At 42.2% G+C, this 115343-nt stretch carries 91 protein-coding genes, 6 tRNA genes, 3 rRNA genes and 2 pseudogenes (2 of these 102 cut by a window edge); 18 read left to right on the top strand and 84 right to left on the bottom strand.

What is annotated here, in order from left to right:
* The 5 genes and pseudogenes from KFE17_12645 to KFE17_12625 form a co-directional block, all read right to left on the bottom strand.
* A protein-coding gene (locus tag KFE17_12645; protein ID QUO31675.1) for a response regulator transcription factor crosses the window boundary here: on the bottom strand, positions 1 to 659 show its 5' portion. The gene continues 61 nt to the left of window position 1, outside the view; only the first 659 of its 720 coding nucleotides appear in the window; the start codon lies at positions 657 to 659; its stop codon lies beyond the left edge, outside the window.
* Between the two features lie 97 nt (positions 660 to 756).
* Positions 757 to 1443: pseudogene (locus KFE17_12640) on the bottom strand (DUF1016 family protein).
* A 561-nt stretch (positions 1444 to 2004) separates the two neighbouring features.
* Entirely contained in the window at positions 2005 to 3405 is a 1401-nt protein-coding gene (gene rlmD, locus KFE17_12635; GenBank protein ID QUO31674.1) for a 23S rRNA (uracil(1939)-C(5))-methyltransferase RlmD, read from the bottom strand.
* Positions 3406 to 3491: 86 nt separating this feature from the next.
* Positions 3492 to 4433 carry an HD domain-containing protein gene (locus KFE17_12630; GenBank protein ID QUO31673.1) on the bottom strand — a complete coding sequence of 314 codons (942 nt, stop codon included), beginning with the start codon at positions 4431 to 4433 and terminating at the stop codon, positions 3492 to 3494.
* 20 nt (positions 4434 to 4453) lie between these two features.
* The gene (locus KFE17_12625) at positions 4454 to 5686 is read right to left on the bottom strand and encodes a serine protease (protein ID QUO31672.1); all 1233 of its coding nucleotides are present in this window, start codon (positions 5684 to 5686) and stop codon (positions 4454 to 4456) included.
* Between the two features lie 126 nt (positions 5687 to 5812).
* Between KFE17_12625 and KFE17_12620 the strand changes: the two genes are divergently transcribed.
* Genes KFE17_12620 through KFE17_12610 form a run of 3 tightly spaced genes read left to right on the top strand, consistent with a single transcriptional unit; the run spans position 5813 to position 10323 of the window.
* The gene (locus KFE17_12620; GenBank protein ID QUO31671.1) at positions 5813 to 8191 is read left to right on the top strand and encodes an endonuclease MutS2; all 2379 of its coding nucleotides are present in this window, start codon (positions 5813 to 5815) and stop codon (positions 8189 to 8191) included.
* Positions 8192 to 8217: 26 nt separating this feature from the next.
* Positions 8218 to 8919: a response regulator transcription factor gene (locus KFE17_12615; protein QUO31670.1), complete on the top strand. Its 702-nt coding sequence runs from the start codon at positions 8218 to 8220 to the stop codon at positions 8917 to 8919.
* Positions 8920 to 10323, top strand: a complete 1404-nt coding sequence (locus KFE17_12610) for a HAMP domain-containing protein (GenBank protein ID QUO31669.1) — start codon at positions 8920 to 8922, stop codon at positions 10321 to 10323.
* 51 nt (positions 10324 to 10374) lie between these two features.
* Here the strand turns inward: KFE17_12610 and KFE17_12605 are convergent, their stop codons facing one another.
* Positions 10375 to 11628, bottom strand: coding sequence for a substrate-binding domain-containing protein (locus KFE17_12605; GenBank protein ID QUO31668.1), 1254 nt, complete (start codon positions 11626 to 11628; stop codon positions 10375 to 10377).
* A gap of 196 nt (positions 11629 to 11824) precedes the next feature.
* Between KFE17_12605 and KFE17_12600 the strand changes: the two genes are divergently transcribed.
* Positions 11825 to 11995: a 4Fe-4S binding protein gene (locus KFE17_12600; GenBank protein QUO31667.1), complete on the top strand. Its 171-nt coding sequence runs from the start codon at positions 11825 to 11827 to the stop codon at positions 11993 to 11995.
* A 119-nt stretch (positions 11996 to 12114) separates the two neighbouring features.
* Here the strand turns inward: KFE17_12600 and KFE17_12595 are convergent, their stop codons facing one another.
* The 7 genes from KFE17_12595 to KFE17_12565 all read right to left on the bottom strand — a co-directional run bounded on the left by KFE17_12595 (position 12115) and on the right by KFE17_12565 (position 20016).
* Positions 12115 to 12723 carry a MerR family transcriptional regulator gene (locus tag KFE17_12595; protein QUO31666.1) on the bottom strand — a complete coding sequence of 203 codons (609 nt, stop codon included), beginning with the start codon at positions 12721 to 12723 and terminating at the stop codon, positions 12115 to 12117.
* Positions 12724 to 12901: 178 nt separating this feature from the next.
* The gene (gene dnaB / locus KFE17_12590; protein ID QUO31665.1) at positions 12902 to 14245 is read right to left on the bottom strand and encodes a replicative DNA helicase; all 1344 of its coding nucleotides are present in this window, start codon (positions 14243 to 14245) and stop codon (positions 12902 to 12904) included.
* Positions 14246 to 14258: 13 nt separating this feature from the next.
* On the bottom strand, positions 14259 to 14705 hold the full coding sequence (rplI, locus tag KFE17_12585; GenBank protein ID QUO31664.1) for a 50S ribosomal protein L9: 447 nt from the start codon (positions 14703 to 14705) through the stop codon (positions 14259 to 14261).
* 1 nt (position 14706) lies between these two features.
* Positions 14707 to 16755, bottom strand: a complete 2049-nt coding sequence (locus KFE17_12580) for a DHH family phosphoesterase (protein ID QUO31663.1) — start codon at positions 16753 to 16755, stop codon at positions 14707 to 14709.
* 172 nt (positions 16756 to 16927) lie between these two features.
* A complete protein-coding gene (gene galE / locus KFE17_12575; GenBank protein ID QUO31662.1) occupies positions 16928 to 17944 on the bottom strand; it encodes a UDP-glucose 4-epimerase GalE in 1017 nt (338 codons plus the stop codon).
* Positions 17945 to 17971: 27 nt separating this feature from the next.
* On the bottom strand, positions 17972 to 19087 hold the full coding sequence (locus KFE17_12570; protein QUO31661.1) for an aminoglycoside phosphotransferase family protein: 1116 nt from the start codon (positions 19085 to 19087) through the stop codon (positions 17972 to 17974).
* Positions 19088 to 19092: 5 nt separating this feature from the next.
* On the bottom strand, positions 19093 to 20016 hold the full coding sequence (locus KFE17_12565) for a nucleotidyltransferase (protein ID QUO31660.1): 924 nt from the start codon (positions 20014 to 20016) through the stop codon (positions 19093 to 19095).
* Positions 20017 to 20226: 210 nt separating this feature from the next.
* On the opposite strand from KFE17_12565, the gene KFE17_12560 reads away from it, so the two are divergent.
* Positions 20227 to 21132, top strand: coding sequence for a helix-turn-helix transcriptional regulator (locus KFE17_12560; GenBank protein ID QUO31659.1), 906 nt, complete (start codon positions 20227 to 20229; stop codon positions 21130 to 21132).
* A 109-nt stretch (positions 21133 to 21241) separates the two neighbouring features.
* On the opposite strand, the gene KFE17_12555 is transcribed toward KFE17_12560, so the two are convergent.
* From KFE17_12555 to KFE17_12540, 4 genes are all read right to left on the bottom strand, one after another.
* Entirely contained in the window at positions 21242 to 23722 is a 2481-nt protein-coding gene (locus KFE17_12555; protein ID QUO31658.1) for a glycoside hydrolase family 2 protein, read from the bottom strand.
* Between the two features lie 10 nt (positions 23723 to 23732).
* On the bottom strand, positions 23733 to 24575 hold the full coding sequence (locus KFE17_12550; GenBank protein QUO31657.1) for a carbohydrate ABC transporter permease: 843 nt from the start codon (positions 24573 to 24575) through the stop codon (positions 23733 to 23735).
* 6 nt (positions 24576 to 24581) lie between these two features.
* Complete coding sequence (locus tag KFE17_12545) at positions 24582 to 25448, bottom strand: sugar ABC transporter permease (GenBank protein QUO33714.1); 867 nt, start codon at positions 25446 to 25448, stop codon at positions 24582 to 24584.
* Positions 25449 to 25536: 88 nt separating this feature from the next.
* Positions 25537 to 26868 (bottom strand): extracellular solute-binding protein, encoded by a 1332-nt coding sequence (locus tag KFE17_12540; protein ID QUO31656.1) that lies wholly within the window; start codon positions 26866 to 26868, stop codon positions 25537 to 25539.
* Between the two features lie 255 nt (positions 26869 to 27123).
* Here KFE17_12540 and KFE17_12535 point away from each other — a divergent pair, with 255 nt between their 5' ends.
* Both KFE17_12535 and KFE17_12530 read left to right on the top strand, forming a co-directional pair.
* Positions 27124 to 28890, top strand: coding sequence for a sensor histidine kinase (locus KFE17_12535; GenBank protein ID QUO31655.1), 1767 nt, complete (start codon positions 27124 to 27126; stop codon positions 28888 to 28890).
* Positions 28865 to 30433 carry a response regulator gene (locus KFE17_12530; protein ID QUO31654.1) on the top strand — a complete coding sequence of 523 codons (1569 nt, stop codon included), beginning with the start codon at positions 28865 to 28867 and terminating at the stop codon, positions 30431 to 30433. The genes KFE17_12535 and KFE17_12530 overlap by 26 nt, the downstream gene beginning before the upstream one ends.
* Here the strand turns inward: KFE17_12530 and KFE17_12525 are convergent.
* The 31 genes from KFE17_12525 to KFE17_12375 all read right to left on the bottom strand — a co-directional run bounded on the left by KFE17_12525 (position 30430) and on the right by KFE17_12375 (position 55966).
* The gene (locus KFE17_12525) at positions 30430 to 31404 is read right to left on the bottom strand and encodes a carbohydrate kinase (GenBank protein ID QUO31653.1); all 975 of its coding nucleotides are present in this window, start codon (positions 31402 to 31404) and stop codon (positions 30430 to 30432) included. The genes KFE17_12530 and KFE17_12525 overlap by 4 nt on opposite strands.
* On the bottom strand, positions 31397 to 32083 hold the full coding sequence (locus tag KFE17_12520) for a D-lyxose/D-mannose family sugar isomerase (GenBank protein QUO31652.1): 687 nt from the start codon (positions 32081 to 32083) through the stop codon (positions 31397 to 31399). Before KFE17_12520 ends, KFE17_12525 begins: the two co-directional genes overlap by 8 nt.
* Before the next feature lie 298 nt (positions 32084 to 32381).
* Positions 32382 to 32645, bottom strand: a complete 264-nt coding sequence (gene rpsR / locus KFE17_12515) for a 30S ribosomal protein S18 (protein ID QUO31651.1) — start codon at positions 32643 to 32645, stop codon at positions 32382 to 32384.
* Between the two features lie 45 nt (positions 32646 to 32690).
* Complete coding sequence (locus tag KFE17_12510; GenBank protein QUO31650.1) at positions 32691 to 33137, bottom strand: single-stranded DNA-binding protein; 447 nt, start codon at positions 33135 to 33137, stop codon at positions 32691 to 32693.
* 17 nt (positions 33138 to 33154) lie between these two features.
* Positions 33155 to 33442, bottom strand: coding sequence for a 30S ribosomal protein S6 (locus tag KFE17_12505; GenBank protein QUO31649.1), 288 nt, complete (start codon positions 33440 to 33442; stop codon positions 33155 to 33157).
* A gap of 103 nt (positions 33443 to 33545) precedes the next feature.
* Positions 33546 to 33734, bottom strand: a complete 189-nt coding sequence (locus tag KFE17_12500; GenBank protein ID QUO31648.1) for a DUF951 domain-containing protein — start codon at positions 33732 to 33734, stop codon at positions 33546 to 33548.
* A gap of 64 nt (positions 33735 to 33798) precedes the next feature.
* Complete coding sequence (gene srtB / locus KFE17_12495; protein ID QUO33713.1) at positions 33799 to 34749, bottom strand: class B sortase; 951 nt, start codon at positions 34747 to 34749, stop codon at positions 33799 to 33801.
* A 168-nt stretch (positions 34750 to 34917) separates the two neighbouring features.
* Entirely contained in the window at positions 34918 to 36627 is a 1710-nt protein-coding gene (locus KFE17_12490) for a S8 family peptidase (protein ID QUO31647.1), read from the bottom strand.
* 103 nt (positions 36628 to 36730) lie between these two features.
* The gene (gene coaD, locus KFE17_12485) at positions 36731 to 37213 is read right to left on the bottom strand and encodes a pantetheine-phosphate adenylyltransferase (protein ID QUO31646.1); all 483 of its coding nucleotides are present in this window, start codon (positions 37211 to 37213) and stop codon (positions 36731 to 36733) included.
* A 54-nt stretch (positions 37214 to 37267) separates the two neighbouring features.
* Entirely contained in the window at positions 37268 to 37963 is a 696-nt protein-coding gene (locus KFE17_12480; GenBank protein QUO31645.1) for an LrgB family protein, read from the bottom strand.
* On the bottom strand, positions 37944 to 38321 hold the full coding sequence (locus KFE17_12475) for a CidA/LrgA family protein (protein QUO31644.1): 378 nt from the start codon (positions 38319 to 38321) through the stop codon (positions 37944 to 37946). The genes KFE17_12480 and KFE17_12475 overlap by 20 nt, the downstream gene beginning before the upstream one ends.
* A 233-nt stretch (positions 38322 to 38554) precedes the next feature.
* Entirely contained in the window at positions 38555 to 39478 is a 924-nt protein-coding gene (locus KFE17_12470; GenBank protein ID QUO31643.1) for a membrane dipeptidase, read from the bottom strand.
* 118 nt (positions 39479 to 39596) lie between these two features.
* Positions 39597 to 39667 (bottom strand) — tRNA-Cys (locus tag KFE17_12465).
* Between the two features lie 62 nt (positions 39668 to 39729).
* Positions 39730 to 39801, bottom strand: a tRNA-Glu gene (locus tag KFE17_12460).
* A 28-nt stretch (positions 39802 to 39829) separates the two neighbouring features.
* A tRNA-Asn gene (locus KFE17_12455) sits at positions 39830 to 39902 on the bottom strand.
* A gap of 177 nt (positions 39903 to 40079) precedes the next feature.
* Positions 40080 to 42964: ribosomal RNA gene (locus KFE17_12450) — 23S ribosomal RNA — on the bottom strand.
* A gap of 202 nt (positions 42965 to 43166) precedes the next feature.
* Positions 43167 to 43239: transfer RNA gene (locus tag KFE17_12445), tRNA-Ala, on the bottom strand.
* A 30-nt stretch (positions 43240 to 43269) separates the two neighbouring features.
* Positions 43270 to 43343 (bottom strand) — tRNA-Ile (locus KFE17_12440).
* A gap of 13 nt (positions 43344 to 43356) precedes the next feature.
* Positions 43357 to 43474, bottom strand: a 5S ribosomal RNA gene (gene rrf / locus KFE17_12435).
* A 148-nt stretch (positions 43475 to 43622) separates the two neighbouring features.
* Positions 43623 to 45153 (bottom strand): 16S ribosomal RNA (locus KFE17_12430).
* Together the 16S, 23S and 5S rRNA genes with 5 tRNA genes alongside form the textbook arrangement of a ribosomal RNA operon.
* A 589-nt stretch (positions 45154 to 45742) precedes the next feature.
* Positions 45743 to 46573 carry a CvpA family protein gene (locus KFE17_12425; GenBank protein ID QUO31642.1) on the bottom strand — a complete coding sequence of 277 codons (831 nt, stop codon included), beginning with the start codon at positions 46571 to 46573 and terminating at the stop codon, positions 45743 to 45745.
* Between the two features lie 8 nt (positions 46574 to 46581).
* Positions 46582 to 47835: a hypothetical protein gene (locus tag KFE17_12420; GenBank protein ID QUO31641.1), complete on the bottom strand. Its 1254-nt coding sequence runs from the start codon at positions 47833 to 47835 to the stop codon at positions 46582 to 46584.
* A gap of 68 nt (positions 47836 to 47903) precedes the next feature.
* On the bottom strand, positions 47904 to 49022 hold the full coding sequence (locus KFE17_12415; protein QUO31640.1) for a LysM peptidoglycan-binding domain-containing protein: 1119 nt from the start codon (positions 49020 to 49022) through the stop codon (positions 47904 to 47906).
* A 159-nt stretch (positions 49023 to 49181) separates the two neighbouring features.
* Positions 49182 to 49706, bottom strand: a complete 525-nt coding sequence (locus tag KFE17_12410; GenBank protein ID QUO33712.1) for a phosphohydrolase — start codon at positions 49704 to 49706, stop codon at positions 49182 to 49184.
* Between the two features lie 39 nt (positions 49707 to 49745).
* Positions 49746 to 50687, bottom strand: coding sequence for a transketolase family protein (locus KFE17_12405; GenBank protein ID QUO31639.1), 942 nt, complete (start codon positions 50685 to 50687; stop codon positions 49746 to 49748).
* Positions 50675 to 51511 carry a transketolase gene (locus KFE17_12400; protein QUO31638.1) on the bottom strand — a complete coding sequence of 279 codons (837 nt, stop codon included), beginning with the start codon at positions 51509 to 51511 and terminating at the stop codon, positions 50675 to 50677. Before KFE17_12400 ends, KFE17_12405 begins: the two co-directional genes overlap by 13 nt.
* 25 nt (positions 51512 to 51536) lie before the next feature.
* A complete protein-coding gene (gene fsa / locus KFE17_12395; protein QUO31637.1) occupies positions 51537 to 52190 on the bottom strand; it encodes a fructose-6-phosphate aldolase in 654 nt (217 codons plus the stop codon).
* Positions 52191 to 52265: 75 nt separating this feature from the next.
* Entirely contained in the window at positions 52266 to 52862 is a 597-nt protein-coding gene (recR, locus tag KFE17_12390) for a recombination mediator RecR (protein QUO31636.1), read from the bottom strand.
* A 21-nt stretch (positions 52863 to 52883) separates the two neighbouring features.
* On the bottom strand, positions 52884 to 53237 hold the full coding sequence (locus KFE17_12385) for a YbaB/EbfC family nucleoid-associated protein (protein ID QUO31635.1): 354 nt from the start codon (positions 53235 to 53237) through the stop codon (positions 52884 to 52886).
* A gap of 46 nt (positions 53238 to 53283) precedes the next feature.
* Positions 53284 to 54852, bottom strand: coding sequence for a DNA polymerase III subunit gamma/tau (gene dnaX, locus KFE17_12380; protein QUO31634.1), 1569 nt, complete (start codon positions 54850 to 54852; stop codon positions 53284 to 53286).
* A gap of 37 nt (positions 54853 to 54889) precedes the next feature.
* Positions 54890 to 55966 carry a 6-phosphofructokinase gene (locus tag KFE17_12375; protein QUO31633.1) on the bottom strand — a complete coding sequence of 359 codons (1077 nt, stop codon included), beginning with the start codon at positions 55964 to 55966 and terminating at the stop codon, positions 54890 to 54892.
* A 187-nt stretch (positions 55967 to 56153) separates the two neighbouring features.
* On the opposite strand from KFE17_12375, the gene KFE17_12370 reads away from it, so the two are divergent.
* Together KFE17_12370 and KFE17_12365 are read left to right on the top strand one after the other, a co-directional pair.
* A complete protein-coding gene (locus tag KFE17_12370; GenBank protein ID QUO31632.1) occupies positions 56154 to 57017 on the top strand; it encodes a methionyl aminopeptidase in 864 nt (287 codons plus the stop codon).
* A 24-nt stretch (positions 57018 to 57041) separates the two neighbouring features.
* On the top strand, positions 57042 to 57782 hold the full coding sequence (locus KFE17_12365) for a tyrosine-protein phosphatase (protein QUO31631.1): 741 nt from the start codon (positions 57042 to 57044) through the stop codon (positions 57780 to 57782).
* 91 nt (positions 57783 to 57873) lie between these two features.
* On the opposite strand, the gene KFE17_12360 is transcribed toward KFE17_12365, so the two are convergent.
* Positions 57874 to 57944, bottom strand: a tRNA-Gly gene (locus KFE17_12360).
* 220 nt (positions 57945 to 58164) lie between these two features.
* Here KFE17_12360 and KFE17_12355 point away from each other — a divergent pair.
* The 5 genes from KFE17_12355 (at position 58165) to KFE17_12335 (ending at position 63358) form a co-directional block, all read left to right on the top strand.
* Positions 58165 to 59340: a site-specific integrase gene (locus tag KFE17_12355; protein QUO31630.1), complete on the top strand. Its 1176-nt coding sequence runs from the start codon at positions 58165 to 58167 to the stop codon at positions 59338 to 59340.
* Positions 59341 to 59364: 24 nt separating this feature from the next.
* On the top strand, positions 59365 to 60546 hold the full coding sequence (locus KFE17_12350; GenBank protein ID QUO31629.1) for a methyltransferase domain-containing protein: 1182 nt from the start codon (positions 59365 to 59367) through the stop codon (positions 60544 to 60546).
* Positions 60547 to 60701: 155 nt separating this feature from the next.
* A complete protein-coding gene (gene rfbA / locus KFE17_12345; GenBank protein ID QUO31628.1) occupies positions 60702 to 61598 on the top strand; it encodes a glucose-1-phosphate thymidylyltransferase RfbA in 897 nt (298 codons plus the stop codon).
* A gap of 45 nt (positions 61599 to 61643) precedes the next feature.
* On the top strand, positions 61644 to 62663 hold the full coding sequence (gene rfbB / locus KFE17_12340; protein QUO31627.1) for a dTDP-glucose 4,6-dehydratase: 1020 nt from the start codon (positions 61644 to 61646) through the stop codon (positions 62661 to 62663).
* 5 nt (positions 62664 to 62668) lie between these two features.
* Positions 62669 to 63358: an RNA pseudouridine synthase gene (locus KFE17_12335; GenBank protein QUO31626.1), complete on the top strand. Its 690-nt coding sequence runs from the start codon at positions 62669 to 62671 to the stop codon at positions 63356 to 63358.
* A 37-nt stretch (positions 63359 to 63395) separates the two neighbouring features.
* Here the strand turns inward: KFE17_12335 and KFE17_12330 are convergent, their stop codons facing one another.
* The 15 genes from KFE17_12330 to KFE17_12260 form a co-directional block, all read right to left on the bottom strand.
* Positions 63396 to 65084, bottom strand: coding sequence for a M3 family oligoendopeptidase (locus KFE17_12330; protein ID QUO31625.1), 1689 nt, complete (start codon positions 65082 to 65084; stop codon positions 63396 to 63398).
* Between the two features lie 15 nt (positions 65085 to 65099).
* Positions 65100 to 65309: a hypothetical protein gene (locus KFE17_12325; GenBank protein ID QUO31624.1), complete on the bottom strand. Its 210-nt coding sequence runs from the start codon at positions 65307 to 65309 to the stop codon at positions 65100 to 65102.
* Positions 65310 to 65330: 21 nt separating this feature from the next.
* Entirely contained in the window at positions 65331 to 66806 is a 1476-nt protein-coding gene (locus tag KFE17_12320; protein QUO31623.1) for an ATP-binding cassette domain-containing protein, read from the bottom strand.
* On the bottom strand, positions 66793 to 67791 hold the full coding sequence (locus KFE17_12315; GenBank protein ID QUO31622.1) for an ABC transporter ATP-binding protein: 999 nt from the start codon (positions 67789 to 67791) through the stop codon (positions 66793 to 66795). Before KFE17_12315 ends, KFE17_12320 begins: the two co-directional genes overlap by 14 nt.
* Positions 67792 to 67799: 8 nt before the next feature.
* Entirely contained in the window at positions 67800 to 69557 is a 1758-nt protein-coding gene (locus KFE17_12310; GenBank protein ID QUO31621.1) for an ABC transporter permease subunit, read from the bottom strand.
* Positions 69558 to 69570: 13 nt separating this feature from the next.
* Positions 69571 to 70554, bottom strand: a complete 984-nt coding sequence (locus KFE17_12305; protein QUO31620.1) for an ABC transporter permease — start codon at positions 70552 to 70554, stop codon at positions 69571 to 69573.
* A gap of 85 nt (positions 70555 to 70639) precedes the next feature.
* The gene (locus KFE17_12300; protein QUO31619.1) at positions 70640 to 72574 is read right to left on the bottom strand and encodes an ABC transporter substrate-binding protein; all 1935 of its coding nucleotides are present in this window, start codon (positions 72572 to 72574) and stop codon (positions 70640 to 70642) included.
* Between the two features lie 424 nt (positions 72575 to 72998).
* Positions 72999 to 73643 (bottom strand): pyroglutamyl-peptidase I, encoded by a 645-nt coding sequence (gene pcp / locus KFE17_12295; GenBank protein ID QUO31618.1) that lies wholly within the window; start codon positions 73641 to 73643, stop codon positions 72999 to 73001.
* 24 nt (positions 73644 to 73667) lie between these two features.
* Positions 73668 to 74654 (bottom strand): aminopeptidase, encoded by a 987-nt coding sequence (locus KFE17_12290; GenBank protein QUO31617.1) that lies wholly within the window; start codon positions 74652 to 74654, stop codon positions 73668 to 73670.
* A 23-nt stretch (positions 74655 to 74677) separates the two neighbouring features.
* Complete coding sequence (locus KFE17_12285) at positions 74678 to 75631, bottom strand: DUF979 domain-containing protein (GenBank protein QUO31616.1); 954 nt, start codon at positions 75629 to 75631, stop codon at positions 74678 to 74680.
* 14 nt (positions 75632 to 75645) lie between these two features.
* Positions 75646 to 76356: a DUF969 domain-containing protein gene (locus KFE17_12280; GenBank protein ID QUO31615.1), complete on the bottom strand. Its 711-nt coding sequence runs from the start codon at positions 76354 to 76356 to the stop codon at positions 75646 to 75648.
* A gap of 24 nt (positions 76357 to 76380) precedes the next feature.
* Positions 76381 to 79452: a hypothetical protein gene (locus KFE17_12275; protein QUO33711.1), complete on the bottom strand. Its 3072-nt coding sequence runs from the start codon at positions 79450 to 79452 to the stop codon at positions 76381 to 76383.
* 524 nt (positions 79453 to 79976) lie between these two features.
* Positions 79977 to 80258 (bottom strand): septation regulator SpoVG, encoded by a 282-nt coding sequence (spoVG, locus tag KFE17_12270; protein QUO31614.1) that lies wholly within the window; start codon positions 80256 to 80258, stop codon positions 79977 to 79979.
* 36 nt (positions 80259 to 80294) lie between these two features.
* Positions 80295 to 81413: a glucose-1-phosphate adenylyltransferase subunit GlgD gene (gene glgD, locus KFE17_12265; protein QUO31613.1), complete on the bottom strand. Its 1119-nt coding sequence runs from the start codon at positions 81411 to 81413 to the stop codon at positions 80295 to 80297.
* Entirely contained in the window at positions 81410 to 82684 is a 1275-nt protein-coding gene (locus KFE17_12260; protein ID QUO31612.1) for a glucose-1-phosphate adenylyltransferase, read from the bottom strand. Before KFE17_12260 ends, glgD begins: the two co-directional genes overlap by 4 nt.
* 224 nt (positions 82685 to 82908) lie before the next feature.
* On the opposite strand from KFE17_12260, the gene murC reads away from it, so the two are divergent.
* From murC to KFE17_12240, 4 genes are all read left to right on the top strand, one after another.
* Entirely contained in the window at positions 82909 to 84285 is a 1377-nt protein-coding gene (gene murC, locus KFE17_12255) for a UDP-N-acetylmuramate--L-alanine ligase (protein ID QUO31611.1), read from the top strand.
* A 180-nt stretch (positions 84286 to 84465) separates the two neighbouring features.
* Positions 84466 to 85548: a DnaD domain protein gene (locus tag KFE17_12250; GenBank protein QUO31610.1), complete on the top strand. Its 1083-nt coding sequence runs from the start codon at positions 84466 to 84468 to the stop codon at positions 85546 to 85548.
* Positions 85549 to 85607: 59 nt separating this feature from the next.
* On the top strand, positions 85608 to 86603 hold the full coding sequence (locus tag KFE17_12245) for an ATP-binding protein (protein QUO31609.1): 996 nt from the start codon (positions 85608 to 85610) through the stop codon (positions 86601 to 86603).
* Positions 86603 to 87790, top strand: coding sequence for a ribose-phosphate pyrophosphokinase (locus KFE17_12240; protein ID QUO31608.1), 1188 nt, complete (start codon positions 86603 to 86605; stop codon positions 87788 to 87790). The genes KFE17_12245 and KFE17_12240 overlap by 1 nt, the downstream gene beginning before the upstream one ends.
* 55 nt (positions 87791 to 87845) lie before the next feature.
* Here KFE17_12240 and KFE17_12235 read toward each other — a convergent pair.
* From KFE17_12235 to KFE17_12140, 20 genes and pseudogenes are all read right to left on the bottom strand, one after another.
* Positions 87846 to 87944, bottom strand: a pseudogene (locus KFE17_12235) (HAD family hydrolase).
* A gap of 24 nt (positions 87945 to 87968) precedes the next feature.
* Positions 87969 to 89555, bottom strand: coding sequence for an AAA family ATPase (locus tag KFE17_12230; protein QUO31607.1), 1587 nt, complete (start codon positions 89553 to 89555; stop codon positions 87969 to 87971).
* A 5-nt stretch (positions 89556 to 89560) separates the two neighbouring features.
* Positions 89561 to 90592, bottom strand: a complete 1032-nt coding sequence (locus KFE17_12225) for a DNA repair exonuclease (protein ID QUO33710.1) — start codon at positions 90590 to 90592, stop codon at positions 89561 to 89563.
* The gene (locus KFE17_12220; protein QUO31606.1) at positions 90492 to 91766 is read right to left on the bottom strand and encodes a HAMP domain-containing histidine kinase; all 1275 of its coding nucleotides are present in this window, start codon (positions 91764 to 91766) and stop codon (positions 90492 to 90494) included. Before KFE17_12220 ends, KFE17_12225 begins: the two co-directional genes overlap by 101 nt.
* Complete coding sequence (vanR, locus tag KFE17_12215; GenBank protein QUO31605.1) at positions 91756 to 92451, bottom strand: VanR-ABDEGLN family response regulator transcription factor; 696 nt, start codon at positions 92449 to 92451, stop codon at positions 91756 to 91758. The genes KFE17_12220 and vanR overlap by 11 nt, the downstream gene beginning before the upstream one ends.
* Before the next feature lie 140 nt (positions 92452 to 92591).
* Positions 92592 to 93983, bottom strand: coding sequence for an asparagine--tRNA ligase (gene asnS / locus KFE17_12210; GenBank protein QUO31604.1), 1392 nt, complete (start codon positions 93981 to 93983; stop codon positions 92592 to 92594).
* Positions 93984 to 94337: 354 nt separating this feature from the next.
* Positions 94338 to 97247 carry a molybdopterin-dependent oxidoreductase gene (locus tag KFE17_12205; protein QUO31603.1) on the bottom strand — a complete coding sequence of 970 codons (2910 nt, stop codon included), beginning with the start codon at positions 97245 to 97247 and terminating at the stop codon, positions 94338 to 94340.
* Positions 97248 to 97252: 5 nt separating this feature from the next.
* Positions 97253 to 99760, bottom strand: a complete 2508-nt coding sequence (locus KFE17_12200) for a hypothetical protein (protein QUO31602.1) — start codon at positions 99758 to 99760, stop codon at positions 97253 to 97255.
* A gap of 50 nt (positions 99761 to 99810) precedes the next feature.
* A complete protein-coding gene (locus KFE17_12195) occupies positions 99811 to 100950 on the bottom strand; it encodes an SAM-dependent methyltransferase (protein QUO31601.1) in 1140 nt (379 codons plus the stop codon).
* A gap of 195 nt (positions 100951 to 101145) precedes the next feature.
* The gene (locus KFE17_12190) at positions 101146 to 103848 is read right to left on the bottom strand and encodes a HAMP domain-containing histidine kinase (protein QUO31600.1); all 2703 of its coding nucleotides are present in this window, start codon (positions 103846 to 103848) and stop codon (positions 101146 to 101148) included.
* Positions 103849 to 103860: 12 nt separating this feature from the next.
* Positions 103861 to 104556, bottom strand: coding sequence for a response regulator transcription factor (locus tag KFE17_12185; GenBank protein QUO31599.1), 696 nt, complete (start codon positions 104554 to 104556; stop codon positions 103861 to 103863).
* Positions 104557 to 104817: 261 nt separating this feature from the next.
* Entirely contained in the window at positions 104818 to 105843 is a 1026-nt protein-coding gene (locus tag KFE17_12180) for an N-acetylmuramoyl-L-alanine amidase (GenBank protein QUO31598.1), read from the bottom strand.
* Between the two features lie 37 nt (positions 105844 to 105880).
* Positions 105881 to 106174, bottom strand: a complete 294-nt coding sequence (locus tag KFE17_12175; protein QUO31597.1) for a phage holin family protein — start codon at positions 106172 to 106174, stop codon at positions 105881 to 105883.
* A 10-nt stretch (positions 106175 to 106184) separates the two neighbouring features.
* Positions 106185 to 106694, bottom strand: a complete 510-nt coding sequence (locus KFE17_12170; GenBank protein ID QUO31596.1) for a hypothetical protein — start codon at positions 106692 to 106694, stop codon at positions 106185 to 106187.
* 97 nt (positions 106695 to 106791) lie between these two features.
* Positions 106792 to 106884 carry a DUF3789 domain-containing protein gene (locus tag KFE17_12165; protein QUO31595.1) on the bottom strand — a complete coding sequence of 31 codons (93 nt, stop codon included), beginning with the start codon at positions 106882 to 106884 and terminating at the stop codon, positions 106792 to 106794.
* A gap of 30 nt (positions 106885 to 106914) precedes the next feature.
* Positions 106915 to 107412, bottom strand: coding sequence for a hypothetical protein (locus KFE17_12160; GenBank protein ID QUO31594.1), 498 nt, complete (start codon positions 107410 to 107412; stop codon positions 106915 to 106917).
* A 20-nt stretch (positions 107413 to 107432) separates the two neighbouring features.
* Positions 107433 to 108539, bottom strand: a complete 1107-nt coding sequence (locus tag KFE17_12155) for a hypothetical protein (GenBank protein ID QUO31593.1) — start codon at positions 108537 to 108539, stop codon at positions 107433 to 107435.
* A 41-nt stretch (positions 108540 to 108580) separates the two neighbouring features.
* Positions 108581 to 110614, bottom strand: coding sequence for a hypothetical protein (locus tag KFE17_12150; protein ID QUO31592.1), 2034 nt, complete (start codon positions 110612 to 110614; stop codon positions 108581 to 108583).
* A complete protein-coding gene (locus KFE17_12145) occupies positions 110615 to 114055 on the bottom strand; it encodes a phage tail protein (GenBank protein QUO31591.1) in 3441 nt (1146 codons plus the stop codon).
* On the bottom strand, positions 114055 to 115343 hold the 3' portion of the coding sequence (locus KFE17_12140; GenBank protein QUO31590.1) for a phage tail family protein. 160 nt of this gene lie beyond the right edge of the window; 1289 of the gene's 1449 nt are visible here — the last part of the coding sequence; its start codon lies off the right edge, out of view; it ends in the stop codon at positions 114055 to 114057. Before KFE17_12140 ends, KFE17_12145 begins: the two co-directional genes overlap by 1 nt.

Below are 115343 nucleotides of genomic sequence, written 5' to 3'. Positions count from 1 at the left end.
CTTGCCAATAAACGAACGCCATCCTTAAGTTCTACATAGTCATCTTTGATTTTCACAATATATTGTATATTTACAATCGTCCCTCGGTCAATAAACATAAAATCCTTAGAAGCCAACTCCTTCATAACATCAGCTAAACTCTTTCTTACTTTTGTTATGCTTCCATCAGTCAACGCTAAAACCGAATTTTTACCTTCTCTTTCTATATAAAGAATTTTCTGATGCAATATTCGTTCTACCCTGCTAGGCATATCGATACAATATACCTGATTTGATCTTCCCATAATTAATTTAAACGCATCCCGTATGGCATGTTCAAACTTTATATCCAAGGAATTTTTAGGTATATATCGGAAAATAGCTAATTCAAAAGCATCGATTGCATATTTGGTATACGAAGTGATAAAAATAATAATCACATCAGACAAGTATTTCTTCACATACTGAGCCAAATGCATCCCATCTATATTCGGCATCTCAATATCACTTAAGATTAAATCAAAATATTTCCCCTCTTGAATATCATACTGCAATGACTGGCTCTGCGTATATAAGGAAATATCAGCAACAATATTAATCTTTTTTAACACTGATAACATTTTTTCCTTCAAAATACTTACAGACTTTTCATCATCATCACATATAGCAATATAAAACATATCATTGTTCCTCCCCCTTACAGTACTTTGCACCTATGGTTCTTTTTGTTAATCTAATCTTACCTGCAAGATCATCTGAAGTGTAGGATGAATCTTCTATGTCAATTCTAAAATGGCGTCCATCAAACGTTATTCTTTTCTGCCTTGCAACAAATGAAAAGCCTCTGCCAAGTTCCAAAAGAAATTTCTGCAAATGTGTAATTAACGCTTGCTCTAAATCACTTTCATAAAAATCATCATTTGGTGTCAGTCCAAGAAATTCCAATACATATGGGTCACGGATAACATCTTCTGGTTTTTTTGCCGTCTCCAATGTCTGAATTTCTGCCGCAACCTGCTCTTTATTTTTACTGGATAATAATCTTTCGTAAAAGAAAGAATTTATCTGTCTTTCAAGCTGTCTGGTACTCCATTGTGATTTTACGGCTTCCTGCATATAAAATTCTCGTGCTTTATCATTTTCCACACGCATCAAAAGCCGATAATGAGTCCAACTTAATTCGCTACGCAGTGCGTAGCCATTTGGAAACGTCAAATAAAACTACCTCATATTTTTCAAATTGGCAACAGTAAATCCTTTTCCAAAATCTCGAGTCATTTGTTTCGATAATTCTTTCAATAAACCTGTCCCATACTCCGCCTTTTCATTACCGCCCTGTTCTTCAATGATTGATTTTCCTATATTCCAATATGCTTCAACCATTGCAAAATTAGCTGTTTGATAGACTTTATTTCTTGCTGTTATCAAGATGTTCTTTATCTCATCATAAAATTTTTGTTCCATAAAAACCTCCGCAAGACACCTAGTTTTATTTGTATAAATCCTTTCTCAATCGATTTACAAGTATATTAAATTGTTCCTCTCTTTTCTGGTGAATAAATTTATCTAATTCCTTGACAAGACCATCATCTTTTGAAATTAACTTCAACTTAGGAATTGCCATCTTCAAATCATTTATTGCATTATTTCTATTTTCATCATCTGATAGCTCTTGTATATTATACCTTGCAACTCCTAAAGAAAATTTCGCTTCGGCTGGAAAAAGTACAATTTGCGCAAATACAATTATAGATTCATATACTCTCTTTTTTCGTCAAAAATATACTTTTTCTTATCTTGCATTGGTTGAAAAATAAATGTGGACAATATCAACGTTATTACAGAAGAACCTAATATACTAATAATTATGGAAATTATATTATCTATACTCATTTGCAAACCTTCCTTGCTACAATTAAATCACCTCAAAATGCTTCAAAGCATCCTTTATCACTTCTGCTCTTTTAGCAATATTAGCAAGCGGTACTTTGCCCTCACCCTCGCCAAACTCGACTTTTACATTGATTACACTGTCAGTTTTTTGCGGGAAAGCATTACTACCGTTTCCACATGCACTGTCATTGGAAACATATCTACCGCCTGCACTCTCTCCAGCTGATATCCTTCCCCGCACAGATACTTCAGATCCCTTGCCAATGTCGCAGAGTCACAGCTCACATACACAATCCGTTCCGGCTTCATATCAACCATCGTTCGAAGCAGCGACTCTTCACAGCCTTTCCGCGGCGGATCTACTACGATCACATCGGCATGTGCTGTCTCGCCTTTATGCTCTCTTTCGTAAGATGCATAGTATTCCGGAAGCACTTCTTCTGCTTTACCTACATAGAATTCCGCATTTCCCATCTCGTTAAGTTTGGCATTTTTTCTGGCATCCTCTACAGCCTGCGGGACAATCTCAACGCCATATACCTGTTTTGCCTTCTGTGCAAGGAAGAGTGAGATTGTTCCGATTCCACAATAGAGATCCCACACGGTCTCGCCTCCGCTCAAGCCCGCATATTCCAGTGCATAACCATATAATTTTTCTGTCTGAACCGGATTGACCTGATAAAAAGAAAGCGGAGAGATCTGGTATTTTACATTGCCGATATAATCTGTGATATACGCCTGTCCTGCCAGCACCCGTATCTCTTTTCCCATAATGACATTTGTATTTTCCCGGTTTACACTGAGACTAATGCTTGTCATTCCGGAAATGGTCATAAGTTCTGCGACAAGTTCTTCTTCATGGGGAATCCTGTTTCCATTAACAACAAAGCAGACCATGATTTCTTTTGTTGTAAATCCATAGCGAATGAGTACATGACGAAATAGACCTCGCTGCGTTTGCTCATCATAGGCAGACAAGTGATATTTCTTCATAAATGCCAGAAGAATCTGAAGGATTTTCTCATTTTCTTCTACCCCAAGCATACAATCCAGATTAGAAATGATCTGATGCGTACGCCCTGCATAGAAACCGGCTACAGGATTTCCCTCTTTATCCTGTCCAATCGGGAACTGTGCTTTATTCCGGTAATGAAACGGATGCTCCATCCCGCAGATAGGCTCCATAAGCGTTTCAATTCGTTCCTCTGCAAATCCTCCCAGACGTATGAGATTGTTTTTTACTTTATTCTGCTTGAAGCGAAGCTGTTCTTCATAAGACATCGCCTGAATCTGGCATCCTCCACACTGTCTTGCCACCGGACAAGGAGGCGTAATGCGATTTGGGGACGGCGTAAGAATTTTCATTAATCTTGCATATCCATAATGTTTCTTTGCCTTCATAATTTTAACTTCAACCACATCTCCAATGACTGTATCTTTTACGAAAAGTGTATACCCGTCAATCTTTCCGATTCCTTCTCCTCCAACACCGATGTCTTCTATTGTAACTGTTACTATTTCATTTTTATTCATTGATTTTCCCCTGCTTCTTTCTAGTTCCTGTTCATATGTAACAGAAAAGGAACAAACCTTTCGCCTTGTTCCTTCTACTTTCCTTTTTAAATGCTCGTCTTTCTTAAATTCGATTCAAATAATCTGTTATAACCAAGCCAGTCATTTGTCTGCTTATCTTTAAATAATTCTTTCAATGTCTGGAATCTCGCATCGGTACAATCGGCATGATATAGCGCCAACGCCTCAGCCAACGCCGGCTTTTTCGGTGATCCATATTCCAGTTCACCGTGATGAGCCACAATGCAATGTTTTAATTCATTTGCCAGCGTCTCCGGAAATCCCGGAATGCTGCGCACAGCATCGCTTACCATTTCTACACCGATCACAATATGCCCGAGAAGCTGTCCTCCGTCTGTATAGTCATTTTCCGGAAATGCTGACAGCTCTTTTGTCTTACCGATATCATGATACAGGGCTGCCGCATACAACAGGTCTTTATTGAAGATGCTGTAGGAATGAACATAAAATTCACACATTTTCACAATACTGAGTGTATGTTCCAACAGTCCTCCCGAAAATCCATGATGAATACTCTTAGCTGCTGAATGTGCTTTAAATTTCTTGATAAATGCTTCATCTTTTACAAAGTAATATTCTACTGCCTGGCGCAGGTATGGATTTTCAATCTGCTTTACATAGCTTAGCAGCTCATTGTACATCACATCGACACTGTTCTCGCTTGTCGGCATATAATCAGCCGGATTATATTCTCCTTCTTCTGCTACTCTGAGCTGACGGATATTCAGCTGAAGGCTGCCATTATAACTGATGACATCACCAAATACTTCTACGAAGTCCATCTCATCATAATCTGCCACTCCCTGAGAATTCGGATCCCAGATTTTTCCGTCCAGCATACCTGTCTTATCCTGCAGATTCAGTGTATCATATGGTTTGCCGTTTCGTGTTTCTGCAGAACGTTTTGATTTACATAAATAAATATTTCTAATGGTTTCTCCTTCATGGAGTGTATTAATATAGCGCATAGTTTTTCCTCTTCCTGTCTTTATTCTTTACTTGCAACTGTCACTTCATATGTAATATCTACATACCCGTCTGCTCCAGCCCGCTTCACACCAATGCGGATTTTTGCATCCGTTCTATAAGTTAAAATCTTTGTTTTGTAACTTGCCAATGTCTGGATCTCATCTCCGTCAACAGATACAATGATATCGCCGCTTTGAATTCCCGACTGCATTGCCGGCGAATCTGCTTCTACTTCCTTAACATAAACTCCCATTGGAATCTGTTTTTTCTCCTGAACAGCTTTCGGAATGTCTTCTCCATGGATTCCTACATAAGGTACGCCGCTGCCATTGAGCAAAAGCTCTATCTGTGATTTAATCTCTGAGATTGGATAGGCAATCAAATTACTTCGGCTCGTTTCATCAGCCGCCCGGCATGTGATTCCCACAAATTCGCCATTCACATTAAAAAGAATTGCCGAACTGTTTTCATTCGCTCCGATATCGCTCTCAAGAATTCGGCACATCCCATCTGCTTTACATATCTGGGACTGTGTGGAACTGACTACTCCATAAGCCAGTCCGTCTTTCGTGCCAAATGGTCTTCCGAGGGCAATCAGCCCATCCCCTCTTCCAAGCAGATTGGAGTTACCATAAACAGCAAAATTCGTATACGTCCAAACAGTATCTGACAGCAATGTCTTGCTGATTCCAACCACTGCCAGTCCGAGATTATCATCTTTTTTCTTTAACACTGCCTCATATTCTTTGTCATCCGGAAGCGTCACTGCAATCGTCTCTTCTGAATTTCCAAACAAGATCCCTTCTGTCAAAACAAGTATTTCTCTTCCATTATCTGCCAGTACAATACCTGCTGCCGCCTGGTAAGACTCATCCAGCCATTCGTCTCCTGCCGGACGTACGGTTACCTGAGCTACAGCTTTTGACGCTGTGCGGGAAACATCATACACAGCCCGGTTCAATTCCCGTACATTGTTAATATCAAGGACTGCTGTCTTATCTTCCTGCTCTTCTTCCTCTTGATTCTGCGGATTCTCTTCTTCATCATCCGGAGGCACAACTACTTTTTGGGGACTATTCTCGAATCTCTTTTCTGCCCATGGTTTTAGTCCGTAAAAAGCTATACAGGCACAAATTCCAAAAAGAATCCCTGCCCCTGCGATCAGACATGCCTTCTGCCATAAATGTTTCCAGTTAAATGGTTTGTCTTTAATTTTCTCTTTCAGAAAGGAATATTCATTTTTGTTCTCCATAGGCTATTACTCCTTTTCGACTCTTTTTATAGTATACATGATTGCAAATAAATGTTCAATACGGACATAATATTTCTGCTTTCCTTTCCGCGTCAAATAAGGTAGAATGTACTCAGGTGAGGAAATATGAATAAAAAAACATTAACAAAACTAGAATATTTTAAAATTATTGATATGCTGACAGAACTTGCCTCCTCCCCGGGCGGCAAGACACTGTGCCGTGAACTTTTACCGATGACAGATCTGGAAGAAATCCGGACTGCCCAGGAACAGACGGCAGCTGCATTTACAAGAATTATACGCAAAGGACGCATCTCTTTTGGCGGATGCACAATGATCGAAGATTCACTGAAACGTCTTGAAATCGGCGCTGCACTTGGATGCGGCGAATTGCTGCGGATCGGCAGACTCCTTGAGACCGCCAAACGTGCCAAATCTCTTGGCCGGCGGGATACTGTTGATGATGCGGCAGACTGCCTTGATATTTATTTCGAGAAGCTGGAACCTTTGACACCGCTTGCCATGTCGATTTCTTCCTGCATCATTGATGAAGATGAAATCAGCGATGATGCAAGCAGCACGCTGAAACAAATCCGAAGAAATATTAACCGGGTCAATGATAAGATTCATTCTACCCTCGTGCACCTTGTGAACGGTTCTATGAAGTCCTATCTTCAGGATAGTCTGATCACAATGCGTGGAGATCGTTACTGTATCCCGGTCAAAGCTGAATACAGAAGCCAGGTAAGCGGTATGATTCACGATCAGTCTTCTACAGGTTCTACTCTTTTTATCGAACCAATGGCTGTTGTCAACTTAAATAATGACTTAAAGGAACTCTATATAAAAGAGCAGGAAGAAATTGCTGTCATCCTGGCACGTCTCTCAGAAGAGGCTGGCGGATATGTGGAGGAACTGCGTCTTAACTATCGGATTTTGACTGACCTGGATTTTATTTTTGCCAGAGGGCAGCTTGCTGTTAATATGAATGCAAGCCTTCCTATTTTCAATGAAGAAGGACGTATTCATATCCGCGAAGGACGTCATCCGCTGCTTGATAAGAAAAAGGTTGTACCGATTACTGTGCGGCTTGGAGAAGATTTCGATCTTCTGATTGTTACCGGACCAAATACCGGCGGAAAAACAGTTTCCCTAAAGACAGTCGGATTATTTACACTAATGGGACAGTCAGGACTTCACATTCCGGCGCTGGCACGTTCTGAGCTTGCACTTTTTCATCAGATTTATGCAGACATTGGAGATGAACAAAGTATTGAGCAAAGTCTCAGTACATTTTCTTCCCATATGACAAATATCGTTTCCTTTTTGGGGGATGTGGATGAGCAGTCACTTGTTCTCTTTGATGAGCTGGGAGCCGGAACAGATCCGACAGAAGGAGCCGCATTGGCAACTGCAATTCTTTCCTATCTGCACAACCGGGGCATCCGCACAATGGCCACAACTCATTACAGCGAACTGAAAGTATACGCGCTTTCTACCCCTGGTGTAGAAAATGCCTGCTGTGAATTTGACGTTGCTACCCTTCGCCCAACCTATCATTTATTGATCGGTGTTCCGGGAAAGAGTAATGCCTTTGCAATTTCCAGCAGACTCGGTCTTCCTGACTATATTATCGAAGACGCCAGAAAACATTTGACAGAACAGGATGAATCTTTTGAAGATCTCCTGACGAATCTGGAAGACAGCCGCCGTACGATTGAGAAAGAACAGCAGGAAATTAACACCTACAAACGCGAAATCGAATCTCTGAAAATGCAGATGCAGACGAAACAAAAGAAACTGGACGAACAGCGCGAACGGATTCTGCGGGAGGCAAACGAAAAAGCCTCTGCTATTCTTCGGGAAGCGAAAGAAGTTGCAGATGAAACGATGAAGAATTTCCGCAAATTCGGCAAAGAGAATATTTCTGCGGCTGAAATGGAACGGGAGCGGGAACGTCTGCGCCAGAAGATTTCCAAAACGCAGTCGCCGCTTGCTATGAAAAAAGCAGCGCCTGCAAAGAAACATAAGCCGGAAGATTTCCGTCTGGGAGAAACTGTGAAAGTACTTAGCATGAATCTGACCGGAACGGTAAGCTCAAAACCTGACGCCAAAGGCAATCTCTTTGTCCAGATGGGAATTCTCCGTTCACAAGTTAATATCAGTGACCTGGAAATTATCGAAGACCAGAATGCATATCAGCCAAAAAAGAAATCCCATACTTCTACCGGTAAAGTAAAGATGGGCAAATCACTTTCTGTAAGACCGGAAATCAACCTTCTTGGGAAAACTGTTGACGAAGCTATTGCTGAACTTGACAAATATCTGGATGATGCCTACCTGGCTCACATTAATCCGGTCCGCATCGTACACGGCAAAGGAACCGGCGCGCTCAGATCCGGCGTACACCAGTATCTGAAACGCCAGAAACATGTAAAATCTTACCGGCTCGGCGCTTTTGGCGAAGGAGATGCCGGTGTTACCATTGTAGAATTTAAGCAGTAATTTTATAACACACTAGGAGGCAATTCATGGTAAACAAACAAAAAATTCTGATTGTGGACGATGATGAGAACATCGCCGAATTGATTTCTCTTTATCTGACAAAAGAATGTTTCGATACAAAAATGGTATATGACGGCGAAGATGCCCTTGTGGCATTCGATACCTACAAGCCGAATCTTGTTCTTTTGGATCTGATGCTGCCGGGCATCGACGGCTATCAAGTCTGTCGTGAGATCCGAAGCCGTTCTTCTGTACCAATCATCATGCTTTCCGCCAAAGGCGAAGTATTTGATAAGGTACTTGGACTCGAACTCGGTGCTGATGATTATATTATTAAACCATTCGATCCAAAGGAAATGGTTGCCCGCGTCCGAGCTGTACTTCGGCGCTATCAGCCGGCAAAGACCGAGATTCCAGAAGCAGATAAGGGCAAATGCGTTACTTATCCCGGGATTGAGATTAATCTCACAAACTACTCCGTTTATGTGGATGATAAAAATGTAGAAATGCCGCCAAAGGAACTGGAACTGCTCTACTTCCTTGCAGCTTCACCGAACCAGGTATTCACAAGGGAACAGCTTCTTGATCAGATCTGGGGCTATGAATATATCGGCGATACCCGAACGGTAGATGTTCACATCAAACGTCTTCGCGAAAAAATCAAAGATCATCCTACCTGGAAACTCAGTACCGTCTGGGGAATTGGCTACAAATTTGAGGTGAAATAAATGCGAAGTACCCTCTATTTAAAATTTGTCATCGTGTATATTATATTGGGATTTCTTACATTTTTTACAGTAGCGACACTGAACTCTGAGCTATTTGAACAATACCTTTTAAAAGAAGAATCCTCAAGACTCCACCGTCAGGCCGTTCTGTTGGCTGACGATTATCTCGTCAACTATTTTACAGATGACCTGACGCTGTATGATGTTCGCGTTCAGTTGGATGCCATGTCAGATTATATGGATGCTTCCGCATGGTTTGTTGATCCACAGGGTACTCTCCTGACATCATCATCTTACGAAAAAGCACCCTTGCCCCCACAGCAGATCAGAGACTTTGATCCGGCTGAATGCGGCAGCAGTTCTTACCTCCTGGGGAACTATCATGATTATTTCAGAGAATCTGTTATCACCGTGATTTCTCCTGTAACGCAGGGGTTTTCCACAAAAGGATATATTATTTTCCACAGTCCGGAATCTCTTGTCCTGAATATGAAGAATCATCTGATGCGCTATGTCTATATTACAGCGCTTGTAATTTATCTTCTGTCCTTTATCGTTCTTCTTGCAATACGGTTTCTTATTTATGAACCGCTTCGTATGATTGCAGAAGCCGCCAGACAATATGCTTCCGGAAATCTGGAGTACGATATCCCAATTACAACTCAGGACGAAATGGGATACTTATCTGCATCCCTTAATTATATGTCCAAGCAGCTCAAGGATGTGGAAGATTACCAAAAGAAATTTATTGCCAACGTTTCTCATGACTTTCGTTCCCCGCTAACATCCATTAAAGGCTATGTAGAAGCTATTGCAGATGGAACAATCCCTCCTGAACTTCAGGATAAATATTTAAAAATAATTTTATTTGAGACAGAACGTCTTACCGATCTGACGAAAGATCTTTTGACACTAAATGAATTTGACCGCAAAGAACTTCTTCTGGACAAAACTTCCTTTGATATTCATGAGGTAATCAAGACAACTGCCGAATCCTTTGAAGGGCGCTGTACAGAAAAAAAGATTGAAATCGAACTGCTCTTTGTCTCCCGCACCCTTTCTGTAACGGCTGACCGGAGCAAAATTCAGCAAGTTCTCTACAATCTTCTCGACAATGCTATCAAATTCAGTTCTCCGGAATCTATGATTACGATTGAAACAACAGAAAAGGGCGACAAAGTATTTGTCTCTGTCAAAGACCGCGGGATTGGAATTCCAAAAGAAAATATCCCAAAAGTGTGGGATCGTTTCTACAAATCAGATCTCTCGCGCGGCAAAGACAAAAAAGGCACAGGGCTCGGTCTCGCCATTGTCAAAGAAATCATTCAGGCCCATGGCGAGAATATCAATATCATCAGTACAGAGGGCGTAGGTACGGAATTTATCTTTTCTCTCACAAAATAAAACGGCATTTCTCAGAGTTTGTCTCTGTTTGAAATGCCGTTTCCTTTTCTTTTAATATAACATATTCTGGATACTTTTCTCCTCCAGATTATCCTTCGTTACCCATACATAGCTGCTGTCCACAGATGCTTCATTGGCTTCTCCGAGGATTGCTCTTGCTGCCGCAACTACAGTAGCATATCCCATCCCAAATGGATTCTGAAGAATCAGTCCATCTATTTTACCATCTTTCAGCGCAGTGATCAGTTTTTTACTTCCGTCAAATCCAATAATCTTCAAATCCTCTAAACCGAGTTCTTCTTTCGCCTGCAGAAGCAGTTCTGTCGTCTCCTCATTGCCGGCAGCACAGCCTGCCAAATCCGGATTCTTTTCTAAAATATATTTTACCATCTCCAGATCTGTCATTGGTTCTTCTGCAGCATCCGGTAAGTTTTCTTTCTCTGTTGTCTGTTCCTCTGTATCATCAGTTCCATTCGTATTTCCATTGACTGTTTCAGACACTGCTTCCTTACTTTCTGTTTCTTTGTTCTCTTCCTTCTTTGCTGCTTCCTGCTCTGCTTTTGCAATTTCCTTACTTCTCTCTTCGAGCTCATCTTCCCGATAAATATCAGCAATTTCTACTTCCGGATAACTTTCTTTTAAAGCTTCTACCATCCCTGTTTCACGCTCTTTCGATGAAGTAGACTTTGAGTCTTTCATAAACAATGCTACTTTTCCACTGCTATTAACCGCATCACCAAGCTTACTTCCTGCTGTTCTTCCTGCTTCCCGGTTATCTGTCCCAATCATAGAGACAACACCCTGATAATCTTTTCCCGAGTCAAACATAACAATCGGAATCTCATTATCTGCCACAAGATCAAACTGTACCTCAGACATATCTGCATCAATAATCGAAATTCCAATTGCAGACGGATTCCGCGATAATTCTTCATCAAGAATATTTACCTGCTGATCCACATCTTCATCCCCTGCAGGGCCGCTGTAAACAACCTTTACCTTATCTTCGCCCTTGTATCCCATCATCTTATTAATGTCTGCTGCCGCCTGTTTTGCGCCCTTTTCTACACTCTTCCAGAATTCGCCGCGGTCTGATTTACCGATTATTGAAATATAAGTTCCCGGTTCCAGTCTTAAATTGCTGATACTTCCGTAAGCGGTCGGCTTAAGCGCATCCAATTTCGGCTGATATTCCTGTTCTTCGTATTTTCCTATCTGCACTTTCTCCGTATCATCTGCTGCGCAGGCTGAGCAAAATATCGCTGCACACAAAATGCCGGATAACAGTTTCCATTTATGTTTCATGATCGTTTCCTCATTTTTCAAAAAATTACTATGTTCTTGACTTTAATACTATACACCAAATGTAACGCAAGTGCATAAAATTTTTCTTAAATTTTTCATAATTTATTATTTTATTAAGTACACGAAAGATTTACCTTGTATATTTTTTCATTTTGTATTAAAATGAAGCCATAAAATGTAAAGGAGGATACATACTATGGCACACGTAATTAGTGATGAATGTGTAAGCTGCGGAGCTTGCGAAGCAGAATGCCCAGTAGGAGCTATCAGCCAGGGCGCTGACCATTATGAAATCGATGCAGACGCTTGTGTAGACTGTGGTGCTTGTGCAGCACAGTGTCCTACAGGAGCTATCTCAGCTCAATAAGCCTACCATATACCATAAGGCGTCTTTCAGGACGTCAGCCGTATGTTGGCATCATAAAAATAGCGATATAGCATTTGAATATGTTATATCGCTATTTTTCTTTGTACAGATAAGCATTGTTAGACAGTTCCAAAGACTCTTCTCAGTCTGCGCACTGCTGCCGGTTTTGATGCTTCTTTTCGCATGGACTGCTGTTGACGTATGAGATGATCCAGCTTTTGAAAACGTTCTTCTTCCTGCCGTTCTTTTGTCTGCATCAGATAATCCATTTCCTTCATTACCTTTTCACTGACTGCCCGGCTTAACACTTCTTCCAGAATTTCATTATTTTCATTCATGGCATCCCGTACTACTTTTCCGAATAACTGCTGTATCTGTTCCGCATGCTCGTCCAATACTCCGACTAAAACTTCTTCTCTGGCATCAACTGAAATTTCCTGTTTCACATTCTTATTTGTATTTTCCGGTCTTTTTTCTCTCTCTTGTAATTCCTGCTTCGCTTTTAAAATTTCCGGGAGTATTTCTTTTAATTCTTTCAGCATTAAGCCCTGTGTTTTCAGCTCCTTAATGCATTGAAATAATCGTATATTTTCTTCTGTGTAATAGCGGTGTCCCATCGCGGTCCTTTCTATCGGAATCTCCAATTCCTCCTCCCAGTAACGCAGCACATGTGCTTCTACATCCACACGCTTTGCTGCCTCTGAAATCATATAATGGACTTCACCCATACTACATTCCCCCTTATAGTGATTCAGGCTTGTGATACAGCTGGTTAATATCTGTCAGATATTCCTCTTTCACATCACAAGAACAAAAAAATGCTTATGTACAGGTATTATCATACCATAACATAAGCATCTTCAACCAAAGTTTCGTCCGTCAAATTATGACAGAAATACTTCTGTTCTATTCTTCTCTCCGCTGAAGATTAGCGAATTTTGTATAATTCGGCAGCCATGCCAGATTTACAGTACCAATCGGACCATTTCTTTGTTTCGCAATAATTACTTCTGCCTCATTCGGGTGTTCGGTATCTTTATTATAATATTCATCCCGGTAGAGAAACATAACAACGTCTGCATCCTGCTCGATTGCTCCAGACTCTCGAAGATCTGACAGCATCGGTCTGTGATCCGGTCTTTGCTCTACTGCACGGCTCAACTGCGATAACGCGATCACCGGCACATTCAGTTCTCTTGCAACACCTTTCAATGATCTTGAAATCTCCGAGATCTCCTGTTGGCGGGATTCACTTCTTCCACCGACTCTTCCCGACATCAACTGCAGATAGTCGATGATAATCACAGAAAGATCATGTTCCAACTTATACTTTCGGCACTTAGATCGAAGTTCTGAAATAGAAATTCCCGGTGTATCATCAATGATCAAGTTCGATCTGCCTATTGTTCCCGCACTCTCGATCAGCTTTTCCCAATCGGAGTCCTTTAAATTTCCAGTTCTGAGCGCCTGAGAATCTACTTGAGATTCCAGTGCAAATAAACGGTTAACTAACTGCTCTTTCGACATTTCAAGACTGAAAATTGCAACGGTCTTATTTACCTTAAATGCCATATACTGTGCCAAATTCAACACAAAAGCTGTTTTCCCCATAGATGGTCGCGCAGCTAAAAGAATCAAATCCGATGGCTGCAGTCCTGATAGCTTATAATCAAGATCAATAAAGCCTGTAGGAATTCCCGTTACAGTCCCTTTATTCTTAGAAGCCTTCTCAATCCTCTCAAGTGTATTTAATACAACTTGCTGGATCGGAACAAAATCACCTGTATTCCGCTTCTGAACAAGTTCAAATACCTTCTTTTCCGTCTGTTCAAGCACAGCCTCCAGCGGCTCTTTCGCCAGATAACATGTATTGGCAATTTCCTCGTTCAACTTAATCAGCTTACGAAATGTTGCTTTCTCAGCAACAATCTCTGCATAATACTTTACATTAGCCGATGTCGGCACTGCCGTAATCAGGTCTCTCACAAATTCCAGACTGCTGACCTCCGGAGGAACATCTTTCTCTTTCAGCCGTTCTTGAAGCGTAACCAGATCTACCGGCTTCCCTTCATTAAACAACTCAATAATCGTGTCAAAAATAACACCATACGTTACCTGATAGAAATCTTCTCCACAGATAATCTCGCTCGCAGCCACGATTGCCTCGCGATCCATCAGCATCGCTCCGACTACAGACTGTTCTGCCTCGATACTGTGTGGAAGTACTCGTTTAATGAGCGCCTCATCCATTCTATCGTTCCTCCTAGGCTTCTGTTACAATCACTTTCAGCTTTGCTGTCACTTTAGCATGAAGTTTTACCGGAACTTCATGTGTTCCAAGCGTTTTGATCGCTTCTTTTAACTGAATCTTCTTTTTGTCGATTTCATATCCCATCTGCTCTTTTACAGCTGCTGCAATTTCTTTGCTTGATACAGAACCAAATGTCTTACCGCCCTCTCCGGTCTTAATCGCAAGCTTCACACTTCCTGCCTCGATATTCTTTCCAAGCTCCTGGGCTGCTTCTAGCTGTTCTTTTGCAATCTTCGCTTCATTTGATTTCTGAAGTTTCAGATCATTCAGATTTTTATTATTTGCTTCCAGTCCGAGTTTCTTCGGTAAGATAAAGTTTCTTGCGTATCCGTCATTTACATTAACAATCTCGCCTTTTTTCCCTAATGATTTTACGTCTTCTAATAAAATTACTTTCATTCTATAAATCTCCTTTTTCTATCATTTCATCAATTGTCATCTTCAGCTGCGTTACCGCTTCGCTGAGTCTTGTATGCGGGAACTGCGCCCCTGCAATATTCAAATGACCGCCTCCTCCGAGCCGTTCCATAATTACCTGGACATTCACCTCATCAATGGAACGGGCACTCAGATAAATCTTTCCATTATACTCAGTAAATACAAATGATGCTTTGATTCCGGCAATATTCAAAAGCTCGTTTGCCGCCTGTGCTCCCACGATCGTAGGACTGTCCAGATTCGTATTTGTTCCGATCGCAATCGCATAAACATCTCTGTACACTTCCGTTGACCGGACGATTTCTGCCTTCGCGCGATAGCTCTCCATGTCATCTCTGAATAATTTCCGAATATAAGTAATGTCTGCGCCTGCTCTTCTTAAAAACGCTGCCGCCTCAAATGTCCTTACCCCTGTCTTATTCATAAAATTATTCGTATCGATCATAATGCCGGCATACATGCTGTTCGCTTCCATTCTTGTAAGATCTACATCATCTACAATGTACTGCAGAATCTCTGCCACCATCTCACAGGCTGAAGAAGCATACGGTTCAATATAAGAGAGCACCGCATTCTCAATAATTCTGTCTCCCCTTCTATGATGATCCAATACAACGATTGTCTGTGCAAGTCTTAATAATTCTTCACACTCTGTCATCTCCGGTTTGTTTGTATCTACTACGACTGCCATTGTGCTTCCGTCCACAAACCTTCTGATCTCATCTGACGTAATAAATAAATCATCCGGATACGCTGAATTATTGGAGAAGAACTCATAAAGCGGACGCACTGACATTGTGATATCATTCAATACAATGTGAGCTTTCTTTCCAAGATTTGTTACCGCCCGATAAATACCGATAGCCGCACCAAAAGAGTCCACATCCGCAATCTTATGTCCCATCACAATTACTTTTTCTTTCGCCATAATAAACTCACGGAGCGCTTCTGCTTTCACGCGGGCTTTTACACGCGTATTTTTACTTGTCTGCTCACGCTTACCGCCATAATATGTGATGCCGTCGGAATCTTTCACAACCGCCTGATCTCCGCCTCTTGCAAGAGCAAGGTCGATAGATACGCGGGCATTATTATAGCTCTGAATATAAGTACTGCTGTTCAATCCCATACCAATACTTAATGTAGCCGGAACCTCATTGCCTACATTAACATTTTTCACATCTTCCATAATAGAAAAATGATCTTCCTTCATCTGTTCAAGCCCACTCTTCTTCAGAACAATAAAATACTTATCTTTCTCAAGCTTCTTTACAATTCCATCCACATTAGCCATATACTGGTTAATCTTACGGTCAATGAGCGCAAGAAGAAGTGACTGCCTTACCTCTTCGACACTCTCCATAACCTCATCAAAATTGTCAATATAAACAAGACCTGCGATCATCTTCTGCTCTTCAATTAAATCCCTGTATTTGTTGATCTCTGTCACATCTTTTAAATGCAGCGCAATAAAATAATCCTTGTGCTCCGGAAGTTCAACAACCTGCTCCGTCTCTGTAAAACCTTCTACAGAAACACGACACAGCTCTGCAATATAATCTCTGTCATTAAATGTCACTGCAAGCTCTTTCTTCTCATTGTCCGACTTAGGAAATACACCTTTATTCAATTCCTTAATATATTCCCTCATATACGAATCCTTACGCTTATATGGGCCTAGAATCTCCTCAAACTCCGAGTTCATCCAGATCAGTTTCCCATCATCAAGCAAAATCGCATACGGGACTGCCAGCTCTTTCAAAAGCCTGTTCTGCACAACACCGTATTGAGCCGCAAACTCAATCATATCTGTCAGAATCAGCGAGCGGTTATACAAGTACATAATACCGACGATCGCAGCATAGATCACAACAAAAACAGCCATCAGCCCTCCTGCCTTCCGATCCAGCCGGAAGATCCAGAAATTCATCGCGATCAGCAGTATCGTCATAAAAGCCGGCCACTGCATATACAGACGGAGCTGTCCTTTTAAACGAACTTTTTTATTCATATTACTACCTCTGGTTCATAATGTATTTTTTCTTCATGATATATTTGATTATTATATCACTTTTCCCTATATTTGAATAGTAGTTACCGGAAAAAGAGCTGAATTGAATCTCCACAAAGAAGCTCCCGCCTCCGGAACTTTCCGGCTGCGGGAGCTTCGTTATTATTATTTTTTATTCTTCATAACCATTTGGATTCTGTGACTGCCATCTCCAGGAATCTTCACACATCTCATCCAATCCGCGCTGTGCTTCCCAGCCCAGTTCTCTTTTGGCTTTGGAAGGATCTGCATAGCAAGTTGCAATATCGCCTTCACGGCGAGGTTTAATCTCATATGGAATCTCATGTCCACATGCTTTCTCCATTGCTTTTACCATCTGAAGAACAGAATATCCGTTTCCTGTTCCCAAGTTGTAGATGGAAACACCTTCTTTCGCTTCTAATTTCTTAATTGCCTTCACATGACCAAGTGCAAGGTCAACTACATGGATATAGTCTCTTACACCTGTTCCATCCGGAGTATCGTAATCATCTCCGAACACTCCAAGACATTTCAGTTTTCCTACTGCAACCTGTGTAATATACGGCATCAGATTGTTTGGAATTCCTTTTGGATTCTCTCCGATCTTACCGCTCTTATGTGCTCCGATTGGGTTAAAGTAACGAAGTAACACAACATTCCACTCAGCGTCTGCTGTATGAAGATCCGTCAGGATCTGTTCCAGCATAGACTTTGTCCATCCATATGGATTTGTACATACGCCTTTCGGACATTCTTCTGTAATCGGAATAAATGCCGGATCACCGTATACTGTTGCAGAAGAACTAAATACGATATTCTTTACGCCATGATTGCGCATAACATCACAGAGGATCAATGTACCTGTAATATTGTTATGGTAATATTCTAAAGGCTTCTGAACAGATTCTCCAACTGCTTTCAAACCTGCGAAATGGATTACAGATTCTACTTTTTCTGCTGCAAAGATTTTCTCAAGTGCATCTCTGTCAAGCAGATCTGCTTCGTAGAATTTTACAGTCTTTCCTGTAATCTCTTCTACTCTTTTTAAAGATTCTTCGCAAGAGTTGCATAAGTTATCAACTACAACAACTTCATATCCCTCGTTTAAAAGTTCGATACATGTGTGGCTTCCGATATAACCTGCACCGCCTGTTACTAAAATTGCCATTGGTTTTTCCTCCTTTAAATAAACAACTTATTTGCTGTATTTTTTAATAATTTCCTGCATTGTATCCCATTTTGCTTCCATATCTTCTACCAGTTTAAACTGTGTACGGCAACGGTCTAAGTTATGGTGTTCTCTGTGGATCTTGAAGTAATGATCTCCCTCCAGGTAATCTGTTAGGAATCTCATACCACATTCAAATGTCATTACTTTAGCGCCCATTGGCATCATTTCGATTTCCTTCTCTGTCAACTTTCCGCCGCATCCTTCGATATATCCTTTTGCGTAGAGATCGAATAAATCCATGTCACAGGATACTTTACTTAAATCCTGCTCATCCTCCGCTGCAGTGCTTGCACCAAAGCGAATAGAATCACCGAAGTCATTCATTGCAAGTCCCGGCATAACAGTATCAAGGTCGATCACACAGATACCTTTACCTGTCTTATTGTCGATCATAATATTGTTCAGTTTTGTATCATTATGTGTAACACGAAGCGGAAGTTCTCCCTTAGCAAGCATATCGCCGAATACGTTTGCAACATCTTCATGTGCAAGAACAAAGTTAATTTCATCCTGAACAGAAGCTGCACGTCCGCAAACATCTGCTTCTACTGCTTTTTTGAATACTTCAAAACGCGCTTTTGTATCATGGAAGCCTTTGATTGTCTCATGGAGTGTATCTGCCGGATAATCAGCCAAAAGTCTCTGGAAATTACCGAAAGAAACTGCGCTCTGATAGAAATCGTCCGGTTTCTCTACCTGATCATAACTTGTTGCATCTGTGATGAATTTGTAGCTTCTCCAGTAATCACCACAGGAGTCAACAAAATACGGCTTCTCGTCTACTGTAGGAATAATATTTAATGTTTCTCTTTCCGGATCACCATGATTCTCGATGATTCTTTCTCTCAGGTAAGAAGTTACATTTAAAATGTTCTCCATCAATTCCACTGGTTTTGTGAAGATATCTTTGTTCATTCTCTGAAGAATTACTTTTACTTCACCTTTTTCCGGCACATCAAATGTTAATAAAAATGTATCATTAATATGTCCGCTTCCATACGGCTGTTCTCCTGTCAGAACACCTTCAAATTTAAAATGCGCGATTGCTTCGTCTCTCTGTCCTCTTGTAACTTTTTCCATTTTTCCTATTCCTCCCAGAGTCTTTCAGGATAAAGACCTTCTTCTTTTAATTTTTTAATTGCTGCAACAACAACCGGTTTGTCTTCTTTGTATGTCACTCCATACCATTTATCTGCTGAAGTAAGAACAGAAACCGTTGCGCGTTCCTCTCCAAGCAGATCACTTACAACTGATGGAAGGAAATATTCGCATTTCATCGGATTCTCTTTCAGACCTTTTTCAAGGAATGCCGGGAATCCTTCTTTAATTTCATCCAGAATACTTCTTGTGAATCCCCACATATTCATAGAAACAACTGTCTCACCCGGAACTTCTGTCCATGTAGCGCCGTCATCTTCTGTAAATGCAATGCCGCCGTTTCTCTTCTCAATTCTTGTTCTCTCTTCAATCTTAACAAGCTCGCCTGCTTCATTCATCGTACAAATGCCGCGTGCCACATGTCCATTATCCGTTACTGTATTTTCAAGTTTGTATCCTACCATAGTATAGCGGTATTTCTCATCGTCTTCATGTGTAGAAAGGTAATCGTAAATCTGTTTAAAAGCTTCTGATCCATAGTAATCATCTGCGTTAATTACTGCAAATGGTCCGTCTACCACATCAATCGCACTTAATACTGCATGTGCTGTTCCCCACGGTTTTACACGTCCTTCCGGAACTTCAAATCCTTCCGGAATATTAGCCATATCCTGGTATGCATAGGAAACATCCATCAGCTTCTCCATACGTTTTCCTACTGCTTCTTTGAAATTATCCTCATCCTGTTTCTTAATAATGAAAACAACTTTCTCAAATCCTGCTCTTTTTGCATCAAAGATTGAGAAATCCATAATGATATGTCCCTGCTCATCAATCGGATCAATCTGTTTCAGTCCACCATAACGGCTGCCCATTCCTGCTGCCATGATTACTAATACTGGTTTTTTCATCTTTTATTCCTCCTAAAATCCTTTCTTGATTTTTCTTTTTTCAGTCAATCAGTCTTAAATCTGTTATCTTTATGGTATTACAATTGATATGAAATGTATTTGTATTATCAGTTTTTAGTTTTGTACTATCTGCATTTTTCTTTTGCTTTTCTTCTTAAAAGCGTGTATACTGATACTAGTATTTTAGAAAGCGCAGAAAGGAGCAGATGCATGGGTTATCAATCTGTAACTCTGGACGAGACAATTCATATTGATGCAATCTACACGATCCACTATTTTGAATATATGAATACATTTGCCTTTACAGGAGAACGGCATGATTTCTGGGAATTCTGTTATGCAGACAAGGGAGAAGTCGGCATTACCGTAGAAAACAACTATACCGTCATCAAGAAAGGGGATATCGTGTTCCATGAACCGAATGAATTCCACAATGTTACTGCAACCGGCGCTTCCGCACCAAATCTTGTGGTCATCTCTTTTCGCTGCAGCAGCCCTGCCATGGATTTTTTCCGCAAAAAACTTCTGCATATCGATGAGATTGAGCGGACTCTTCTCGCTAATATCATCGTTGAAGCCAGAAATTGTTTTGAGGGCCGGCTTGATGATCCTTACCAGACCGTCATGAAGAAATGCTCCTCACCGCTTCTTGGCTCAGAACAGCTAATCCGAATCTACCTTGAACAGTTTTTACTGCATATTTCCAGGCGATACTTGAATGGTCCGGTCATCACAAGTCAGATTCCGAAGGCAACAAAGAGCCGCAGTGATAACGAGATCTTCCATCATGTTGTTGATTATCTGGAAAAGCATCTAAACACTCATGTGACAATCGAGCAGATCTGCCGAGACACTCTGATCGGACGCTCCCAGCTCCAGAAGATCTTTAAGGAACGCAGCGGTCTTGGCATCATCGAGTACTTCTCACATATGAAAATTGACGCTGCCAAAGAAATGATTCGCATGAACCATCTGAATTTTACACAAATTTCCGAGAAGCTTGGTTATACTTCCATACACTATTTTTCACGGCAGTTTAAAAAAATCACCGGAATGACGCCTTCTGAATATGCATCCTCGATCAAGGCGCTGTCAAATGGATCTTTTGAGGCATAATACGGAATCATCTGCCGATATAATTTCCTATTCCATAACTAAAATACAGGAAAGAAGCTGTTCAAACGACTTCCTTCCTGTATAAAAATGATCTTATTTCTGCTCTTTTCTAACGGATATCATACGCTGTCAGAAGCTGTAACTTTTCCAGATCTTCTTTCCGGATCTGATATAATTCTCCGTTCTTTGTAATATCGGATTTTCTAATCTCAATAATCTTTTCTTCTCCCTTTGAAAGATCGAAGCAATTATCGCTTGCAACAAAGTCAAATTCTTCCGCATCAACGAAAACATATTTTGCATAATTCTCTGTGTGGAAAGAAAGTTCATATCTGTCTTCCAATTCTTTTACAGAATATGTAAGCTCCGGATTCTGAAAGCCAAAATGTTTTGACCGACAGAACAGCAATGTGTTTCTGCTGATCTCCTCGTCTCCGCGATATAAGATGTACTCTAAATACTGTGTTCTCAGCTCTTTCTTCTGTTCCAGAACTTTGCTGTAGTCAGCAGCTGCACATTCTGTTGCAGACAATTCTACTGCGTTACATTCTGCACTGTGTTCTTCCAGAATAGTTCCTTTATGATTCCGAAGTCTCCAGACGATTTTTGCCGAAACATCTTCTCTTGTCTCATTGCAGACTACAAATCTCACATGACCTTTTTCTTCCAGTGCACAAAGCAGCAGCGGCGCATAGAATTTCTTCGCATAGTAGTGCAAAGGTTTCCAACGATGATAATAATCAAGACTTGACCAGCTTGCAACCGGCCAACAGTCATTCACCTGCCAGTATAAAGAACCCATGCATCGTCCGCGATTGCTTCTCCAATGCTCTACTCCGTACCGGATCGCTTCCGCCTGAAGGATCTGAGACACATAGAGCAATGTCGAAAATTTTGACGGATATAAGAAGTTTGCTGACAGATAATATAAAATCAGTCCATTTGCCCCACCATTTTTCTGATGGTTCTCCATAACAGGAGAGAAAATATTTTTATCTTTCTCTTCTGCAAAACTGTTGATCGTCTTCATAGACGGGAAGGACTGAAATCCAAATTCTGAACAGAATCTAAAATAATATTTCCGGTATTCTGTGAAATGCTTCAGTCTGTGCCATACTTCCCAGTAATGTACGTCTCCTCTGTTCTGATCATTCGGGTCATCAAAGCTTCCACCTGAGGACGGTGATGCCAGCCAGTAAAATCTATCCGGATCAATTTCTTTTACTGTATTTGGCAGAATCCACTCAAATAATTTGAGATAATCTGCTTTGTCTGACAGTTTATTTCCAAATCCCATATCCCAGCCGGACCAGCCCCACTCCAGCTCATTATTTCCACACCACAGTGCAATGCTGGCATGATGACGTAGTCTCCTTACGTTGTCTCTTGTCTCTGCAATGACATTCTGTACAAAATCATCGTGAAGTCGGTACACTCCGCACGCAAAGAGAAGATCCTGCCATACGATCAGTCCGTATTCATCACAGAGATCATAGAAATAATCTTCACAGAAATACCCGCCGCCCCACACACGAATACAGTTGTAGTTGGCTTTTACACACTGCTCAATCAGCTTTCTGGAGCGCTCCTTGCTGCACCGCGGATATATACTGTCCTCCGGAATATAGTTTGCTCCCATCGCAAATATAGACACACCGTTCACACAGAATTCAAAGCTTTCTCCCCACTGATCCTTTTCCTTACGCACAGTCAGCGTCCGAAGACCGATTCTCTTTTTCTGTTCTTCCAGAAGAACATCTCCGCATCTTAACACGAACTTCACTTCGTATAACGGCTGCTCTCCAAAACCGTTGCACCACCATAATTCCGGTTTCTCTACCACGATGTCATAGGAGCCTGTTTCCTTAGCCTGACCGCCAATATTGCCTACGACTGTTCCATCCGGCGCTGTCACTGAAATTTCCAGTTCAACATCTTTAGCCGGAACAAATTTTTCCACATCAATATCGAACTGAAGTGTCACCGATTCCTCTTCATGTCTCTGTCGAATATAAATATCGGAGATTTTTGCATCCTCATAGGAAACGATGCTGATCGCTCTCCAGATTCCCATATCTGGAAGCTTCGGCCCCCAGTCCCATCCATATGTCGAATGTGCTTTCCGCACGAGACTGAAGCCATCTACTGTATCCGATGTCGTATAATAAGGTTCCTTTGTATGCTGGCTAAGCGCATATTCAATATTAGAATGGAAATAAATCCTAATATGATTTTCTCCCTCTGTCAGCAAAGCTTTCACATCAAATTCATATGTACGGTGCATATCATTGACAAACATGACTTTTTGATCATTGATATAAATATCTGCCGCCGTATCGATTCCCTCGCATCTTAACAGCACCTGATCTTCATTTAACATCTCATCACTTACCAGGAACGTATTAGTAAACTCATAATCCTTCTTCAGCACTTCATACGTTTCCCATTCATTTTCCCCATAATAAGAATCTGCAATCACATGGTTTTCATATAATACTGCTGCAACTGTAGCCGGCACGTCTGAATAAAAGCATTCCTTCTGATCGACGCATCGAATACACCAGTTTTGATTCAAATCTATTTTCTTCATAGCACACCTCTTATCCTTTGACAGCTCCTGATGTCATGCCTTCAATAATTCTCTTATTCATTATCACATAAATAATAATGATTGGCAACATTGCCATAATCAGTCCTGCCATCTGAACTGTATAGTCTTTGGAATATTGCCCATTAAAGTTCAAAAGCCCAAGCGAGATTGTTTTTAACTCATCACTTTTGATCAAAACTAAAGAGAACGGGAACTCATTCCATCCGTCCAGGAAACTTAAAATTCCGATCGTTGTTAATGTAGGTTTACAGACTGGAAAAACAATTTTGAACATCGTATTGAAGAAATTACTTCCGTCAATATATGCTGCTTCTTCTAACTCTTTCGGAATCGTTCTAATAAAGCCTTCCATCAGGAAAATCGCAAACGGAAGTCCAAGCGCCACATAAGGAATGATTAAGGTTAATCTGTTATCAAATAATCCAAAGTTTTTGTACTGGATAAATACAGGCACTAAAAGTGCGTGAACTGGAACGAGCATTCCAAATAAGAATGTCATATAAATGATCTTTCGTCCACGGAACTGATAGCGCGCAATAAAATATGCCACAATAAATGCGAAGAAAATGATCAGTGCTGCGGAAACAACGGCATTAAACAAACTGTTCAAAGAATACAGACCGATATTTCCCATTTTAAAGGCTTTCACATAATTCTCCCAATGAATTTCTGTTGGCAGAGCCAGAATATTTCTGTTAAACTCCGGGTTTGATTTTACTGAAGAATAAAGCATCCAGATGATCGGATAAATACAAGTAATAGAAAAACACATTACAAGCACATTGATCAAAATACTTTTTATTTTTCTAAATCCACATTTTGTCTTTCCCATGTCAGGTTAATCCTCCTTTCTCGCAAATAAAAGTCTTGTAATTCCAACAAGAATAAGGCTGATAATAAGAATTGCAATTGATATCGCACTTCCGTATCCGATTTCATTCATAGCAAATGAGCGCTTATATGCATACAACGCCATTACCATAGAGCTGTTTCCCGGACCACCATTTGTCATAACCTGAATATGTGAAAAAACTTTCATATTTCCTGAAATACACATCATAAGAGATGCCATCAATGTCGGCTTGATTAATGGAAGTGTAATGTAAAACAACTTCTTCCATCCTACTGCCCCATCAATCTCCGCAACTTCAAAAACTTCATTATCTACATTTGCAATTCCAGAACTGATAATTACCATATACAGTCCAATAAATTGCCAGATCAACGGCGCAATCAAAGAATACAGCACTCGCTTCGGATCGTCCAGATATGGGAAGATCAGATTCTCAAGCCCCACAGCTTTCAAAATCGCATTTAAAAATCCATAATCTTTATTGTACATCAACGTCCACACAAAGCCTACAACAACTGCAGAAAGCAGTACCGGGAAAAAGATAACTGTTCTGTGGAACGTTTTAAATTTTAACACTCTTGATGTCATGAGTGTGGCTAATATCAGCGCAACTCCGATCTGTCCAATCACACTGATCACAACAATAATCAAGTTATTTTTCAGCGCAAGCCAAAATACTTCATCGTGAAGTAGCGTTTCATAATTTCCGAGTCCTATAAATTCCTTCGGTCCCCCTGACCATTCATAAAAGCTATATCGAAATGCCCCTACGATCGGCATTAAAATAGCAAATACAAACCAAATAATAATTGGTGCCAACATTAAAACAAAATATTTCTTTTGGGGATACATCAATTTATTGGTATGCACAACGATTCCCTCCTTATAAAGTAAACGGGAATTTTAATCTGCATCAAAATTCCCGCCTACACAATTTCACTTATTTCAGTGCTTTCTCATATTCTGCCTGAACTCTCTCTGCAATCTCCTCTGGTTCTACCTGACCAATTAATAATTCCTGAAGACTTGTATTTAATACGTCTACAAGTGATGGTGGGAAGTGAAGGTCAATAACTGTGTACTGATCTGTATTTTCAAATACTTCATAATAATTCATCTGAAGCTCTTCCAGCTTTGACTCATCATATCCTTCTGTTTTGACACTTGGCACTTTTCCCATCTCATACATTGTATTTGCTGTATCTTCACAGAAATATTCTTTATACCATTCTGCAATTAAATCATATTTTTTCTGATCTTCTTTTACTTTCGCATTGACGGAAACTGCCCAGCCACCACCTTCATAATAGTCAATATCTCCTTCGCGTTTCGCTACCGGAATCTCTGTAATTTTTGTTGCATCGATCACATCCTGAGGTGCGTCGGACAAAATAGAGCCGACTGCCCAATATCCATCCATGAGCATTGCCGCTTTTTTCTCAAAATACGGAACTCTCGCTTCTGTGTAATCAATACTGTTTACATCTGAGTTAAATGCTTCTAATTCTACCCATTCTTTCATAACGTTTAATGCTTCAATGAAATCCGGGTTATTGAAATCAGCAGATCCGTCGTATTTCAACAAATCCTGAATCCATTCTTCTCCGCAAATTCTGCTCATCAGTAAGCTGAAGATACATGACTCTGCCGGCCAGTTTGCAACATTTCCTAAAGAAATCGGTGTATAGCCTTTCTCTTTAATTTTCACGATCGCATCATTAAATTCATCTAAGTTTTCAGGGAACTTGTCGATACCACATTCTTTAAAAATCTCTTCATTATAGTAGAGAAGACCTGTCAGTCCGCCGCCGTCAATAGAAAGACCATAAATGGAATCATCCTTTTTAAAGGCAGAATATGCATTCTCCTGTAATGTATCGGCCCACTCAGGATCATCCTTCAGCATATCGTCCAGACTCAATACGACTCCGTTGTTTACCCAGTTTGATGTCCACGAACCTTTCATATCGAAAATATCCGGAAGCTCATCTCCTGTAGCAAGAATCTGTGCCTTTTCTTGATAAGCATCGTGCGGAACATATTCCATATCAAGCTCTACTTCCGGATGATCCTCAAGAAAACGATCCCATGATTCATACCATGTTTTTACGATCGGATCCACATCAGACTGATCTTCATTTGCTGTCGTAATTGCTGAAATTACAATTTTGCCGTCTTTATTTTCTTCTTCTTTTTTACCACTTGAACATCCAACAAGTGACGCTACCATTGTAGCTGCAAGACCGGCAGCTACTAGTCTTTTCATTTCCATCTCTTTTCCTCCTTACTTTACTTTTCTTGTAACTCGTTTCTATAATGTTATTATACCGTTTACTTTCACACAAAAATATCATTGCTTTTCATTTAATATCTCCCTCTTTCATACTCTTTTCTATGCTAAGTTTTATCCGATATCAGCCTTTTCTACAATCTATCTGTACTTTTTATAGACTCCTGTTTCTTCCTTGACTTTCATATATACCCAATTATAATTTAAAATAAGTAAAAAGAAATGAGTGGTAAATAAATGAAAAAACGGTTTTTTAGCTTACAATACAAATTTTTCTTATATTTTTTATTACTGTCTGTCGTGCCAACTGTCTTGACAGGCTTCTTCTCCTATTATCGTTCCTCCAGAGTCATCATTGATAAAGCAAAAGCGATCAATGCTCAAAAGCTTGAATCAGTTGCTTCCAATATGAATTCAATTATGTCTCATGTCAATGAAGTATCACATTTAATTATACAAAGCGATGATGTGAAAGATTATCTGAGTGGGCATAGTACAAAAGATGCTTCTGAAGTCCTTGCTTTTCTTTCACCATTTGTTGGATATAATAATGCAATTTCAACCATTCGTATGGAAGGGATCAATGGCAAAGAGCTTGTTCTTGGAAATGTACGAACTTCTCCCTCTTTGTCAGAAGACTATAAACGCAGAGCAGATGAATTGAACGGGTATTATTTCTGGGATGTGCACCAGTTATCCGGAGTCGGAGCAAGTTTTCATCCTGTCAAAATTTTCGCACAGACGCGCCAATTCAGAAACATGTTCTCTCTTTCTGAACAGATTGGCTACATTTCCATTGAAGTTTTAGAAGATGCGATTACTGATACTTACAGTCAGCATTTATCTTCTCCAAACAGCATTTTTCTCATTATAAATGAATCCGGAGAAATTATACACTCTAACCGGACAGAGTATGAAGGAATACGAGTAAGCTTATCAAATCTGGAACAGGCTCAGCTAAACCCAACTGAAGAGCTTTCTCTTTATGACTCCTATGTCATCAGTACCCAGTCATTAAGCAATACCGACTGGAAAATTGTCGATCTGACACCAAGTGCAGAAATCTTAAAGGACAATCAGATTATCTTAAAAGTTATTTTATCCATTGTGATCTGCAATGTCGTTATCTGTATCTTGCTTGCAATATATATTTCCCATAAGCAGCTTGCACCGCTCCGCACACTGTGCCACCTGCTTAATGATGCCGGAAATAAAAATTTTAATGAATACTCCGGCACGCCTTCCAATGATGAGATCGGTATTCTTACAGAAGAGTTTAATAAAATGTCAAATCAACTGGAAGTATTACTGAACAAAGTCTATGCCGCCCAGCTGAAGCAAAGCGAAGCAGAATTTCAGGCGTTACAGTCACAAATCAACCCTCATTTTCTGTATAATACATTAGACACGATATACTGGGTATGCAGACTTGGACATACCTCAGACGCCTCAGAGCTTGTAAAAGCACTCAGCGATATGTTCCGATTAAGTTTAAGCAAGGGGGAAGGACTGATTCCTCTCCGCGATGAAATTCAACACTTAATGAGTTATCTGACGATCCAGAAAAAACGCTGCAAAACTTCTGTGGATATCCGAATCGATATCGATGATAATCCGGAGCTTCTCAATGCAAAGGTAATCAAACTGATTTTACAGCCTCTCGTTGAAAATGCGTTCATACATGGACTTCCTGATAATACAAAAGAAAGCCTTTTAAAGATTTCTATCAAACTGGAAGACAATACGATCATCTATATCATTCAGGATAATGGCGTCGGCATTAATCCTGAATTTGTAAAAGAATTAAACTCAAATACCCACAATTCCGGTTTCGGAATACATAATGTAAATGAACGTATCAAGCTTTTATTTGGTTCTTCTTACGGTATTCACATATCAAGTCATCTAAATGAAGGAACTACAATTTATGTAAGACAACCGCTACAACATTCTGATAAAGAAAAAGGAGAAACTGCTCATGATGAAATTATTAGTCGTAGATGATGAATTTTTTGTTAGAAAGGGAATTATTGAATCAATCGAATGGTCCAAATATGATATCGAAATATGTGGAGAAGCTTCTAATGGCATGGAAGCACTTCCACTTGTAGAACAACTTCACCCTGATTGTGTCCTTACCGACTTAAAGATGGGCAAAATGGATGGACTTGAATTTATCGAAAGAGCTAAACAGATTGACAGTAACATCGTATTCGTAATCTTATCTGGCTATGACGATTTTGAAGATGCGAGAAAAGCAATCTCTCTCGGTGTTTCTGAGTACTTGTTAAAGCCACTCGGCGCCGATGAACTGATCAATATCATATTAAAAATAAAAAAACAATTTGACAGTACCTCTTCCCTTTACGCTGCAAATAATCCTTCCCTGCAAAATAGTATTATGCTTTCATGGAACACTCCGCAAAATACAACCTTTTCCATGGATCATTCCTTTTTCCGCGTATTTACTTTCCGGGCAGAACATTGGCCTACACACACTCTGCTCCCTTTAAATGAGATTTCAAATATTGTTGAAGAATATCTGTCGTTGGCCGGGATCAGCCATATTGTAAAATCCTATCACTATAATTTATTCATGGTAATGTTAAACTACAAAGACTCGGTCAAAGACTGTACGGAATTTCTTAATTGTTTTTCAGAATTTCTTCACACGAAAAATAATCTTGAAATTATTATCGGATGCGGCAGTGAATATTTCGGCTACCACAATATTGCTCAATCTTATAATGAAGCCTTTGCCGCTCTTGCGTTTCATTATTGCCAGCTTTCGGATCCTATTGTTTACTCTGATAGTGTTCCTCATATTTTACTGCGAAAATATATGTGCAATCCGACGCAGCAGAATTTAAAACGTGAGATAAATTTTTTCTCTGACATAAATGAGTTATCTGCGGAACAATATTTTTCAAAATTATATTTGCTTTTCCAAAAATTCTCAACTCACAAAATTTCTCTGGAAGAAGCAAAAACATTGTTTTTGAGAATTTGTATTACAAATCTGAACAAACTGAATCTTCCTGCACATGCTATTGTCCAGCGCATTAATTTGTACAGTCTTTTTGATATTGAACATTGCGAGACTTACGAGCAGCTAAAAGCAGACATGACAGATTTCTTTTATAAAATGGCAGACTCCCATTCTGTCTCGTATGATATCAATAATTATCAGCATATCATCAGCCTTGTCATGCAATATGTGTACAGCCATTATGGTGAAGATATTTCTCTGAGCCTGCTTTCATCAAAAGTTCATCTGACCCCTAACTATCTCAGTAAAATTTTTAAAGATACTGTAGGTATCAATTTTAAAGAATGGCTGACACAATACCGCATTACAAAATCTCAGGAGCTTCTCCGAGAATCTTCTCACAAAGTCTATGAAATCTGTTCTATGGTAGGTTTCAATGACTATAAACATTTCTCGTCCGTATTTAAAAAATATGTCGGATGCAGTGCAAAGGAATACAGAACGTCCCATCTGCAGTCAGATTTTTCTGAAAATCAAAATGAGAGGGCGCCGCACTAGGCTGTCCCTCGCTGAATTAATTCTTCTATTTCTTCTCTCTCAGGCATGGAATAAAGCGCCCCTTTTCTTGTTGTAACAAGTGCTGCTGCCGCATTGGCAAAGATAAGCATCTCCTTAAGCTTCTTCTTATCCAGTCCTTCTATGCCGTATTTCAACACATAGTGAAGCATACTTCCGCAAAAGGTATCTCCCGCTCCCGTTGTCTCAATACTGTTGCAGCGAAATCCCGGCTGTTCCACCACATCCCCTTTATAAAACGCTTTGCTTCCATCTTTTCCCAAAGTCAGACACGCCAGTGTGATATTCGGATATTCTGAAAGAATCTCTCTCATTCCTTCATCAAGCTTCTCTTTCCCTGTGACAAACTGTACTTCGTTGTCTGAAATTTTTAAAATATCACAGTGCGCCAACCCGTAACGGATCTGCTCCTTTGCCTTCCCAATATCTTCCCACAGAGGCTCTCTTAGATTCGGATCAAAAGATCGAAGCAGGTGATTCTGCTCCGCGATCTTAATCGCCTTTTCTGTCGCTTTTCTTACATGTTCATGAGTCATAGACAATGTTCCAAAATGAAATATCTTTGCCTCTTTTACAAACTCCTCTTCTACCTCATCTTCTGCCAGGCAGACATCTGCTCCCGGATTTCGATAGAACGAAAAATCTCTGTCACCATTTTCCAGCTTATGCACAAAAGCCAGCGTCGTATGTGCCAAAGGATCCAGACAGACCTTCGAGCTGTCAATCCCTACAGAACTGATAGCATCTCTAAGCATAAATCCGAACTCATCTTCTCCGACTTTTCCGATAAATGCCGTTCTTCGCCCCACCTTCTGCAGCATCGACAGTACATTGCACGGCGCTCCTCCCGGATTCGCCTCAAAGAGCTCGTTTCCCTGCTCACTTTTTCCCGACGGTATAAAATCGATCAGCAATTCCCCTAATGCAATCACATCATATTTTTTACTATTCATATTTTGCCTCCGGATATTCATTACATAACAAGCGGTAAGGAGCCTCATCTTCTTCAATCGCAGGGAAGCGTCCTACATTTTCATAAAAACGATTATCTGTATTGTCATCATTACACATCGATACTTCCCCGATCAGAATGTCTCCTGTGCCTTCTTTTACATCAAAATCATGGTACTGATGCGGCCATAACGTAATACTTTCTCCCGGTTTTAATTCCACTCCGGTTCCCGCACTCACATAATAAGAGCGTCCATCGGAATTTACGAGAACATCGCTGTCGTCAAAGCTTCCGTCTCCTTTATCATTATAAAGATGAATGATCAATGTGCCGCCGCCCCGATTAATGATATCTTCTGATTTCTTCCAGTGGAAATGCATTGGCGAATGCTGTCCTTCCTTTAACATCAACAGCTTCTCTGCATACACTTTTTTGTACTTTGGATTATTCTGATTCCCGTTACGAATCGTAACAAGTGCAAATCCTACCTTATCAAAGTCTCCAAGTCCGTAATCTGTAATATCCCATCCAAGCATATTATCCCGGATCTCATCATATTCTTCTGATTTGGTCTCCCATTCTTCCGGACTCCAGGAACAGAATGGCGGAAGTTCAAATCCATGTTCCTTTGCAAGCTTTTCCATATCCCTTATGCACTGATTAATCTTTGAGCGTTTCACTCTTCGTCAACTCCTTTTTCCTATTAAATACAGCTTTTACTAAAATTCAGTATAACAAAAAGTCATTTATTCCACAAGAAGCCTGCAGATTTCTCATAAAAACACCGTATATTCTATATATTTTTACGATACTAATTCATCATCTTATCCTGTTCTTCATATCTTACCGCATTCTTAACGAATAAATATTTTTCCGTTCCTTGATAGGGAAAACAAAAAAGAAGCGCCGTTTCATAAATGATCACTCATCTATGTTACAACGCTTCCTTCATCTCATTTACTGTCTATACTCTCAGAATTAGTCCTGAACGTATGGCATTAAAGCGATATGTCTTGCTCTCTTGATTGCTACTGTAAGAGCTCTCTGATGTTTTGCACAGTTTCCTGTGATTCTTCTCGGAAGGATTTTTCCTCTCTCAGAAACATATTTCTTTAATTTTGCTACATCTTTATAATCGATTTCGTTATTCTCTTTACCACAGAATACGCAAACTTTTTTTCTTCTGCGTCCGCCTCTTCTCTTCATTGGAGAATCTGGTCTGTTACCTTTTTCGTAAGCCATTGCTTTTTACCTCCTGTTAAACTCCGGACCTCTGTCCGCCTATCGCTAATTGAATGGTAATTCTTCATCAATTCCGTCTGGAATATTCATGAAGCCGTCCCCTGCGTCAATGCTCGGTGCCGGTGATGGTGCTGGCGCCGCACTGCGGTAGCCGGCGTTCTGTTCACTTGCTGCCTTGCTTTCTGCAAATTCCTGCTCCTCAACAACAACTTCTGTTGTGTAAACTTTCACTCCATCACGGTTTGTATAACTTCCAGTCTGAATACGTCCTGAAACAACAACACGCATTCCCTGGCGGAAATATCTCTCTGTAAACTCAGCAGACTTTCCAAATACAACGCATGGAATAAAATCAGCAGTTGCTTCTCCGTCTCTCTTAAAACGACGGTCAACAGCTAATGTATATCTGGCAATTGCCAGTGAGCTCTCACCCTGTGAATATCTTACTTCCGGATCTCTTGTAAGGCGTCCCATCAAAATTACTTTATTCATATATATTCCTCTTTTCTTTATGCTTCCTGTTTAACGCATAAATATCTGATAACGCCGTCCATAATACGCATTCTTGATTCAAGTTCTGCCGGAACAGTTGTATCAGCTTCGAAGTGGAAGAAATAGTAATATCCTTCTCTCATTTTCTGAATCTCGTAAGCTAATCTCTTCTTACCCCATTCATCCACGTCTGTTAAATTACCGTTAAAGCGCTCGATTAAAGCTTTCACTTTTTCTACAACGTTTGCTCTTTCTTCTTCTTCGAGTTTCGCGCTAACAATAACAGCTAATTCGTATTTGCTCATTTTGCTTTACCTCCTTATGGTCTCTGGCTCCCGTACCAAAGCGGGAACAAGGATTATAATAATATATCACAATTGCTGATTCTATCATAAATTCCTTTTGATTTCAAGACTTTTTTCTAATATCTTTTACATTTTTCTCTACATTTTTTCTTGAGATCATAATTTGATGCCCGCACCCGGTACATTTCAGACGAAAGTCTGCACCCACTCTGAGAATTTCCCATTCAAAACTTCCACAAGGATGCTTTTTCTTTAATTTTACAATATCTCCGACCTCAAACTTGTATTCCATCTGTCTACCTCCATTTTGCTTTCATCTTTTTCAGGTCTGCTGCATTTTCTTCCTAATTTTCTTCCTATTCCTGAATCTCTACGCCATGTACAACAAACCGCTCATCATCTCTTTCATTCGTACAAGTTGACAGTGTCACTGTCTTTGCTGTGGCATCTACTGCCACCCCGGTATCATAGGCAGATCCCTGTTTTACTTTTGTAATATAATTTGCAAATTCTTCCGGTGAAGCAAAATTCAGCTGATAATTCTCTGCCGTATCTTTAATAACTCCTGCTGCGAAGATTTCATACTTATGTGCCGTTCCATCCGGCGTATAAATATGGAAGTAACGATTCTTTTCCCAGAAAGCCTGATCTTTGTATTTCAAAAGCTTTGCAAACATAGCACCATTATTCATGTGGTGACCGTAAATGATTGTATTATAATCTGAAAAATCTTCATGGTTTCTTGCATCAATAAAAAGCGCGCCCAGTTTATTATCATTGGCTTCAAATGTTTTTGTAAGGTATGTCTCATTATTCATACAGTGTACAACCGGATAATTTATCTCTTCCGGATTCTCAAACCGGATCCACGCCGCCGTATCTCCATTAATTTGTTTCAGCGCATCAAAATCTACCCGGAAGACATCTTCCTGTGTTTCAGGATCTTTCTCCGTCTGAATAGCTATCTGCTGTACGTTCTCGTACTCTTTATCTCCTTCACTGTATTCAGAATAAATCTGAAATAACTGAAAAGCAGAATATATAAACACGCAAACAGCAATTACAAGCACTATATTGCTGAGTATCGAACCGACGCTTCTGCGTTTCTTCTGCTCTCGCCGACCGCGTCTTCCCTCTTGACGCTGTTTTCCTGTTCTTGCCGGTGTCTTCTGTGGTTTCGATACCTTTCTGCGTCTTCTGCCCCCATGTTCTTCTTCTAATCGATCAAAAATATCATCATCATAGTCATCATATTCTTCTTCATACTCTTCATCGTATTCTTCATCGTACTCATCATCATAATCCATTATTTCATCATCATACGGTTCTTCATATTTATGTTTTTTTCTCATGCGATCTGTCCCTTCTTAAATTCATACTCGCTGTTCCGAAGTTCTCTTTACAAAAACTCCTGCAATTACTATCAGTGTACAAGGTAACCATAAGAGCCGTCAAGTCTATTTTACTTTCTCCGCTTATGGCAAAACTTCAAAGGTTCCATAGAGATTCAACTTTCCATATCCCCACTCCGGATTCGGATACTGGCGTCCGGTACTGCGCCCTGCTGCCCGGATAAAATAATTCTTAATGCTTTTTCCATTCAGAAACGGAGAATTCCCTTTTACTGCCGCCCATTCGAGCAAAAGCGCTGCCGCCCCTGCTGTCTGCGCTGCTGCCAGACTCGTTCCGGACCTCTTCACAAATTTTCCACCGGGCAGGATACTGGTCACTTCCACCCCCGGCGCGGCAAAATCCGGTTTAATTTTACCATCTGACAAATATCCCCTTCCCGCCTCCACATAAAGGCTCTCATTTCGATAATCATATGCCGTCACAGTCATAACCGCCTCTGAATCTCCCGGACTTGTTACCGTATTAGCCGGTGATGATTCAAGAAAATATGTCTCATTGCTAAGCACCCCTCTTGGCGGAAGCCACATATGAAATCCCGCCTGATAAATTGCATTGCTAAAAATACGAAACCTCCAGATTCCTTCTGCAGGCTCAATCATTCTTAAAAAGATCAATGTGCTTCCCGACTGACGTTCCAGCCTTACATAAGTTGCCTGAATCCTTGTATTTGAAAAAATAAACCGAATATCCTGAACCTCTCCGCCGCGACTTGTGAGAACATCTGCTTCCTCCCCAAATGGTGTCTGAATCTGCATAGAATAAAAATTCGGTGCATTTCCCCAGAATTCCATTACAAATCCCGGTTCTCCTGCACCGACACGAGTTTCAACAACCATTTCTTGTTCTCCATCCTCTATCATACCGCCAAAATGATGGCGCATATTTCCCTCATTCCCCGCTGCGACAGATACTGCTCTTTGCTTATACCGACTCACACTGTCAAGATACTGATTCAAAGGTCCTTCTCCAATATGAGCGCCAAGATTCGTTCCAAGTCCAATGCAGATGGAAAGCGGCATATTCATCTTTCTTGCACGGTTGATCGCATACTGCACAGCAAACATGATATCATTTTCCTGATAGGCATCTATTCCCTCGGGAACGAGATAAAATTCCCGCAAATATTCTTTCATCTGCTTTAGCTTCACAATAATCAGCGATGCTTCCGGCGCTGCACCAAGAAAATCCTGTGCTGCATTTCCGCTGCCGACCGCAATCCCCGCCAGAAAAGTTCCATGCCCATTCACATCTACAGACGGCACCACTTTCTTTGGATCATCACTTCCTAACGCCTCATCAATTTCTTTTCCGGTAAACTCCCTGCCATAAGGAACCGTTCTTCCATTCCTTGCCGCATCACTTTCCTCATCCCATTCAGTAGGAATCGATTGATCCCACAAATAAGCAATTCTGCTCTTTCCCACTGCATCTATGAATGCTTTATTTTCATAATCAATTCCGGAATCAATAATGGCAACCGCCGTTCCCTTTCCTTTCAGATTGAGATATGGCTGATTCTGTACTCTCAGGATTCCTGAAGCATTCAAAGCTTCTGTATCCATAGGCACATAGTATTTGGGAACCGCTCCATAATTATAATCTGCAATGCTGATTTCTCCGATCGATTCCCGCGAAATATACACAACTGCATATATTTCATCTATAATTTCAAAAAAATCATTAGATGTATATTCCCGCTCTCCATGGGTATTCTGACTGTACTGAAAAATAAAGTCTGCGTATGCTTCATTTTGTGCCGGTAAAACTGCCATTGCCTCACCTTAATCTATGCCGTTGTTATATCTATATGCATCAAATGCTTTGGATAGACAATTTTTCATACTGTTTCTGCCAATCCGGCTGCATGCTAATTCACTAATCCCTCTGGAACTTTTCTTGAAATGCCTTCTGCACAACTTCCGGAACAAATTTTGATGTATCCCTTCCATAAGAAGCAACTTCCTTCACAACTGTCGAGCTTAAAAAAGAATACTCCAGGCTGGTTGTGAAAAACATTGTATCAATATTGCTGTCCAGACTGTGATTTGTCTGGGCAATCTGCATTTCACTTTCAAAATCGGTAACCGCCCGAAGTCCTCGGATAATAAGACGTGCCCCATTCTCCCGCGCAAAATCAATTGTCATTCCGTCAAACATCTTTACCGTTACATTCGGATATTCTTTCGTTGCCTCCTTCAGCATAGCTACCCGCTCTTCCAATGTAAAAAGCGGAGATTTCTTAGCTTTATTTACAATCACCCCGATAATCAATTCATCCACTACTTTTGCTGCTCTCTGAATAATGTCAAGATGTCCGAATGTTACCGGATCAAAACTTCCAGGATATACTGCTTTCATCACATTTCCTCCGTCTACTGTCTATTTCATTTTCATTTCCTTTTTCTTTGTTTCTTACATAGCAAAACCTGCAAATACTGATGCTCCCACAACAGTCATTAGTCCTGCCACCGCAATTGCAAGCCCGCTCATAGCTCCCTCAACTTCTCCCAGTTCAATCGCCTTCGCTGTGCCAAGTGCGTGAGAAGATGTTCCGATTGCCAAGCCCACAGCAATCGGTTCTGTAATATGAAACATTTTGCAGATTGCTTCTGCAAATACATTTCCGAGAATTCCCGTAATAATAATAACTGCCACCGTAATCGTCACAATTCCGCCAAGCTCTTCTGAAATTCCCATTCCGATCGCTGTTGTAATTGACTTTGGCAGCATCGTCACATACAATTCCTGCGATAATCCGAACAATTTTGCAAGTACAAATACGCCGCCAAGACTTGCCGCTACACCGGCCGTAATTCCTACTGCCACTGCCTTTAAATTTCTCTTCAAAAGTTCTAATTGTTCATATAGCGGTACGGCAAGACACACCGTAGCCGGAGTGAGAAAATAACTGATATATTTTGCACCTTCATTATATTTCTCATAATCAATTTTAAAAATATTCAATACTCTAATAATCGCAATAACACTAATCAGCGTCGGATTAAAAATGGCAAGTTTCCATTTACGCTTCATTAAAAGCCCGATTTCATAGGCAGATAAGCTAAGTACAGCGCCAAAAAACAACGAATTATTTATAATCTCCTGCATAATGCTCCCCTTTCTTTTCCCGGTTCATCATTCCCTGTGTGACCTTTCCGGTTACTGCCATAACAAGCACGGTTGTTACTGCTGTAATAATTGCTACCGGAATCAGGACTTCCCTCAGTGAATTCCAAGATTCCATCAGACCAACCGCTGCCGGCACAAACATTACCGGCATAATTTCTATCAAAAATTTTGACACCTCTTTTACTTGTCCTACTTTTAAAATTCCGCTTTTCAGCAGTATCAACATGCAGATCAGACCGTACACACTTGCCGGAATCGGAAGTGGGAGTATCACTCTGAGAACTTCTCCCAGAAATGAAACGCCCAGTATGATAACAAATTGTCTCAGATATTTCATAAATCTCCCCCATAACTCTCCTAAATTTTATATTTATCTTACTACACATGTGAGAAAATTCAACTGCACAAAACATTTTTCTACTTATTTTCAAGAAAGCGCCCTTTTCCGCGGCAGATTTTTGTCAAAAAATTGAAAATTGAATGTACATTTCACAATCTTTATACGAAAAAAGATCTCTGCTGTCAAGACGCATGACAACAGAAATCTTCAAATCGCATTCATTTTAGTTTTTACGCTTGTTCATGGAAAAATCTCAATGCATTTTCAAAATACATCTTCTTCACAGCTCGTTCCGGAATTCCTCTGGACATTAAATATTCTGCCGTGCGTGCAAATTTTACCGGAGAAGTCAGCGATTCGTTAATATCGGCTCCATCAAAATCGCTGCCACAAGCTATAATATCTTCTCCACCTAACTCCAACATTCGGTAAACATGTCGATAAATGCTTTCTGCGTCTCCTCTTCCTTCTTCATCCAGAAAACTTGTATACAAATTAATTCCAACAAGACCTTTTCTGCGCACAATTTCCTGAAATTGCTGCTCTGTCAGATTACGCTTATGACTGCAGACGCTCCTTAAATTAGAATGTGTCGCGATAAACGGTTTCTCCGCAATTTCACAGAGATCTGCAAATCCTCTGTCATTTAGATGAGACACATCAACAATTATCCCTGATTGTTCCATCTTTTTTACTGCCTGTTTTCCAAATTCTGTCAAACCATTCTCTGTACTATGACCGGATCCGAGTTCATTTTCTCCATTCCATACAAGTGTCAGCATTTTCACCCCGAGTTCTGCAAAATGCTCCACATTTTCAAGCTTTCCGGCCAGTGCTGCCCCACTCTCAATTGCCAGCATACAGGCACATCTTCCTTCTCCTGTAATCCGTTCTATATCTTCAGCCGTCCTTGCCATTTCAGCCAATTCCTTCTGACGTTCAACAACAGCTTTCAGATATGCTGCGTGTACATCAACATATTCTCTTGCTGCTTCGCCACGAATAGAGTCCGGCACAAACACTGCCATTGTCTGGCACATCCGTCCCAGCTTTTCACGCTCACGCAGTGAAAAATGTGTCTCCTCTGAATCAAATCCAAGATTCTTTTCCTTCCATAATACAATCGTGTCACAATGCAGATCAAATAAATCCATTTTATAATACCTCTTTTCTTTGGATATTTTATCTTTATTTTACTCAATATACAAATATACTTCAAGAACATTCCCATCAAATGCAAAAAAAGAAGTTCCATAAAGAACTTCTTTTAAGAGGCGCCAACCAGATTTGAACTGGTGATAGAGGTGTTGCAGACCTTTGCCTTACCACTTGGCTATGGCGCCATATACTATATTATATACATACTTTTATAAAATATGCAAGCTTTTTTACACTTTCGTGTAAATGACTCCTACGGGAATCGAACCCGTGTTACCGCCGTGAAAGGGCGATGTCTTAACCGCTTGACCAAGGAGCCTCATCTTTCTGGGGCTTTCCGCCCTTAACTCCCCCTGTTGGACTCGAACCAACGACAACTCGGTTAACAGCCGAGTGCTCTACCGACTGAGCTAAGGAGGAATATTAGATGGTATGTTCGCTCAACTAAATTCGCTTACGCTCATTAAGGCTCGCGAACCACCTCGCACTAAGCTCATGCTTCCTTACCGGTCGCATTCACTAAGTTGCTTTTGGTGTACCTTCAAAACCACATACAAGAAATCTCATCCTTCGTTCACTTTCCTATCCTTACCTCACTTGGTTATGCCCTCGACCGATTAGTAACAGTCAGCTACATGTGTTACCACACTTCCACCTCTGTCCTATCTACCTCGTCGTCTTCAAGGGGTCTTACAACTTTCGTTGGGATATCTCATCTTGAGGGGGGCTTCACGCTTAGATGCCTTCAGCGTTTATCCCGTCCCGGCTTGGCTACTCTGCTATGCATTTGGTAATACAACAGATACACCAGCGGCCAGTCCACCCCGGTCCTCTCGTACTAAGGGCAGCTCCTCTCAAATATCCTACGCCCACGCCGGATAGGGACCGAACTGTCTCACGACGTTCTGAACCCAGCTCGCGTACCGCTTTAATGGGCGAACAGCCCAACCCTTGGGACCTACTTCAGCCCCAGGATGCGATGAGCCGACATCGAGGTGCCAAACCACTCCGTCGATGTGAACTCTTGGGAGTGATAAGCCTGTTATCCCCAGGGTAGCTTTTATCCGTTGAGCGATGGCAATCCCACTTTATACCACCGGATCACTAAGTCCTACTTTCGTACCTGCTCCACCCGTCGGTGTCACAGTCAAGCTCCCTTCTGCCTTTGCACTCTTCGAATGGTTTCCAACCATTCTGAGGGAACCTTTGAGCGCCTCCGATACCCTTTCGGAGGCGACCGCCCCAGTCAAACTCCCCACCTGACATTGTCCCCCAGCCGGGTCACGGCTGCTGGTTAGAAATCCAGTACTGCAAGGGTGGTATCCCAACAGCGACTCCATGGCAACTGGCGTTACCATTTCTCCGTCTCCCACCTATCCTGTACATGCAATACCGAATCCCAGTATCAAGCTGGAGTAAAGCTCCATGGGGTCTTTCCGTCCTGGCGCAGGTAACCAGCATCTTCACTGGTATTTCAATTTCACCGGGTGCATTGTTGAGACAGTGCCCAAATCATTACGCCTTTCGTGCGGGTCGGAACTTACCCGACAAGGAATTTCGCTACCTTAGGACCGTTATAGTTACGGCCGCCGTTTACTGGGGCTTAAGTTCAAAGCTTCGCTTGCGCTAACCTCTCCCCTTAACCTTCCAGCACCGGGCAGGCGTCAGCCCATATACTTCACCTTTCGGTTTCGCATAGACCTGTGTTTTTGCTAAACAGTTGCTTGGGCCAATTCTCTGCGGCCACTTTTACATGGCACTCCTTCTCCCGAAGTTACGGAGTCATTTTGCCGAGTTCCTTAACAATGCTTCTCCCGTCGGCCTTAGGATTCTCTCCTCATCCACCTGTGTCGGTTTACGGTACGGGTACAGTACAAACAATAGCGGCTTTTCTTGACGCATGGCTCACATACTTCGTTACTTATAGTTCACTCCGCATCACGTCTTCGGCTTATCACACGGATTTTCCTATGTGACACCTACCCCGCTTGCGCCGGTCTTTCCATTCCCGGCTTATGCTCTCCACACGTGTCCCCACAGTTCTGTCATACTGCAGTACAGGAATTTCAACCTGTTGTCCATCGACTACGGCTTTCGCCCTCGCCTTAGGTCCCGACTTACCCAGAGCAGATCAGCTTTACTCTGGAAACCTTAGATATTCGGCCTGGAGGATTCCCACCTCCATCTCGCTACTCATTCCGGCATTCTCTCTTCTTAACGCTCCACAGCTCCTTCCGGTACTGCTTCGCCGCCCTAAGAATGCTCCTCTACCAATCCTTACAGGATTCCTGAGCTTCGGTAGTGTGTTTCAGCCCCGGACATTTTCGGCGCAGGACCTCTCGACCAGTGAGCTATTACGCACTCTTTTAATGTATGGCTGCTTCTAAGCCAACATCCTGGTTGTCTTTGAAATCCCACATCCTTTTCCACTTAACACACATTTTGGGACCTTAGCTGCAGGTCTGGGCTCTTTCCCTTTCGACTACCCAACTTATCTCGTGTAGTCTGACTCCCGATAAGCATCACTACGGCATTCGGAGTTTGATATTCTTCGGTAAGCTTTGACGCCCCCTAGGAAATTCAGTGCTATACCTCCGTGTGACTCTATCGAGGCTAGCCCTAAAGCTATTTCGAGGAGAACCAGCTATCTCCGGGTTCGATTGGAATTTCTCCCCTATCCACACCTCATCCCCACCCTTTTCAACGGATGTGGGTTCGGTCCTCCATTGCCTTTTACGGCAACTTCAACCTGGACATGGATAGATCACCCGGTTTCGGGTCTACTCCGGCTGACTTGGCGCCCTATTAAGACTTGGTTTCCCTTCGGCTCCGGACCTAAAGTCCTTAACCTCGCCAGCCGACGTAACTCGCCGGACCGTTCTACAAAAAGTACGCGGTTCCACTTTATTATGGTTCCACAGCTTGTAAACACAGGGTTTCAGGTTCTCTTTCACTCCCCTCCCGGGGTCCTTTTCACCTTTCCTTCACAGTACTATGCGCTATCGGTCACTAAGTAGTATTTAGCCTTACGGGGTGGTCCCCGCTCCTTCCCACAAGGTTTCTCGTGTCTCGTGGTACTCTGGATCCCGCTCGCTCTCTTCTATTTTCAGGTACGGGGCTTTCACCCTCTCTGGCTGGCTTTCCCAAAACCATTCTCCTAATATACGAGTCACTTGTTGCGGTCCTAACCCCCGGATGCACGCATCCGGGTTTGGGCTCTTTCCATTTCGCTCGCCGCTACTTTGGAAATCGATGTTTCTTTCTCTTCCTCCGGCTACTTAGATGTTTCAGTTCACCGGGTTCCCCTCCATACGTTATGGATTGGCGTATGGATACTTGAGGGCTTCTCAAGTAGGTTTCCCCATTCGGATATCTCCGGATCGTTGGATATTTGCTCCTCCCCGAAGCTTTTCGCAGCTTATCACGTCCTTCATCGGCTCTTAGTGCCAAGGCATCCACCCTGCGCTCTTTCTAGCATAACCAACTTGCCTTCATCCACGGGAATGGATGTTAGCTACACATGCATAGCGTTGCATGCGTTGGTAATTAGGTTTGATTCATTTGAATCAGTGTTTCGAATAATCATTATCTAATAACAATTACCTCGGATGTCTTGATATTTTCATCAATTTATTTCTTATATGCGGTTTTCAAGGTACATTCTATGTGTGTCTTCCGACACAGTGGAGATAACGAGATTCGAACTCGTGACCTCCTGCTTGCAAGGCAGGCGCTCTCCCAACTGAGCTATACCCCCATAGAGTGTTTATTCTTTTTTCAATAGATATGGGCTTAAGTGGACTCGAACCACCGACCTCACGCTTATCAGGCGTGCGCTCTAACCGGCTGAGCTATAAGCCCATATTCTTTTATAATCTGGCGGCCACCTACTCTCCCACACCGTCTCCAGTGCAGTACCATCGGCCGCTTAGGTCTTAACCATCGTGTTCGGGATGGGAACGGGTGTCTCCCCTAAGCGCATCGCCACCAGAAGCATTGAGTACTTAGCGAGGTCTTCTCGAGCTTAGTACGAAAGCTGTTCTTCGCACTCCGTGTGAAGAACTTCTTCTTTCACTCCTTCTCCGAAGACTCCCTTAATAACTCAACAATAGACAACAGCTCTTACTTCTTCTTCCTTAGAAAGGAGGTGATCCAGCCGCACCTTCCGATACGGCTACCTTGTTACGACTTCACCCCAGTTATCCGTCCCGCCTTCGGCAGCTCCTCCCCTAAGGTTAGGTCACTGACTTCGGGCGTTACTGACTCCCATGGTGTGACGGGCGGTGTGTACAAGACCCGGGAACGTATTCACCGCGACATGCTGATTCGCGATTACTAGCGATTCCAGCTTCATGTAGTCGAGTTGCAGACTACAATCCGAACTGAGACGTTATTTCTGAGATTTGCTCCAGGTCACCCTTTCGCTTCCCTTTGTTTACGCCATTGTAGCACGTGTGTAGCCCTGCTCATAAGGGGCATGATGATTTGACGTCATCCCCACCTTCCTCCAGGTTATCCCTGGCAGTCTCTCCAGAGTGCCCGGCCTTACCGCTGGCTACTGAAGATAGGGGTTGCGCTCGTTGCGGGACTTAACCCAACATCTCACGACACGAGCTGACGACAACCATGCACCACCTGTCTCCTCTGTCCCGTAGGAAAGGCAACATTACTTGCCGGTCAGAGGGATGTCAAGAGCAGGTAAGGTTCTTCGCGTTGCTTCGAATTAAACCACATGCTCCACCGCTTGTGCGGGTCCCCGTCAATTCCTTTGAGTTTCATTCTTGCGAACGTACTCCCCAGGTGGACTACTTATTGCGTTAGCTGCGGCACCGAACAGCTTTGCTGCCCGACACCTAGTAGTCATCGTTTACGGCGTGGACTACCAGGGTATCTAATCCTGTTTGCTCCCCACGCTTTCGAGCCTCAACGTCAGTTACCGTCCAGTAAGCCGCCTTCGCCACTGGTGTTCCTCCTAATATCTACGCATTTCACCGCTACACTAGGAATTCCGCTTACCTCTCCGGCACTCTAGAAGCACAGTTTCCAATGCAGTCCCGTGGTTGAGCCTCGGGTTTTCACATCAGACTTGCACTTCCGTCTACGCTCCCTTTACACCCAGTAAATCCGGATAACGCTTGCCCCCTACGTATTACCGCGGCTGCTGGCACGTAGTTAGCCGGGGCTTCTTACTCAGGTACCGTCATTTTCTTCCCTGCTGATAGAAGTTTACATACCGAAATACTTCATCCTTCACGCGGCGTCGCTGCATCAGGGTTTCCCCCATTGTGCAATATTCCCCACTGCTGCCTCCCGTAGGAGTTTGGGCCGTGTCTCAGTCCCAATGTGGCCGGTCGCCCTCTCAGGTCGGCTACTGATCGTTGGCTTGGTAGGCCGTTACCCCACCAACTACCTAATCAGACGCGGGTCCATCTCATACCACCGGAGTTTTTCACACCGTACCATGCGGTACTGTGCGCTTATGCGGTATTAGCAGTCATTTCTAACTGTTATCCCCCTGTATGAGGCAGGTTACCCACGCGTTACTCACCCGTCCGCCGCTCAGTCACAATCACTTCAATCCGAAGAAATCCGCAAAAGCGCTTCGCTCGACTTGCATGTGTTAAGCACGCCGCCAGCGTTCATCCTGAGCCAGGATCAAACTCTCGTTAAAAGTGTTTGTTCTTGGCGAATCAACTGCTAGCTAATTCATCCATAATTACTGTTTTTAGGTCGTTAGACTTTTGTGTCCAACTCGTTCTGAAATCTCTTTAAAGAAATTTTCAGGGTTGTTGTCTATTGTTTAGTTATCAAGGTTCTCTGTCGTTTGACAGCTCATCTAGTTTATCATAACCAATCTGCTTTGTCAAGAACTTTTTTATTTTATTTTTTCAAGTTCTTGTTGTCTTTGCGACAGCTCATTTATAATATCACATTGCTGTTTTCATGTCAACATCTTTTTTAATATTTTTTCAATTCGCTATTTGAACTGAATATTTACAAATATTTGTCAGATTCTGTCATGTCTACAGTGATTCTATTTTAGCACAAGCACTATTTTATGTCAATCTGAATTTTACATTTTTTTATCCTTCTATTTTACTTTTATTTTTCACTTCTCCACTCGCACCCTATCCGATACAAAACTGCTTTCTTCTGCCAAAAAAAGGATTCACCCAATACATAACTGCATTTAAGTGAATCCTCTTTTCTAATATCTGTATTTTACAACTCTTTGAAGTCCCAAATGATAATTTTCTTGATTAATGGAATTTTATAATTGCGTTCATAATATAATTATGATCATACAAAAATGTCAGCAGCGGACTTTTATCGATCATGTCCATACTCGCTTTTCCGAACCCTGTCCGATATGACAATGTAATAATCATAAAAAGTACCCATACGATCACAAGCGCTGTTCCCATACCAAGAAACGCACCTGCCACACGGTTCAGTCCGTGAAGTACCGGAAGATCTCCAATGATATTTAGCGCATACATAATTGTTCTTATAAGTATTGTCACAACTAAAAATGTAATCAGAAACGCAAGAATATCTACAATAATTTTAGCGAGATACGCACCAATATAATCCACAAAACTCTCCACACCAAGCTGCTTATATACTTCGCTATTGTTATTTTCAAGAAGCTTTTCTGTCAAATACTCCGGAAGTCCTGCTTTCTCAATCGTCTGAATCTGAAGTTCCCGCGGCAGTTCGAGCTTTCCGAGCATTTCCTCTACTTGCTGATCCGAGATTCCGTAATTCTCCCAGTTAAAATTCTCTGGTGTGATTCCGGCTTCCTGCAGATTAATTCCCGTAAGTTCTGCGACTTTTTGTACTAATCCGGATGACAGTCCCTCTTTCGCTTCCCGAATCAGAAAAGACCTGCATTCACTCTGCACCATATCCTTTACCGGAAGCACTTTGTACATAACATTGCTTACATACGGTGTGGCAATCACAACTACGATCAGCGTCACGATAGTTGCCGCCAACGACACAACAATCTTAATAGCCCCCCGGATAAATCCAATGATCATAAAAATCAGAAACAGACATCCGACAAATACTAATAACCAATTATCCATAATCTCTCCTATTTTACAAACTGTATTTCTTCCATACCGTCTGCATTCATCACTAAGTATTTATTGATCCCAGAAACAGGTGTAATCTTTGAAATACTGTTCGATAATTCTCCTTCAAACCGCTTCGAACCATTGAGCTGGTAAATACAGAGCTGATTATTGTTATAGAGAAGAATTTCCCGTCCTGACATTGTCACATGAGAATATTCTTTTGTTAAATTCTCTGAAAATACCTGTTTTCCATAAATCGTATATACACGGAGTTCATACCCCTCTTTTCCCTCATTTTTCAAAAGCATTCCGATATATTTATCATGGCGGAATACACTTTTAATTTTCTTCTCAACAGTGATCGTCTCTCCCGGCTGCGGCTTATCTTTTCCGTGAAAAATCATCATAGAACTGCTGCCGACCAAAACCGACGTTTCATTTCCTATGAAATATCCCTCCGGAATGATCTCATTCGGATAGGATTTGGAGAACACTTCATAGTTATTTACTCCACTGTCTTTTCCTCCGAAATTATAATAAACTACGTTGGTACTGATCTGACTGTTCTCGACTTTGAGATATGACACCATCAAGAGTTTACCGTCATCTGAAATCGACACTTCCACAGGATAACCGCTTGTACTGACTGCAATTTTATGCTCTGCAAGAAGATTTCCTTCTGCATCATAACAGACAACCTTAGGACTGAGTTCTTCTTTCAGAATTGCAGCTACAATTCCCTGTTCAGAAACATCTATCTTTTCAATCGGTAAATTTGTCTGAATCTCACCTTTTACTCCAGTCTCCTGAAAAACGATCATATGATTGCCGCCATTATCTGCAATCACCCCTGTCTTTTCTCTCAGTACAAGTACAGGCGTTGCCATCTGGTAAGACTGGTTCCATTTCTCTCTTCCCTTTTTATTCAGCAGAGAGATCCCATCCTTGCTGTACTTGATAACAGAATCCGCAAACACCTCATAACTACTGTTGTGATACTGTTCTTCCTGATATTTCTGCACGATCCTCGTCTTTGTAAACGTATGATATGTGATATACCAATAACTGACAGAAACTAAAAGAACAATAGCTGCCGCAATGACCGTGACGCGAATTCTATGATTTCTTCTATGTCGTTTGATTTTTTCCTGCATTTCCTGCATCTCAGCATCTGATTCATGCAGCTCTGTGATTACTTCGTTAACAATCTTCCCGGCTGTATCTTCCTCTTGCTGGACGACATGCAGATTATTGTTTTCTTTTTTCTTCATGCGTATTCCTTTTCTGTCAAATACTTTTCTACATGTAATCTTTTTTATTATACCACAGAAAGCGCTTTCTACGGTAGTAATATTTTCTGCCCAATAAAAATCAGATTCCCATCCTGCAGTCCGTTCATTCTGCAGATTGCATCCACATGCGAAATGTCACCATACACTTTTTTGCTGATACTGTCAAGCGTATCCCCTTTTTGTACAACATAAAAATCATCTTCACAAAGGACAGCTCCGGATGAAGCTTCCACTGCCTCTTCTTCGAGAATGCTCCCTGCGGTTTCTGTCTGCCCGGTATCATTGGTATTATTCTGTTCTGCATCATCCTGCCCGGCTTCTGCCACATCTTCCTGTTCGATCTCAGATGGATTTTCTATCACATCTTCACTAACCATCTGTATCGTTTCTTCCTTTCCCTCTCCTTTTGCCAGAAGTTCCAATGACTTCTGCGCTGTTTTCATTCGATCATAATTATTCAAAAGCGTTACTCCAACTACAAGCGCCACAACAATTATAAGAGTGGTCACTGCTGTCGTCCATCTGCGCGGCTTTGTTTGTGTATTTTGTTCCATTTTTTCTCTTACAATACTACGAAAATTCTTTGCAGCCTGATCTTCAACAGTTTCACTGGGAGTCATTCCTGTCTGTCTGCGTTTTGTGATCATATAATTCTGCATATCGGGATTTTTCTCATAATAAATATAATGTCCTCCGATTTCTAAAAGATCATGATATTTATAAGCAAAAAACATTTCCTCTTTCGTTGCGGTATCCCGTATAATAAATACCGTATTCGTCTTAGGAAATGTTTTCTCGTGTATTTTTATAATATTCTCATTTGTTTCTGCCTTCCGTCCCGGCAGCGCCAGAAACCATCCAACCAGTTCTCCGTCATGGAAATATTTCTCTTTCTCTTCTCTCATTTTTTTCACATATGTATCATCCACCAGCGGTTCTCCATCTTTCAAAGGCAGCTCGTCCATCTGTACTACTCCCGAAATATAGACACACTGTTGATCCTCGATCATTATCTGTGTCCCTACAAGAAATGCTCCCACTGCATTTTCTTCGTTGTAATCGCATAGCTGATTCAGAAACGTATCTACATAATCTTCCACATAGATTTTGGGACTGTCACTCACGTTGCCGATCTGCCTTACATTTTTTGGAAATTGCTGTTCCATAAAATCCTCACCCCATCTGATATATTTTTGCTAATCATACCACTGGAAAAGAGCTGATTTTAGCAAATCCTGTCGCAGAAATCAAAAAGTTTTCGACAAAAAAGCTGTGACAGGACTCGTTTCTGTATCAATCCTGCCACAGCAATCTGCACATTTCTTCTATACTACTTTATGGCCTTTCTTTTTGTAACGTCTGCTCGTCTCACAGGCGCCGCAGTATTTATCCGTCAGCGTTGTAATCCACCCTTCTTTTGTCTTTGGAATATGCAGCACCGTTACCGGCCACATATGATTTAGAATGACATCTTTCTCAATATGATTCAGCTCAAAAAACTTGGAAGCATTCTTCAGCGCGGCTTTCGGATGCGTCAGTCCATGAAAATGATCGCCCGTTTCTTTTGTATGCGTATGCCAGTCATACAAAAAGAGATCGTGAAGCATCCCGGCTCTCGCTGCAGATCTGGCATCCAGATGAAAGAATCTGCACCAGTGATAGTTGTAATATGCAACATTCATACAATGCTGATAGCAATTCGTGGAACCATGATGCGGATAGAGTTTCATTCTAAGCACGACCGGATGCATTGCGACATCTTTAACACACCCCCAGAATTCCTCTTTCCACTCACGCCTGCAGCTGTGAAGCTTTCCTGCTACCTTGCGCCTGAACCGCAGCGGATACATATCACGAATATCCAGGCCCGTAATCTTAACCTTTTCCATTTATGCAAGAAACGCTTTTACTTTGCGGTAAATACTTTCGCCGTCCAGCTCGAACTTCTTAATCAGTTCAAGCGCCGGTCCTGACTCTCCAAAAGTATCGTTCACGCCAATTTTCTTTACCGGTACCGGATAATTCTCTGCAAGCACATCGCAGACAGCACTTCCAAGCCCACCGATTACAGAATGTTCTTCCACTGTAATCACTTTGCCGCATTCTTTCGCTGAAGAAATAATCAGTTCTTCGTCAATCGGTTTGATTGTATGAATATTGACTACTTTTACCTGAATACCGTCTTCCTCCAAAAATTTTGCTGCCTGAAGAGCTTCATTTACTTCAAGTCCTGTTGCAAAAATAACTGCGTCTTTTCCCTCTCGCAGAACAATTCCCTTACCAAGCTCAAAATGATAATCCGGCTGATCATTAATTACCGGCACTGCCAGTCTTCCAAATCTCATGTACACCGGCCCTACATGTTCGTATGCAGCTTTCACAGCCGCTCTTGCCTCTACATCATCAGACGGGTTAATCACAACCATTCCCGGAATCGTACGCATAAGAGCAATGTCTTCATTACACTGATGTGTTGCACCATCTTCTCCTACAGAGATTCCTGCGTGTGTCGCACCAATCTTCACATTCAAATGAGGATATCCAATAGAGTTTCTGACCTGCTCAAATGCACGTCCTGCTGCAAACATCGCAAAAGAACTGGCGAACGGTACTTTTCCCGCTGCTGCAAGCCCTGCTGCTACCCCCATCATATTCCCTTCTGCGATTCCACAGTCAATATGACGTTCCGGAAACTCTTTCATAAAAATAGATGTTTTTGTTGCCCCTGCAAGGTCCGCATCCAGTACGACAACCTCCGGATGCTCTTTTCCAAGTTCTACAAGCGCATTCCCGTAGCTTTCTCGTGTTGCAATCTTCTTTACTTCTGACATAATGCGGCACCTTCTTTCTCAAGTTCTTCCATTGCGGCTTCATACTGTTCTGCATTCGGAGCTACACCATGCCATGATGCTTTATTCTCCATAAAGGAAACGCCTTTTCCTTTTACAGTTTTTGCGATAATGGCTGTCGGCTGTCCTTTTGTCATGCGCGCTTCTTTGAACGCTGCATCCAGCGCATCAAAATCATGTCCATCTACATTGATCACATGGAAATTAAACGCCTCAAACTTCTTATCAATCGGATACGGTGAATTGACATCTTCAATTTTTCCGTCAATTTGCAATCCGTTGTTATCAACGATTACGACAAGGTTATCCAAATGTCTGTGTCCGGCAAGCATAGACGCTTCCCATACCTGTCCTTCCTGGATTTCTCCATCTCCCAGAAGCGTATATACGCGATAATCCTCTCCGGATAATTTGGCAGAGATTGCCATTCCTACTGCTGCAGAAATTCCCTGTCCAAGAGATCCGCTTGACATATCTACCCCCGGAATATGTTTCATATCCGGATGTCCCTGAAGATAAGAGCCTACGTGACGAAGTGTTGTCAAATCTTCCACTGGGAAAAATCCGCGGTTTGCAAGTGCTGCATAATACCCCGGAGCTGTATGACCTTTAGACAATACAAAGCGATCCCTGTCTGCTTTCTTCGGATCTTTCGGGTCAATATTCATCTCTTCAAAAAACAAATACGCATAAATATCTGCTGCAGATAAAGATCCGCCCGGATGACCTGACTTCGCGTGAAATACACCTGTCACCGCTCCTTTTCGAATCTCATTTGCAGCCTTCATTAATTCTGGCTTATTCATATTCTCCTCCTGAATCTACTGTCTTCTACTCACCGAAAACAGCCTTATAATCTGCCTGGAACTTCTCAATCCCCTGTGTTGTCAGCGGATGTTTTGTCATCTGTTCAATTACCTTATATGGAACTGTTGCAATGTCAGCTCCCGCCAACGCACACTCAGTCACATGCACTGTTGTGCGGATGCTTGCCGCAATAATCTCTGTCTCAATGCCGTGAATATCAAAAATTTCTGCGATTTCTGCAATCAACTCTGCTCCTGCCATATTAATATCATCAAGCCGTCCTACAAACGGTGATACATAGGTTGCTCCCGCTCTTGCCGCAAGCAACGCCTGGTTTGCAGAGAAAATCAGTGTCACATTTGTCTTGATTCCTTCTGCTGAGAGTACTTTCACAGCTTTCAGACCTTCCGGTGTCATCGGAATCTTCACAACCATATTCGGATGAATCTTTGCAATCTCACGTCCTTCTGCAATCATTCCTTCCGCATCTACTGTCGTAGCTTTTACCTCTCCGCTGATCGGACCATCTACAATAGATGCGATTTCTGCGATCACTTCCTCAAAGATACGCCCTTCTTTCGCAATGAGGGACGGGTTTGTCGTTACGCCACAAATAACTCCCATATCATTCGCTTTTCTGATTTCTTCTACATTTGCCGTATCAATAAAAAATCTCATGACTTTTCCTCCTTATCAATGAGTATTTTGTTCCTATCTTGATTATAGCGATGCCCTCTCTCCAGGTCAATAGTCTTATAACTGCGTCCGTCCCTCTAAAGCTCTGAGAAGCGTTACTTCATCAATATATTCCAAATCTCCTCCAACCGGAACTCCGCTGGCAATCCGGCTGACTTTAATGCCGGTTGGTTTGATCAGTTTACTAATGTACATTGCCGTTGTTTCCCCTTCCAGACTGGAATTCGTTGCAATGATTACTTCATCCACATCTCCCTGAAGCCGTTCCATCAGTTCTTTTAACTTAATATCCCCGGGCCCGATTCCAAGCATCGGAGATATTGCACCGTGCAGTACATGATATACTCCATTGTATTTGCCGGTTTTCTCATATGCCGCCAGATCTCTTGTCGTTTCCACTACCATGATTGTCTTGTGATCTCTGTCACTATTTCTGCAGACCGGGCATTCTTCCTGATCCGTCAGTGTATAACACGTCTTGCAGTAACGCACATTATGCCTTGCACTAACCATCGTCTCTGCCAGCTTATCAACCTGTTCTTCCGGCATATTAATCATATGAAATGCTAAACGCTGGGCAGACTTTGGTCCGATTCCCGGAAGTCTTGACAATTCCTCAATCAGCTTTCCTATCTGGCTTCCATAGTAATCCATCTTTCTTCTCCTTCTTTCGGATTAGAATAATCCCGGCATTCCGCCGCCAAATCCGCCTGTCAGCTTAGACATTGCAGAAGAAGATTCTGCCTCCACCTGTCTGAGCGCTTCATTTGTGGCAGCTACGATCAGATCCTGAAGCATTTCAATATCATCCGGATCTACAATCTCTTCTTCCAGTTTCACACGGAGTACTTCGCGTTTTCCGGAAACCGTTACTTCAACTGCACCGCCGCCTGCTGTCGCAGAAAATTCCTTTGTTTCAAGCTCTTTTGCCTGTTCCTCCATCTGACGCTGCATTTTCTGTGCCTGTTTCATTAAATTCGCCATATTCCCCGGCATTCCGCCTCCCGGAAATCCACCTCTTTTTGCCATAGTTACATCCTCCATTCACAATTCTTTTAAACAATCTGTTTTCTCATTAATCTTCCACAGTAATATCCATGTGGACTACTTTCTCAATATCTACAAAACAATCATCAAACCGACGTCCATCATCCATCTTTCGTACTTCAATCTCGACTGTTTTGCCGGTCTTTGCCTCGATGAGCTGGCGCAGCTCTTCTTTATGCTCTTCCGATCCCACAATGCTGGCTGAAATTTCATCCGGCATTACAATCATAAGCTGATCCATACTGCCAACACTAAGCCTTGCCTGCTTCAAATAATTTCGAAGCATCGGCGACGCTTCGCTGCTGATAGAACGGAAGTTTGACGCCACATTACGCACTTCTTCTTTCAATGCTTTCTCCAGTTTAGGCTTTTCCTTCTTCGCCGGAATCCCCTCCAACTGATGATGCTGATATGCAGTTTCCGGGAGCATTGCCGTAAAATCGCCGCGCTCGAGTTTCTCTTCCACAGCCCGTATCCGCTCCAGAAGACTATCATCCCGCACTTCCATCTGCGGCCGGCACATTTTAATAAGCGCCACTTCAAGCATCACTCTTTTCTGTGTCGCATATTTCATTTGACCGCTTAATTCTGAAAAAATACGAATATATCGAAGGAGTGCATCATCTTCGATCATCTCTGCCTCTTCTTTCAACTGTGCAAGATTTTCCGTAGAAACATCCAACACGTCTTCCATATTATCAGAACTTTTTATGAATAGCAAGTTTCTTAAATACCATGTGAAATCTGCCGTCAACTGCCCAAGTTCTCTGCCCTGCATTACCAGCTCTTCTACACTGTGCATTACCGCAGATACATCTCTCTTTAATACATTCCGAAGGAGCATGCTAAATACATCTGTATCCACTGCTCCAAGCACCTCAAGCACATGATCATATGTTAACTTCTGCCCAAGATAAAACGCAATACACTGATCAAGAAGACTAAGCGCATCCCGCATAGAACCATCTGCCGCTTTTGCAATATAGCGGATTGCTTTCTCCTCCACTTCTACCTGCTCCTGCTGCATCAGATCATTCATCCGCGCTGCTATTGTATCAATTGTAATTCTCTTAAAATCATATCTCTGACATCTTGACAAAATTGTGATCGGAATCTTATGCGCCTCTGTCGTTGCCAAAATAAAAATCACATATTCCGGCGGCTCTTCCAATGTTTTTAGAAGTGCATTGAACGCTCCAATGGAAAGCATATGCACTTCATCAATGATATAGACTTTATATCTCCCCTCCGTTGGCCGATAAGCGACTTCCTCCCGGATCTCTCTGATATTATCTACACCATTGTTAGACGCCGCGTCAATTTCAATCACATTCATAGAAGTCCCGGCCGCGATCGCTCTGCACATTTCACATTCGCCACAGGGACTTCCATCTACCGGGTGGTGACAGTTCACAGCCCTTGCAAATATTTTTGCCACTGTTGTCTTTCCGGTACCTCTTGTTCCGCAGAACAGATAGGCATGCCCAATCCGTTCTGCCCTAATCTGGTTTTTCAGCGTTGTCACGATATGATCCTGTCCTTTTACATCTTCGAATTCCGCCGGACGGAACTTTCTGTATAAGGCAGTATATGACATTTCTCAAACCTCCGTCTCTTTTTGTTATTGCTCTTCCCTACTCATCTCCGAAACTAATGCCGGTCATCTTCGCTTCTTTAATAATTGCGGCATTCGGATCAACAGTCTTAAGCTTGCCCGCAACTTCCTGAAGCGGAACTTTACCGATCTCTCCATTGCGGATACCTACCATATAACCAAACTCCTTCTTCAAGATCAGCTGCGCTGCAACTGCACCAAGCCGCGTCGCCAGAACGCGGTCATAAGCACAAGGTGAGCCGCCTCTCTGCGTATGCCCCGGAACCGTCACACGAACTTCATTTTCACATCTTGCCGAGATTTCTTCTGCAATTTTGTACGCAACAGATGGGTATTTCTTCTTCGCCTGTTTTTCTTTCAGCTCTTTCTTAGACATCTGCGCTTCTTTCTTGGAAATAGCTCCTTCTGCCACTGCAAGTATCGTAAAACGTTTTCCTGCCTTAGCCCGTTTCTTAATCGCCTTAGCAATCACATCCGGATCATATGGAATCTCCGGAAGCAAAATAATGTCTGCACCGCCTGCAATTCCCGCATGTAATGTTACCCAGCCAACCTTATGTCCCATTACTTCCACAATAAACACACGGCTGTGAGATGTTGCCGTTGTATGAATACAGTCAATCGTGTTCGTAGCGATATCTACCGCACTCTGAAATCCAAACGTCATATCTGTTCCCCAAAGGTCATTATCAATTGTCTTTGGCAACGTAATAATATTCAGACCTTCTTCCCGAAGCATATTGGCTGTCTTATGAGTCCCATTGCCTCCAAGAATTACAAGACAATCCAGATTCAGCTTATGATAAGTATGTTTCATCGCCTCTACCTTATCAAGCCCGTTCGCATCCGGCACTCTCATCAGTTTAAACGGCTGTCTTGATGTTCCCAGTATTGTTCCTCCAAGTGTCAGGATCCCAGAAAAATCCTTTGAAGTCAGCATCTCAAAATTAGAGTACATCAATCCTTTATATCCTTCTTTAAATCCATAAATCTCTATCTCATCTACAACTGAGCAGAGTGACTTTACAACTCCACGCATCGCCGCGTTGAGCGCCTGACAGTCTCCGCCGCTTGTCAACATTCCTATACGCAACATATCCGCACATCCTTTCCACTAACAAATCACTTGTTTTGATTTTTTTATTATATCCCATTTTACTATTGAATGTAAAGTAGATCGATTTGCCCAACACTATGACTTTGTGGTATAATGCTGTCATATACTCATTTTATAAATAAAAGGAAGAAATAACATGTATTTCATAAGGAGGCTTCGTATTATTATGGAACGAAACGATTTATGCTGGTGCGGAAGCGGCAAAAAATATAAAAAATGTCACATGGCAATGGAAGAACGACTTGCCATTTTAGAAGAACAGGGACATATTGTCCCAACACGATCCATCATCAAAACTCCTGCTCAGATTGAAGCGATCCGCAAAAGCGCAGACTTAAATACAGCAGTACTTGATCACGTTGCAGCTCATATCCACGCCGGAATGTCTACAGAAGAAATCGACAAACTTGTATATGATTTTACTACCGCACACGGCGGAATCCCTGCACCGCTTGGATACGAGGGATTTCCAAAAAGTGTCTGTACTTCTATCAACAATGAAATCTGTCATGGAATCCCTGACGAGAATATTATCCTTCAGGAAGGCGATATCATCAACGTAGACGTCTCCACAATCCTGAACGGTTATTTCTCAGACGCATCTCGAATGTTCTGCATCGGCAACGTATCTGAACGCGCCAAAAAGATTGTCCGTGTAGTAGAAGAATGTGTGGAACTTGGACTTGCACAGGCAAAACCATGGAATCACCTCGGTGATATCGCAGATGCGATCAACACTCATGCACAGGCTAACGGCTACTCTGTCGTAGAAGATATCGGCGGTCACGGAATCGGACTGGAATTCCATGAAGATCCATTTGTCAGCTATGTCACTCCAAAAGGCTCTGAGATGGTTCTCGTCCCTGGAATGATGTTTACAATTGAACCTATGATCAACGAAGGTTCCCCGGACTTTTTTGTAGACGAAGATAACGGATGGACTGTTTATACAGAAGACGACGGACTTTCTGTTCAGATTGAATACATGGTTCTGATCACAGAAGACGGAGCTGAAATCCTCACGAAATAAATTCTCCATTAGGGAGGTAACTCTATGAAATATGATATCGAAAAACATCTTCTCCCTCTTACAGGCGCTCACAACATGAGAGAGCTTGGCGGTTATCCGACACGGGACGGACGCTTTACTAAAAAAGGCTGTTTTCTTCGAGGAGACAACACAAATCACCTTACCCAATCAGACATTGATTTTCTGCGTGGATATCCGGTTGTTCTTGCTGTTGACTTAAGAAGCGCCGGCGAACTCCTAAAAGCACCTTCTCTTCTTGAAAAGGTGCCTGATATTCACTATAAAAATGTAACAATGGCTGATGAAATGAATTCCAATGAATTTCTCGGAGTTTTTCCTGATACAATGGGAGAGATGTATATTGATCTTCTGGAAACATCTAAGATTCGTTTTGGACGTGTTTTTCAGCTGTTTACTGCCCATATGCATAATGGTACCTGTCTGTTTCACTGTATGGCCGGAAAGGACCGTACCGGACTTGTTTCCATGCTTCTTCTTGAACTTGCCAATGTGGATGATGACATTATTATTGAAGATTATGCCGCTACTCAAGTGTTTCAGGAAGATTTAAGGATACAGCAGCTCGAATTTTTGGAGCAGCAGGGCATCTCGGTTCCTGAACGGGTGCTTCTGTCTGAACCGCAGAACATCGAAGCAGCTCTCTCTCATCTTCGCCTTCGATACGGCGGAGCAAGAGGTTATCTAAAAGAATGTGGAATCAAGAACGATGATCTGGACTCCCTTGTCTGGCATTTTGTAGAATAAGGATTAGAATTTGTTATTTTATAACGAAAAAGACGCCTTGACGGGCGTCTTTTTCATTCATGCTTTTGTCTGTTATTGGACAAAAAAATAGAGCGGGTGATGGGAATCGAACCCACGTATCTAGCTTGGAAGGCTAGTGTTCTACCATTGAACTACACCCGCATGTTTTATATTTATTTGTCTGTCTCTCGCTGACAAAAAGTATTCTATAACATTCTTTAATAAATGTCAACACTTTTTTTCACTTTTTTATTTTTTTATTTTTTTATTTTATAAACAATTAAGAACGCTTTTGCTGACGTTTTTCTCTATAAATCCTGCCTTACTTTTCTTTTATAATAACTATGTTGTTTTTTAGTATTTATGAAAGAAGGTATTCGTTATGACAAAAAAAGGTGAAAACATTTACAAACGCAAAGATAATCGCTGGGAAGGACGTTATCTAAAAGGACACAATGAATATGGTAAACGGCAGATAGGCTATGTCTACGGAAAATCTTACCGAGAAGTAAAAGAGAAACTTACCGAAGCAAAGGAACACCTGGAAGCTATTCCTGAAGAAATACGAGCACTTCCGTTTTCCTGTATTTGTGCTCAATGGCTTCGACAGCAGCATAACACGGTCAAGCAATCTACTTATGCAAAATATGTCCGTCTCCTCGATACCCACATTCTGACAACTTTTGGCACTCTCCCTCTTTCTGATTTTTCACCGGAGCTTATTCATCAGTTTTTATTAGAGAAACTGGAAGCCGGGCGTCGGGACGGATGCGGCGGTCTTTCTCCAAAGACTGTTCAGGATATTTATATGATTCTGAAAGCCGTCATACGCTACGGAGAATTAAAATATAAAACCCAACTTCCAAAACCTCAGCCATATCCATTTCCCAAACAGGAGCACACGATTCTTGTCCTATCTTTGAATGAGCAGATGCGTCTTGAACACTCCATGCGCCTTGAACCGTACAATCTGCGTAAACTAGGCATCTTGCTCTGTCTTTACAGCGGTCTCCGTATCGGAGAAATCTGTGCTTTAAGATGGACCGATATTGATCTGAATCATGGCATTCTCCACGTTTCCAAGACATTGCAGCGTATTCAGAATCCAGTCAAAAATTCCACGCAGCGCACTGTCATTATTGAAAGTCCGCCAAAAACAATTTCATCTATCCGTGACATCCCTCTTACGAATAATATTCTCAGTATCCTTTCCCCATTTGAATCTTTACATAATCAAAATGTATATTTTTTGACCGGTCTTTCGGATCACTATATTGAACCGCGCAATTATCAGTATTTCTTTCGCCGCTGCCTCGAATTGCTTGATATTCCTCCTGTCAACTTTCATTGTCTGCGCCATACATTTGCAACCAGGTGCATCGAGGTCGGATTCGATGTCAAAACACTGAGTGAAATTCTGGGACACTCTAATGTCAGTATTACGCTAAATCATTATGTTCACTCTTCCATTGAAATGAAGCGCAGACAAATGGAACTTTTGTTTTCCTGTCATCCCCTTCAAAAAGATTGCACTGCTTCTGAAAATAGATTATCATGAGATTATGAAAGGACGTAAAAATATATGAAAAACGGTTTCTATTCTTCTGGCGAATTTGCCCGCATGGCCCATGTCACATTGCGTACGATACGATATTATGATAAACAGAACATTTTAAAACCATCTTTTGTGAGTGAATCCGGCGCACGGTTTTATTCAGATGAAGATTTCGCAAGACTTCAGCAGATACTCCTCTTTAAATTTCTCGGTTTTTCTCTGGAAGATATCCGGGAACTGACAATCAATGATTCTGACTACCATTTCCTTCTGGATTCTCTCAATATCCAGTTGAAATTAGTTCGCGACCGGATTGAGCAGATGCAGCTTGTAGAAAAAGCCATTCAGGATACCGCCGATGCGATTCGCTCTGAAAAAGTCATTGACTGGACACAGATGCTGGATCTGATCCATTTGACCGGAATGGAAAAAACGTTAAAAAACCAATATCAGGACGCGTCGAACATTTCCACCCGAATCAACCTGCACAGTCTTTACTCTCGAAATCCTCAAGGCTGGTTTCCATGGATTTTCGAACAGCTTCAGTTGAAAGACGGTCTGCGCGTACTGGAGATTGGCTGTGGCGACGGCTCTATGTGGCATCAGAATCTGGAACGGATTCCTGCCGATATCCGTATCACTTTGTCTGATATTTCTGTTGGTATGCTGCGTGATGCCCGCAGAAATATCGGTTCTGACGATCTTCGCTTCTCTTTCCGTTCCTTTGACTGCCAGCAGATTCCTTATGAAGCGGAAACTTTCGATATCGTTATCGCAAACCATGTGCTTTTCTACTGCGAAAATGTCTCGAAAGCCTGTCAGGAAATCTGCCGCGTCCTAAAACCCGGCGGACGGCTTTTAGCAAGCACCTATGGCGCTGATCATATGAAAGAGGTTAGTGAACTTGCCAGTGGATTTGATGACAGAATCATTCTGGCTGCCGGAAAACTGGACGAAAAATTCGGAAAAGAAAATGGAATGGCGCTTCTTCGTAAATCTTTTCATACGGTTGTCTGGCTTCCCTACGAAGATGCACTGGAAGTCCCGGATGCGGAACCTCTGATTTCCTATATCTTATCCTGTCATGGCAATCAGAATCAATATCTGTTAGACCGCTACAAAGAGTTCTGCACATACGTCCGTAAAAAAACAGCAAAAGGATTCCACATTACCAAAGACGCCGGGATCTTTCTCTGTGAAAAATCTTAATCAGCTCCAAATTCTACCCGATTTTCTTTGTAGGTTTTTCACAAAAATACAACAAATCCATAAAAGTGCTTGAAAGTAACCTTACGTCACCTTTTAGAATGTAACCATCAAAGAAACTAGTAACGATCAGAAGCAACTGAAAGGAGCGATTTCATATGAAAGGAATTATTTTAGCCGGTGGATCCGGAACACGTCTCTACCCGTTGACTATGGTAACATCGAAACAATTACTGCCAATTTATGATAAACCAATGATTTACTATCCAATGTCTGTTCTGATGAACGCAGGCATCCGTGAGATCCTGATCATCTCCACACCTCAGGATACTCCTCGTTTCCAGGAACTGCTCGGAGATGGACATCAGTTTGGTGTAGAACTGACTTATGCCGTACAGGAAAGCCCTGACGGACTTGCACAGGCATTTATCATCGGAGAAGAATTCATTGGAAATGACACTGTGGCAATGGTACTTGGCGATAACATCTTCGCCGGACACGGTCTGAAGAAACGCCTGAAAGCAGCTGTAGAAAATGCTGAAAACGGCAAAGGCGCCACTGTATTTGGTTACTATGTAGACGATCCGGAGCGTTTTGGTATCGTAGAATTTGACAAAAACGGTAAGGCAATTTCTATCGAAGAGAAGCCTGCAGTGCCGAAGAGCAACTACTGTGTAACAGGTCTTTATTTCTATGATAATAAAGTCGTAGAATATGCAAAGAACTTAAAACCGAGCGCCCGCGGCGAATTGGAAATCACTGATCTGAACCGCATTTATCTTGAAAACGGAACTCTGAACGTAGAACTTCTCGGTCAGGGCTTCACATGGCTTGATACAGGCACACACGAAAGTCTTGTAGATGCTACTAATTTCGTTAAAACAGTAGAAACACATCAGCACAGAAAGATTGCCTGTCTGGAAGAAATTGCCTACTTAAATGGCTGGATTTCTAAAGAAGACGTATTAAAAGTTTACGAAGTACTGAAGAAAAATCAGTACGGAGAGTATTTGATGGACGTACTGAACGAAAAATATCTTGACGTACTGCGCTAGTATTGAAAAACTATATTTTTATTTTAAAGAAGGAGAATATTACCTATGAATATTATTGTAACCGGCGGAGCCGGATTTATCGGAAGCAACTTCATTTTCCATATGTTAAACAAATACCCGGATTACCGCATTATTTGCCTTGACTGCCTGACTTATGCAGGTAATTTGTCTACGCTGGCTCCGGTAATGGACAATCCGAATTTCCGTTTTGTAAAAGAAAGCATTACAGACCGTGAAGCTGTATATAAATTATTTGAAGAAGAACATCCTGACATGGTTGTAAACTTTGCAGCTGAAAGTCATGTAGACCGTTCCATCGAGAATCCACAGGTATTCCTTGATACAAATATTATCGGAACTTCTGTTCTCATGGATGCATGCCGCAAATACGGTATCCAGAGATATCACCAGGTAAGTACCGATGAAGTTTACGGAGATCTTCCGCTGGACCGCCCGGACCTGTTCTTCACAGAGGAGACACCGATCCACACAAGTTCTCCTTACAGTTCTTCAAAGGCTGCTGCAGATTTACTTGTGCTTGCTTACTACAGAACATACGGACTGCCTGTAACAATTTCCCGTTGTTCTAATAACTACGGACCGTATCACTTCCCGGAAAAGCTTATTCCGCTTATGATCGCTAATGCATTGAACGACAAACCGCTTCCGGTTTACGGCGAAGGTCTTAACGTGCGTGACTGGCTCTATGTAGAAGACCATTGTAAAGCAATCGACCTTATCATTCACAAAGGACGTGTTGGCGAAGTCTACAATGTAGGCGGACACAACGAAATGAAAAATATCGATATCGTTAAGATTATCTGCAAAGCCCTCGGCAAACCGGAAAGCCTGATCACATATGTAACAGACCGTAAAGGTCATGATATGCGTTATGCTATCGATCCGACAAAGATCCATAACGAACTCGGATGGCTTCCGGAAACAAAATTCGAAGATGGTATTCAGAAAACAATTCAGTGGTATCTGGACAACAAAGAATGGTGGGAAACAATTATTTCCGGAGAATACCAGAACTATTATGAAGAAATGTACGGAAACAGATAGATTTTATGAAACAGCCTGAAATTCTGTACGAAGATAATCAGATCCTGGTCTGCCGCAAGCCGGCCGGGATCCCTACTCAGACAGCCCGCGCTTCCAGCCCGGATCTTGTCAGTATATTAAAAAATGAAATCTGCCGGACATCCGGTGTGCGAAAACCACCTTATCTGGCAGTAATCCATCGGCTTGATCAGCCGGTAGAAGGGCTGCTTGTATTTGCAAAAACGCAAAAAGCTGCTTCCGCGCTGTCAGCCCAGCTTCAAAGAGATGATTTTTCCAAAGATTATCTGGCGCTTCTGTCAGGTCAATTTGCTCCGGACAACGGCTCCGGCGGAACACTTACCAATTATCTGATCAAAGACGGAAAAACCAACACGTCAAGAGTTGTTTCCGCTTCAGAGCCCGGCGCTAAGAAATCTATCCTTCACTATGAGATCCTTGAACAGCGCAAGAATTGCACACTTGTCTCTATTCATCTGGAAACAGGACGGCATCATCAGATTCGCGTGCAGACTTCCGCTGCCGGACATCCTATCGTTGGAGACCGCAAATACGGAGTCGGAACAGACATTACTTCCGACAGAGGAACTTCATCCTCTTCCTTTCGTTTCCCGGCTCTCTGTGCATATCATCTTGCTTTTCGGCACCCGGGTACCGGAAAACCTATGGAATTTAAAATCCGCCCCGAATGGCTTTAGCCATCCGGAGCGGATTTCTCTTTTTCTTTTATTTCTTTTATAATTTGTGTTCTTTCAGCCATCCACTTGCATGTCCTGCAATTTCACGAATACATCCGTCTTCCACCGGTGATGCAAGTCCTGCTCCCTCTACTAATCCGAGGAAAGTATCTGTTCCGCCGCGTTTTACAAACATTTTGTATTTTTCCCATGCCTGTTTCCAGTCTTTCTCGATTTCAAGCCAGAACTGAAGTGCAACCGTCTGAGCCAGACAGTAATCAATGTAGTAGAACGGTGTTGCATAGATATGATTCTGTCTCTGCCATCCGGCTCCTCTTCCATAGAACGGCATATTCTCCAGATCCAGATACGGACGATACATTTTCTCCAATTTTAACCATGCTTCATTTCTCTCCTGCGGTGTCATTTCCGGATGCTCATATACTACTTCCTGGAAATGATCTACAAGACAGCCATACGGAATAAAGTCTAACGTACCTTCCAGATGAGATAATTCATACTTCTTTGTCTGATGTTTGAAGAAAAGTTCATACCACGGTGTTGCAAAGAATTCCATTGACATGGAATGTGTCTCAGCCGCTTCCATAGACGGAAGATGCAGATCCAGAAGCTTAATATTCTTTTCTGCCATATATGCCGCAAATGCATGTCCTGCTTCATGTGTCAGAACATCCACATCACCGGCTGTTCCATTGAAGTTTGAGAAGATAAACGGACATCCGTAGCCCGGAATATCACAGCAGTATCCGCCGGTTGCCTTGCCCGGTTTTGCCACAACATCAAACAGCTCTTTGTCGAACATCATCTTAATAAAATCTGCTGTTTCCGGTGACATTTCCGTATACATTCTGCGTCCGGCTTCCATGATCTCATCGTATGTTCCCTGCGGTGTCGCATTGCCATCCGGGAACCGGAAAGAATCATCATAGATTTTTAAATCTTCTACGCCGATTCGCTCTGCCTGATTCTTCTTAATCTCACATACGATCGGAACAAGATCTCTTACTACCTGCTCACGGAAAGAAGCGATTGCTTCCGGTGCGTAGCAGTTTCTCTGACGGCGCACATAGCCGAGTTCTACAAAGTTCTTCATACCAAGACGATGCGCCTGCTCTGTACGGTTCTTTACAAGTTTATCAAAGATTTCATCTAACTCTTCCTGATGTTCATCAAAAAAGCTTCCGGATGCCTCATATGCAGCCTTACGAACTTCTCTGTCCTGACTCTGCATGAATGGTCCCAACTGTGACAAATTGTATGTTCCTCCCCGGAATTCAATCTGTGCACCTGCAAGAAGTGACTGATACTGTGTCTGTAATGTACTCTCTTCCTGAAGTAATTCTGTAATTTCCGGTGAGAAACCTTTCATCGCAAGTTCCAGATTCAGAAACATAACTTTTCCAAGTTTTTCTTCCAGCTCGCTGCGGAACGGAGATTCCAGAAGCGCCTGATTATACTTTTGAAATTCCTCTTCCAGCATCGGGGAAATATGATCATTATATTCACGTTCTTTTGCATAGAACTCATCTTTTGTATTGATTGTATAACGGATATACACAAGAGAATCTGCTGTGGAAATTTCTTTCATCACATCATTCATTCTGTAGATTTCTTCAATCTGTGCGTCTGCACTGGATGCATTTTTCACAGCTTCTGTAATCTCTCCAATTTTTTTCTTTGTCTCTTCCAGATCAATTCTTTTGTATTCAAACTCACTGAATTTCATATCCTATACCCTCCATTAGCGGAAAAAGAAGAGTGCAACAACGAAAATCACACCGGCTACAATTGCAAGCACCGGCCAGAGCGCCCAGAATGCTCCCAATACCATCGCCAGATAATCATTCTTCTCCAGCGGGACATCCTGGATTTCTTCTTTGAAGCGGTTAAACTTCTCATCCGCATCTTCTAACATTCTTGCTCTCTTACTGTTCTTTCCAAAAAATAACATTGTACTCTTCCTTTCCTGAATTTATTCCTGTTCTTTCTTTTCCAGCGGGAAATGACATGCAACAAAATGATTCGGTTCCAGTTCCCTGAGTTCCGGTGTCACATGTTTGCAGATTTCCTGGCAATATTTACATCTTGTATGGAACTTACAGCCCTCCGGCGGATGCACCGGGCTAGGGATATCTCCCTCAAGCGGCACAATTTCTTTCTTATGGTCCGGATCTGTTGTCGGGATCGCTGACAGAAGCGCCTCTGTGTACGGATGCATCGGATGGTCAAACATTCCCTGTGAAGATGCAAGCTCTACAATATTTCCAAGATACATAACACCAATTCTGTCGCTGATATATTTGACAACGCTCAGTCCGTGAGAAATAAAGAGATAGGCTAGATTATCTTTCTCGCCAAGATCTTTTAACAGGTTGACAATCTGTGACTGAATCGATACGTCAAGCGCAGATACTGCCTCATCACAGACAACAAAGCGTGGTTTCAGCGCAAGGGCGCGGGCAATACCGATACGCTGTCTCTGCCCTCCTGAGAACTGATGCGGATATCTGTGAATCATGTACGGCGCCAAACCACATTCTTCCATAATATTCATGACATAATCCTGCATCTTCTCATCATTTTTTGTAAAAAATCCATGTGCCAGAAGACCTTCTCCGATGATCTGTCCGACTGTCATTCTCGGATTCAGAGAGGAATACGGATCCTGGAAAATCATCTGCATATCTTTTCTCAGAATACGCATTTCTTTTGTTTTCAGTCTTGCAAGATCAACGCCCTCATCCCGGAAGTCTTCGTATTCCTGAAATGCCTTCTCAGAACTGTGCTTACTTCTGAGCGCGTTTAGCTTCTCCTCTGCATCGCTTAATTCCTTTTCTTTGACTTTGATTTCTTTACTTTTATCTTTTCCCTCTGTTTTATCTTCTTCTCTCAGATCTCTGAGTTCTTTTGCAATCTTGAATTTGTTCAGAATCAGCGGTTCTGCTTCCTGCATCGTATCCAGCGCGTAGAATCCTCCAATGATCTGCACTACATTCAGAAATTCTCTATTGCATTCTTTTCGGATATTTTCACACGCTTCCTGTTTGCGGAATTTCTCAGCCCCATCCGGCATCTTCTCATATTCTGCCTGAAGTGTCTCTACCTTCTGTTCCAGCTCATTGATCTTTTTCTTCCTTGCTCCGATATTTTTTACCGTTTCGCTTACATAATCCGGAGCCATTTCTGTCAGGGAACGCCCGTAGTACATCGTCTTTCCTTCTGTCTGCGGATAGATCTGAAGTAATGTTCTTCCAAATGTAGATTTGCCGCAGCCGGACTCTCCTACAAGACCAACGGTTTCCCCTTCATAAATATCAAGGGTAATTCCGTCATTGGCACGAACATAGAGCTGTTCCTTCTGGAATAATTTCGTCTTCTTGATCGGGAACCACTGTTTCAGGTCTGTGATCTTCAGAAGCACTTTTTTGTCCTGACTATTGTTTTGCATGACGCGCCTCCTTCTCTGGATAGAAGCAGCGTACGACGTGATCGCCTTCCACCTGCTCCAGCTTTGGTTCTTCTTCTAAGCATTTCTGAGTTGCATATTTGCACCGCGGCGCAAACTTACAGCCTTTCGGAAGATCAAGCGGATGCGGAACTGCTCCCGGAATTGCATCCAGTCTTGTTCCAACCGGTGTATCCAGACGCGGGATAGATGTCATCAGCCCTTCCGTATACGGATGGGAGTATGCATTGTCTCTCGCAAAAATTGCATGTGCCGGACACATCTCTACTACCTGTCCGCAGTACATAACAGCCACATCATCTGCCATCTCATTAATAACGCCAAGATCATGCGTAATAAAGAGGATGGAAGTTCCTTTCTCACGCTTCAGCTCATTCATCAGATGAAGGATCTGAGCCTGGATTGTCACATCCAGAGCCGTTGTCGGCTCGTCTGCAATCAGAAGACTTGGCTCACACGCAAGCGCCATAGCAATCATGACACGCTGGCGCATTCCTCCGGAGAGCTGATGCGGATACTGCTTCATAATAGATTCTGCATTTGGAATTTTAACAGACTTCAGCATCTCAAGCGATTTTTTGCTTGCCTCCTGCTTAGAAATCTTCTGATGTGTCAGGTAAACTTCATTTAACTGTTTCTCAATCGTATAAACCGGATTCAAACTCGTCATCGGCTCCTGGAAAATAACAGAGATCTCATTTCCACGAATCTGATACATATCATTCATGGTACACTCTGCAAGGTCACGTCCCTTAAAAGTAATCTTACCGCTGTCAATATAACCGTTACCGTCCAAAAGCTTCAGAATACTCATAGCCGACACGCTCTTGCCGCTTCCGGATTCTCCTACAATTCCCAGTGTCTTACCGGCCTCTACCGCATAGGACACGCCATTTACTGCTTTTACAATTCCTTTTTTCGTCTTAAAAAATGTATGTAAATCATCAACTTCTAATAAATATCCCATGACTTACCCTACCTTTCGCTGGATTTTGGATCGATCGCTTTGCGCAGACCGTCTCCGAAAAGGTTGATACTGATCGTACAAAGTCCAAGTGCAATCGACGGGAATACCCATCTCCACCAGAACTGAGAAATAACTTCTGAAGAACGACAGTTATTCAGCATATTGCCCCATGACGGAATCGGTTCTCCTACACCGAATCCAAGGAATGACAAACTGGACTCTGTAAGCATACACGTTGCAAATGAAAGTGTTGCACTTACAATGATAATTGTCATAACGTTTGGCACGATATGGCGGAAAATAATATTTCTCTCGCGTACTCCAAGCGCCTTTGCCGCCGTAACAAACTCTTTCTGGCGCTCTGCAAGTACCTGCGCACGAACCATATTAGCAACGCCAGGCCAGCTTAAAATACCAAGAATTACCATGATCATAATGATTCGTCCGATCTCGGATACTTTATTTCCAATCAATGCCGATAAGATTAATGCCAATGGAATAAACGGAAGCGATCCAACCACCTCTGCGATACGCATCAGGATGATATCCACTTTTCCTGCGTAGTATCCTGCGATACCACCAACAATAATTCCGATTACAAGAGAAATTATAACAGATACGAACCCGACTGTCATCGTCATCTGTCCACCTTTTAACATACGCAGGGCAACACTTCTTCCCAGATTATCTGTTCCAAACAGATATCCTTTCAGTCCCCATGTTGTAACATTTCCATCCTCATCAATTGCATAGTTCTGATAATATCTGCTGGAAATGCTCGCAACATTTTTCAGATCAGAAGGAACCTTGCTCTGTTTATTATTATTTCCGCCCCAGGCAACTGCTGTTCCATCATCCAACAATGCAACAACATGGTTACGTCCCGCTGAAATCTCAACTGTATGTCCTTCTGCCTGTTCCGGGATTGATTTGATATTGTGGTCATTTCCTCCCCAACATTCAATTGTTCCGTCTTCCAAAAGTGCAAATGCTGTTTTGTCTGTCAGAACAAAATCTTTGACTTTGCCCTGGATTTCATCCGGTATTGCATCGAAAGCAGTTTCTCTCTTTGCAAGCGGGATGAGCTTCCCATCCTCTGTCAGCGCAAGTCCTGTCTGAATATTGGTCTTCACTTCTTTTACATTTTCATCCTTAGCTTTTGAAGCAACGATATCGACCGCATTTTCGTTTCCCCATGCTGTAATGCTTCCGTCTTCCAGTACTACGATAGACACCTGGAAACCGGCTGCGATAGATTTTACTTTTTTGTTCTGTACTTCCGGCGGGATGCGGTTCAGGTTCATGCGGTTAAATCCCCAGGTAAATAGTTTCCCTTCTTCATTGAGCGCCAGAACATGATCCTGTCCTACTGCGATATCAACAATCTTGCCCATATCTGCCGGAAGTGCCTTCAGACGATCTGTCAGAGTTCCCCACTCATACACAACGCCGTCATTATCAATTCCTACGCCAAATGTAGGTCCCGCTTCAATTTTCTTTGCATTTCCATTCAGTTCTTTCGGCACATCAAGAAATGAAAATCCCGGTGCAATATTTTTCTGTGTCGGATCCTGAAAATTCATATCCTGCTTCAACCAGATTGGCAGGATGAAGCACATTAAAAATATTGTAATAAACACAAGGGCTGATCCCATTGCGATTTTATTTTCACAAAGATTTTTGATGATGGTCCGGAAAGGACTTTGCATCTGCTCTTCTTCTAAAACAGATTTCTGCTTTTCTTCTTTTTTGCCTCTCTTTAACATGCTCGTTCCTCCATTATTCTAACTTGATTCTCGGATCTACTACACAGTAGCAAAGGTCTGTAATCAGGTTTGATATCAATGCCAGAAGAATATAGAACATCTGCATTGTCAGCGCTACAGTAAAGTCCTGCTGATTCAGGGAATCAATCAAAAGCTTACCTACACCTTTCCATGAGAACAGTGTCTCGATAATAATAGAACCGCCAAAAATAGCTACAATAGATCCTACCACATATCCTGTAATCGGAATTAAGGCATTACGGAACGCATGTTTATAAATAACCGTCTTCTCTCTCAGACCTTTTGCTCTTGCTGTACGCACATAATCCATAGAGAGTGCATCTAACAGAGCTCCTCTGACATACCTCGTCAGCCCTCCAAGTCCGGCAAAAACCATAACAATAACCGGCAGACAGAGATGATATGCGTAATCTGCAAACGCCCGGAAACCGGTATAGCCGGCACCCGTTGTTACCATACCGCTGATCGGGAAGATCGGAATTGTGATAGCAAACAGGAAAATGAACAGCAGCGCCGTAATAAAAGACGGAATACTGATGCCGACAATCGTCGTTACCTGTACTGTCGTATCAAATGGAGAATTCTGTTTTACCGCTGCCTTGATGCCAAGCGGAATTGTAATCAGGAATAAAAGTATATAATATACCACATTCAGACAGATCGTATTCTTCATCGGAGGACCGACAAGTTCAACGACCGGGATACGGTATACGGATGAATATCCGAAATCACCTCTCAGCATATTTCCAAACCAGCTGAAGTACTGCACGATCAATGGTTTGTCCAGACCAAGTCTTGCCCTTGCTTCCTGATAAAGCATCTCGTATTTCTCAGGAGAAACACTCATTTTCTGTCCCTCTACCATCATACGGGCAGGATCACCAGGAACCATTTTAAACAGGCCGAAAAGTAAAATGGACAAAACAAAGAAAACGACTACCATATAGGATAGTCTCTTTAATATGTATTTAACCATACTTAAAACCCCACTTTATTTTTTTTACAAAAAGGGAGACGGGCAGCACGCCGTCTCCCTTTTTATTTTTGTCCTGTAAAAAGTCTTATTCTTCGATGTATGCATCAAGAATGAAGTACCACCAGTTATCATATGAACGTGGAACAAAGTTCTTTAATTTTGGATTATAGAACCAGTACTGTGTTCCTGTTGTCATAATAACACCTGGCATTTTTTTGTTGATTTCTTCTTCGAATTTCACAAATAATTCGCGGTATGTTTCAACATCACCAGGTTCTACTTTCTGCATCTGAGATGTAATGCTCTTCAGTTCCGGATCGCTTACACGATAGTAGTTCCAAAGTCCCATTCTTTCCGGAGCATCATCAAAGAAGTACCACCATGCACTTAATTCCGGAAGTGTTACTCCGCAAGAGAATACATGGTAAGTAGGATCCACACCTTCTCTGTTCAAATGATTGATCATCTGTGCAAAATCCATCTTTGTTCCGACAAATTTCATACCGATCTTTTCAGCTTCCGGAGGAAGTACTGTATTTACAAGGTTGTTCAGATCTCCCTCTGTGTAAGACCACTGAAGTTCCAGAGGCATCAGCTCTCCGTTCACATCTTTGTAACGAACTTTATCTGTACCTTCTACAAATTCTCCGCCTTTTTCATTCAGTGTCCAGCCGCCATCAACTAATTCCTGTTTTGCTTTATCAATGTCATATGCAAAATGTTCCAGCTTGCCTTCCAGCTCGCCTTTTGTTGCCTGATAATCTTCCATTGCTTCTGTTGCAAGACAGTCAACAACTGTTGCATAGCCGCCGGAAATCTGTTTGTTGATCTCATCACGGTCAAGCAGGTATGCTACTGCACGGCGTACTTCCGGGAACTGTGCAGGTCCGAAGTCACATGCAAAACGTAACTCTGTTACACTGTCTAACGGCACAAGACCATAGTTTGCTTTCAGTTCTCCTGATTCTACTTTTGTCAATGTAGAGTCAATTGTTTCTCCTTTTGAAGTACTGAAGAAGTCAACATTTCCTTTTTCAAACTCGTCTCTCCATGTTTCATTTGCAACCGGTTTTGTAATGATAGATTCCACATGAGGTTTTGTTCCATCATATCTTCCGATGTATTCTTTGTTGATCTCAAGTTCAACCGTCTCTGTGCTAAGATCAACGTTCTTTAACTGGTAAGGTCCGCAGACAACCGGTCTCTTATAACGGAAACCTGTCTTAGGATCAAGAAGTGTCTCTCTTAATACTTCTGTAGTATATTTATCGTTGAAATAACATCCATTGCCATCGTCAAGAATGTCTGTTCCCGGCGCGATTGCTGCCATCGGCTCCGGTGTGTATCCAATATCTGCAAGTTCATAATAGTTCGGCAGATTCTCTGCATCGATCGTCATAGCGAATTCATAATCTCCAAGAAGGCGAAGTCCTGCAAATTCTTTCTTTTCGCCATTGCGGAATTCATTGTAACCAACTAAAACACTTCCGCCTGTTGCATCTCCTTCACATTCGGCAAACTGCTGTGAAGAGCGCCACATAATACCAAATACATAATCTTTAGCTGTGATCTGACTTCCGTCGTTCCACTTCAGATTATCATTAATCTCAATTGTATATGTCTTAGAACCATCTTCATTCTCAACTGCTTCATGATTCTTAACAACAACCGGATCCCAATCCTGAACACGTTCTCTTGTGATGTCTGTAAGGCCGTATCCATTCATCAAACGGATGAATCCTGTATTTGTCGCATTGGCAGACCATCCGTCCATCATATCCGGTGATAAAGATCCCGGCTGGATTTGTACGACAAACTGTCCTCCGACTGGTGCATCCTCCGGCGGCGCCTGAGGTGTGGCTGTCTGTTCTACACCAACTTCGCTGTCAGCTTCACTTTTCTTACTGTCATCATTTCCCTTAGAAGATGATGAATTGCTGCTGACGCCACCGCCGCCACAAGCTGCGAGTGACACTGTCATAAGTCCTGCAAGCAGACATGCAATAACTCTTTTTTTCATTTCCCTTTCCTCCTTCTTTCGTCTTAAAAAATATTCAAAAGACTATGGTAGTGACCTTAACATAATTATTACATTTTTACAATAGCAACAAGCATTTTACCTATATCGAGGCTTATTTTTGTAAATATTCACTAATGCATCTGCCAAAACGCTTTTTTTTCATTAAGAATAAATTTTGTTTTTAAGACTTTTGTCTCTGTAAATCTCTTGGTTTGTTTGAGCTAACTATAGTATTTGATATATTTTATTTCTGATACACACATCTGTTTTTTCTCCGCTGACATTTTGCACCTCTTTTTACCTTAAAATCACCCACGTACTATAGTAAAATTGCACAAAAAAAAGAAGGAATTTCCCTTTTTTTAAAATAGAAGCCCCTTCTTTTCCTATTTATATATAACTCTTTCTTTAGTACAGCAATGTATTAATGTGTTGTTCCCATTGCCTCACTAATATCAGTTTCGTTCTGAACTGTAGCTTCAATCGCATACTCCAGACTCTTCGCAATCATATCCAATGACATAAACGCCATTCCATTTGCCTTATCTACTGCCTGCTCTGCTGCAAATGGTACATGAATAAATCCGGCACGAATATTCGGATATTTCTTCGCTGCCATATAAAGAACATTATACATGACACAGTTACATACATACGTTCCTGCAGTATAGGATACATGACAAGGAATACCATGCTCCCGCACATTTTGAACGATGGCTTTTACCGGAATTGTCGCAAAATATGCGTTTTCTCCGTCTTCCTGGAGCACTTCATCCACCGGCTGCTCTCCGGCATTGTCAGGAATTCTTGCATCCGCAAGATTAATCGCAACTTTCTCTATTGTCACACAGGAACGTCCTCCTGCCTGACCAACATTGATAACAATATCCGGCTGGTGCTCCTGAATCCCCGCCTCCACTGCCGGACCGCTCTTTGAGAAAACAGTCGGAATCTCAAGTTTAATAATCTGAGCGCCTGCAATCGTATCCGGCAGCAATTTCACTGCTTCGTATGCAGGATTTACGCTTTCGCCTCCAAATGGATCAAATCCGGTAATTAATACTTTCATGTTCGTTCCTCCTAATACTAATATTTAATACGGAATCGGCTCCGGCACAATGATTTTTCCGTTCTGCATAATCTGTCGGTTATCTGTATAAATATCCGGTTCCATGCAGACAAGATCAAAATGCCCTTTCGCATCCTGAAGCCCTCCAAGCGCAATATTGCGCCCAAGTCCAATGTGAAATGTTCCATATGCCGATTCATCTTCAATATAACAATTGCCAAGACAACGGGAAATAGAATTCAACCCTATTCCCAGTTCTCCTGCTGTCAGAATTCTGGAATCCCGATATTCTCTAATATAAGCTTTCAACCGTTTCCCAGTTTCTGTCTCTTCAATCTCGGTAATTTTCCCTTCCCGGAAAAAAATTTTAGTAGGCTCTTCTGCCCTTCCGATATATCCAAGAGATCCGTCCAGAACCATAACGCCTTCTGTCTTTGTCTCTTCAATCGGAACGTATACTTCAATGCTTGCAGAAGAATATCCCTTCCCGTCTTTCAGAACTCCATTGAAAAATCCGGGTTTTCTTCCGGATTTTCCAATGGAAAGATCAGTGCCTGCAGGCGTTGTAATATGAACTTTGGAAGACTGCCGCAAATATTTCATCACAATTTTTGCCATTAACCGACTCTTTTTTGTGTCCATCGCCAAAAACTCATAAGTTAACATCGACTTCCCATCATTGGTCGACAGTGGAAGTGATAAGAACTTCTTTTTCTTCTGGATAGCACGTTTTGCCGCTCGCGTTGTCACAAGCGAATATTCTGTCGCTGCAATGATTGCTGTATAAGGATCAAATATCGTCTCATTCTGGTCGAAAAAAATCCCTACATGCTTCCCTTTGTTCTCCACTACAAGAGAATCGACCGATCTGGCTCTTCGAAACGCTTCTTTTCTCAGGCACCTTGCTTCTTTTAAATATTCTTTTGTCGTCACAATCAATAAACGATCCCACGGTTTGATCTGCACCCAGTCCCGGATAATGATTCTGGCGCCACATTCCATGCTCTGCATCTGCATTTGTCTTCCTTTAATTTTTATTTGAATACAATCATGTAACAGATCTGTACTGTCAGCATAATTACTGCTACAAGCACCTGGTTCTTAATTACGCCCCAGCGATCTTTCATATTCAGAATTGCGACAGGAACAATATTAAAGTTCGCCGCCATCGGTGTACATAGTGTACCACAGTAACCGCATGTTAATGCAAGCATTCCGATTGTAACCGGATCTGCTCCATAACTCAGAACAAACGGTCCGCCGATTCCGACTGTCATAACAGTAATCGCTGCAAAAGCATTTCCCATAATCATGGTAAATAATGCCATACCGATAGCAAATACGATAATTCCTACATTCACATTTCCTTTCGGAACAACATTCTCAACAATATTAGCGATAACTTCGCCAACACCGGCCTGTGTAAAGATTCCTCCAAGACATCCCAGTAACTGCGGAAGCATACAGAGAGGTCCCATCAGAGAAAGGAAACGCTCAGAATCCTGCATAAACACCTGTGGCTTATTCTCTTTCGGTGAATATGCCATCAAAATAATTACTGCTACAAATGTACCGATCGTAATTCCGATCATAGAGCTGATATTTGTAAATAAGGCAAATACCAGTGAAAATACTGCTACAGTCAGAGCCGGAATGAAAATTTTCATACCGATTTTTTGGTACTGTTTTTCTGTATGTGATTTTTCCGGTGCATTAACTTTTCCGACTTTCACACGTTTAAAGATTGGCGGCATACACATAACAATGACAAGAATACCGGATACTTTTGCCGGAAGCCAGTCACCAAATGCACATACAATACCAAATGAACACCAGAATACTGCTGTTCCGATTCTGGATGGATTTTCTTTATCAAGCAGATTTTTAATACCTGCATAAATTGCGATCAATCCTACAATGATCCATACAACACTAAGTCCTACTGTATTAAATTCAGCCGGGACCTGAAGAAATTTTAAATTAGCCATTCAGATTTCCCCCTTTATTTCTCAGACTTTTTTGATGCTTTGCCTTTTCCGGCTGCACCATAATATTTATTTGTCAGTTTCTTATCCTTAAAGTAGAATACGATACATGCTACAATCAGCGCAATAATCGCAATCGGAATCTCTGCTACCGCAAGATCGATCAGCTCTACTTCGTAACCCAGCGTCTTTAATGTCTGCTGTACAAGGATTCCTCCGGAACCTCCGACAAAAAGTACCTGGAAGAAGAACCATGTAATGTTCTCCATACCTGATGCCATTCCTTTAATCTCTTCCAGATGTTCTTCTTTTGGCTCATGCCCCTGATTCTTTACAGCGCCTTCTGCCATTGGAAGCAGTACCGGACGGATAAATCCTGCAACACCGCCAAATCCAACATTAAAAGCACCAAAAATTCCTCTCATAATACCATAAACACATACGAGCTTGCCTGCTGTTGCCCCTTTTACTTTACGGATCAGAGCAGCCGCAGCCTCTCTAAGTCCGTTGCGTTCCAGTGTTCCTGTAATCAACAGGATCATAATGAAGATTGCCATACTTCTGTTTGCAACAAAATTTGTTCCCAATGCTTCCAAAAGACCGTCAATACCAAGTCCTCCTACCAGTGCGGTTGACACTGCTGCCAGAAAGATGATCAGAATTGAATCCAGCTTCAGCGCAAACCCGACAATAACGATCAGGACACCGATTAATTTAATAAGTTCCATAGATATTCCTCCTTTTAAAGAAATTTAATTTATCTTTTCCCCGGATACGATCGGACGCTGCCGCTCATATCTGGCAAAAATTCCCTTCTCGCAGCACTCGCACCAGCAATCATACACGATTCCCGCCTGCATCAGCATTTGAATCGTTGCCTCGTCATGTGCCACATGTGCTCTTGCACACAAATACAAGTAATCTCCCTGAGCTGTCTCATCTGCAACTTCACTCGTATATGCCACCGTTGTAATCCACGGAAAGCGGATCGACGGATACCGATGGTTTGGATCTGCCGCAAATGGAATCCAGTAATTAATCATATTTTTATAGTAATCTGCCGGAAACAGTTTTGGCAGCCATGCATGTGCGTATTTTTCAAACTGAGCGCTCCATCGCCTGTTCCAGCGTGTCATCTCTTCATCTTCTGCTATTTTATCTGCAATGACATCTTCCATCTTCTTATTTAATGCATAATTATACATATATTCAGGATTGGTCACATACCAGAAATATCCATATAACAGCGATCTCGGAAGCCAGAAGCCTTTGTAGGATGGAGAAGTATATCCGGAAAATTGCTGCTCCCATTCATGACTTGGAACACCATGATTATCTACGATCATATCCGGTACATATCTTGCAAAAAGCCTTGTCAGCCCCATTGCCTCTGTGTGAATCGTATCCTGCCGGAAATGTTCATGATAGAATTCTTTGCCCAATGCATTAAATCTTGCAACATGAAGTTTCCAATATGGATGCTCTTTCTGAAGCTCATAATGAATCGCTGCACCGTCAACATTTTCCATTGGAACAAGCACCAGATTCAATTTCTCCGGTAACTCTCTATAACGCTCTTCCAAAAGCAATGTACGAAGCAAAAGGAACGAAGCATTCGTGCTTGACACTTCATTGGCATGATGCCTTGCATTGATAATCTCACTCGGATGACAGGTCAGACGCTTCGTCATAGAAAGATACCCTTCGTATTTTGGTTTCAGCCAGATTCCATACAATTCTCTTCCGGTATAAGACACTGCTGTCCGGAAGACTTCAAGTTCCGGTATCTTCTTTAGTTCTCTCATCAGATCAAGATACATTTCATAGCTGATGACTTCTTTCTCATGGAGATCCAGCGAAAAGATATCTATCTTTTTTTCGCAAAAGTTTTCATTTCTGTTCTGTCTCAGATCAGCTCTCCAGCTTCTTCCTCCTGAAGTCTTCAGCATAACACTTCCGAATCTCCGGAAATCTTCTGTCCGTTCCAGTCTTCCTGCTTCCAAAAGCTCTGCGTATGCGGCAAGCACACGCTCTTCTGTCCCTTCCACCGAGATTTCAAGCTCCATCGCATTGTTCGCTTCGTATGCTCCTTTGCGCCAGACAACTCTGTCAATCTTTGCAGAAACCGTATTCCGTTCCTGCTCTTCATACAGCACTTCATCTTTCCTGCAAATGCACGGTTTCTCTCTTAACTGCTCCGAAAGCACAACCCGAAAGACCGGCTTTCCGGTTCCCTGGTGAATCTTTGGCAGAATCAGTCCCGGTGCGTCCAGCATTACATCTGCTGTCTGCACTCCATAATTTTTAAAATAATCACTTCCGGCAAAATACATGTCTTCATGCAGTGCATCCAGAGAAGAGATCATATCTTCCCGGCTCCCTGTCCGCTCATCCGGTTCACTGACAGTCACATCAAGAAGCAATTCATGGAAGAATGGCTGCGCCTCCTGACGAATCTTTCCTCCTGTCTTCTTCTCAATATAAGAGCGGCAGTCCGGAAGTACTTCTGACTGGTACAAATCCCAAATCGCTTCCACATCTGTCCGTATCCGTTCACAGAGAACTTCCCTTTCATTCTTCCAGACACGCAAGTATCCGGTTGCCGGATGTACTTTTCCCATTTGTGGATAGGCATCTAAATATGGACGTTCAGAGCACCACGCCTCGTACGTCTCTTCCAGGCAGACTTTGTTATCTCTGTATGCCCGGCACAAATAAGTCAGCTTCTCATCTCCCATCTCATCTGTATATGGGCGAAATTCTATTCGACTGCGTTCCATTCCCCATTCCTTCGAAATTCGATCTTCAATCGGATACAATTCCTGAAGATAACGGATTGGAAGATCGTACCACTTCTCAGGATCATCTGCTTTCAGATTGTGATAGGATGGCGTTGCTCCGTTTTCATCCACCCACTCCGTCTCACCCTCCGGCAAAAACGGTTTAAAATAAATCTCCACACGATCTGGTTTCTTTTCTTTTCCCATCGGAAGAATGACTTCCTCCACCCAGGAATAGCCCTGTTTATATGCACAGAGCAATGAAACATTTTCCACTTCTGCCCCACATGCCTGTACTTGTTTTCGAATCTTCTCTGCTGTCTCCAGACGAATATGTCTGTTTTCGCTCAGCGCTCCTTCAATCCTGAGCCGATCTCCTTCTTCTATCTGTGGATAAATCTGCTCCTCAAGAATCTTCTCCAACACTTCCACTTCCCACGGAAGTTCATATCGTTTCTCATAAACCTTTCGTCCTGATTTATAATTCAAATAGGTAACTTCCGGAAAAGCTTCCATCTGCTGTCCCGTAATTCTCGGAGATCCATATAACGTCAACGCTTCCAGCTTGCCGTTTTCCTCCGTCTTTCTTTCCCTGTCACAGCAGGCTTTTAAATATGCCATCTGTCCGTCTGCTCCACGGAAAATCATATCATCTGTCAGATCCATCATAACATCCGTTAGACTCCGGAAAGAATCTACCCTCGGGAAACTATTGCAGAGTTCTGCAGTAAAAGCTTCCAAATTTGCCCCGCTTCCCTGTATATGCACGAGAACAGCATCTTCTTTTCTTTCCAGATACATTGCTGCAGACAGTTCTTCCTCCTGACATTCCCCATCAAACACAATCAGATTACCACCGGCGCCTTTCTCAGCAATGATCGGTCCATTGATTCCTGTCGTTTCCATTCCAAGCCGAAAGGCAAGGTTGCATGCCGCTGTCACAACAGAAATATCGGCCGGCTCCGGAAGTACGATCTTCACATCCAACCGATCCGGAAGAAAATCATGATTCTCATCTTTAAGAAACATTCCCGACTCAAAAATCCCTTCCAGTCCGCATTCCTTTCGAAAGTCCAAATGAAAAATCTCTCCCGGATGCGCACTTGCCGCCTCATATGTCTCTACTGTGATCTCTCCCGGTTTCTCCGGAGTCCACAGCCTCATACACTGCGCCAAACTGTCCGGTACTGTGATCTCTCCATCAATCCCCGCAATCGGGAACAGTGCAGATTCTGACTGAAACCCAAGTAAGAGCGCTGCTTCCACTGCACGTTTCTGCTCATCCCGGTTCATATCCTGCATCAGTTTCAGCTTTCTCATACACTCTCTCCTCTCTCTAATGCCTCAGATATTTGTCTATTCTGTAAAAAACAATCGCTTTATATCTTTAATATTTTAACAAAGTACACTGTCACAGTCAATCATTATCATTCATCTTCCTGTCTAATCCAGTAAAATTTTTTCTTTTTTCTTCTGTTTTTCACGAAAAAGCACCGATGAATCTTCAGGTTGCTTTCCTGACATCCATCGGTGCTTACGATACTTTATTACTTTTTCTTTCTTCGCTTTTAGATTTCTTCTTCTACAGGCTCTTCCAGAAGTACTTCTTCGTATTTCTGTAAAATCATGCTCTGAATCCGTTCTCTCGTATCAGAATTAATCGGATGCGCGATATCACGGTACTCCCCATCCAATGTCTTTTTACTTGGCATTGCAATGAACAAGCCCTTCTCTCCTTCAATCACTTTAATATCATGTACAACAAATTCATCATCCATTGTAATTGATACAACTGCTTTTAATTTACCTTCTTTTGCCACTTTTCGCACGCGTACATCTGTAATCTGCATAATTCCAGCCCCTTTCCTCTATGCGTCTGCGCTATGTTAGAGAATGTATCTCTCATTCTTCTCGACAACTATCTTAACGCCATTCTCTCCAACGTGACGTGTATTCGCACGAATTGTGTCACGGCTTTCAACAATACAATTCTCAATATATGTATTGTCCCCCAGATAAACTTCGTTCAAAATAATTGAATTCTTGATTACACAGTTATTGCCGACAAATGTCTTCTTAAATAAAATAGAATTCTCGACAGTACCGTTAATAATACTTCCGCTTGCTACAAGACTGTTCTTTACAACGGAACCCGCATTGTATTTTGCAGGCGGCAGATCGCTTACTTTTGAGTAAACACTTGGATAAGTCTTAAAGAAATAATCCCGTACTTCCGGTTTCAGGAAATCCATATTTGTCTTGTAGTATGCATCTACTGTCGAAATATTGCTCCAGTAATCTTTGATCTTGTATCCATAAATCTTCTTCAGATTCTTATAACGGATTAAAATATCATTTACAAAATCATGTCTTCCTTCTTCTGCACAAAGTTCAATCAGTTCAATAAGCTGTCTTCTTCGTATTACATAAATCCCTGTTGAAATCGTGTTGGATCTTGCAACCATTGGCTTTTCTTCAAAATCAACGATACGCATGTCCTCATTCATTGTGACAGTACCGAATCTTGTCGCATCTTCACTCGGATCCAGATCTTTACATACAACAGTGATATCAGCCTTCTTTGCAATGTGATACTCTAATACCTTATTGTAATCCATCTTGTAAACTGCATCTGCAGATGCCAGCACAACATAAGGTTCATGGCTTTTCTTCAGAAAGTCAAGATTCTGATAGATTGCATCTGCGGTTCCTCTGTACCAGTCTCCGCTTTTCGCTGTAATTGTTGACGTAAATACAAACAATCCGCCATGCTTTCTTCCGAAATCCCACCATTTTGAAGAGTTCAGGTGTTCGTGCAGAGATCTGGAATTGTACTGTGTCAGCACCGCTACCTTCTGAATATGAGAGTTCGACATATTACTCAGCGCAAAGTCAATACTTCTGTAGCTTCCTGCAACCGGCATTGCAGCAACAGCACGCTTATGTGTTAATTCCCGCATCTTTCTGCTGTTTCCGCCTGCTAAAATAATTCCTACTGCTCTCATAATCTCTCACCCACCTTAATCAATGTCTCACCGCTCTCAAGCACACCGTCCGGATAATCCCGACTCTCTGTCACTCCGCTGATCGCTGTATTCTTTCCTATCTGAACCCCATCCGGAATTACAGAATTCTCTCCGATCGTTACAAGCCCAAATGAATAAATATTCGGTTTTACCTTATTCGGCACATCCGGACCAATGCCAAGAACGACATTCTTTCCAACCGTTACATTTTCTGCAACAATAGACTTGTCGATGACACAGCCTTCTTTTATATGTGCCTGCTTCATAATGATCGAATCTCTGACAACAGTTCCCTTCTCAATCGTAACGCCGGAACCAATAACAGAATTATGTACTTCTCCGTAAATCTCTGTTCCATTTCCAATGATACTCTTCTCGACAACTGCGTCTGCGGCAATATACTGTGGCTGAATGATATCACTCTTTGTATAGATTCTCCAGAATTCTTCATATAGATTAAATTCCGGAATAATATCGATCAGTTCCATGTTGGCTTCCCAATAAGAGCCAAGTGTTCCAACATCTTTCCAGTAACCGTTAAATTCATAAGCAAAGAGTCTCTTGCCATTCTCGTGACAGTATGGAATGATATGTTTTCCAAAATCACAGCCTGGCTGTTCGGATAACTTAATCAATGCTTCTCTTAATACCGGCCAACTGAAAATATAAATTCCCATAGATGCCAGATTACTGCTTGGATTCTTCGGTTTTTCTTCAAACTTCTGAATCCGGTCTTCTTCATCTGCTACAACAATACCGAAGCGGCTTGCTTCCTCCATCGGTACCGGCATAGATGCAATTGTAACGTCTGCGTTATGCTCTTTGTGGAATTCGAGCATCACTTCATAGTCCATCTTATAAATATGATCTCCTGACAAGATCAAAACATAATCCGGATTATATGTTTCCATATAATTCAAATTCTGATAAATCGCATTGGCTGTTCCAGTATACCATTCACTATTCGCACTCTTTTCATATGGAGGGAGAATTGTAACTCCTCCAATGTTTCGATCGAGATCCCATGGAATACCAATACCAATATGCGAGTTAAGTCTTAATGGTTCATATTGTGTCAATACACCTACTGTGTCAATGCCAGAATTAATGCAGTTGCTAAGAGGGAAATCGATAATACGGTATTTTCCTCCAAATGCTACTGCCGGTTTAGCTACTTTTGCTGTTAACACGCCTAACCTGCTGCCCTGTCCACCTGCTAGCAGCATAGCAATCATTTCTTTCTTAATCATGTCTTCACCCCTTCACAGTCGTGTTCCTTTCTAGCATTTATAATTATAACATACTTATGAACAATAGTGAACATATTTTACAAAAAAAGACAAAATTTGTAATTGTTTTTATGAATATATAACAAAAATTACTTCTTTTCTTTTTCTCTCTGACGGTTTATAATGATAGTATATGAGCAAAAGCCCATTTTAAACAACTAACCAAGAACAGGACGTGTATTTTTATGTATAAAATTGATTTTAATAAACCACTGCATATTCACTTTATTGGTATCGGCGGAATCAGCATGAGCGGTCTTGCGGAAATTCTTCTTGATGAAGGATTTACTGTCAGCGGTTCTGATGCAAAAGAATCTCCTCTGACAGTTATGCTGACACAAAGAGGCGCTTCTGTATTCTACGGTCAGAATGCTGATAATATTCCTGCCGCAACAGAAGCTGTTGTATATACAGCTGCTGTGCATGAAGATAATCCGGAATACGAGGAGGCAGTCAGACGGAATCTTCCAATGCTGTCCCGGGCTGAACTTCTTGGACAGCTTATGACTAATTATAAGATGCCGATCTGTGTTTCCGGAACCCACGGCAAGACTACCAGTACATCCATGCTGACACATATTCTGCTTGCCGCAGATGCAGATCCTACTATTTCTGTGGGCGGTATCTTAAAGGCTATCGGCGGCAATATTCGTGTCGGTCACTCTGAGATCTTTGTTACCGAGGCATGTGAATACACAAACAGCTTTCTTCATTTTTTCCCGAAGATCGGAATTATTTTAAATATAGAAGAAGATCATATGGACTTCTTTAAAGATCTTGCAGATATCCGCAATTCCTTCCACCGATTTGCATGTCTGCTTCCTGAAGACGGAAGTCTGATCATCAACGGTGAGATTGACCATTATGAAGAGATTGCCAAAGACATTTCCTGTCCGGTCATTACTTTCGGTATGAAGCCGGAATTTGACTACTGTGCATCGGATATCCGCCACTCTGAAGATGGAAATATTTCCTTTACATTGATGATCCGCCAAAAAGAAGCAGGACGAATTCAAATGTCTGTGCCTGGAATCCATAACATCAGCAATGCCCTTTCTACAATTGCGGCCGCTGATCTGCTTGGCATTTCATTTGAAGCGATCCAGAAAGGACTTTTATCTTTCCACGGAACTGCCCGGCGCTTTGAGTACAAAGGAACGAGAAACGGAGTAACCATCGTAGATGATTATGCCCATCATCCAACAGAGATCCTTGCCACACTCACAGCTGCCGAGAACTATCCTCACAAAGAATTGTGGTGCGTATTCCAACCGCATACTTATACAAGAACAAAAGCATTCTTCCATGAATTTGCAGAAGCGCTCTCTTCTGCCGATCATGTTATTCTTGCAGATATCTATGCAGCCAGGGAACATGATGATCTCGGAATTTCTTCCGAACAGCTTGCCGAAGAGATTCAGAAAACCGGATGCGATGTACATTACCTCCCATCCTTTGAAGCCATAGAAGCATTTCTGGCGGAACATTGCCAAAACGGTGACCTGTTGATAACTATGGGAGCCGGAGATGTTGTAAATATCGGAGAAAATCTATTAAAATAATAGTTATCCACACTATCCACATATGGTTATCCACAAAAAAGCCCTTTTTTACCGGAAAAAGGGCTTTTTTTATCCCCAGCGGAAATGCTATAATCAATCATAGATATCTATATTAATAATTATGATTTTGGAATTTACACAAAATCAGACAGATTTTAACAGACAGAGGGGCAGATACATATGAAAACATTGACATTAACAAGCCGTTTTCAGGACAATACGACGTCCGTTGAGAACGAATTCATAGATCATTATATGGCGAAAGCAAACGGAGAATATGTAAAAGTATATCTTCTCTTGCTTCGTCATTTGAATCAGCCTTCTATCCCCCTTTCTGTTTCTATGCTGGCTGATATTTTAGATAATACAGAGAAAGACATTATCCGTGCCTTAAATTACTGGGCTAAGATCGGACTGATCACAATTACCTGTGATGCCAGTAACTGCATTTGCGGAATCGCTCTTGAACATGTAGCAGCCTTGACAGAAACTTCCTCTGCTGCCGATACTATACCGGCAGATAAGCCTTCTGTCTTAGAGGCTTCCGCTTTGGAGCCTTCTGCTTTGAATCCTTCTTCCGCAAAAGCTGCATCCCGCAAAGCTCCGTCTCAAAATGCCAAACAGTCCCAGGAAGAGTTAAAACAGATCCTCTTCATCACAGAGCAGTATCTCGGAAAGACTTTAACACGCACCGAAGTGGACACGATTATCTATTTTTATGAATCACTTGGATTTTCTACAGATCTGATTGAATTTCTAATTGAGCACTGCGTGGACAATGGGCATAAGAGTATCCACTATATCCAGAAGGTTGCTCTTGCATGGTATGAAGCCAATATTACAACTGTGGACGAGGCAAAAGAGCGGACAAGTGTCCGAAACAAGACATGCTATTCGATTCTTGCTGCTTTCGGAATTACCGGACGCAGTCCGGCTGCAGTGGAACAGGATTATATCCGCCGTTGGAGCGAAGAATACGGCTTCACTCTTGAGATGATCCTGGAAGCATGCAATCGCACAATTTCAGCGATCCACCAGCCAAGCTTTGAATATGCGGATACCATTCTGAAAAGCTGGAAAGAAAAGAATGTACGGCATCCTGCCGACATCGAGCAGGCGGATCTTTTGTTCCGCCAGGAAAAAGAACAGAAGAAGGCTCGCCCTGTTCCTGCAAAACCAATGACCAACAATCGCTTCAATAATTTTCAAGGCCGTTCCTACGATCTGGATTCGCTGGAGCAGCAGCTTTTGAACAGCAATTAGCAGACAAGACAATTTTTTATTATTAATGATAAGACTACAAACAGCAAAGGAGATTTTCCGTGGGACTTACAAATAGCCAGTATGATGCGATTATGCGCATCTACGAACAGCGGCAATTGCATAATAAAGATATTCTTTTCGCAAGATACGAGGAGGTATACCGCAAGATTCCGGAATTAAAGAAGACAGATGATGCAATCTCTTCCCTCGGAGTAGCACAGGCACGAAAACTTCTGTCAGGAGATAATCGGGCTGTGGAGGATTTCCGGGAACAGCAAAAGAAGCTGACTTTGCAAAAGAAAGCTCTTCTAACTTCTAACGGATATCCTGAAGATTATCTGGAACCAATCTACCAATGTTCTGACTGCCGCGATACCGGTTATATTGGCAATCAAAAGTGCCATTGTTTCCAGAAAGCCGTAATCCGGCTTCTCTATACACAGTCGAATCTCCAGGAGATTCTTGAGAAAGAGAATTTTGATACCTTCTCTCTCTCCTACTATTCAAACCACTACATTGACAAGAAGACAGGGCGCTCTTCGCTGGCGCTGATGCAGGATGCTCTGGCAGCCTGCCATGCATTTGTCAATACATTTTCTACGGATTTCCGTAATTTATTCCTGTACGGCAGCACCGGTGTCGGGAAAACTTTCCTGTCCCACTGCATTGCCCGGGAATTAATTAATAAATCTTATTCAGTGATATACTTTACCGCATTTGAACTATTTGATATAATTGCTAAGTATAAGTTTGAAAAAGATGAGACGGCGGGCGTTATGTATGAACACATTTTCAGTTGTGATCTGCTCATTATTGACGATCTCGGAACAGAACTTACGAATTCGTTTACTTCATCACAGTTGTTCCTATGTCTGAATGAACGTCTGCTGAACCGAAAGTCTACCATTATCTCAACGAATCTGACACTGGATTCTCTGGTAGAACTTTACTCCGAGAGAACTTTCTCTCGAATTACCAGCAACTACACGATGCTGAGATTAACCGGCGATGATATTCGCATACAGAAGAAATTAATGAACAGGGAGGAACACTAATGTTACACCGCGAAGAGAGAAATCTGGACAATATCCCAGTTGGCTCACTGGGAATCATTCCGGTAGACGGATGCCAGGAAATGGGGGACAAGGTTAATGACTACCTTGTAAAATGGCGTAAAGAGAGCCTTAACCAGCACAAAGAGGATCTCTTATTCCACGAATATGTAAAAGACAACTATATTATTGATGCACAGGTACCGCGTTTTGGTTCCGGAGAAGCAAAAGGTGTTATCAAAGAATCTATCCGTGGTATGGATCTGTATTTGATGCTGGATGTATGTAACTACAGCCTTACATATTCTTTAAACGGTCAGGTAAATCACATGTCACCGGACGATCATTTCCAGAACTTAAAGAGAATTATTGCCGCAGTGGGCGGTAAGGCAAGACGTATCAATGTCATTATGCCATTCCTTTACGAAAGCCGTCAGCATAAGCGCAGTAGCCGCGAATCACTTGACTGTGCTCTTGCACTTCAGGAAATCGTTGCTATGGGCGTAGATAACATCATCACATTTGACGCACACGATCCGCGTGTCCAGAATGCAATTCCGCTCAGCGGTTTTGAGACAGTTCCACCGACATATCAGTTTGTCAAGGGACTTCTGGAAAGATACGATGATATTCAGATTGACAGTGAACATTTAATGGCAATCAGCCCGGATGAAGGCGCTACAAGCCGTGCTATTTATCTTGCCAACGTACTTGGAATTGATATGGGTATGTTCTACAAACGCCGTGATTATACAAGAATCGTTGACGGACGCAACCCAATTGTTGCCCATGAGTTCCTCGGAACTTCTGTAGAAGGCAAAGACGTTATCATCATCGATGATATGATCTCCTCTGGTGAGAGTATCCTTGATGTTGCAAAACAGCTGAAAGCAAGAAAAGCAAAACGTATTTTTGCTGCTGCAACATTTGGACTTTTCACAAGTGGAATGGAACGTTTCGACCGCGCATATGAAGAAGGTCTGATCGATGCGATCCTGACAACAAACAGTATCTACCAGTCTCCGGAACTGCTGAAGAGACCTTACTACATCAGCTGTGATCTGAGCAAATACATCGCTCTCATCATCGATACTCTGAACCATGACGGTTCTATCAGTGATATTCTTGATCCGAACGAGCGTATCCAGCATCTCGTAAATGCATATAAAGAAAAACAAAACCAGAAATAAACAGACGACACAAAAGAGGATAGCATGGATGATTTCCAGACTATCCTCTCTTTTATATTCCAAAGTCTCTCAGTGCATACTGTACGCTGGATGTAATCCCGATTTTAGGATCTGTCAGCGTTCCGTCCAGATCAAATAAATAATATTGGTACATGTTTTCCTCCTCTGTCTACTGTCATTATTCTGACAGATTTACATAGTGATATTCAATTCCCAGATCTTCTAATAACTCTGCTTCTCGTTTCTGACAGGTAAATAAAATGATCTGGCAGCCTTGCCCGGAAAGCCATTCCAGTATTCTTGCCAAACGTGTATCATCGTAATATGCAAACGCATCATCCAGAATGATTGGAAACTTCTCTTCATATAGTATTTCTGACGAAGCCATACGAAGCGCGAAATAAATCTGTTCTGCAGTTCCTTTGCTGACCTGATCCAGTGTGATTTTTCGCCCATCTTTCAGAAGAAACAGCTTCATCTCATCATCTGCCAAAAGTTTCTCATAACGCCCGTTCGTCAGTTCTTGAATAATTTCTGAAATTCTCTTATTGAGTCGATATCCAATCTCTTTTTGCATCTGATCTGACAAATCCCTGAGGCGCTTCTCCGCTATTTGGAGCGCTTCTCTCTTCTTGCGCAGCGTTTCACACCCGGTTTCAAATTCATTCAGCTCCTCTAACTGCTCTTTCAGATTCTCATAGCGGATTTCCTTATCCCGGTATTCTTCCCGAATTCGGTCTGCCTCCCAGCGAAGTCTCTCCTCCGTCCGATCAAAATATTCCTCTTCTGTCTCTTCTTCACTCCCGTTTTCTTCAGCCGGCTCCGATTGTACACGCCGCCCATCTTTCATCTTGTTCCAAACATACAGGCTGGATGCAAGAAATATTACAATTGCCCAAAGATAATTCCACGGAGGCTCCAGCATAACGATCGCAAAGATAAGAAGCAGCAGCATCGCAATCAACGCCGCCGGATGCACTCGCCATTTCTTTGGACGTGCCTTTTCCTGTCTCTCTTCCTCCTGAATACGCTTCTGGAAAAATTCCCGCTGCTTTTGATTTCTTTTTCGTTCCTCTGCCGCTCTGTCAAGTTTATCTTCTGCCTCATCCAATTCCTGCTGCAGCTTGTGAAGATCTCTCCATACATAAGACGCTTCGTTTTCTACTGCATCTCTCTTCTCTTGCCTTGCCAGTTCCTGCTCACGCTCTTCCCGTTCAAGCTCTCTTTTCTTCTCCTTCAAATACCGGAATGCGCCATCAAGCTGCAATTCCTCATCGCCTGTTGCATAAAAATTAGTCGCATGATTTCTAAGCTCAATGGCAAGCGCCTCTTTTGTCTTTGTTTCAGACTGTCCAATGGAAACTGTGCTTTCATAGAGAGATTTCTGCATCCCGTCTAACAGCGCCGCAAGATCACCGTCTTCCAGGGACAGTTCCTCACCGTCATCTTCACAGATCAGCGATGCGCTTTTCCCATATTTATCAAAATTTCTTTGCAGATAGAACGTCCGGTCACCGCACACAAATCTGACTGCGCCGGCATAATAGTTTGGATTCTCCCACGGTTCATAGCGGCTGAATGTATCTGTAGCCGCCGCCCTTCCACGCCCCCGTTCCATTCCGTACAGCATGCTTCCGATAAACGTATGAAGTGTTGTCTTTCCCGATTCATTTTCTCCATAGATCAGATTCACACCGTCTCTGAGGGAAATGGTCTTATCTGAAAATTTCCCAAAATTCTTTATGATTAGTTCCTGAATCCTCATTGTTCCTAACCCCTCTTCGTCTCCAACAGAGCTCTCACACCTTCGCACAGCGCCTCATATTCTATGCTCCCCTGCTTTGGATTTTGAAATGACGCAATGTATTTGCCAAGCAGATTGCTTTTATTCTGCTCCATCAGCTTCCCAAACTGATACGACGGTTCTGTCTCATCTGTACATTCCAGAATATTCCCAAACACATCTGCTTTTTCTCCTGTCTGCGCAAAAGAGATATCCGGATCGCGAAGGCCTTTCAACGTAATTTTATAAATATTTTCAATTCCCCGGTTCTCTATTTCTTTCCGAAGAAAATCCTGCAGTTCCCCGCTCGTCATTTCCGGAGTTATCTGCACCGTCATCGGAATATAACTTCTGCCTGCAAAAGGCACAAATTTCGTACGAACTCCTTTTTCTCCGATCTCACCATAAACATATCCGTGGACACCCAGATCATTTCGATCGGTCGGTTCCAGCGATCCCGCATATCTGGCATAATGATCCAGAACCTCCTGCGGACGATGGATATGACCAAGCGCCACATATTCATATCCAAGTGTCATCAATTGTTCCCGCCGGATCGGAATGTGCTTTTCATCTCCGCCATGCGCCAGAAGAATTTCGTACCGCTCAAGCCGAGGCGCCTTCGCATTGTCATAGCGCGGCTCTGTAATCTCCCGCTCATAATAGCTAAATCCATAGACCGCCGTCTTCCACTCCGGAAATCGCACACCTTTCATTTTCCTCTGAAACAGCGGATACACATTTTCACTCCACTGAAATGTCCGATAATGGGAATCCTTTTTCATGTAGTCATGGTTTCCTGCAATCAGAACCACTTTTGTTCTCGTCAGTTTTGAGAACAGATAATTTACTTCTTTTAGTTCCCGCAGCAACGGCTGTCGGTGAAACAAATCTCCCGCAATCAAAAGCAGATCGATCTTATCTTTTTGGCAGACGTCCAGTAATGCCCGGAATGTGTCCCAGATCTCGCTGCTTCTTTTCGCGCTGTACGCCTTTCCCGCGTCCGGGCTTACGCCCAGATGTACATCCGCGATGTGTATGAATCTCATTTTCTCCCCCTTGTTCCTGCTTTCTGCCAGCTGGCAGCATTACAATAAATCTTGTTTTTTCCTCTGCACTTTCTGCCCGGATAGAACCGCGATGAAGCTCTACAATTCTTTTTGCAATCGCCAGTCCAAGCCCTGCTCCTCCTGTCTTACTGGAACGCGATTCATCTGCCCGGTAAAATTTCTCGAAGATTCTTCCCAGTTCTTCCTCAGGAATCGTCTTTCCTGCATTTTCAAAAACAATTTGAATCCTGTTTTCTTTAAGCGCTGCGTGAATTTCAATCGTGGAATTCGGATAGCAGTATGTCATTGCATTTCGCAAAATATTGTCAAATACTCTTCCAAGCTTATCCGGATCTCCCTGAATCATCAGATCTTCTTCTGCTATCACTTCACATCTTAGCTGCTTCGCCCTAAGAACTCCATACGCTTCATCTGCCAGCTGCTCCAACATCATAGACAAGTCAAGCGTCGTCATCTCCAGTTCGATATTCTGAAGATTAAACTTCGTAATATCGAAAAACTCATTAATCAAATCTCCCAGACGGATTGCTTTTTCTAACGAAATATGTGTGTACTTGGCCCTTTCTTCTATTGGCATATCCGGATGCGTATCCAGCATACTCAAATAAGCAACAACAGATGTCAGCGGCGTCTTCAGATCATGCGCCAGAAAAACTACCAGGTCATTTTTCTTCTTTTCCCCTTCCTGACTTTCCTTTGCCTGTCTCTGAAGCGTAGCTTTGATTTCATTCATCCGCATTTCCAACGGTTTCAGCTCTGTGATCAAACGAATCGGTTTATCGGAATCTGAAATAATATTTTCAATACCATCCTCTACCTGATCCAGATATTTCGTCATCTTAGATAGCGCAATATAGAAAAACAGCGCAAAAAGTACAAGGAATCCTACAATCGTAAAAAACGGTTTATTGTGACCGATCAAGTGCCAGTACCAATAGTTCGCCGTCTCCCGGTCTACTTGAAACCACATGAGTAACTTTACAAAAATATTACCAAACTGCTCATTTACAATCCCGTCAATCACATAGTCCATCAGAAAATTCCCGACAAGCACAACGAGCGCCATAACAAGAACTGTCTGCAGCAGAATGCTTAATTTTAGTTTACGATAATTATTCTTCAACTTTGTATCCTACTCCCCAGACCGTCTTAATAAAATCAGATTTTCCTGTAGGCACACTCATTTTCTCCCGCAGATGCCGGATATGCACCATAACTGTATTGTTACTGTTCTTATAATACTGTTCATGCCATACCTGCTTAAACAATTCTTCTGAACTGATGACTTTTCCACGATTCTCACACAAAAGCCACAAAATATCGAATTCAATCGGCGTTAATGTCAGCGGCTGCTCATAATAAATACATTCATGTGAAGACCGGTTCAGAAACAGACCGGCGAAATCAATAATATCTTCGTCTGCCTTCACAGGACCTTCATTATATTGGGTATATCTGCGAAGCTGTGCCTTCACTCTTGCCACAAGTTCCAGCGGATTAAACGGCTTTGGAATATAGTCATCTGCCCCCAGTGTCAATCCTGTAATCTTATCCATATATTCTGTCTTTGCCGTCAGCATCATTACCGGAAATGTGTACTTTTCACGAATCTTTTTCAATATTTCAAAACCGTCGATATCCGGCAGCATGACATCAAGAATCGCCAGATCAATCTTCGTTGTCCGGATACATTCCAATGCATCTTCTCCTGTATAAAATTTAAAAATCCTGTACTGGTCACTTTGCAGATAGAGCTCAATTACATCTGCAATTTCCCGCTCATCATCCACTACTAAAATATTATTCATAGCTTCCTCTCCTTTCACTGCCGTACTTCGCACATGTTTCATCTTTATGTAAGTTTTCCCAACATATTTATCTTAAAAAACTACGGAAGGCGGAAGATATTGTTCCTCCGCCCTGCCGTTGCCTGTTTATTTATTTGTTATTACAGCTCGCAGTTATTCACTGTTCTCGGGAACGGAATGACATCACGAATGTTAGACATACCTGTCAGATACATAACACATCTCTCAAATCCAAGCCCGAAGCCTGCATGTCTTGTAGAACCATATTTGCGAAGATCCAGATAGAAATCATACTCTTCCGGATTCAGATCCAGCTCTTTCATACGAGCAAGAAGCTTATCATAATCATCTTCTCTCTGGCTTCCTCCGATGATCTCCCCGATTCCCGGCACAAGACAGTCTACTGCCGCAACCGTCTTATTGTCATCGTTCATCTTCATATAGAATGCCTTAATATCCTTCGGATAATCTGTCACAAATACCGGACGTTTGTAAATCTGCTCTGTCAGATAACGCTCATGTTCTGTCTGCAGATCGCATCCCCATGATACTTTATAATCAAACTTATCGTTATTCTTCTCAAGCATCTCAACTGCCTCTGTATATGTCACTCTCGCAAAATCAGAGTTCACAACGTTATTCAGTCTTTCCAAAAGACCTTTGTCTACAAATGAGTTGAAGAAATTCATCTCTTCCGGAGCCTGCTCCATTACAAACCGGATAATGTATTTCAGCATGCTCTCTGCAAGGTTCATGTTATCTTCCAGATCTGCAAATGAAATCTCCGGCTCTACCATCCAGAACTCCGCTGCATGACGTGTCGTGTTCGAATTCTCAGCACGGAATGTCGGTCCAAATGTATAAATATTTCTAAATGCCTGAGCGTATGTCTCTCCATTGAGCTGACCGGATACGGTAAGACTTGTCTTCTTATTAAAGAAATCCTGACTGTAATCTACTGCTCCTTCTGCTGTCTTTGGAAGATGTTCAAGATCCAGTGTTGTTACCTGGAACATCTCGCCGGCGCCTTCACAGTCACTTCCTGTAATCAGCGGCGTATGCACATAAACAAAATCTCTTTCCTGGAAAAACTTATGGATTGCATATGCACAAAGTGAACGCACACGGAACACTGCCTGGAATGTATTCGTTCTCGGACGCAGATGTGAGATTGTTCTCAAGTATTCAAAGCTGTGACGCTTCTTCTGGAGCGGATACTCCGGTGAAGATGCACCTTCTACAACAACTTCTGTTGCCTGAATCTCAAATGGCTGTTTCGCCTGCGGTGTCGCTGTCAGAACACCCTTCACAATGATCGCTGCTCCTACGTTCAGCTTAGAAATCTCTGCAAAATTCTCCATCGTGTCATGGTAAACAATCTGCAGTGTCTCAAAAAATGATCCGTCATTCACAACAATAAATCCAAATGCTTTCGAATCACGAATACTTCTTACCCATCCCCCAACAGTAACTTCTTTATCTAAATATGCTTCTCTGTTCTTATACAATTCGCGTACAGTTACTAATTCCATTTCAAAACCTCCTGATTGATACATTATTCTGATTATAGCATACATCCCAAAAAAGATAAATAAAAAAGCAATAGAAAAAGGCAGCGGACTGCATCTTCTGCTCATTCCGCTGCCATCATCTGCATTTCATATCTATCTCAAGGATGCTGCATGCTTTTCTGGATACGACGAAATAAGCCCGGACAAATGATTATTATTTCCGAACTGATTATTATTATTGCTATTATTCATTGCTTCCATCGTCATCATCCAAACTCTCATGTCTTCAACTTCCTTTCTAATAATTTCCCTTTATTTTATTCTTAAATTCATGAATTATAAAAATAAATTGAAGTGAGTTTATCATACAATACCTTAGATGTCAAGCCCGGCAGAAATATCTTTTTCCCTTTTGCGTACCCTCACAATATTTGTATGCTGTGGATTTCCTTTTGCCAAAGGCGTTGGTTTCAATGATGTAAGTACATTGATGCTTCCCCGCTGATCCGTACCTTCTGAATCCGGATCATACCACGCTCCCTGACTGAGCGCCAATACCCTTGTCGCTATCCGGCTTGTGATCTTTACCGGTACTTTCATCCGTCCCCTTACATTTTCCAGAATAATCGTCTCGCCCTCTGTAATCCCAAGCCTTTTTGCATCTTCCGGATGCATCCAGACTGCTTCCGGCTCTTTCTTCTGAAGAATCCGATTATTGTCATGACAGGAATGTGTACGCACTTTCGTATGCCAGCCGATCAGCTGAAATTCATTCTCATCTTCTGAAAGCTCTTCTATTCCTTCTCCGCAAGGAACATATTTCGGAATCGCTGCAATCTCTTCTTCCCCGTATAAATGATGAATATATGGAATGAAAAAGTCAATCTTACCGGAATAAGTTGGAAATGGATGATGATCCGGATCTTTTCTCTGCTGTTCAAAAGCAATGACCGGAGGACGCTCTGCATATCTGGCAATTCCATTCTCTCGCAGTTTTTCATATGAGATAAGAGCAGAATCTGTTATTTGCATATCTCGATAAAGAGATTTCAGCCATTCCTCCATTGTCTCTTTCCCATCATCGAAAGCTTCCCCTTCCCCGCTCATCCATGCCAGGCGCCGAATCCACTCATATTCAAATCTTGACTCAAACAACGGTTCTGTCATCTTCCGATTGTAGAGGAGGAAATCTCCTTCCTGCCATGCCGGCGTAATATTATCTACTTCATAGCACGATGCCGCCGGAAGGATAATATCCGCATACATCGCGCTTGGCGTCATAAATACATCAGAACAGACGATACATTCACAGAGCGATTCATTTTCCAGAATCTTTCTAGTCTCATTAATATCACCATGTTGGTTAATGAGTGTATTACCTCCAAGACACCAAAGCATCTTCACATTACTGTCCAGTTTTGTGACACCGAGAAGTCCGTCTTTTACCGGCTTCATACAAGTTCCCTCTCTAACTGCTTTTGTCCACAAATAACACGGAATCTTTCCCGGATAGCGTTCTTCTCCATTTGGGAAATATGCCTTTACCGGTTTTTCTGTATCATCTTCCGCACCGCATCTGCCTCCGGAAATACCAACATTCCCGCACAGGCAGGAAAGCGCTGTAATCATCCGCACCGTCTGCTCACCGTTCGCATGGCGCTGCGGCCCACATCCCTGCAGTATCGCAGCCGGTTTACTTTCGGCGTACAAATGCGCCAGTTCTATAATCTTTTCTTTTGGAATCCCTGTGATCTTTTCCGCCCATTCCGGCGTCTTTGGAATCTGATCTCGTATTCCGAGTATATATTCTTCATAGCTTTCTTCCTTCTGATACTGTTTTGGCATCGTCTCATGATCATAGCCGCTGCAGTATGTATGGAGAAATTTTTTATCATGGAGATTTTCACTGATAATCACATATGCCATCCCGGCCGCCAGCGCCCCATCGGTTGCCGGGCGGATCGGGATCCATTCATCCCCATAGGCTGCTGTATCGGAACATCGTGGATCAATCGTAATGATACGAATGCCTTTCTTTTTCGCCCGGCAGAGCATTTTGCGAAGCGCCGGTCCAAATCCCGTCTCCAATGGATTATGTCCCCAGACAAGAATCAGACTGCTGTTCAATAAATCTTCTGCACTGTTTCCGGTCTTACCTGTTCCATACATAAGAGATGTTGCCCACTGTGTACATGCTGCGCTGTAATCATTATAAAAACCAAGAAACCCTCCATCCAGATTCAGGAAACGCCGCAGTACCTCATCCGGACGCACAAGTGATACTACCCCCGTCGAATAAGTAATATAGCGGGAGGCAGCACCATATGTATCACGGATACGCACATTCTCCGCTGCAATTCTCTGCAGCGCTTCTTCCCAACTAATTCTCCTGAAGCTGCCGCTGCCCCGTTTTCCGGTTCGAAGAAGGGGATATCTGAGACGATCTGCCGTCAAATATGTCTCCGCGGATGCCAATCCCCGGATACAGGTTGTCAGTCGATTTTCCTGAAGTTCCTCTGTACGCGCTGAACGGACACGAAGTACACAACCATCACACACTTCCACTTCTTTCAGGCAGGAACTTCCGCAATTATTCCAACAGCCTGCGCCGCGTATCCAGACACGCTCCTCTTTCTGATTCGGACTGCAGAAAGCAAATGATGCCGGAATCGGTCTGCTCTGATGCTCTGATTCCCATTCTGAAATCCAGACCGGAATCTGATCATCAAGCTTTTTATCCTGTACTTCCCGCTTCTCCTGCCTACATCTGTCATACTGTGTCACTCTATCCTTCAGCTTCTCTGCTGTTCTTTGCAGTTCTTTCACAAGCTTTGTAAATTTCGGATAATTCCCGTGCAGTTCCAACTCTTTTTTCAAATTTTCCGAAAACAAAAGCATATGTTCCTCAAGAAACCGCAGCAGTATCTTTTCTGCCATCGCTCCAACATCAGTAAAATTTTCGGAACCTGTTTCTTTCTCCAGAACAAAACTCCAAAAGGATAAAAACAGACATTCATAGCCGATGTAATCCGCCGGTTCATTTGCCTGATCCGACCGCACAATCTTCACACCGCTTTTTTTATAAGCCCGCTGCACAGCCAGCGTATACTTATCCAAAAGTCTCCCCGTTCCATTCCGATAGCAGGATTCCCAAAGGGCAGGAACTCTTTGTCCTGCCCTTTCAATCAATCGTTGATATTCACTTTCTTCTGCAATACTTCCAACAGCATTTTGATCTGCTAAAAAAATATATGCATATTCATAAAATTGTTCTGATATTTTCATATATGCTAATCCTTTACATATCCAATAAATGTATTTCCGCTTCCTGCTGACATGGCTGCAACTTCTTCTGTCGAAACAGTATGCACACTTCCATCTGCCGGATTCATGTATGTTACCGTATCAGATGTATACCCTGTCAGAATCACTGCGTTCATATGATCTGTCAATGCGATTACCGGCGTTCCCTTGCCAATAATATAAAGTACCTGTTCCACTGTACATCCTGTCAGATCCATTCCTCTTCCCTTTGTATAATTTGTCAGGATCTGAATGGCAGATCTTCCGTTAGCCATTTCTTTCATAACATCGATTGGATTTCCCTCATATTCTGTAATAGCCCGTACACTTGCTGCAAGTGTGCTCTCGCCCTCCTGCACAACTGTCGGCTGGAATCCTTCAATTTCATAGCTCAGATCTCTGTTTCCTTTCTCCCATACGCACACCTGGCTGGAATCCACAACTACTCCGGAAATCGCATCTGCTTTCACAACTGCATACCCTGCCCGGTCATACACCCCGAGAAGCTGGCCGAGACCATACACATAATAGTTTCCTTCTGTTACTCCTGCATCCAATGTTACTGTTACCGGATTCTCAAAAAGTACCTGCTTCGGCTTTAGGATCTTTGGCGAAACGTCCTCAATCTTGCTGTCAAATGAAAACATCATCTTCCGCTGCTCCGTCTCTGACTGATAAGCCTCCAGCTGAATATTGCTGACTTCCGGTTCCTCGTTCCCAGTAATATAATCAGATGCCACCGCCGTATAAATCTCTCCATTTCGCGCAACCCGGTTCATCGTCAGCAGATTGTCTTCAATAAACACATCCAGAATATATACGCCCTCGTTCTCGTATGTCTTTAATACCTGATTGTCTGTACTGCGGATCTCCAGACGATACATCGGTACAACTGAAGTTCCCGACACGGTTTTCCCTGCATCTTCTGCCTGAGATACTCCGTAAACAAAATCATCATAGATAAATCCAAGCGGTTTTACCGTCGCTCCTCCGGCTTCTACTGTATATTCTTTTTCTGTCTGCAGATTCATCACTTTCATCTCTGACGCCTGCTCATATTCACCACCGGTCTGAAATGCAATTAAATGACCGTCCGATGATGCGGCATACTGATTCTCCGAAAGCCCGCCAACAATGACTTCCTTCCCCTCATCTTTGAGATAAATGCGGTAAAAAGAACCATCCAGCATCACATACAGATGCTCTTTTTCATGGTTATAGTAGATCAGCTTTCCAAGTTCATCTTCTGCAATTGCAAATGACTGTCTGCTCGGAATAAATGCCTTTTCTTCTACAAAATTCTTTTTCAAATTATAATAATAGATCGCCGCCCCGACTTTTCCTTCATGCTGTCCCCGGTTCATATATCCGTATACTGCAAAAGTCGTGCTTCCGTCTTCATCTACCGAAATAATCTTAATCTGATGCTGATCAAATTCATTTCGAATGTCATCATTCTCATCACTGAGGAAACTAAAGACACGGGAGAGTTTCCCCTCATCCTGATCATAATTCCAAAGTTCCCGCGCCTGCACAAATGAAATCACCGTTCCGTCTTTATTCGTTACATAAGAAATATCTTCCGGCACAATCCCAAGATCAATGCCGTCCGGAGAAAACATCTTACTGTTCTCATCTAACAGCTGTTCCATTGTTCTGTCATAATCAAGAAGATAGAACTTCTCCCGATAATAGCGTACTCTAAAATATTCTTTTACATAATAAAGCGCTTCCGCTCCATCCGCAGCTGTTGTGCGGACTTTATATTTCAGCTGAACAGACGTGTAAGTAGTCGTACCTTCTTTAATATTCCATTGTACATCACCAACTACTTCCGGTTTCAATTCTCCCCAGAGCACCTGATTATAATCACAGTGCAGCGTTACATGCTGAAGCGTACCATTGTCTGCCGCCGCATTTGGCTCAAGTAATGATGCAATAGAGTTATTCGGATTCTTTGTAATCGCATCTGTGTGAAACTGTTCGACAAAATCCAGGCATTCCCGAATATGATACTCCTTTGCAAGTGTGATCCGCGTATAATAACGGATCTCCTGTCCATCCTCCGGCTGAAGCTCAATCTTCAATACAGCTTCTTTCTCCTCTCCCATTGCAGCGCCAAGCGAAAGAATCGCAGCCCCGTCTTTGATAACTGCCTTCCCTTCTGCCAGCGTCTTTTGTACATTCAGAGAATATACCGTATAGGAGAAATCTTTTATTTTCTTTTGATTCTTTTTAATATGGACAGTCAAATTCCCATCTTTGTCCAGCGGTGTCAGCGTATCACGCATAGCCGTCAGATCCATCTCCGACGTATAGCCCGCCAATGGATTCAATTCATATCCTTCGGTTTCAAATATAATCTGCGGCAAAGATGCATTCCCCATATCTACCGTCATATCTGCATTCTGTCTGCTCGTCAAAATACTGAAAATAACTACTGCCGCGACAAAAATCGCTCCCAGTATTCCAGCTCTTGCCAAAATCTTTTTCATGAATCAGCTACCCCTTCTAATCATTTCATTCTCCCCTTGCATCCATCCGGCTACCCAAGCAGTTTCCCCAGCATCGGTGTTACATGAAGAAAATCTTCCAGCTGCTTTATTTCCTCGCCATTTTCGTGTGCTCTCCCCGTTCTGACCGCACGAATTAAAATATTCTTCGGCGTATGCTCCATATCGATGAATTCAAGAATCTGAGTATCATATCCTTCCCTCTCAAGATACTCTGCGCGCAGCGCATCTGTAAAAAGCGCTGCCATCCGTTCTTTAATCAAACCGTATTTCAGCGCCGGATGCAAAATTTCATTCTGAATCTGTTCATTCATTTCATGCTGGCAGCACGGCACTGAAAGAATCACTTTGGCTTTCCAGCCAACTGCTTTCGCCAACGCAAAATCTGTTGCCGTGTCACATGCATGAAGTGTCACTACCATATCAACTTCATCTACCCCTGTATAATCTGCAATATTTCCTTCTAGAAAACGAAGCTTCTCATATCCATACTTTTCACTTAACTCATTGCACTTGCGAATCACATCCGTCTTTAAGTCAAGCCCGATAATCCTCACATCATATTTTTTCAATTCATGAAGATAATAATACATGGCAAATGTCAAATAAGACTTTCCACATCCAAAATCCAGTATTGTCACTTCTCTGTCACTTGGAAGCTTCGGAAGAATATCTTCAATAAATTCTAAAAAACGATTGATCTGACGAAACTTATCGAACCTCGTCCGCACGATCTTTCCATCTGCCGTCATAACACCAAGATCCTGAAGAAACATCACCGGTGTTCCCTCCTGCAGAATATACTTCTTGCTCCGGTTATGTGACAGATCTACCTCTTTCACCTTGCCGGAAACTGCCTTTTTCTTAATCGTTATCTTTCCCTTCTTGCTAATAAGAACTGTACAGGAAAACTTTTTCGTTTCGATCTGCATCTGCTTAAATAACTGCATCAGCTCCCCTGTCTTAACCACAGCCTCTTCTGCCCGGACATTCTCATGAAATGCCTGTTTCCCACGGAATTCTTCCAACTGAAAATACAGCTCTGCGCCTTTCAAAAGCGGACGGATCTTTACTTTTTGAAGTTCCTCTTTCTCTCTCGGATTGCTAAGTACCGCACTAATAAAATCTATTGTAAAACTTTCTCTTAAAACCTGATCTAATTCCTTTGTCACTCGTCTTTTGCTCCTTCGTGTCAACTATTTTTCATTGAGTTTTTCTGGCATATTAGTATTGTAATGCTTCTCAAATACAGATGCAAGAACGATTCAAAAAAATAACAAAATTAATATTTTCGTTAGAATTTATCAAGATTTTCCTAAAAAAGGACTACCGTTTCCGGCAGCCCTTCACCCCAATATTGTCACTGATTATGCATTTTCTCCTGTCTGTTTCTCCGTGTATTCTTCCTTTTTTTCTTTTTTTACTTTTGGGAATACAAGTGTTACTTTAAAGAGATCTCCATCCAGATAGATCCGGAAATCTCCACCCATTTTCTGGGTAAGATTTTTGGCGATAGAAAGCCCCAGTCCGCTTCCTTCTGTACTCCTTGAAATATCTCCCCGGATAAAACGCTCGGTCAATTCATCTGCAGAAATATTCAATGCCTGTTCAGAAATATTTTTTAAGGAAAATGCAACTTCATTTTCATTCTCTTCCAAATCTGCGTAAATTCTTGTATGTTCCATCGCATATTTCGCAGCATTGTTATAAATATTCGCAAGCACACGCCACATTCTTCTTCCGTCCGCATGAATGACAACCGGGCGCTCCGGAAGGTTAGAGATTAATTTCAGATCTCTTGCTTCAAATTTCTCTGAAAATTCTCCTGCTGTCTGCAGAATGATTTCCACAAAATTCAGATCCATCATCTCAAGTTTAATATTTCCCGAACTGATCTTCGATGCTTCAACAACATCCTCCGTCAGAATCTTCAGCCGCTGTGCTTTTGCTTCCAGCACTTCAATATAACCTTTAATCTTCGGATCTTCGATGTTTTCCCGTTTCAGAAGATCTACATAATTAATAATTGATGTGAGCGGTGTCTTGATATCATGGGAAACATTCGTAATCAAATCTGTTTTCAGGCGCTCGCTCTTCAGACTTTCCTCAACTGCATTTTGGAGCCCTTCGCCAATGGCATTAATACTCTCTGCCATCTCTTTATTATCGCCTTTTAATCCCTCTGTCGGAATCTTATATTCCACATGCCCTGCTGTAATCTCCTTAATTCCATCCATAACTTTCTGCTTATCAATCGCATACTTCACTAAAACGATAAACAAAATTGCATCTACCACAACGGAACAGAATGCAAAGAACGCAGAGATTCCTCCAAAAAGATGAAGCAGCGTCAGACCGATAAAAATCAGAATTACCTTCGTCATCAGGTTCTTATGTCTCCAAAATTCCCGGAATCCTTTGACTGTAATGCGGAACAGCTTTACAGTAACTCTTATGCACCATCTTCCAATCTTCCAAATACCAAATCCATTAAAAAATGTACCTGCTTTCAGCTTTCTGACAGAACTTAAATAACCATAGAAAAAGCAGACTGCTCCGCCAAGCGTCATCAACACGATTAGACTTACTTCCGCAGCGCCTATCGATGGAGATGGAACAAATTCCTGTGCAGTAAAACTAGTATTATCTATGATCCATCTGCCATAATTGTTGTACCATTCTCCATAGGAGACAGAAACTCCTCCTACCATCATAAAAATTCCACCAAGAAGTACTCCTACCGGAATCTCAGTAAAAAGCCGGTCCACAATATTTGTTTTCACACCGTCCTGTGCATTGCTTCGTCCGGATACTGCCGTCAGCCAGATTATGCTGATTAAAAATACGACCACACCGCCCCAGGCAAGCAAAATCAGGTTGTGAAGATGCGGCTGAACCTTATCATAAGTTCCATCAATAAACTGGAAACGGTCTGTAACCGGATAATCCAAATCTACCGCTGCAACAATATGAATTTTTTCTGTTCCTACCGTTCCTTCAATATGGTCACACAGAGACTGCCACTCCGAAGCTTTCCAACCGGCAATCTGCTGCACTTCCACTTCACCTTCTGCAGGCCTCATATTAATATATGCATTTTCTCGTCCGGCGCTGTTCTTCATCAACTCTTTATAATTCTTACTGGCTGTCTCATAATTTTCATATTTAGAATCGTTTGTGTAAACTTTTTTATTTTCTTCATCAAGAAGGATAAATGTCAGATTTGTCTTACCTTCGGACCAGAGTTCCTGGTATTCCTTATATCGATCAATTCTGTCCCGAAGACTGGATCTTGCATGCCCAAACATGTTTTCCATTTCCTGAAGACGCCCATTCCAGTAAGCATTTTCATTCACTAATTTCAGAACATCCTTACCTTCTGCTGTTTTCGTTTCGAGCATCATATTGATCATTGAAGAAACCGGCATTCTCCAACAATCCGTATAGATCAGTGTTCCTTCTTTATTGCAGATTCCGAAATACTCATTATACTCATAACCATTATAGCGATCTTCCAACATATACAGGAAATCATCCAGATCATACCCTGATTCTGTCTCAGAACCTTCCTGATCCGCTAATTCGGCAAATACAAGTTCCCCGGAAAGCAGTTTCCCCTGAATACTTCCCCACTCTTCATAAGCGTAACTTCCATCAGTCTTTTGACAGACAACAATTTCTCTGTTTTCTTCGCTGTCGTCTTCTGCATTAATAAGATCGGAAAGTTTATATACAAACCCATTTCCTTCCCCTTCTTTCGCAGAAACCTCGCCGCTGTTGTAGTATTTTTCAAGATCAATCAGCATTTCTTCATTCAGTTTGCCGTCTTTTTCTATACCGTTCAAACTAAAAAGATTCCATGTCATTTCATACAAAGCATTGTTCATGTTCTTGCCAAACTGTCTCGTCTGTGCATAGTCTTCCGGTATTTTGGCAGTCGGATTAACATAGTTCACTCCGGCACAGAGAATCACCCAGGTAAATCCCATTAGAGACGCCACAACTGCTATATGTGCCAATACGACAAGCACACCTTTTATAAATGGTGCGCGATACCATTTTTTCTCCATAAAAGCTCCCTTCTAAAGCTTTTCTATCTTATATCCAACTCCCCATACCACTTTCAAATATCTTGGTTCCTTTGGATTAATTTCAATCTTTTCACGGATATGACGGATGTGTACTGCCACCGTATTATCTGCACCAATTGCATCTTCATTCCATATCTGCTCATAGATTTGATTGATAGAAAAAACTTTCCCCTGATTTTTTACCAATAATAACAAAATATTATATTCGATCGGAGTCAGTTTCACTGGTTCTCCATCCACTGTCACTTCTTTCAGATCGTCATTGATACGAAGTCCACCCACTTCATACACTGCCTGCGATTCATTCTGTACAGTACTTCCAAGCTGTGTATATCTTCTGAGCTGTGATTTTACGCGCGCTACAAGCTCAAGCGGGTTAAAAGGCTTCGTCACATAATCATCGGCCCCGATATTCAGACCGAGAATCTTGTCTGCATCTTCTGATTTTGCTGAAAGAATAATAATAGGGAGGCTGTGATCTTCCCGGATCTTGAGCGTAGCCCGGATTCCGTCAAGCCGCGGCATCATAACGTCTATGATCAGCAGATCCACCTGATTATCCCGAATCATGCGAAGTGCCTGTTCGCCGTCATAAGCTTTCAGAATATGATATCCCTCCTGTGTCAAATATATTTCGATTGCTTCAACGATTTCTTTGTCATCGTCACATACTAAAATATTAAACATAAATAATCACCTCCCTTACAGTATACAAGATTACCAAAGAATTTTTAAGGGGAAGTTGCAGAAATTATTAAGATTGATTTAATTTTTAAATGCGCATTTATCGCGTTTTCTGGCATTTTTGTCTAAAACGTGTCTAAAATAAACTTATACTAACTTATCAAAAGTAAACCATAAGATGATACAATATTTTTTAATAATCATGCGGTACAAGATGGAAAAAGAAGAAATCATTGATTAGGCCGAGGAAATCCCCGGCCTTTTTTACTCTACCCACATCTGGAACTTGTCCAAGAAGTTCTTCTTGTCTCCGGCATAGCCGTCCATGTTCTTATTCTTTTTATTATCAACCTGTTTCGCGTAGAAAGAAGTGTTGCCCTCTACAGACACTCTATAATGCACCTCTTTGTACATATATCCGTCTGGTGTGTAATAATAAAGCTCCACAGCGAGGATGTCGGAACCATCTCCCAGTACACCATTTTCCAGATCATTAATGTTGTACTTGTCCGCAAACGTGAGATATGGCAGCCATCCATTCTTTTTGGTGTAGACACGTCCTTTGATCTTTCCTTTGCTTACGCAGATTGCAAGATACTTGATCGCGTAGTTGTCGCCTTTTCCTGCCCAGTCCTCTTGATTTTTAACTGGGTCCCACCAACGATCTGTATATGCCTGGTAAATGCAGTCCACATGACCAAGCTCTTTTTTGTTGCTTGGTGGAATTGGTGTCGGTGTGACTTCCTGGCTTCCCGCTCCTGATCCGGCGCCCACCGCTGCTTCGATTGCCGTTGCCAGTCCCTTGCAGATCTCTTCGAATTTGGTCGCGAATATCTTATTATCTCCGGCGTTTGAGATAAAGCCGATTTCGAATAATACTGCCTGCATCCGGGTACTGTTTAATACCGCTAAATCTGTCCGGATCTTGGTACCGCGATTTCGAAATCCCACAGATACCATTTTACTGTTGGCGGTATCTGCACAAACCTTTGCCGCTCCGGAATTAGCGTATACCAGAGTTTCGAATCCGGCAGCCGCTTCATTCGCCGCGGAATTGCGGTGGAAGCTTGCGAAAAAGTCCGCTCCGGCGTTATTGGCTTCCGTTGCCTTTGTATATGGACTCTCGTAGATGTCATTATCTCGTGTGTAATAAATCTGATGCCCTCTGCCGCTTAGTATCTGTCCAACTTTTAGGACAGTCCTTAAAACATCGTCTTTCTCCTGTCTGCCAAAACCGCATGCTCCCGGATCTTTCCCACCGTGCCCTGCGTCTAAACAAATCTTTGCCATAATAATTCTCCTTTCTAAAAGAGGACGTTTCCGCCCTCTACTCTGCTTTCTTTCCCTGTTTTACAATCTGGTTCACATATGTACTCAATCCTGCCACTAAAATACCTTGTACAATCGCCGTAAATACCGCCATAGCGATTTCCTGCATCGTACCGAGTGGACAAGTGGCAATTACATAGATTGTCGCCAGAAAGATTCCTCCCGCGCCTAAAATTGCCGGAATGTACTTATCTTTTACTGTCTGTGACTGTTTTAATCCCATGCCGACAAAATACAGTACCACTGCTACTACAATAAGTTCCGGTTTAATGTAATTCATAATCTGTTCCATAATATTCCTCCTACAAAAAATCATTTTCTTCTACGCATTTGTCATACACATCCTTGATATTCTTTATTGCAAGCACCGCCTTATTATTTGGAAAGTCCGGATTGTTCTTGCAGAACTTTTCATAATTATCGATATCTTCCAAAATCTGGTCGAAATGCTCTTTTGTATGCCTAACCTCTTGGATAATCTCATCGTTAAATCTAAGTATCCTATATCTCCATGTATATGCCATTCCCTCTCCATTTGCCTTACTTAACTTGTCCATTTTGTCGGAGAGATTCTGCATTTTATTATTCATTTCGACTTGGATACCCATGCTCTGTTTTCTCCATATCGGATAATTCTTGGACAAATCAATTACCTCTTGGATTTGCTTATTCTGCTCGTAATCTCGGATGGATTTCTCTTTAAAATATCCTGCTACTTTGCCGTAGACTTTCCACAAAAACACTCCTGCGCAGACAACTACCACTACTTTTCCAATTGTTATGTCCCCGAATAATTCTAAAAACTGCTCCACTCCCTCACCTCTTTTCCGGTAAAAGTATTATTAATAAATTGCGCAAAATAAAAAGACCTGTTACGGTCTTGCTCTAATTCTCATGCCCCATTCTCCTTTATTTGTCCGATTTTTTGGCAATCTGCATAAGGCACATTACTGCCACGCCAAAGTTCGCGCCTAAAAATACTCCTGCGATAAATGTAAACATTTGACCACCTCCAATATTAGGATATCCGGTTTATTGTCCATTAATAACTTGTTCTGGTGTTTTAGTACCGGAAACAACTGCTTCGGCATCTTCCTTGCTGATTTCTTTCCAGAGCCCTTCTGTTCCCATACTTCCCGGCATCCAAGTATTCTGTCCCTGGAAGATACTGATATAGTACTTCTGGTCGATTGTAACCACAGCTCCATACTTATATCTGTCGGAAATTCCGTCCCACGGCTCCCATACAGGCACGGCAACTCCTACTGGTGGCTCTGGTGCTACTCCGCCATTTTCAAGTTTCGTAACTCTTTCCTTGATAGAATTGATTTCCGTTCTTAGCTCTTGGCATAATTTCAATACTTCCGGTGTTTCCGTCTCCGGATTCAAATGTTCTTTCATCAGAGCAACCAATTCATTTTTCTGCTCTTCTGTTAATTCCCCCTGCACCCAGAGCGTATTGATTTTCTTTGTCATATCGTCCAACTTAAAACTGCCGGACATGATTACATTTTTTACAATTTCATACATATTTATCAATTCCTTTCTGTTTATAGTAATGCCTTGCTTAATGTTAATATCTTCGCATCCACATACGCCTTTGTGTCCACGGTGTAAGTAAGTTCCATGTTGCAACCGCCTGTGTTGGTAATCTCCGTGTTTGGGGCGTACATGGTAAGAGTGTTTAACTTATCCTGTTCGGACGGGTATAGTGGGATAAGCTCTGGTTCTTTAGTTTTATACAGAATCTCAATCGGGTTCTCAGTCAACCATGTTTTCCATTGTTCTAGTGTTTTTACTGATTCATTCGGCATTCTAAAGTATTTTTGTGTAATACCGACACTTGGATGATCACAATATATACCCAGTTGATTTTTATAATAGTCAGAATAAGCTAGATTAACATTTTTAAATTCCTTGCATAAACTAGAATATTCACCTCCAAGAGAATCGTTTAAAACTATAGAAGCGTAAATGTTCAAATCTTTATTCGTAAATATCCATTGTAGATCTTCTGTTAAAAATGTTCGCTTGCTCTGAAAGACCCAATTCCACACACCATCAATTTTCTGTAGCTTATCCCACTTCGTAAATTCTCTCGGACAGTTTAATTCGATAACTTGATGTTTCGTGCCATCCGTGAAATCTATAGTGATAACACCTTGCGGTGTCGTTACGATAGGCTGTGGGTTATCTGGGGATGGTGTTGGTTTTCCACCTGTGTACGGTTCGTAAGGTTTTGCCAAATTTCCTTTGTTAATCATAAAATTTTTGATATAACAATTCTCACCCTCTTTATTCCCATAAAAATACAATGTTCCATACTCACTGCCAAAATCGCTAGGAAGAGCTACAGTATTTTTAAGACTTCCAGTTTGTCCTCCGCTCATAATATTTATACCTTTAGAACTTCTCAAAAAGGCTACTCCACCTGTAGAACCTGTAATAGTGTCTTCAAAATCATAAGATATTGTAAAACTATCTCCCGGCTTCAATCCTGTCATTTCCATAAATTGCTCTGCTGTAATTTTAGCGTTTGAAGCATAGTCTTTCACAATTATCACGTCTTTGTCAACAGCAACACTTACAGCAGAAATCTTACTAATATCAAACAACTGTGCGCCTGTTGTCTGTAACTGCTCCAACTTACCACTCATTGCAAAATCTTTCACCGGCAACCTAGAGCTATCAGTTACTTTTATACCCCCCCCGATATTTTCTGACTAATTAGAGCGGATTGAATATTAAGCATCTGCGCCTGCATCACTTTATCTCTATTCAAAATAAAATTCTTGGTGTCTGCGGTATAGGTTAATTCTACACTCGGAATCACTTCTCCGCCATCAACCGTAATGACAGTTGTTGGGTAGTAGGTTTTTAATGCTCGGATAGCATCCTGTTCGGACTGTGGGAGCGGGACGAACTCTGTTTCCACAGTTTCCCACAAGACGCATAACGGAACCCCTACATCTTTTTTTGCTTTTAAAAACACTTTAAATTGTTGTGCGCTCTCACACTTCCAGTAGTCTGTTATTTTTTTAAACGATAACGAAGTTCCAGACGTATTACCTCGTCCAATTCCATTAGAATCTGCGTAATTACACAGAACCGCATTTTTTATATATTCTTTTTTGTTTAAATTATATAAAACTGATGGTAGGAATCTCTCATCGAAAACTTCTGTTCCGTCAAATTCCTTTTTGCAAGATTTATACAACCATCCAATCTGTCCATCCTGCTCTACAAGCTTATCCCACTTTGTAATAGGGCGGTTGGATGTTATGGTGAGAGTTTGTTCTTTATCCCAGCTTTCTTTGGCATTAGTAATCCTAATATCAACTTCATATTTCTGAGTCACTTCATTCCATTTCCCAACGCTTTTAATCTCCTGTGGATTTTCTGGACTTGGTGGCGGGTCTTGGTTTTGCACAGTATTTCCGATAATACTTAGGCCTTTATTCACTCTCTCTGCGCTATCGGAGACCACAAGAGGACTCTCTCCGCTCATTGTATTAATGATTGGGATACCATCTCCTCCAGTAACTTCTCCAACAACAACATTCCCATCGTCTCCGACCACAAGAGCCTTGCCTTTATTTTCTGCACCCTGTTGTTTATCTAACTTACTCTGCATCTGCACTGTAAAATCTTCCGGAATAGACTGCAATACCTCCACACCCTTGTCTGCCACCGCTTTGACTTGCTTTTCTCCCTCTGCGGTAACATTTTGGGTCTGCTCTGTCCCCGCAGTTCCAACAGCACCAACCGCACCGGTCTTTGCTGTCTCTACAGCATCTGTGGCGGTTTTCTTTGCAAGGGCAATATCCCCTACTGCTTTTGTTCCGACGCTCTCTACAGCGGATTTTTGTTCCGTTCCGGCTTGCACGATTCCCTGTTTTTCTGCCGCACCGGCACTTCCTACCGCCTGCACGCCCTCTAAAACCGCCTGCGGAATCGCATTTCCCATCTGCGCTACTTTTCTTTCCACCGCTTCGACTGCTTCCCGGTCTGTACTTACTTGTTGTTTCGCTTGTAGTACTTCTTCTTTCGCACGTTCAACTGCTGTTCTATCCTCCGCGGTTTGCCCTGCCGCTGTTTCTGTACTACCTTTTGCCGTTTCGGCATCCGCTTTTGCCTGCAATGCTGCTGTCTCAGATTCCTTAGCCTTTTGCTCTGACAGAGCCGCATTACTCGCTGCGGTCTCGGCTTGCCCGGCATATTTCTTAACGTCCTGTACTTGCTGCTCGATTCCGCTTACTGTCTCTACCATTTCTTCAATGGTTTTTCGATCTTCTGCGGTCTTTTTCGCGTTCTGCTCGGAGGTATTCGCCGCTGTCTCGGCACGATCGGCAGAATCATTTACTGCCTTGATTGCTTTTCGGAAAACTTCTGTATCTTCCGGTGTGTGCGGAATCTCCGGTTTCTGCCGGCCCTGAATCGGAATATTGACCGTTCGCACTGTTTTTCCTTGCTCCAAGTCTGCTACATATACATAGGCTCTTAATTCCCTGTCCTGTCGCAACAGTCCGTCCGGAATCTCTACATCGGTGTGGTCGTCTGTTGTGATGCCAACCGTTGTGATTGTGGTGGAATCGGTGTATACACAAAAATGTATCTCTACCGCTTTTGGGAGGTCTAAGCCTTTAATGCTTAAGACCTGCCCATAATCCCACTGTAATATTCTTTCCGTGGTGACACTCTTGTCGCCCGGATTAAAAATTGCTGTAATCATCTATCTCACTCCTAATAAAATCGCCATATCGTACATCCCTCTGCATTTTAACCGCACCGAGGTTGCACTGTTGGCTTGGAATTCTGCTCTATAGTTACTTGGTTCTTCTGCGTAGCACGCTACCGCTCCGCCGTTGGAAGCGCTACAATGCAAAAATACTTCCGGGTGGATGGTGCACTCTGCAAGAGGACGATATAGCGTGTAATTCATTCTCGCCCCGCAGATCAAAATAAAATACCGGAAGTGCGTAAAATCCTCTATAGAAAACGTCTGGAAAGACGAACTTGTAGTCCGCGCTAAGATCACCGGCTTTTCAGATGCGTTTCTAAGTGTCTTGCCAAGATAGTAGTCGCCGTAATTGTCGCTATGCACGAGCATGTCTTTCTCTCCGGAAGTATACTGCATGGAAAATAAATCTCCCGATGCATCCGCGAGTCGATACATGATTTTTGACGCCGTATAAGTAGCTAACACTTGCAACTGGTCTATTTGCTCTGTAAAGCGCAGCTCTCCTTCTGTTAGTTCTACGCCTTTCCCGTTTTTTTGGCTGCTAATTACGCTATTATCCAAATCGATTTTAAACAGCCCCGTCTTGTCTCTTAAAAGCCCGGCAATTACTTCTCCTAAATTCGCTGTAATCGCAGATAATACATCTGCTTTTAGGTTATCTACGGACAGATAATGCATTACCCACCGTGCACCGTCCCAACGCTTAATTGCCTCTCCAGATGCTGTCTGCCAGAGCTGCCCCACTACTGGATTTGTCGGAGCTGTCGGAGAGACAATCAGGTTATTCTTTCCCGGCTCTCCTTGCGGTCCGGTCTGCCCATAAACGCCGATAATCGTAAGCGGAGACTGGTATCTTGTGCCATTGGTGTAAGTAATGACCTCGTAGTTCCATAAATATCGCTTTGTTTCTGTCATATCCTGCTTTATGGTTGTCCAACCATAAGTAGAGGTAGTAACGCCGCTTCCAAGCGATGTTGCGAGATAATAATTAACAATATTTTTAATGCCAACGCCTTCATCTCCGTAAGCTCCAATAATCTTCGGTGTCTTTTTCTCGGACGTTCCATCGTTATACCGGATTTCTTCGTAATTCCACAGATATTTTCTTTCTGGTGTCATGGTTGGAATCGCTGTAGACCAACCATAACTCGATGCCGTAATGCCAGAGTTAGATGCAGAGGTTAGATAATATTCAGTAATGGATTCAATTCCCTTTCCGTCTTTTCCTGGCTTACCGTCTGCACCGTCATCCCCTTTAATTTTTGTCCACGCATATACCCAGTAATTTTCACTGTCGCGCTCTGTAAAGTCTGTATATTGTCCGATATAAGACTTTCCAACACTATCTGTTGTGGAAAATCCCACACTTCCATCCGCGCTATTTGCGTAGGCAATATGGAGATACGGAGTCTTGCCATTTTCCCCCGGTTTCCCAGGTATCCCATTTTCGCCGTCTGCCCCTTTAATCTTGCTCCATGCATACCGGTTCGGATATGTACTATCACTCTCCAAAAAATCCACATACATCCCGATATATTCACGGTTGCTGTCGGAAAGCGAAAAATCTGTGTATCCATCAGAGCTATTTGCGTAGGCAATGTGCGTGTACTGTGTCTCTCCGTCTTCTCCTTTAATTTTCGACCACTTATATTCTGCCGGATTGTTACTTTCTGTCGGAGTTTCCTTGTTAAATGCAAACCCGATGTACGCTTTCCCGTCCGGAGCATCGGACATTCCACTTCCATACTCGTTATCCGCATATCTTACCCAAGTGTAATAGGTTTTCCCATCTTCGCCAGGCGCTCCGGGGATTCCTTCTCCGGTAATTCTCGCCCATGCATAATCCTTAGGATTTTCGGATTTCTCCGGTGTCTCTTTATTATAGGTGATTCCGAGATATTGCTTTCCGTCTGGTAGATCAGACATGCCATTTCCATATTCATCGTCAGCGAATTTAATCCAGGTGTAAAAGCTCTTTCCAGACTCTCCCGGCTTTCCGTCTTCCACGTCCGTGATCGTTACTTCGTAAAATCCTTTTACATTGTCGTAAGAGTCGATTGCTTCATATTTATATACCGCTTTCCCCTCTACTTCTTCCGCTGTTACTTTTAATGTTGCGCTTTCTTTCAAAAAGGCTCCGTCTTTTGTCCAACGGTAGCGGAAATTCTGTGTCACATCTTTGCTTCCATCCATCACAGACGGCTGCAGTGTAGTTTCTCCGGTGTTATTTTTAAATACCACACCGTTATCTGTAACCAGATTACAAATATAAACCTTATTCGCTTCAATAAGCGCGTTCATTCGTTTGATCAGTTCCGGGTCAATTTCCGGCTGCAGCTCTTTAAAGTTGCTAAACACCGTCTTATTTGTTTTTGGATTCGTAAAGCTCCTGATCTGCTCTGTTACTCTTGCCTGCAAATATAAGGTCGGGTTATACTCTTCGTCCGTGACATCAAATGTATCTCCAATTCCGGAATCAAAATAGCCTTCGATATCGTACTGCACTTTTGGCACGCAGTTTTCCTTTAATGCCGACAATGCCATGCTATAGAGCTTTTCCTTGTTATCGGTGTCATAATTCTTAACCATAAAGATATATCCGTCATTAGCATTCCATAGATTCGATGGGAAGCGGTCTCTTGCCAGCGGCGCATAGATATTTGTTCCGGATGTCTCAAATTCTACCCGCCCCGCATCGTCATGTTCTTTCCGGTCAATGCCCTCGATTGTAAGTCCGTCTCTCCCATAAGGACGGATACCGGTATAAAGTTGTAGGACATCTGACGTTTTCTTGACTCCTGTTACATTTTTCCCGTATCTCAAGCAGATATCGTTTCTTCTTAAGCCCATTCCTTGATTTGTGTCACTGTGTTCCCGGTAAACGTTCATCACAATCTTGCCGAGAGAATAATCATCATTTAGTTTCGCTTCAAATTCAATTTCTGCATCAAATAACGATGCTACGGAAAACAATCTTGCCAGTACCGTGTCTTCTCCTGTCCATTCGTTCGAGATTCGCTTGTCTGATACTTCGTTAATTCCGAGTGTAACCGTTCGCTCCGGATCAAACGCGGCAAGATACTCTTCAAAACTTTTCGGACCGTTGGAGCTATAGGCTGTCACATACTCATTCAGAAGCTCAAACGATGTGAAATAGCACTCTGCTGTTACCTCGAATTCATTTCGTTCCACTTGCATGATATTAAAATAATAGTCTTTGCCCCGATACACAAAGGCAATTTTTGCCCCCTCTACGATATAAAGGGAGTCTGGATGCTTCGCGCTTGCTGTAAAACGATAGGTACTTGCAGAGCCTTTCAAATACTCGTGTAGCTCATCGTCATAATAATGCAGCGCGTCCGGAAGTAAATTGTCCATTGCTGCCATGACAGCATCCCGCGAATCTAATATTGCAATTCTCACATTCTCCATTATAAGTAAGCCTCCCTTATATATGCTTTAAATGTCGGCGGTGGATTCGAAAAATCCGAATAGCCAAACTGTATTTTTGTCTTTCCGGGTGGCGCCAGAAAATACTTCGTTCCTTTCACTTCGTCCCCCATGCTCGCAACACCATCTACATAGATTTTTCCGCTATGTCCGTCTACTTTTATTACCGTTCCGGCTTTGTAGCGGTTTGGAACATCCCTCCATGCCTCTACAGAATGGCTCATAAAGCGCACGAAATAAGCCAAATTCGCGCCTACTGCTTCGTTGTTCGAATATTCCCCAAAGTAAACGCTTATCTCCGAAACTTCGATGTCTTTCATTTCTGGTGCGTTAAACGGATAAGTTTTCCCGCCAACCGAGAACTCGAACCGTTCTCCGTACTTGCTAATACTTGCCATTCCTGCCTGCTGCCCTGTGATCGGGTTGTTATAGCTGCACTCCATCTCCAACTCTTTTACAATCTTCCCATTTACATATAGATAGATTTTTGCAAAGTTTGTCCCGGTTGAATTCTTGTAGTAAGCCACGCCCGCAACATTCTTTCGGTTTTTATCCGTCATTAAAAATTGCGCTACACCGAGGTTATTAATGGTACTCGTGGAAAAATAATGGTGCCAGCTCATTGTGCAATTCTTTGCGCCGTAATGCTCATTTCTGTCTGCCGGTACTTTTTTGGTAAAGCTAGGACCATGCCAATGACTGCCAGTGCCGTAATTCTGTGCCTGCACATATCCATCCTTTAACTCACCGGCACCAGACTGTGTATGTGGATTCGTTACTGTTGTTAAAATCGCATTATTACTCTGCCACCCAAGTATTGCGTTTGCTTTATCATCTATGAGCAACTGTGATTTTTCATAAGATTCTTCGTCAGTTTCATCCGCTCGCCCAATCTGGATAATCCCATGCTCCGATACAATCCCGACATAGCCATTTTCGTGGTTATTTGTAATTTCAAAGTCAATCGGGGCAGCTACCGTTCCCTGATTGTCGATTTCCAACTCATATACACCGTTATTTCTGTGCGCTTCGTAGGGTTTCTTTGTTGTCGCATGTGCAAGTCCGTCTGGAATGAGCCAAGTGATTGTGCCAGTGCCAAACATTGCAATTTCTTCAAAATCAAGTGTTCCGGTTGGTACTGCATAAAACATTTTCTGTGGTAAATTCCCAAAGATAAGCGGTTTTGGCTCGTTTACGTTTAGGATTTTCTGCAAAGCATCGCATTTTTCTTCCAAATTTCCGCTAATTTCAAACGGCATTTCTAATATCT

This window comes from Faecalicatena sp. Marseille-Q4148, from assembly GCA_018228665.1.
Taxonomy (GTDB): Bacteria; Bacillota; Clostridia; order Lachnospirales; family Lachnospiraceae; genus UBA9414.
The sequence above is the reverse complement of the archived record's forward strand: the minus strand, read 5'-3'. Positions and strand labels throughout refer to the sequence as shown.

Coding starts and splice junctions, on each gene's coding strand:
- rlmD (QUO31674.1), bottom strand. CDS start 3,405: ATGAATAAAAATGAAATAGTAACAGTTACAATAGAAGACATCGGTGTT.
- KFE17_12630 (QUO31673.1), bottom strand. CDS start 4,433: ATGCGCTATATTAATACACTCCATGAAGGAGAAACCATTAGAAATATT.
- KFE17_12625 (QUO31672.1), bottom strand. CDS start 5,686: ATGGAGAACAAAAATGAATATTCCTTTCTGAAAGAGAAAATTAAAGAC.
- KFE17_12620 (QUO31671.1), top strand. CDS start 5,813: ATGAATAAAAAAACATTAACAAAACTAGAATATTTTAAAATTATTGAT.
- KFE17_12615 (QUO31670.1), top strand. CDS start 8,218: ATGGTAAACAAACAAAAAATTCTGATTGTGGACGATGATGAGAACATC.
- KFE17_12610 (QUO31669.1), top strand. CDS start 8,920: ATGCGAAGTACCCTCTATTTAAAATTTGTCATCGTGTATATTATATTG.
- KFE17_12605 (QUO31668.1), bottom strand. CDS start 11,628: ATGAAACATAAATGGAAACTGTTATCCGGCATTTTGTGTGCAGCGATA.
- KFE17_12600 (QUO31667.1), top strand. CDS start 11,825: ATGGCACACGTAATTAGTGATGAATGTGTAAGCTGCGGAGCTTGCGAA.
- KFE17_12595 (QUO31666.1), bottom strand. CDS start 12,723: ATGGGTGAAGTCCATTATATGATTTCAGAGGCAGCAAAGCGTGTGGAT.
- dnaB (QUO31665.1), bottom strand. CDS start 14,245: ATGGATGAGGCGCTCATTAAACGAGTACTTCCACACAGTATCGAGGCA.
- rplI (QUO31664.1), bottom strand. CDS start 14,705: ATGAAAGTAATTTTATTAGAAGACGTAAAATCATTAGGGAAAAAAGGC.
- KFE17_12580 (QUO31663.1), bottom strand. CDS start 16,755: ATGAATAAAAAAGTTCGTTTAAAAGGACAGCTCCGTCTGTATATGCAG.
- galE (QUO31662.1), bottom strand. CDS start 17,944: ATGGCAATTTTAGTAACAGGCGGTGCAGGTTATATCGGAAGCCACACA.
- KFE17_12570 (QUO31661.1), bottom strand. CDS start 19,087: ATGGAAAAAGTTACAAGAGGACAGAGAGACGAAGCAATCGCGCATTTT.
- KFE17_12565 (QUO31660.1), bottom strand. CDS start 20,016: ATGAAAAAACCAGTATTAGTAATCATGGCAGCAGGAATGGGCAGCCGT.
- KFE17_12560 (QUO31659.1), top strand. CDS start 20,227: ATGGGTTATCAATCTGTAACTCTGGACGAGACAATTCATATTGATGCA.
- KFE17_12555 (QUO31658.1), bottom strand. CDS start 23,722: ATGAAGAAAATAGATTTGAATCAAAACTGGTGTATTCGATGCGTCGAT.
- KFE17_12550 (QUO31657.1), bottom strand. CDS start 24,575: ATGGGAAAGACAAAATGTGGATTTAGAAAAATAAAAAGTATTTTGATC.
- KFE17_12545 (QUO33714.1), bottom strand. CDS start 25,448: ATGTATCCCCAAAAGAAATATTTTGTTTTAATGTTGGCACCAATTATT.
- KFE17_12540 (QUO31656.1), bottom strand. CDS start 26,868: ATGGAAATGAAAAGACTAGTAGCTGCCGGTCTTGCAGCTACAATGGTA.
- KFE17_12535 (QUO31655.1), top strand. CDS start 27,124: ATGAAAAAACGGTTTTTTAGCTTACAATACAAATTTTTCTTATATTTT.
- KFE17_12530 (QUO31654.1), top strand. CDS start 28,865: ATGATGAAATTATTAGTCGTAGATGATGAATTTTTTGTTAGAAAGGGA.
- KFE17_12525 (QUO31653.1), bottom strand. CDS start 31,404: ATGAATAGTAAAAAATATGATGTGATTGCATTAGGGGAATTGCTGATC.
- rpsR (QUO31651.1), bottom strand. CDS start 32,645: ATGGCTTACGAAAAAGGTAACAGACCAGATTCTCCAATGAAGAGAAGA.
- KFE17_12510 (QUO31650.1), bottom strand. CDS start 33,137: ATGAATAAAGTAATTTTGATGGGACGCCTTACAAGAGATCCGGAAGTA.
- KFE17_12505 (QUO31649.1), bottom strand. CDS start 33,442: ATGAGCAAATACGAATTAGCTGTTATTGTTAGCGCGAAACTCGAAGAA.
- KFE17_12500 (QUO31648.1), bottom strand. CDS start 33,734: ATGGAATACAAGTTTGAGGTCGGAGATATTGTAAAATTAAAGAAAAAG.
- srtB (QUO33713.1), bottom strand. CDS start 34,749: ATGGATTATGATGATGAGTACGATGAAGAATACGATGAAGAGTATGAA.
- KFE17_12490 (QUO31647.1), bottom strand. CDS start 36,627: ATGGCAGTTTTACCGGCACAAAATGAAGCATACGCAGACTTTATTTTT.
- coaD (QUO31646.1), bottom strand. CDS start 37,213: ATGAAAGCAGTATATCCTGGAAGTTTTGATCCGGTAACATTCGGACAT.
- KFE17_12480 (QUO31645.1), bottom strand. CDS start 37,963: ATGCAGGAGATTATAAATAATTCGTTGTTTTTTGGCGCTGTACTTAGC.
- KFE17_12475 (QUO31644.1), bottom strand. CDS start 38,321: ATGAAATATCTGAGACAATTTGTTATCATACTGGGCGTTTCATTTCTG.
- KFE17_12470 (QUO31643.1), bottom strand. CDS start 39,478: ATGGATTTATTTGATCTGCATTGTGACACGATTGTATTATGGAAGGAA.
- KFE17_12425 (QUO31642.1), bottom strand. CDS start 46,573: ATGGATAATTGGTTATTAGTATTTGTCGGATGTCTGTTTCTGATTTTT.
- KFE17_12420 (QUO31641.1), bottom strand. CDS start 47,835: ATGAAGAAAAAAGAAAACAATAATCTGCATGTCGTCCAGCAAGAGGAA.
- KFE17_12415 (QUO31640.1), bottom strand. CDS start 49,022: ATGGAACAGCAATTTCCAAAAAATGTAAGGCAGATCGGCAACGTGAGT.
- KFE17_12410 (QUO33712.1), bottom strand. CDS start 49,706: ATGTATCCGCTGCGGTTCAGGCGCAAGGTAGCAGGAAAGCTTCACAGC.
- KFE17_12405 (QUO31639.1), bottom strand. CDS start 50,687: ATGTCAGAAGTAAAGAAGATTGCAACACGAGAAAGCTACGGGAATGCG.
- KFE17_12400 (QUO31638.1), bottom strand. CDS start 51,511: ATGAATAAGCCAGAATTAATGAAGGCTGCAAATGAGATTCGAAAAGGA.
- fsa (QUO31637.1), bottom strand. CDS start 52,190: ATGAGATTTTTTATTGATACGGCAAATGTAGAAGAAATCAGAAAAGCG.
- recR (QUO31636.1), bottom strand. CDS start 52,862: ATGGATTACTATGGAAGCCAGATAGGAAAGCTGATTGAGGAATTGTCA.
- KFE17_12385 (QUO31635.1), bottom strand. CDS start 53,237: ATGGCAAAAAGAGGTGGATTTCCGGGAGGCGGAATGCCGGGGAATATG.
- dnaX (QUO31634.1), bottom strand. CDS start 54,852: ATGTCATATACTGCCTTATACAGAAAGTTCCGTCCGGCGGAATTCGAA.
- KFE17_12375 (QUO31633.1), bottom strand. CDS start 55,966: ATGTTGCGTATAGGAATGTTGACAAGCGGCGGAGACTGTCAGGCGCTC.
- KFE17_12370 (QUO31632.1), top strand. CDS start 56,154: ATGGAACGAAACGATTTATGCTGGTGCGGAAGCGGCAAAAAATATAAA.
- KFE17_12365 (QUO31631.1), top strand. CDS start 57,042: ATGAAATATGATATCGAAAAACATCTTCTCCCTCTTACAGGCGCTCAC.
- KFE17_12355 (QUO31630.1), top strand. CDS start 58,165: ATGACAAAAAAAGGTGAAAACATTTACAAACGCAAAGATAATCGCTGG.
- KFE17_12350 (QUO31629.1), top strand. CDS start 59,365: ATGAAAAACGGTTTCTATTCTTCTGGCGAATTTGCCCGCATGGCCCAT.
- rfbA (QUO31628.1), top strand. CDS start 60,702: ATGAAAGGAATTATTTTAGCCGGTGGATCCGGAACACGTCTCTACCCG.
- rfbB (QUO31627.1), top strand. CDS start 61,644: ATGAATATTATTGTAACCGGCGGAGCCGGATTTATCGGAAGCAACTTC.
- KFE17_12335 (QUO31626.1), top strand. CDS start 62,669: ATGAAACAGCCTGAAATTCTGTACGAAGATAATCAGATCCTGGTCTGC.
- KFE17_12330 (QUO31625.1), bottom strand. CDS start 65,084: ATGAAATTCAGTGAGTTTGAATACAAAAGAATTGATCTGGAAGAGACA.
- KFE17_12325 (QUO31624.1), bottom strand. CDS start 65,309: ATGTTATTTTTTGGAAAGAACAGTAAGAGAGCAAGAATGTTAGAAGAT.
- KFE17_12320 (QUO31623.1), bottom strand. CDS start 66,806: ATGCAAAACAATAGTCAGGACAAAAAAGTGCTTCTGAAGATCACAGAC.
- KFE17_12315 (QUO31622.1), bottom strand. CDS start 67,791: ATGGGATATTTATTAGAAGTTGATGATTTACATACATTTTTTAAGACG.
- KFE17_12310 (QUO31621.1), bottom strand. CDS start 69,557: ATGTTAAAGAGAGGCAAAAAAGAAGAAAAGCAGAAATCTGTTTTAGAA.
- KFE17_12305 (QUO31620.1), bottom strand. CDS start 70,554: ATGGTTAAATACATATTAAAGAGACTATCCTATATGGTAGTCGTTTTC.
- KFE17_12300 (QUO31619.1), bottom strand. CDS start 72,574: ATGAAAAAAAGAGTTATTGCATGTCTGCTTGCAGGACTTATGACAGTG.
- pcp (QUO31618.1), bottom strand. CDS start 73,643: ATGAAAGTATTAATTACCGGATTTGATCCATTTGGAGGCGAAAGCGTA.
- KFE17_12290 (QUO31617.1), bottom strand. CDS start 74,654: ATGCAGAGCATGGAATGTGGCGCCAGAATCATTATCCGGGACTGGGTG.
- KFE17_12285 (QUO31616.1), bottom strand. CDS start 75,631: ATGGCTAATTTAAAATTTCTTCAGGTCCCGGCTGAATTTAATACAGTA.
- KFE17_12280 (QUO31615.1), bottom strand. CDS start 76,356: ATGGAACTTATTAAATTAATCGGTGTCCTGATCGTTATTGTCGGGTTT.
- spoVG (QUO31614.1), bottom strand. CDS start 80,258: ATGCAGATTACAGATGTACGCGTGCGAAAAGTGGCAAAAGAAGGTAAA.
- glgD (QUO31613.1), bottom strand. CDS start 81,413: ATGAGAGCAGTAGGAATTATTTTAGCAGGCGGAAACAGCAGAAAGATG.
- KFE17_12260 (QUO31612.1), bottom strand. CDS start 82,684: ATGATTAAGAAAGAAATGATTGCTATGCTGCTAGCAGGTGGACAGGGC.
- murC (QUO31611.1), top strand. CDS start 82,909: ATGTATAAAATTGATTTTAATAAACCACTGCATATTCACTTTATTGGT.
- KFE17_12250 (QUO31610.1), top strand. CDS start 84,466: ATGAAAACATTGACATTAACAAGCCGTTTTCAGGACAATACGACGTCC.
- KFE17_12240 (QUO31608.1), top strand. CDS start 86,603: ATGTTACACCGCGAAGAGAGAAATCTGGACAATATCCCAGTTGGCTCA.
- KFE17_12230 (QUO31607.1), bottom strand. CDS start 89,555: ATGAGGATTCAGGAACTAATCATAAAGAATTTTGGGAAATTTTCAGAT.
- vanR (QUO31605.1), bottom strand. CDS start 92,451: ATGAATAATATTTTAGTAGTGGATGATGAGCGGGAAATTGCAGATGTA.
- asnS (QUO31604.1), bottom strand. CDS start 93,983: ATGGAATTAGTAACTGTACGCGAATTGTATAAGAACAGAGAAGCATAT.
- KFE17_12205 (QUO31603.1), bottom strand. CDS start 97,247: ATGAAAATATCAGAACAATTTTATGAATATGCATATATTTTTTTAGCA.
- KFE17_12200 (QUO31602.1), bottom strand. CDS start 99,760: ATGAAAAAGATTTTGGCAAGAGCTGGAATACTGGGAGCGATTTTTGTC.
- KFE17_12190 (QUO31600.1), bottom strand. CDS start 103,848: ATGGAGAAAAAATGGTATCGCGCACCATTTATAAAAGGTGTGCTTGTC.
- KFE17_12185 (QUO31599.1), bottom strand. CDS start 104,556: ATGTTTAATATTTTAGTATGTGACGATGACAAAGAAATCGTTGAAGCA.
- KFE17_12180 (QUO31598.1), bottom strand. CDS start 105,843: ATGGCAAAGATTTGTTTAGACGCAGGGCACGGTGGGAAAGATCCGGGA.
- KFE17_12175 (QUO31597.1), bottom strand. CDS start 106,174: ATGGAACAGATTATGAATTACATTAAACCGGAACTTATTGTAGTAGCA.
- KFE17_12165 (QUO31595.1), bottom strand. CDS start 106,884: ATGTTTACATTTATCGCAGGAGTATTTTTAGGCGCGAACTTTGGCGTG.
- KFE17_12160 (QUO31594.1), bottom strand. CDS start 107,412: ATGTATGAAATTGTAAAAAATGTAATCATGTCCGGCAGTTTTAAGTTG.
- KFE17_12155 (QUO31593.1), bottom strand. CDS start 108,539: ATGAGTGGTAAGTTGGAGCAGTTACAGACAACAGGCGCACAGTTGTTT.
- KFE17_12150 (QUO31592.1), bottom strand. CDS start 110,614: ATGATTACAGCAATTTTTAATCCGGGCGACAAGAGTGTCACCACGGAA.
- KFE17_12145 (QUO31591.1), bottom strand. CDS start 114,055: ATGGAGAATGTGAGAATTGCAATATTAGATTCGCGGGATGCTGTCATG.